This window comes from Paracoccus aminovorans (assembly GCF_900005615.1).
Classification (GTDB): Bacteria; Pseudomonadota; Alphaproteobacteria; order Rhodobacterales; family Rhodobacteraceae; genus Paracoccus; species Paracoccus aminovorans.
Genome location: NZ_LN832559.1, coordinates 216,117 through 327,636, shown reverse-complemented (window position 1 = coordinate 327,636; position 111,520 = coordinate 216,117). Strand labels below are relative to the sequence as shown.

Genomic DNA, 111,520 nt, shown 5'->3' with positions numbered 1-111,520 from the left:
ATGGCAGCCGGAAAGCTCAGCCACAACGCGTCCACCCCCAGCCAGCCGTGCAATCCCAGCGCCACCCCCATCCGCACCGGATAAAGCGAGACTGCCAGGATGATCAGCGGCCAGACCACCTGGCCGTTCGCGCGGATCGTGCCGAACAGCACCATGCTGACGCCGAAGGCGACGAAGCCCCAGGTCGCCAGTCGCCCGATATGCTGGCCGATGGCGACGGCCGGGCTTTCGCGGCCCAGGAACAGCTCCAGCGCGATCCGGTCCAGGAACAGCAGCGCCAGGACCAGCCCGCCGGTCAGCAGGAAGTTGAAGACGATCCCCGCGCGGGTGGTCTGGGCCACGCGGTCCCAGCGGCCGGCGCCGATGTTCTGCGCCGCCATGGCGCTGACCGCGGCGCCCAGCGCCATGGCCGGCATCTGCACATAGGTCCACAGCTGCTGGGTGGCGCCGAAGGCGGCGGTGGTCTCGACCCCCTCGCGGTTGACCAGCGTCATCATCGCCAGCATGGCCGAAGACACCACGACCATCTGCAGGCCGATGGGCAGTCCCTTCCGCAGCATCAGGCGCAGGATGGCGGGCTCGGGCACCAGCAGGCGCAGCTCGGCCCCGGTCAGCCGCAGCGGATGGCGGCGCAGGTAGAGATAGGCCAGCATCGCGGCCAGGCTGGTATAGTTCGCCACCGCCATGGCAAAGGCCGAGCCGCCGATGCCCATCTGCGGGAACGGCCCACGCCCCAGGATGAAGAGCGGGTTCAGGATCACGTCCAGCACCACCGCCAGCGCCATGAAGATCAACGGCGTGATCGAGTCGCCTGCGCCGCGCAGCGCCATCATCAGCATGGTCTGCATCAGGATCGCCGGCATGGCGAGGAAGGTGACGCGCAGGAAGGCCCGGGCCAGCGGCGTGATCTCGGGGCCGGTGCCCAAAAGCGCCAGCACCTGCGGCGCCAGGACCCAACCGATGGCCGCGATCAGCACCGCGAGCGGCGCGAAGGTACCGATGGCGGTGCCCACCACCTCTTTCGCGCCGGCCATGTCGCGCCGCCCCACCGCCTGTCCGATCAGAATGGTCGAGGCCATGCCGAAGCCGAAGACGAAGGCGGTCAGCAGGAACATCACCAGATTGCCGTTGGTCGTCGCCGCCAGCGCGTCCTCGCCCAGAAGCCGGCCCACCCATACCGCGTCGATCGAGCCATTGGCCGATTGCAGCACCGACGAGCCCAGCGTCGGCAGCGAGAACATCAGCAACGCGCGGTTGATCGGTGCGGTGGTCAGGTCGGTTCGGGTCCGCATCGTCAGGCTTCCGGATCGTTGCTGCGGTGTCAGGAAAGCAGACGCGCCGCTGCCGGACAAGCCGAATGGCCCGATCGGCTGCCGTTCCGACATTGCCCGATGCCGCGATCGCCTTGGCCGAGGCGACCGGTTCGGAAGCCTGGCGCCCAGCCCACAAGCGTCTGTCAGTCCCGCCGCGCGCCGGCAGGCAGGCGGCACCGCCTGGACCGGCACTTGGCCGGGCCGTGGGCGGCTGCGCCTGGACCGCTGACCGGGCAACGCGGATTGGCCGGCGCCGGGGCCGCATTGGAGGCAATGCCTCCTGTTGCGGGCCTGTTGCGCGCGCAAGGCCATGGAGCGACAGGCACCCAGGGCGCGCACGATCTCTGCCACCTCACGGCACAGCGACACGCCCCGACATTGAGGGAAAACCCTCATTCCCCTAGACTGACGGGCGGGCTAGCCTTCTCGACATAAGCTCAATGCAACGAGGTCTCCCCATGTCCGACCAGACCACCGACAAGAAACCGCAACCCGATCCGGCCGAGGAGGGCGCGTTCTTCCCCTCGCGCTATTCCTTGAGCCAGTTCACCTCGCCCAAGTCGGACCTGAGCGGCGCGGATTATCCTTCGCCCTATCGCGGCGACAAGAAGATCCTGATGATCGGCGCGGACGAGCGTTATCTGCTGACCGACAACGGCTCGTTCTTCTCGACCGGGAACCACCCGGTGGAAACGCTGCTGCCGATGTATCATCTCGACAAAGCCGGTTTCGCCTTCGACGTGGCCACCCTGTCGGGCAATCCGGTCAAGTTCGAGTTCTGGGCGATGCCGTCCGAGGACGAGGCGGTGAAGGGCTTCTTCGCCAGGTATCACCCGCAGTTCAAGCAGCCGCTGACCCTGTCCGAGGTCATCGCGCAGGGACTCGACGGTTATGCCGCGATCTTCATCCCCGGCGGCCATGGCGCGCTGATCGGCATCCCTGAAAGCGGGGATGTCGGCGCGGCGCTGGAATGGGCGGCGGCGAACGACCGTTTCGTCATTTCGCTCTGCCACGGTCCTGCGGCCTTCCTCGCGGTCGGCGACAGCGACATATATCGCGGCTGCAAGATCTGCGCCTTCCCGGATGCGCTGGACGCCAAGACGCCGGACATCGGCTATATGCCGGGCCATCTGACCTGGAAATTCGGAGAGAAGCTGAAGGCGCTGGGCTTCGAGATCGTGAACGGCGACATTTCGGGCGCGGTGCATCGCGACCGCCAGCTGATCACCGGCGACAGCCCGCTGGCGGGCAACAACCTGGGCAAGCTGGCCGCCCAGACCCTGCTGAAGGAGGTCGCGGACCGATGACCGACGCGGTCGCGGCCGAGGCGGCATTCCGCTGCACCCTTGCCATCGAGGGCGCCGAAACCCTTGCCGCGATCCGGGACGCGCTGCGCGCCTTCGCCGCCCCGCTGGGCTACGACCGCTTCGTCCTGTTCTCGGCCTCGGCCGTGCAGGACGACGTGGTCGAGCGCATCTACTGGGTCGAGGGCGACTGGTTCGGGGGCGAGCCGATCAGTGCCGAGACCTATGTGCGGCACTGTCCGGTGACGCGGCATATCGTCGAGGCGCGCGAGCCCTTCTTCTGGACCAAGACGGCAGGCGATTCCGGCGCGCTTTATCGCATCGTCCGCACCCCGCGCGGCGCCGGCATCCACGGCCTGCAGGTTCCGGTGTTCGGGCCGGCGGGGCTGGAAGGCGCGATGAGCCTGGGAGGGACGCGGATCGACGCCTCGCCGCAGGCCCGGCTGGCCCTGGGCATCCTGGCCGCAGCCGCATTCCGCGCCGCGCACCGGCTGCTCGAGTCTCCCGCGGGCGAGGAAACCGGCGCGCTTTCCGAGCGCGAGGTGCTGGCCTGGGCGGCCGCCGGCCGTCGGCATGCCGAGATTGCTGCGGGGCTTGGACTTTCGGGACGGACGGTCGAGAACCATATGCGGCGCATCCGCAAGCGGCTGGGCGTGGCGACGACGGCGCAGGCTATCCGGGTGGCGATCCGCACCGGCGAGATCGCGGCATGCGGGTCAGCCCGCGCGTCACCTCGGCGCCGAGACCGCCGGCGCCGACCAGACCCGCCAGCACCACCATCGCCAGCGACAGCAGGATGCACTGGTTCAGTCCGACCAGCAGCGTGGGCGTGGCCGTCGGGAACTCGATCTTCCACAGGATGGTGCGGGGCCTGGCGCCGATGGCCTCGCCCAGCTCCTTCAGGTCCGTCGGCACGCCGCGAAAGGCCAGCGTGGTCAGCCGCAGCATCGGCGGGATGCCATAGACGATGGTCGCGATGATCGCCGGCACCTTGCCCAGGCTGAATATCATCACCGCCGGGATCAGGTAGACCCAGGGCGGTACCGTCTGCATCACGTCGAGCACCGGACGCAGCGCCGCCTCGATCCGCGGCCGGCGCGCGGCTAGGATGCCCAGGGGAAAGGCGATGGCGAGCATTCCCGCTGTGCGCGTCCGGGATTTTTTGGGAACGGCAACGCGAAAGTCTCGCTGGAGAAGCTCAAATCCAGAAACCTTCTATTTCTCAAGGAACGGTCTAGGTTCTTTGGACTCTTGGGATTTCTTTTTGTCTGAAGGGGTGATTCAAGTTTCCCGTTGCATGGAGGTTTGCGATGGGAGTGTTGGATCGGCTTGTGCTGTCGGACGGGCAATGGGACCGGCTTTCGGCGCATATCATCGGGGATGAGCGGACGCGCGGCATCAGCGGGCGCGACAATCGCATGTTCGTCGAGGCGGTTCTGTGGATCGTGAGGACGGGTTCGCCGTGGCGCGACCTGCCCGACGTGTTCGGGTCGTGGAACAGCATGTTCCGCCGTTTCAGCCGGTGGAGCTGCAAGGGATCTGGTGGCGGATATTCGCGGCGATGTCGGATGACGCAGACTTTGAATACCTGATCGTGGACAGCACCATCATCCGCGCCCATCAACACGCCTCCGGTGCAAAAAAGGGGCTGAAGATCAGGCCCTTGGCCGATCCCGTGGCGGCCTGAGCACCAAGCTCCACATGGCCGTCCGGGGCCTTGGCTGCCCGATCCGCTTCACCCTGACCGCCGGGCAGCGAGGAGATGCGCCGCAGGCCGAAGCCCTGATCGCAGACCTGCCCGCCGAGGTTATCATGGCCGACACCGCCTATGACAGCGACCGCCTGCGCGAGACGGTTGCACAGAAAGGGGCTGTCGCCGTTATTCCAAACAACCCGTCGCGCGCCCGCAAGTATCCGCTCGACCGGCATCTCTACGCACAACGGCAGTTGATCGAATGTTGCTTCTCAAGGCTCAAGCAATTCCGAAGGGTCGCCACACGATACGAGAAAACCGCCAGAAATTACCTTGCTGTCGTCACCATCGCAGCAATCGTCCTATGGATCAGGTAAATATCCACAGAACCTAGGCCGCGCGGCGACTGGAAGACCTTCGAGCCCGCCGGCTCACCCGTCCAGCAGGTGCATGCGAGAATGATCCTCTCGGACCAGCAGACGCTGCTTCAGGCGGCGGTGGCCGGCAGGGCATCGGCCTCGGTGGACGAGCATGACCGACAGTTTCGTCGACGACGGATCCCTGGTGAACCCGACGGAGTTGTAAATCAGGACTGACAGGGCATTGCGCCCAAGGACGTTCGCCTCACCCAAACGGCAACGCTTTTCCGTCTCGCAAGGCGATGAGATCCAGTCGCGGCCGTTGTTTTCAGGATCGGAAATAGTCCCGATCAGGGAACCAAACCGGTATATTCCAACCCACCGGCCGAGGCGATGGCATAACGTATCGCCGCATGAATATCGTCGATTCCGAAACTCTTTGCCCAGAAAGCGCCAAAGTCCACAGCACAACAGTTTCGCCCATCCAGATAAGTTGATGCAGATTGTTACGGGTGAACCAGTAGGAGCCCGTCACCGGCTCCGGAAGGTCCCAGTGCGTGCCCTCGTCGGCCGAAACGACCGTGCCGGAAGCGGTCTGCTCCCTGAAGAAGCGACGCCCTGGCTCTCGCGCAGGAAGGTCTGTGTAACGGTTCGGCATCCGCCGATCGACACGCTCGTCCCGCAGGTTGGCGGGCCGGACATGACCACCAAAGGAAGTGCCGTTCTCCTACACCTCGCCCGTCAGGCCATATCCCGGATCTCGGCCGTCATCGCCTCTCGGAGCTTGTGCATCAGCACGACCGCCGTCTTGTGCTGCACGTCCAGATCGCGCGAGAGCTGGACGGCCCCTTGGCTGCGTTCATGAACAGGCAGATCGCACCGAGCAGGTCAACGAAGGACAGCTTCCGCGACGCAAAGATGATGCCGGAGGTCACGCTGAACTGGCGGTGCAAGCCGCACATTCGAAACGCCGGCGGATCGTCACGTCGTAGACATCAGCGCATCCGCAGGCCGGACAGACCGGGGGCGCCGTCGGTCTCTGGCCAGCGCAGCCGGCAGAACCGGCGATACGAGGCCTCCTCGTCAGCGGAGGAGAAAATCACCTTGAGCGAAAGTGTTCGTGCCGCCGCGGAGAGAGGAAAGTACTGCGCCATGGAGGCTTCCGGAGCCATCATGTTCTCATAAGCCCACTGCGTCAACGCGATGGCGTGTTTGCTACCTAAGTCCGATTGGGTGGATGGAGAAGTCTTCTACAGCCTCCGTGAGGCAAAGATCCTGAGCGGGCAAGGGGGGCCTACAACGCCAAACGACCACACAGCGCATTGGGATATCGCCCACCGGCCCAAGAAAGTATCGTCCCGATGCACCAAAGGCCGGTCATGCACCAACCTTCAAGACGGACCACTCACTTTGGGCTGATCACGGACTCTTCGAGGGTTCGGTTCGGCCGCTAACCTGACCATTGGTGCAAGGGTGATTGGGCTGCGCAGATCAAGGCGCATGGGGCGGGAACGGAGGGTGTTGCGGTTCCGGGGCCGGTCGGCAAACCGGATGCCTGCGTGGGCGTGGCTGCCGTGACGAACTTGGCCCATAGAGATGCCATCCAGCCCACGGAAAGGATCGAACCATCAAACCGCGGGAGAAAACAGCTAGACCCACCCCGCCAGGTTCTCGCCGATGATCGCCGTCAGCACGTCGATATGCGTCGGCTCGGCGTTCAGGCAGGGGATATAGGTGAACGTCTTGCCGCCCGCGTCCTCGAAGGCGTGGCGGATCTCGCCCTGGATCTCCTCCAGCGTCTCGATGCAATCGGCCGAGAAGGCGGGCGAGATCACCGCGATCTCGGTGATGCCCTGACGCGCCAGGTCGGCCACATGCTCGACCGTATAGGGGCGCAGCCATTCCTCGGTGCCGAAGACCGACTGGAAGCTGGTGTCGATCACGCCCTCGGGCCAGCCCAGCCGCTCGCGCAGCAGGCGCGAGGTCTTCTGGCACTGGCAATGATAGGGGTCGCCCTCGCGCAGGTAGCGCTTCGGCATGCCGTGATAGCTGGCGACCAGCTTTCGCGGCAGCTTGCCGCCGAGGGCCCGCTCGACCGAGCCGGCCAGCGCGTCGATATAGTCGGCGCGGTCGAAATAGGCCGGCACGGTGCGCGCGGCCGGCTGCCATTTCTGCGTCATCAGCGCGCGGAAGAACTGGTCGTTCGCCGTCGCCGTCGTCGCCCCGGCATATTGCGGGTAAAGCGGAAAGAACAGGATGCGGTCGCAGCCGGCCTTGACCATGCGCTCGACCGCGTCCGGGGTCGAGGGATTGCCGTAGCGCATGCAGAAATCCACCACGACCCGGTCGCCCCACAGCGCCGAGGCCCGCTCGCGCAGCGCCGCCACCTGCTGCTTGGTGATGGTCATCAGGGGCGATTCATTCGCCTCGTCGTTCCAGATCAGCCGGTAGTTCGCGCCCGAGGTGAAGGGCCGCTTGGTCAGGATGACGGTCTGCAGCAGCGGCTGCCATTTCCAGGCCGGATAGTCGATCACCCGCTTGTCGGACAGAAACTCGCCGAGATAGCGCCGCATCGACCAGTAGTCGGTGGCATCCGGGGTGCCGAGGTTGGCGACCAGCACGCCGATCTTGCGGGCGGGAACCGGGGGATGGCTGGCGGGGGCGTGCTCGGGGGTCATCAGGGCTTTCTCGTGCTGGCGAGGGCCTCGGCCAGCGGAACCTTGGCCGAGCCCGGGCGGAGCGGTTGCTGCTGGCTGGGATCGGGCGCCCAGCCGGTCAGGAAGATCAACTCGAAGGTGGCCAGGACGCGGGTCGGGTCCTGCGGGTCGGCATGGTTTTCGGCATAAAGCGCGGCGGCGCGCAACAGGACATCTCGTCGCGTGGGTCGCCGCAGCCGGCCGGCCAGCGCGTTGCCCTCGCCCATGGCGCGCAAATCGCGGGCCAGGTGGAACAGGCTGCGATAGCTGGCGGATTGCGTGATCTGGTCGGCCACCGGCAGCGCCAGCCCGGCGCGGGGCAAAAGCCCGCCCAGGTCGCGGATCTCGGCCATCGGCAGCACGCGGGGGGACAGGCCGCCCAGCACCTCGGCCTCGGCCCGGGTCAGCGAATCGCGCAATTCCTGCAGGCTGCGGCCGCCGGGACAGGCGGCGATGAACAGCCCGTCGGGCCGCAGCGCCCGCGCGGATTGCGCGATCTGTCCGACCGGATCCTCGGCCCAATGCAGCGCCATGGCGTGGATCACCAGGTCATGCGCGCCGGGCACCAGGTCCAGCACCGGCGTGTCGGCGACGATCCGCGCCCCGGGCAGGACGGCGCGCCAGAAATCGGCATGGCCGGTCACCACGGCGGGAGCGGTAAACCTTCTGTTAACCTCGGCCAGCCTATCCTGAATCTCGTCGGCAGCGATTCGATGCAGGAAATCGACCGGCTCCTGCCGCAGGGCACGGGCGCGGTTCCGGTCGAGCGCGCCGCGATCGGTCAGGCTGGGAACGGGATTGGGACTGACGGGCATCATGGGGGCTGAACATAGGGGGCTTCGCGGCCTGATGAAAGGCGCATTGCGGCTGGTCTATCCGCCGCAATGCCTGTCCTGCGGCGCCCCCGTGGCCGAAGAGGGCGGACTTTGCCCGGATTGCTGGCGCGAGGCCGATTTCATCCAGGACAGCTGCTGCAGCCGCTGCGGCGTGCCCCTGCCCGGCGACGGGCTGGAGGATGCGGCGGACGAGGCCGCGGGCCTGCTGGTCTGCGACGACTGCCTGGCGGTGCAGCGGCCCTGGCTGCGCGGCCGCGCGGCGCTGGCCTATCGCGGCACCGGGCGCAAGCTGGCCCTGATGCTGAAGCACAGCGACCGGCTGGACCTGGCCCCGGTCCTGGGCGACTGGGTGGCGCGGGCGGCGCAGCCGCTGGTGCGGCCCGACATGCTGGTGGTGCCGGTGCCCGTGCATCTGCGCCGGCTGCTGAAGCGCAAATACAACCAGGCCGAGCTGCTGGCCCAGCGCGTGGCCCGCGCGCATGGTCTGGCGCATCGGCCGCAGTTGCTGCGGCGCATCCGGCACACGCCGATGCAGGACCACGGCTCGGTCGCCGACCGCTTCGCCAATGTCGACGGCGCGCTGGTCGTGCCCGCCCGCATGGCCCCGCTGGTCGAAGGGCGCGCCGTACTGCTGGTCGACGACGTGATGGCCTCGGGGGCGACGCTGGCGGCGGCGGCCGAGGCGTTGCGGGCGGCGGGTGCGGGACCGATCTCGGTCGTGGTGCTGGCGCGGGCGGTCAAGGATACCTAGATAGGGTCCGTGACATGAACGCGGAACAACCAGATGGCCAAGGTCGAGATCTATACCACCCCCACCTGCCCCTATTGCATCGCCGCCAAGGCGCTCCTGCGCAAGAAGGGCGTTTCTTATGAGGAAACCGATGTCAGCGGCGACCCGGCCGGGCGCGCGGCGATGACCCAGCGCGCCGGCGGCAGGCGGACGGTGCCGCAGATCTTCATCGACGGCCGCCATGTCGGCGGCAGCGACGACCTGCACGCGCTGGAGCATCGCGGCCAGCTGGACGGGCTCTTGCAGGCATGAGCGGCGGGCTGGTCGCGGGTCTGGTGCAGCTGTGCGTCTCGGACGACCCCGTGCGCAATCTGCCCATCACCCGCGGCCTGATCCGCGAGGCCGCCCGGGGCGGCGCCGGCTGGGTATTGACGCCCGAGGCGACCAACCTGCTGGGCGCCAGCCGCGAGCTGCAGGACCGCATCCTGCATGTCGAGGCCGAGGACCCGACGCTGGCCGCGCTGCGCGAAGATGCGCGGGATCTGGGGATCTGGCTGCTGATCGGCTCGCTGTCGCTGAAGACCGGCGACCCGGCCGAGACCCGCTTCGCCAATCGCAGCTTCCTGATCGCGCCCGACGGTGCCATCCGGTCGCGTTATGACAAGCTGCACATGTTCGACGTGACGGTCTCGGACAGCGAATCCTATCGCGAATCGGCGGCCTTCCGGCCCGGCACCCGCGCCGTGCTGGCCGAGGGGCCGCTGCCGGTCGGCATGACCATCTGCTACGACCTGCGCTTTCCCTATCTCTACCGGGCGCTGGCGCAGGCCGGGGCCGAGGTGCTGACCGTGCCCGCCGCCTTCAACGACACCACCGGCGCCGCGCATTGGAAGGTGCTGCTGCGCGCCCGCGCCATCGAGACCGGATGCTTCGTGCTGGCGCCGGCGCAATGCGGGACGCATGTCGCGCATCTGGAATCCGGGCGCCGGCCGCGCCGCAGCCACGGTCATTCGCTGGCCGTCGGTCCCTGGGGCGAGGTGCTGGCCGACGGCGGCAGCGAACCCGGCGTCACTTTCGTGACGCTTGACCGCAAGGCCGTCCTTGGGGCACGGTCCCGCATCCCGTCCCTGACGCATGACCAAGGCTTCTCCGGCCCATGATCGACAACACCCACGACAGCCCGCACGCGCAGGCCGAAGCCTCGGCCGATGCGCTGGCGGCAAGCCTGTTTTCCGAGGTGTTCATCGCCGACCAGCTGGCGCGCGACCTGATCGGCAAGGCGCTGCCCAAGGGCATGCAGATCTCGCATTTCTCGGTGCTGAACCTGCTGGCGCATCTGAACGTCGAGCGCACGCCGGCGGAACTGGCCGAGGCGTTCCACGTCACCCGCGGCGCCATGACCAACACGCTGTCGCGGCTGGAATGGGCCGGGCATATCCATATCCGCCCGGACTGGGACGATGCGCGGCGCAAGTTCGTGGCGATCAGCCCGGCGGGGCGCGCGGCGCGGGACGCCGCTCTGGCCGCCTTCATGCCGCGAATCGCCGATGTCGTGCGCGATGTCGGCGCCGACCGGGTCCGCGCGGCGCTGCCGGTGCTGCGCATGCTGCGCAAGCAGCTGGAAGGGACGCTGCGTCACGAAACCCGCAGCGCAACGCGCTGACGCCGCCGCCGCCGCGCTGTTCGGAAAAAAGCCGGCTGCCCGGTCGCGCAAAGCCGCGGCCCTTTGCGGGCGCGGAAGCTCAGGCCGGGCGCAGGGCGGTCATCGCGTAATTGACCGAGAGGTCGCGATGCGACAGCGACCAGCTCCAGCCCAGCGGGTTGAAGACCATGCCGCAGCGGTCGACGACGCTCAGGCCGGAGGCTTCGGTCATCTGCGCCAGCTCGTCCGGGGTGATGAAGCGGCGCCAGTCGTGCGTGCCCTTGGGCAGCCAGCGCATCACCCATTCCGCGCCGACGATGGCCGCCGCGAAGCTGCGGGCGGTGCGGTTCAGCGTGGACTGGATCAGCATGCCGCCGGGCCGAATCAGGTCGCGGCAGGTGGTGATAAATTCGGAGGGCTCGGCGACATGTTCGACGATCTCCAGCGCCATGACCACGTCATAGGCCAGGCCCTCGGCCGCCAGCGCCTCGGCCGTGGTGGCGCGGTAGTCGATGGGCAGGCATTGCTCCTGCGCATGCAGGCTGGCGACGGCGATGTTGCCTTCCGCCGCATCGGCACCGGTCACGGTGGCGCCCAGCCGCGCCATCGGCTCGGCCATCAGCCCGCCGCCGCAGCCGATGTCGAGCAGCGTCAGCCTCTGGAACGGCCGCGGCGCCGCCAGGTCGCGGCCGAATTGCGCCGCGATCTGGCGGGTGACATAGTCCAGCCGGGTCGGGTTGAGCATGTGCAGCGGCTTGAACTTGCCCTGCGGATCCCACCATTCCCGCGCCATGGCCTGGAACTTGGCGACCTCGGCGGGGTCGATGCTGCTGGGGGCTGCTCTTTCGGTCATCTGGCCGTCCTTCATGTGGCGGGCGCGCGCGAGGCGTTATATAGTGGGGGCATGGACAGATTGGCAGGGCAAATCGGCGGCATGCCGTCGCATGGCAGGTTGCACCCGATGGTCGAGCCCTTCGACCGCCGCATGGTCGAGGTCGGCGACGGCCACCGCCTGCATGTCGAGCAAAGCGGCAATCCGCAGGGCGTGCCGGTCATCGTCCTGCATGGCGGCCCGGGCGGCGGTTGCAGCCCGTTCATGCGCCGCTTTTTCGATCCGGCGCATTACCGGGCGGTGCTGTTCGACCAGCGCGGCTGCGGCCGGTCCGAGCCGCATGCCTCGGTCGAGGCCAATACCACCCAGCATCTGATCGCCGACATCGAGCGGATCCGGCGCGAGCTGGGCATCGGCCGCGCGATCCTGTTCGGCGGCAGCTGGGGCGCGACCCTGGCGCTGGCCTATGCCCAGGCGCATCCCGAAGCGGTCTTAGCGCTGGCGCTGCGCGGCGTCTTCCTGGGCCGGCGCAGCGAGCTCGACTGGTTCTATGGCGGCGGCGTCGCGCGCTTCTTTCCCGACCGCTGGGCCGAGTTCCAGGCCCCGATCCCCGAGGCCGAGCGTGGCGACATGATCGCCGCCTATCACAAACGGCTGTTCGGCGGCGACCGCGGCCAGGAAAGCCGCTATGCCCTGCCCTGGCTGGTCTGGGAAAACGCCCTGGCGGGGTTGGAGATCAGCGGTCCCGGCCATGCGCCGCCGGACTATGCCCGCGCCTTTGCCAGGCTGGAAAACCATTATTTCGTCAACGGCTGCTTCCTGGACGAGGGCCAGCTGCTGCGCGACCGCGCCCGCATCGCGCATATCCCGGCGGTGATCGTGCAGGGCCGCTATGACATGGTCTGCCCGCCCGCCAGCGCCTGGGAACTGGCCGAGGGCTGGGACCGCGCCGAGTTGCGCATGGTGCCCGCCTCGGGCCACGCGCTGAGCGAGCCGCGAATCGCCGCGGAACTGGTGCGGGTCATGGATGGTTGGCGAGATGCGGCCCGCGAGGGTGGCCGCGCCTGACATCGGGACCGCCATGACCTTCCTGATCTTCCTTTTCGCTTGCGCCGCCGCCGGGGCGACCGGGATCTTTTTCCAGCCCGGCAGCTGGTATGCCGGGTTGCAGAAGCCCGGCTTCACCCCGCCCGGCTGGGTGTTTCCCGTCGCCTGGACCACGCTCTATGTCCTGATCGCCTGGTCGGCGGCGCGGCTGGCCGGGCTGCCCGGCGCCGGGACGGTGCTGGCGCTGTGGGCCTTGCAGATCGCGTTGAATACGCTGTGGACACCGGTCTTTTTCGGCGCGCATCGGCTGGGCGCGGCCATGCTGATCCTGGCGGCGCTGTGGCTGGTCGTGGCGGTGCTGATGGTCATGGCCTGGCGGCTGGACCGGTTGGCGGGGGCGCTTCTGCTGCCCTATCTGGCCTGGCTGACGCTGGCCGGAACGCTGAATTTCAGCATCTGGCAGAACAACCCGGGCACGACCGGATAAGACCCGGCGGCTTTTTCTTGCAAATCGCCGCGACCGGGCCTATATGCAGCTTCAACAGCGGCGCAGGTGTCCACAGCCTGCCCACCGGTAAGACGCACGGGCCGCCCAATCGGCCCGTTTTTTCGTATCTGGGGTATCAGCAATGTCCGACCTCATCGCCAAGACCGCCATCGACCGGCGCCTGGCCGAGATCATCTCTCCGGTGATCGAGGATCTGGGCTTCGAACTGGTCCGCATCCGCCTGCAAGGCGGCAAGACCGCCACCTTGCAGATCATGGCCGACCGCCCCGAAGGCGGCATCAATGTCGACGATTGCGCCGACATCTCGACCGCCGTCAGCGCCATCCTCGACGTCGAGGATCCGATCGAGGACAACTATTATCTGGAGGTCAGCAGCCCCGGCATCGACCGCCCGCTGACCCGGCTGAAGGATTTCGCGACCTTCGAGGGCTATGAGGCGCGGCTGGAAACCAACCAGCCCATCGACGGCCGCAAGCGCTTCAAGGGCGTGCTGGCCGGGGTCGAGGGCGACGAGGTGCTGCTGAACATCGAGGAAGCCGGCGAGGAACAGACCATCGGGCTGAACTTCGACTGGCTCTCGGACGCGAAACTGGTTCTGACCGACGAATTGATTGCCGAGATGCTGCGGCAGAAAAAGGACGCGGGCGTGCAGATCGACAATCTGGACGAAACCGCTTTTGACGAGATTGAAACGGAAGCCGGCGAAGACAACGCCGCCGCGAAGGAGTGAGCAATGGCCATCACCTCTGCCAACCAGCTTGAACTGCTGCAAACCGCCGAGGCTGTCGCGCGCGAGAAGATGATCGACCCCGATCTGGTGATCGAGGCGATGGAGGACAGCCTGGCCCGAGCCGCCAAGTCCCGCTATGGCAGCGAGATGGACATCCGCGTCCATATCGACCGCAAGACCGGCAACGCCACCTTCACCCGCGCCCGCACCGTGGTCGAGGACGAAGAGGTCGAAAACTACCAGGCGCAATTCACCGCCGACCAGGCCCGCGCCTATTTCGAGCCCTCGAAGAACGGCAATGCGCATTGGCTGCGCGACGGCCAGGTGCTGACCGATTTCGCCGGCAAGCCGCAGCCGGGCGACGTGTTCCAGGAACAGGTGCCGCCGGTCGATCTGGGCCGCATCGCCGCGCAATCGGCGAAACAGGTCATCCTGCAGCGCGTCCGCGAGGCCGAGCGCGACCGCCAGTACGAGGAATTCAAGGACCGCGCCGGCACCATCATCAACGGCGTCGTCAAGCGCGAGGAATACGGCAACATCATCGTGGACGTGGGCCGTGGCGAGGCCATCCTGCGCCGCAACGAAAAGATCGGCCGCGAGAGCTATCGCCCGAACGACCGCATCCGTGCCTATGTCAAGGACGTGCGCCGCGAGGCGCGCGGCCCGCAGATCTTCCTGTCGCGCACCGATCCGCAGTTCATGGCCGAGCTCTTCAAGATGGAAGTGCCGGAAATCTATGACGGCGTGATCGAGATCAAGGCCTGCGCCCGCGATCCGGGGTCGCGCGCCAAGATCGCCGTGATCTCCTACGACAACTCGATCGACCCGGTCGGCGCCTGCGTCGGCATGCGCGGCAGCCGCGTGCAAGCCGTCGTCGGTGAATTGCAGGGCGAAAAGATCGACATCATCCCGTGGTCCGAGGATCAGGCGACCTTCCTGGTGAACGCGCTGCAACCGGCCGAGGTGGCGAAGGTCGTCTTCGACGAGGACGCGACCCGCATCGAGGTGGTGGTGCCGGACGAGCAGCTGTCGCTGGCCATCGGCCGTCGCGGCCAGAACGTGCGGCTGGCCAGCCAGTTGACGGGCCTCGACATCGACATCCTCACCGAGGAAGAGGAATCGAAACGCCGGCAGGCCGAGTTCAACGCCCGAACCAAGCTGTTCATGGATGCGCTGGACCTGGACGAGTTCTTTGCCCAACTGCTGGTGGCCGAAGGCTTCACCAACCTGGAAGAGGTCGCCTATGTCGATCTGGACGAGCTTCTGTCCATCGACGGCGTGGACGAATCGACTGCCGAGGAATTGCAGACCCGCGCCCGCGAGCATCTGGAGGCGGCGAACAAGGCCGCGCTGGAAAACGCCCGCGCTTTGGGTGCCGAGGACAGCCTGATCGAATTCGAGGGCATCACGCCGCAGATGGCCGAGGCGCTGGCCAAGGACGGCGTCAAGACCCTGGAAGACTTCGCCACCTGCGCCGACTGGGAACTGGCCGGCGGCTGGACCACGCAGAACGGCCAGCGCGTCAAGGACGACGGGCTGCTGGAGCCCTTCGGCGTCAGCCTGGAGGATGCGCAGAACCTGGTGATGACCGCGCGCGTCATGCTGGGCTGGGTCGATCCGACCGAGCTGGAATCGGCCGAGGCCGGCGCCGGCGAAGAAGAACAGGAGGCCGGGGTGTAACGCCCCGGGAGGCTGATGACACGCGGGGGCCGTATCAAGGACCGCGAGACGCCCGAACGGCGCTGCATCGTCACGGGCGAAGTCCAGCCGAAGGCTGGGCTCATCCGCTTTGTCGCGGGCCCCGATGCCGAAGTCGTGCCGGACCTGGCGGAAAAGCTGCCGGGGCGCGGCTTCTGGGTCTTGGCCGACCGGCAGGCGCTGGACAAGGCGGCTGCCAAGGGACTGTTTTCGCGCGGCGCCAAGGCGCGCGTGACGGCGCCGCCCGAGCTTATGGCGATGATCGAGACGGGGCTGGCGAAACGGGTGACCGACACGCTGTCCCTGGCCCGAAAGGCCGGGCTCGCGGTGGCGGGATTCGAGAAGGTCAAGGACTGGCTGGCCGGCGGCAGGGCAAAGGTGCTGCTGCAGGCCAGCGACGGGTCGGACCGGGGCAAGGGAAAGCTGTGGACTCCGCCCGGGGGACGCTGGTTCGGCTGCATGACCGCAGCAGAATTGGGTTTGTCCTTTGGGCGCGATCATGTCATACACAGCGCGCTTGCGCCGGGGGGCCTGACCGAAAAATTGATCAGGGACGCGAGCAGACTGACGGGTCTGCGCGGGCATGACGGTGGCAATGCGGCCACCGGGAAGGAATGAAATCGGAATGAGCGATACTGACGGAAAGAAACCCCTGGGTCTTGGTGGCGGCTCTGGTCGTTCGGGCCAGGTGAAGCAAAGCTTCAGCCACGGCCGGACCCATAACGTCGCGGTCGAGGTCAAGCGCAAGCGTGTCATCACGCCGGCCAAGCCCGGCGCGGCGGCGGGCGGCGGGCGCTCGGGATCGCCCTCGGCCGTGTCGGGCGACCCGTCGAAGCGCCCGGCCGGGATCTCGGATGCCGAAATGGAACGGCGCATGGCCGCGCTGCGCGCCGCCAAGGCCCGCGAGGTCGAGGAAGCCGCCCAGCGCATCGCCGATGAAAAGGCCCGCGAGGAAGAGCGCGAGCGTCGCCGCCTTGAGCTGGAAGCCAAGGAGCGCGAGGAACGCGAGCGCGAGGAAGCCCTGCGCCTGAAGGCCGAGGAAGACGAGCGCCGCGCCCGCGAGGCCGAGTTGCGCGAGAAGAAGAAGGCCGAGGTCACCAAGCCCAAGGCCGATGCGCGCCCCGCGTCTCCGGCCGACCGCGCCGCCGCCGAGGCCGCCGCAGCGCGTGCCGAGACCAAGGGCGTCAGCGCCACCGCGCCGCGCAAGACGGAACGCGACCGCGACACCCGCGGCCCGGCCGACGACCGCGACAACCGCAACAAGGGCCGCGACGACAGCCGCCGCACCGGCAAGCTGTCGCTGAGCCAGGCCCTTGCCGGCGAAGGCGGGCGCCAGCGCTCGCTGGCCGCGATGAAGCGCAAGCAGGAAAAGGCCCGGCAAAAGGCCATGGGCGGCCATCAGCGCGCCGAAAAGCAGGTGCGCGACGTGCAGCTGCCCGAGACCATCGTGGTTTCGGAACTGGCGAACCGCATGGCCGAACGGGTCGCGGATGTCATCAAGTCGCTGATGAAGATGGGCATGATGGTCACCGCCAACCAGTCCATCGATGCCGACACCGCCGAACTGGTGATCGAAGAATTCGGCCATCACGCCGTCCGCGTCTCGGACGCCGACGTCGAGCAGGTCATCGACCAGGTCGAGGACAAGCCCGAGGACCTGAAGCCCCGCGCGCCGATCATCACCATCATGGGCCATGTCGACCACGGCAAGACCTCGCTTCTGGACGCGATCCGTCACGCCAATGTGGTGTCGGGCGAGGCCGGGGGCATCACCCAGCATATCGGCGCCTATCAGGTGAAAGCCTCGAACGGCGCGCTGCTGACCTTCCTCGACACGCCCGGCCACGCGGCGTTCACCTCGATGCGGGCCCGCGGCGCGCAGGTGACGGACATCGTCGTGCTGGTGGTGGCGGCGGATGACGCCGTGATGCCGCAGACGGTCGAGGCGATCAACCACGCCAAGGCCGCCAAGGTGCCGATGATCGTGGCGATCAACAAGATCGACAAGCCCACCGCCGACCCGCAGAAGGTCCGCACGGCCCTGCTGCAGCACGAAGTCGTGGTCGAGGCCATGTCCGGCGATGTGCAGGATGTCGAGGTTTCGGCCAAGACCGGCCAGGGCCTGGACCAGCTGCTGGAAGCCATCGCGCTGCAGGCCGAGATCCTGGAGCTGAAGGCCAACCCCGACCGTCCGGCGCAAGGCGCGGTGATCGAGGCCCAGCTGGACATCGGCCGCGGCCCGGTCGCGACCGTGCTGGTGCAGAACGGCACGCTGAAGCGTGGCGACATCTTTGTCGTCGGCGAACAGTGGGGCAAGGTCCGGGCACTGATCAACGACAAGGGCGACCGCGTCGACGAAGCCGGACCCTCGGTTCCGGTCGAGGTGCTGGGCCTGAACGGCACGCCCGAAGCCGGCGACGTGCTGAACGTGGTCTCGACCGAGGCGCAGGCGCGCGAAATCGCGGATTACCGCGAGCAGGCCGCCAAGGACAAGCGCGCCGCCGCCGGTGCCGCGATCACGCTGGACCAGATGCTGGCCAAGGCCAAGGCCGACGAGAGCGTCGCCGAACTGCCGGTGGTGGTAAAGGCGGACGTGCAGGGCTCGGCCGAGGCCATCGTCCAGGCGCTGGAAAAGATCGGCAACGACGAGGTGCGCGTGCGCGTGCTGCATTACGGCGTCGGCGCGATCACCGAATCGGACATCGGCCTGGCCGAGGCCTCGCGGGCGCCGGTCATCGGCTTCAACGTCCGGGCCAACGCCCCGGCGCGGAACGCCGCCAACCAGAAGGGGGTCGAGATCCGCTATTACTCGATCATCTACGACCTGGTGGACGACATCAAGGCGGCGGCCTCGGGCCTGCTGTCGGCCGAGGTGCGCGAGAACTTCATCGGCTATGCCGAGATCCGCGAAGTCTTCCGCGTCACCGGCGTCGGCAATGTCGCCGGCTGCCTGGTGACCGAGGGCGTGGCCCGGCGTTCGGCCGGCGTGCGTCTGCTGCGCGACAACGTGGTGATCCACGAAGGCACGCTGAAGACGCTGAAGCGCTTCAAGGACGAGGTCAAGGAGGTGCAGTCCGGCCAGGAATGCGGCATGGCCTTCGAGAACTACGACGACATCCGCAAGGGCGACGTCATCGAGATCTTCGAGCGCGAGGAAGTGCAGCGCCAGCTGTAGGCCCCGCGCGGAAAAGCCGAAACGAAGGGCGGGCCTGCGGGTCCGCCCTTTTTCCTTGCCCGTCGGGCCGGGGCCAATGGAAACGGGGCCCCGCATGCGGAGCCCCGTTCGGTCGATTGGGCACTGTTTGGTCGAGCCTTCAGGTCAGAGCGACAGGCTTGCCCTCGTAGGTCTTGCTTCCCACGCGGACGACGATATTTCCGTTCGCCTGCTGTCTCTCAAAGACGCCTTGGACAGAAATACAGCTGCCGATCGTGATCGTGCGAATCATGTCCGAACTCCTCCTCACTCTACAGGATTTCAGAATTGCCACAATTTCGTGAAAAGTTAACTACTCTTGTACGAATATACAGCTAATTACCGAGAGGTCGGGCTTTCCGGTGACGGTCCGGGCCTTAAAGCCAGTCGCGCAGGATCGGAATCAGCGGCAGATCGGCGGGCGGCATCGGGTATTTGTGCAGGTCGGCGGCGCGCGACCAGGCCAGCCGCTGGCCCTCTTGCGGCGCCGGCACCCCCTGCCAGCGCCGGCAGGCGAACAGCGGCATCAGCAGGTGGAAATCCTCATAGGCGTGACTGGCGAAGGTCAGAGGCGCCAGGCACGAGGACCAGGTGTCGATGCCCAGTTCCTCGTGCAGCTCGCGGATCAGCGCGGCCTCGGGGGTTTCGCCCGGCTCGACCTTGCCGCCGGGGAATTCCCACAGGCCCGCGAGGGACTTGCCCTCGGGGCGCTGCGCCAGAAGCACGCGGCCGTCGGCGTCGATCAACGCCACGGCCGCGACAAGGATGATCTTCATGAGCGGTAATCGGCGTTGATGTCGATGTAGCGATGCGTCAGGTCGCAGGTCCAGACCGTGCGCTTGCCCTTGCCCAGGCCCAGATCGACGCCCAGCACCAGGCTGTCGCGCTTCATATAGGCGCTGGCCGCGGCCTCGTCATAGCTGGGCGCGCGCCAACCGTTCTCGGCCAGCACCATGTCGCCGAAGCGGATGGTCAGCCGGTCGCGGTCGGCCTGGGCGCCGGACTTGCCGACGGCCATGACCACGCGACCCCAGTTGGCGTCCTCGCCGGCGATGGCGGTCTTGACCAGCGGCGAATTGGCGATGGCCATGGCGACGCGATGCGCGTCGGCATCATCCGCGGCGCCCGTCACCCGGACCTCGACGAATTTCGTCGCGCCCTCGCCGTCCTTGACCACCTGCTGTGCCAGATCCAGCATCACCTGGTCCAGCGCCCGGCCAAAGGCCCGCGCCGGGGCCGAACGCATGTCGGCCAGCGGCGCCGCCGGCGACTTGCCGGTCGCGGCCAGGATCAGCGCGTCCGAGGTCGAGGTGTCGCTGTCCACGGTGATGGCGTTGAAGGTCCGGTCCATGCGCGCAGACAGCATCTTCTGCAACACCGCCGGGGCGATCCTGGCGTCGGTGAAGATATAGACCAGCATCGTCGCCATGTCGGGCGCGATCATGCCCGAGCCCTTGGCGATGCCGACGACATTGATGGTGCCGCCGTCGCCCGGAAAGCTGACCGCCGCGCCCTTGGGAAAGGTGTCGGTGGTCATGATCGCCCGCGCCGCCGCCGCCGCGCCGCCGGCGTCCAGGGCCGTCTTCAACTCGCCGATCACGGCGGTGATACGTTCGGCCGGCAGCGGCTCGCCGATCACCCCGGTCGAAGAGGAAAACACTCGGTCGCGCGGAATCCCCAACGCCTCGGCCACGCCGCCGGTGACCTTGTCCACGGCCTCCTGGCCGTTCCGGCCGGTGAAGGCATTGGCATTGCCCGAGTTCACGATGATCGCCGCGCCCTGCTGGTCGTCCTGCTTGCCGGCGAGCTTCGCCTGGCAGTCCAGCACGCAGGCCGCTCGGGTCGAAGAGCGGGTGAAGGCGCCCGCGATGGCGGTGCCCGGCACCAGCCGCACCAGCATCACATCGGTGCGGCCCTTGTATTTCACCCCCGCCGCGGCCGAGGCGAACTCCACCCCCGCGACCACCGGCAGATCGGGAAAACCGGCCGGCGCCAGCGGCGAGACCGGGTTCTTGGCCTTGGTCACCGCCGCCACGGCGGCCGCAGCGCCCTTCTCGACACGCGACTCGACGCTGGCCGCCGCTTCCTTGAAGGCGGATTTCAGCTTCTTCAGCTTCTTCTCCAGCGACTTCAGCCTATCGGCTTCCGACAGCTTCGGTTTCTTGTCCTCGGCCTTGGCCATGGGTCACTCTCCCAGCAGGTCGGTCTTGTTCAGCAGGTCGGGGGCCAGCCCCTCGGTCTTTTCGATCTTGGAATCGGCCACGCGCTTCTCGATGGCGGCCTGGACCTTGTCGCGGCGCACCTGCACGGCCAGCTGTTCCTTGACCTCGTCGAAGCTGGGCGGCGTCACCTCGCGCGAGTCGATCAGCTTGATGACATGCCAGCCGAACTGCGTCTCGACCGGGGCCGAGACCTCGCCCTTCTTCAGCGTCTTCACCGCCTCGGCAAAGGGCGCGACCATCTGCTCGGGCTGGAACCAGCCCAGGTCGCCCTTGTTCGGGCCGGAATTGTCGGTCGACTTCTCTTCGGCCAGCTTGCCGAAATCGCCGCCGTCCTTGAGCTGCTTCTCGATCGCCTCGGCCTCTTCCTTGGTCTTCACCAGGATATGGGCGGCGTTGTATTCGGTCTTGGGCTCGGTCTGGCCGCCGAAGGCCTGGTCATAGGCGGCTTTCAGCTCGGCCTCGGTCGGCTCGGCGCCGGCGACCTTTTCCAGCACGGCGCCGGCCAGATAGGCGCGCTTCTCGATCTCGATGGCGGCCTGGTTGCGCTTGCTCAGCGGCTCGGCCTCTTGCGCGACGGCGGTCTGGCGCACCATCTGGTCCAGCATCAGGTCCCACAGCGCCGTATCCGGCAGGCCCTGCGTGGTATGCGCGTCCAGCCCCTGGCGCATGGCGATCATCTGGCCCAGCGTGATCGCCTCGCCATTGACCGTGGCGACGACGGTATCTGCATCCTGCGCCGACGCGGGCAATCCGCCCAGCAGGACAGAGGTCAGGGCGGTCGCGGCAAGAAGCGGTCGGAGCATGGTTTTCCCTTTCATGCGGGCGCGCATCCACGCACAGGTGAACGGGCGAAAACATTGACACTCAAGCGCCCGGCGCATACATCCGGCCCAACCGAAAATGCGCGCCCGTCGCCTTTTTCCGGCCCAAGTGATAGGGCAAGGCGAATGGTGGCGGCAAGTGGGCGGAACGTCCCGCGCACCCCCAGATACGCGATTTTGAAGGCTCACATGCTCGGCATCGGAAACTTGGCGAAACTGGTCTTTGGCACGCCCAACGACCGCAAGGTGAAATCGGTCCGCCCGCTGGTGGCCCAGATCAACGCGCTGGAGGAAAAATTCCACGCCCTGTCCGACGCCGACCTGATCGGCAAGACCCGCGAATTGCAGGGCCGGGCGCAATCGGGCGAGGATCTGGACAAGCTTTTGCCCGAAGCCTTTGCCAATTGCCGCGAAGGCGCGCGCCGCGCGCTTGGCCTGCGCGCCTTCGACACCCAGCTGATGGGCGGCATCTTCCTGCACCAGGGCAATATCGCCGAGATGAAGACCGGCGAGGGCAAGACCCTGGTCGCGACCTTCCCGGCCTATCTGAACGCGCTGGCCGGCAAGGGCGTGCATGTCGTCACCGTCAACGACTATCTGGCGAAACGCGACGCGCATTGGATGGGCAAGGTCTTTGCCCATCTCGGCATGACCACCGGCGTGGTCTATCCGTTCCAGGACGATGCCGAAAAACGCGAGGCCTATCGTGCCGACGTGACCTATGCCACCAACAACGAGCTGGGCTTCGACTATCTGCGCGACAACATGAAGGGCTCCATCGACCAGATGACCCAGCGCGGGCATTTCTTCGCCATCGTCGATGAGGTCGACTCGATCCTGATCGACGAGGCGCGCACGCCGCTGATCATCTCGGGCCCGTCGCAGGACCGCAGCGAGCTTTACAAGACGCTGGACGCCTTCATGCCCGAGCTGACGCCCGAGCATTACAAGCTGGACGAAAAGGCCCGCAACGCCACCTTCACCGAGGAAGGCAACGAATTCCTTGAAAAGCGGCTGCAGGCGGCGGGCGTGCTGCCCGAGGGCCAGACGCTCTACGACCCGGAATCGACGACCATCGTGCATCACGCCAACCAGGCGATGCGCGCCCACAAGCTGTTCATGCGCGACCAGCACTATATCGTCCGCGATGACGAGATCGTTCTGATCGACGAATTCACCGGCCGGATGATGAAGGGCCGCCGCCTGTCCGACGGTCTGCACCAGGCCATCGAGGCGAAAGAGGGCGTGGCGATCCAGCCCGAAAACGTGACGCTGGCCTCGGTCACCTTCCAGAACTATTTCCGGCTCTACGACAAGCTGTCCGGCATGACCGGCACCGCCGCCACCGAGGCCGAGGAATTCGCCGAGATCTACAAGCTCGGCGTGGTCGAGGTGCCGACCAACCGCCCGATCCAGCGCCTGGACGAACACGACCGGGTCTATCGCACCGCGGCCGAGAAATACGCCGCCGTGGTCGAGGCGATCCAGGAAGCCCATGCCAAGGGCCAGCCGATTCTGGTCGGCACCACCTCGATCGAGAAATCTGAGATGCTGTCGCAAATGCTGACCCAGGAAGGCATCCCGCACAACGTCCTGAACGCCCGCCAGCACGAGGCCGAGGCGCAGATCGTCGCCGATGCCGGCAAGCTCGGCGCCGTGACCATCGCCACCAACATGGCCGGCCGCGGCACCGACATCCAGCTGGGCGGCAACGTCGAGATGAAGGTGATGGAGGCGCTGGCCGCCGATCCCGAGGCGAACCCCGACGATCTGCGCGCCCGCATCGAGGCCGAGCATGCCGCCGACAAGCAGGCGGTGCTGGATGCCGGCGGGCTGTTCGTGCTGGCGACCGAACGCCACGAAAGCCGCCGCATCGACAACCAGCTGCGCGGCCGCTCGGGCCGCCAGGGCGACCCCGGCCGCTCGCTGTTCTTCCTGTCGCTGGAAGACGACCTGATGCGGATCTTCGGCTCGGAACGGCTGGACAAGGTGCTGTCGACGCTGGGCATGAAGGATGGCGAGGCCATCGTTCACCCCTGGGTCAACAAGTCGCTGGAACGCGCCCAGGCCAAGGTCGAGGGCCGCAACTTCGACATCCGCAAGCAGCTGCTGAAGTTCGACGACGTGATGAACGACCAGCGCAAGGCGATCTTCAGCCAGCGCCTGGAAATCATGCATACCGAAGAGGTCGCCGAGGTCGCGGCCGACATGCGTGCCCAGGTCATCGACGACATGATCGACCAGCACCTGCCGCCGCGCAGCTATGCCGAGCAATGGGATGTCGAAGGACTGCACCAGGCGGTGATCGAGCGGCTGAACATGGACCTGCCCGTCGCCGAATGGGCGGCCGAGGACGGCGTGGACCAGGATGCCATCCGCGAACGCGTGCAGCAGGCCACCGACGCCTATATGGCCCAGAAAGCCGAGCAATTCGGTCCCGAGAACATGCGCCAGATCGAAAAGCAGGTGCTGCTGCAGCAGATCGATGGCAAATGGCGCGAGCATCTGGTGACGCTCGAGCATCTGCGCTCGGTGGTGGGCTTCCGCGGCTATGCGCAACGCGACCCGCTGTCGGAATACAAGACCGAGGCCTTCCAGCTGTTCAAGACCATGCTGGACGGGCTGCGCTTCGACGTGACCCAGCAGCTGGCCCGCATCCGGCCGCTGACCGATGCCGAGCGCGAGCAGATGCTGCGCGAATACCAGCAGCAACAGGCCGACACCGAATCGCATCTGCATCCCGAGCACGAAGAGGCCGAGGGCGGCGAGGTCTCGAGCCGGGTCGCCGGCTTCGACGCCGCGGACCCGACGACCTGGGGAAATCCGTCCCGCAACGACCCCTGTCCCTGCGGCTCGGGCCAGAAGTTCAAGCATTGCCACGGCGCGTTGGTGTGAGTTGGGGGCTTCCGGCCCCCTTTTTCATGCATAGCGCAGATGAAGCTGTCGACATGGGTATTTGGAAAACGGAAAGAGCGAGGTCCTGCGCCCGGCTTCTTTCCGTTTTCCAAATACCCAAAGGGACCTTGCCGGTCTCGCAGCCTCGCCTAGTCCGGCACCAGCATGTAACCCGTTCCGCGCACGGTCTGCAGATAGCGCGGCTCCCTGGGGTCGGGCTCGATCTTGCGGCGCAGGCGGGTGATCTGCACGTCGATGGCGCGTTCGGAGTTCTCGCCCGGCTCATCCGCGGGGGCGCGGCCCAGATCCTCGATCAGTTCGCTGCGGCTGACCGGCTGGCGCGGGGTCCCGGCCAGGCGTTTCAGCAGCGCCTGCTCGGTTCCCGTCAGGCGCATAGGCGTGTCGCCCTGCCAGAGTTCGCCCTTGTCGGCATCGTAGCGAAGCGGACCGAGGGACAGGAACTTCGGACCCTTGGCATCCGCCGCCGGGACGCGGCGCAGGATGGCCGCGATGCGCAGAAGCAGTTCCCGCGGCTCGAAGGGCTTCGGCAGGTAATCGTCGGCGCCGCTTTCGAAGCCTTCGATGCGGTCGCCGGTCTCGCCCTTGGCGGTCAGCAGCAGGATCGGGGTGCTCATGCGCTTGCGCAGATCGCGGGTCAGCGAAAACCCGTCCTCGCCCGGCATCATCACGTCGAGCACGATCAGGTCGAAGTCCAGCCCGTCCAGCAACCGTCGGGCGTGGGCGGCATCGCGGGCGGTGGTGACCAGGAAGTCGCTGCGCATCAGGAAGCGGCGCAGCAGGCTGCGGATACGCTCGTCGTCGTCGACGACCAGGATATGGGCGGCGGGTTGCGGGTCGGGAGCACTCATAGGTCGGGCAATTCTTTCAGCGCCCTGTACTGGCGCAGGGTGTCGCGGTCCATCATCGCCTCGAGCACCTGGCGAAACCCCGCCACCGCCTGCGGTCCGGCGGCGCGATAGGCGGCGCGCATGCGGGCACGTTGGGTTTCGGACAGCCGGCGCTCCAGGGTAGCGCCCTGCTCGGTCAGGTAGAGCTGGCGCTCGCGCCGGTCGCGGCGGCCGATGCGGCTTTCGACCAGCCCGTCCTCGATCAGCGTGCGCAGCACCCGGTTCAGCGACTGCTTGGTCACGCCCAGAACGTCCAGCAGCGATGTCACCGTCAGCCCCGGCTCGCGGTTGATGAAATGGATCGCCCGGTGATGGGCGCGGCCATAGTCCAGCTCGGCCAGGATCAGGTCGGGATCGGCCGTGAAGGCGCGATAGGCGAAGAACATCGCCTCGATCCCGCGCCGCAGCTGGTCGTCGGTCAGAAACAGCAGGCCTTCGCCGCCCGCCGGGGCCATATTCACCTTGTTTTCCATGGCATCCCCGTAACGCATGGCTCTTATTACGTCAGACTTGTTGACTTTCCAACCATGAATGGATAGCCCGGAAGCCAAGTTGCGCAACTTTCTTTGCCGGTTTCGGCAAAGCGGCGCAACATTCCGCAAACAGAACCGGCCGGAGGGAAAAATGGCGGGCGCATATGACGATCGTGACGGCAAGATCTGGATGGATGGCAAGCTGGTGGAGTGGCGCGACGCGCAAGTGCACATCCTGACCCATGCGCTGCACTATGCCAGTTCGGTCTTCGAGGGCGAGCGCTGCTACAGCGGCAAGATCTTCAAGGGGTATGAGCATTCGCTGCGGCTGATCGAATCGGCGCGGCTGCTGGACATGCAGTCGCCCTATACCGCAGAAGAGATCGACGCCGCGAAAGAGGCCGTGCTGAAGGCCAACGGCTTCACCGACGCCTATGTCCGTGCGGTGATGTGGCGCGGCTCGGGCGAGGACATGGGGGTTTCCGCCCGCCGCAACCCGGTCCGCATGGCCGTCGCCGCCTGGGAATGGGGCAGCTATTACGGCGACGCGAAATGGCAGGGCGCCAAGCTCGACATCGCCAAGTGGAAGCGGCCCAGCCCCGAGACCATCCCCACCGCCGCCAAGGCCGCCGGGCTTTACATGATCTGCACCATGTCCAAGCACGCCGCCGAGGCGAAAGGCTGCTCGGACGCGCTGTTCATGGACTGGGAAGGCTATGTCGCCGAGGCCACCGGCGCCAATATCTTCTTCGTCAAGGACGGCGAGGTGCATACGCCGCTGGCCGACCGCTTCCTGAACGGCATCACCCGGCAGACCGTGATCCAGATGCTGAAGGACAACGGCACCACCGTGCATGAGCGCCGCATCAAGCCCGAGGAGCTGGACGGCTTCCAGGAATGCTTCCTGACCGGCACTGCCGCCGAGGTCACCCCGGTCGGGCAGATCGGCGACTGGCATTTCCAGGTCGGCGACACCACCCGCAAGATCGCCGAAGATTACGAAAAGCTGGTCCGCAACTGACAGGCGGCCGAAACAAGGACCGGCCGGGCGTCGCCGCCCGGCCGGTTTTGCATTGTGGCTGCTGCGGTCAGACCTGGCGGCCGCGCTCGATCCGGGCGAATTCGGCGGCGCGGCGGTTGCCCGATTCGTCCCGGGCGCGGGGCCGCATGCGCAGGGCGGCAATGGCCGGATGCAGGCCGGATTCGCGTTCCTGGCGGGTGAAATTGCGGGTGCGGCTGCTGCCGTTTGCCCGCGGTTGATCCGCGATATGTCTGGTCATGTGATAGTCCTCCCGCGCGCGACTATAGCGCGAAGGCGGACCGGTTTCACCCTGGAAGATGCTCAGGCCGCCTTGATTCCCGGCGCGGCGGCCAGCATGGCATGCAGCGCCACCGGGTCCTCGTTCGCGCGCAGCTTGGCGCGCAGGTCCTGGTCGCGCAGCGTGCGCGATACCAGCGCCAGCGCCTTGAGGTGATCCACGCCCGAGCTTTTCGGGGCCAGCAGCGCAAAGATCAGGTCCACCGGCTGGCGGTCCACCGCGTCGAAATCCAGCGGTTTTTCCAGCCGCAGGAACAGTCCGACCACCCGGTCCAGCCCGTGCAGCCGCGCATGCGGCAGCGCCACGCCATGGCCGACGCCGGTCGGGCCCAGCGTCTCGCGTTCCTGCAGCGCATCCAGCGTCTGCGCGGCATCGACGCCATAGACGGCACGCGCCTGTTCGGCGATCTCCTGGAACAAGCGCTTCTTGCTGGTGGTCTGGCTCATCGTCCGCACCGCGGCGGGAGAGAGAATGTCGCTGATCTGCATGTCGCCCGAAATTGTGCTAGTCCCGGCCGCAAGACCGCGGCCGGGACGTTTGGTTCCTCAAGACTGTTCCGTGCAGTCTAGCCCAGGTTGCGGGGGTCGATCCAGCCCACGTTGCCGTCGTCGCGGCGGTGGACGACGTTCACGCCCCCATGTTTCTCGTTGCGGAAGACCAGCAGCGGGCTGCCGGCCAGTTCCATCTGCATCACCGCCTCGCCGACCGAGAGGGTGGGCACGCGGGTCTCCATCTCGGCGATGATCATAGGTTGCAGGCCGTCGTCCCGGGTTTCCCATTCGTCCTCGTCGGCGGCCAGCACATACATGCCGGCGGCCTCGAAGGCAACCGGCTCGACCCGGTCCTTGTGGTGGTCCTTCAACCGGCGCTTGTAGCGGCGCAGCTGCTTGTCCATGCGCTCGCGGCATTGCTCGAAAGCGGCATAGACCTCGGTCGAGGCGCCCTTGGCCGTCACGTTCAGGCCGGTGGACAGATGCACCACGGCGTCGCAGATGAATTCATGCGCGTTGCGCGAAAAGATCACGGTCGCGTCGGTGGGACGCTGGGAATACTTGTCGATGGTCTCGCCCAGTTCGGTTTTCACATGCGTCGAAAGCGCGTCGCCGACGTCGATCTGTTTTCCGCTGATCTGGTAGCGCATGGTTGTCCGTCCTTTCGGTTGCCCGGTGTGGTCGCGGCCCTCGCGCAGGCGCCGCCCGGGTTTGTCGGGCCGGGCGTTCTTGCCCCGCCGTCCCTTCATTTGGTGACAGCCGCGGGCCTGTGTCAACGGCTGCGCGAAGGGAACGTCAGAGCGAACGGATCAGTTCATCCGAAAGGCTTCGCCCAGATAGACGCGGCGGACCTGCGGATCGGCCACGATCTCGGCCGTGGCGCCCGACATCAGCACGTGGCCGTCGTGCAGGATATAGGCGCGGTCGACGATCTCCAGCGTCTCGCGGACGTTGTGATCGGTGATCAGCACGCCGATGCCGCGGCTTTTCAGGTCGTGGACCAGGCTGCGGATCTCGCCCACGGCGATGGGATCGACGCCGGCGAAGGGTTCGTCCAGAAGCAGATAGGCCGGATCGGCCGCCAGGCAGCGCGCGATCTCGACCCGGCGCCGCTCGCCCCCCGACAGCGCCATGGCCGAGGCGCCGCGCAGATGCCCGATCGAGAAATCGCCCAAGAGTTCCTCAAGCCGCTCGCGGCGCTGGTGGACATGCGGCTCGACCAGTTCCAGCACCGCCATGATGTTCTGCTCGACCGTCAATCCGCGAAAGATCGACATTTCCTGCGGCAGATAGCCGATGCCCATCTGGGCACGGCGATACATCGGCAGCCGCGTCGCGTCCCGGCCGTCGATCAGCACCTGCCCCGAATCGGGCGAGACCAGCCCGGCGACGCAATAGAAGCAGGTCGTCTTGCCCGAGCCGTTCGGCCCCAGCAGCGCCACCACCTCGCCCCGGTCCAGCCGCAGCGCCACGTCGCGGATCACCGGACGGTTGCGATAGGATTTGCGCAGGCCGCTGACCCGCAGTCCCTGTTCCGGCTGGCTCATCGCTGGCTTCCCGGTTGCAGCACGCTGCGCACCCGGCCCGAGGCCTGGGCCGTGCCGGTGGCGAGGTTCACCGTGACCTTCTCGCCCGCCAGCACATTGCCGCCCTGGGTCAGCAGCACGTCGCCGGTCAGCACGACATTGCCCGATTCGACGTCGTAATCGGCGGCCTTGGCCTCGGCCGCGTCCGCGCCGCTGACCAAAGTGACGCCGCCCTCGGCATGCAGCGCGCTGATACGGCTCGAGCCGCCCTGGGCATAGGTCACGGTGACGCTGTCGGCGGAAAGCCGCATTGCGCCCTGGCCGATCAGCACATTGCCGCTGAAGGTCGCCCGGCCGGTCTTCTGATCCACCGACAGCGCGTCGGCAGTGACCTCGACCGGCTGCTTCACGTCCTGCGCATTGCCGAAGCCCGAGGTCGCCTGCGCGCCGGCCGCGCCCGTTTGCCCGCACACCAGCGCAAGCGACAGGATCACAGGCAAAAGCGGTCCGGGCCGGATCATCGGGTTTCCTTTCTGGCGCATGAGAAGCCCCGGAATGCGGCGGAGGGGCGCAAGGGTCATGGCCGGTATATCAATCGGACTCCGCCGCTCAAATCAAGAACGTGATCGCCGCTGCCGTCGCCCGAGGGGCGCAATTCGGCCCGGCCGGCGGTCAGTTCGCCGAAGGGGGCGCGGACATTGACCTCGTCGTCGGACACCACGGTGCCGGCGGTGGTCGAGGCCAGGAACTCGGGCGCGGTCAGCACCCAGCCGTCGGCGGTAGTCATGCGTGCGCCCTCGCCCAGCCGGACCTGGTCGCCCGCCAGCGAGGCGGCTCCGGCGCTGACGTCCGCCGCCCGGCCGTCGCGGCCGCGCAGCGTCATGCGCACCGCCGTCGCGCTGCCGCCGCCCTTTTTGTCCGGCACCGCCTCGTCGCCGGTGACGCTGATCTGGGCGCCGTCCTCGGTCACGCCGGCATAGCTGGGGCTGGTCACCACCTGCCGCTCGGCCAGTTCGCGCGGGTCGACGTCGGCATAGGGGATGCTGGCCTCGGGGTCGGGCTTGCGGCCCAGGAGGAACAGCACCGACAGGATCGCCAGCGCCGTCAGCGGCAGGATCACGCGCAGCAGGGCCACGATGCGCGAGCGGGTCATGGCCTAGACCATCCCGGTGCGCAGGAAGTCGTGGATATGGATCAGCCCGACCGGCTGGCCGTCCTCGGCCACCACGAACAGGCTGGTGATGCGGCGGTTCTGCATCTCGGCCAGCGCCGCCTCGGCCAGCTGCCCGGGGCTGATGGTGCGCGGGCTGCGGGTCATCACCTCGGCAGCGGTATGGTCCAGCAGGCCCTGCATGTGGCGCCGCAAGTCGCCGTCGGTGATGATGCCGGTCAGCCGGCCCTGCGCATCGGTCACGCCGGTGACGCCGAAGCTTTTCTGGCTGATGGTCAGCAGCGCATCGGCCATCGGCGCGGTTTCCTGCACCAGCGGGATGTCCTGATGCATCAGGTCGGCCACGCGCGACAGCTTGGCGCCCAGCTTGCCGCCGGGGTGGAAGGTGCGGAAATGCTCGGGCGTGAACTTGCGGTGCTCCATCAGCGCCACGGCCAGCGCATCGCCCAAGGCCATGGTCATGGTGGTCGAGGTGGTGGGCACGATCCCGGTGCCGCAGGCCTCGGGCGCGGCGGGCAGCACCAGCGCCACGTCGGCCTGGCGCAGCAGGGTCGATTCGGCCCGGCTGGCGACGCCGATCAACGGGATCTGGAAGCGACGGGTATGGGCGATCAGGTCCGCGAGCTCGGGCGTCTCGCCCGAGTTCGACAAGACCAGCGCCACGTCGCTTTGCGTGACCATGCCCAGGTCGCCGTGGCTGGCCTCGGCGGGATGGACGAATTGCGCCGGCGTCCCGGTCGAGGCCAGCGTCGCCGCGATCTTGCGCCCGACATGGCCAGACTTGCCCATGCCCGAGACGACGACGCGGCCGCGCGCGACCAGGATCGCCTCGACCGCGCGGTCGAAGCTGTCGCCAAGGCCGTCGGCCAGCTGCGCGAGGCCCTCGGCCTCGGTCAGGATCACCCTGCGGGCGGTGTCGAGATATGCGCTCATGCCCGGCAACCTAATGGCGGAAGATGTCGTTTTCATCCCCCCAGCCCAGCAGGTCCAGATGGGCCCGGGCGGGAAGGAAGTCGAAACAGGCCTGCGCCAGGCCCATGCGGCCCTCGCGTTCCAGCCGCTTTTCCAGCTCGGCCTTCAGCGCATGCAGGTGCAGCACGTCCGAGGCGGCATATTCCAGCTGCGCATCGGTCAGGTCCGTCGCGCCCCAGTCGCTGGTCTGCTGCTGCTTGGAAATATCGACGCCGACCAGTTCCGACAGCAGGTATTTCAGCCCGTGCCGGTCGGTGAAGGTCCTGACCATCTTGCTGGCGATCTTGGTGCACCAGACCGGCTTGGTCACCACACCCAGGTTAGCCTCCAGCGCGGCGATGTCGAAGCGGCCGAAGTGGAACAGCTTCAGCACCTTGGGATCGGTCAGCATCCGGGTCAGGTTCGGCGCCTTGCGCTGGCCCTTGGCGATCTGGACCAGATGGGCATTGCCGTCGCCCGAACTCATCTGCACCAGGCACAGCCGGTCCCGGCGCGGATCCAGGCCCATGGTCTCGGTATCGATGGCCACGATGGGGCCCAGGTCCAGATCGTCCGGAAGATCGTTCTGATAAAGATTGATGCTCATCTTGCGCTTCTTCGGCTGGGGTTCCCGCCCGCTCTACCCGCTTTCCGGGGGTTTGCGCCAGTCCCTGCCGCGGCGTTTCGCCGCCGCCTGCGCGACAGCGCGCGTCCCGGACCCAATGGGCGCGGGTGCAGCAGATATGCAACATTTCCGACAGAATCCGTAACCCATTCCCCGAAATACCTGAGTGAAATCCTTGTGAGCCCGCTCCGCGCGCGTATAGAGAGACGCAGTTTTTCACGAAGCAAGGCAAACAACCATGCAACTGCGCCGTATCCTTCCCTTGGCGGGGGTGTCTTCGCTTGCCCTGGCCACGGCCCTTTACGCCCAGGAAACCGCACCTGGCACAAGCGGCGGCACTCTGGTCCTGAACCCGATCACCCTGGTCGCCGACGGTCAGGAAAACGTCGAGGCGACTGGCGGCGTGGTGGTCTCGGCCGAGGACATCGAAGCGCTGCAGCCCGCCGACGTGTCCGAACTGTTCGCCCGCGATTCCGCCATCACCGTCTCGGGCGGGGCGGGTCCGGCCAAGCGCATCCACGTCTTTGGCCTTGAGCAGTCGAACCTGGCGGTGACCGTGGACGGCGTGCCGCAGGGTCCGACCAGCTGGCACCACACCGGCTCGAACGTGATCGACCCGGCCTTCCTGAAATCGGTCGAGGTCGAGGCCGGCGCCGCCGCCGCCGACTCGGGGTTCGGTGCGGCGGCGGGTGCCGTGCGCTATGAAACCGTGGGCGCCAAGGATCTGCTGACGGACGGCAAGACCCAGGGCGGACGCGTCGGCCTGTCCTATGGCAGCAACGGCCGCGGCCTCTCCGCTTCGCTGGCCGGCTATGGCGTCTATGGCGGCTTCGATTGGTTCGCCATGATCCACGGCACCAGCGGCGACAATTACGAGGCCGCGAACGGCCGCGAGATGCCGGGGACCGAGCCGGCGGCGCAAGGCGCCCTGGTGAAGCTGGGCTATGAGTTCGACGCGCATCGTCTGGAACTGGCCTATGACTACAACAAGGACGACGCCGACCGCACCATCAAGATGAACATGGACCTGAACGCGGACGACCTGGTCTATCCGCTGAAGGTCACGACCAACACGCTGTCGCTGAAATACAGCTCGACCGCGCCCACCGACGCCTGGGACCCCGAGGCGATGCTGTTCGTCTCGAACAACAAATACGAGCGCCCGAACTACGACCCCGCCCGCACCAACGGCGACATGAACCTGGAAAACCAGACCATCGGCGGCAAGTTGCAGAACACCTACACGCTGGGCCAGGGCAAGATCACGGCCGGCGTCGACTGGGCCTATGACGATTACGACATCGACAACTACGGCAACACCGATCGCCGCTACTGGTCGATGGAGACGATGCAGATCGGCGCCTTCGTGCAGGGCCGCTTCGCCTTCGACAACGGCATCGACCTGTCCACCGGTCTGCGTCTGGACCACCACCGCTTCACCGACTGGAACGGCATCCATCACAACGATACCGGCGCCAGCGTGAACGGTACCGTGTCCTATGAGTTCGCCGAGGGCTATGAGGTCTTTGCCGGCGCTTCGCACACCTGGTCGGGCTACAACTTCGGCGAATACGCCCTGCTGCACGCCCGCACCGCCGACCTGTATGTCCAGGACGGTTTCAAGCCGGCGACCGCGCGCAACATCAAGCTGGGCCTGAACGCCAACCAGGGCAACTGGACCGGCAACCTGACCTTCTTCGACACCCGCCTGAAGAACCTCGGCGAATACAATACCAACGGCCAGTATGACACCGATCCGGCGACGGCGCCCTATCTGGGCAATGCCGACGAATACCGCAGCAAGGGCTTCACGCTGCAAGGCAACTACAGCTGGGGCACGGGCCGGGTCGGCGCCAGCTTCACCAAGGCGGACGTGACCCAGAACGGCAAGGACAAGGTTCCGGACGGCGGCACCGTCATGCCGGTCGGGAACCTCGCCACGCTGTTCATCGACCAGGAGATCCCGCAATACAACATCAAGGTCGGCGGCACGGTGGAATGGGCCGGCAAGCTGGATGCGACCCAGCACCTGAACGCGGATGGCAGCAATGCGGGCTTCAGGGACCACGACTCCTATACCGTTGTGAACATCTATGGCGAATGGCGTCCGCAGAACTACGAGAATGTGGTCGTGCATCTGGGCGTCGATAACCTGTTCGACGAGACCTATTATGAGCGTTCGAGCTATGTCGAGCGCGTCATGGGCACCCGGATCATCGACCCGCTCTATGCCCCCGGCCGCACGGTCACTTTGGGCCTGAAGATGGACTTCTGATCCGTCCGACCCGGAACAGGAAAAGGCTCCGCCGATGCGGGGCCTTTTTCATGGCGCGGCGCCGGTCAGTGTCACGAGGCGCGGTGGACATGCAGGCGGGTCTCATCCCACAAGCCCAGCTTGACCAGCGCGATGGCAATCGAGAGGATCGCCACCGCCAGCCTGGCGCGGGCCACCACCTTGCCGCATTCGGCCAGCTGCCCGCGCAGCTTCAACATCAGCGACGTCATCAGAATGGCCGAGATGCTCAGCGTACAGGCGAAAAGCGCAGGTCAGGGCATTGCTATACATGACGCGCTCCTACAGGTCGGCAGGGTTCACCCCCCGGATCTAGCCCACCGTCGTATCGGCTCAATCCCTCCTGGCCGAACATGACATATCAGATTGTATGAATGATATTTGAAATATCATTATGCCTATGCTAGATATGCTTCATCAAGGATTGGAAATCAGCACATGATGACCTCGGCCCAGATGCGTGCGGCGCGTGCCCTGCTTGGCATCGACCAGAAGCGGCTGGCCGAACTGTCCGGCCTGTCGGTCCCCACGATCCAGCGCATGGAAGCCAGCGACGGCAATGTGCGCGGCATCGTCGAAAGCCTGACCCGCGTGGTCGAGGCGCTCGAAGCCGCCGGGATCGAACTGATCGGCGAGGGTGCGGCCAGCGCCTCGGGCGGGCGCGGCGTGCGGCTGAAATCCGGTCCGACGAGTTAATCGCGACGGCGACCGCCGACGACAGCCGACGATCCCGCCGCCTCCTTTGCGAAGGTGCGGCCCAAGATGATGCAGCAAGCCCGTGCGAACCCCGGTTTCGCGCCGCTTTTCACCCCGAAACTGGTCACCGTCCTGCGCGAGGGCTATGGCGCCGGGCAGCTGCGCGCCGATGCGCTGGCCGGGCTGACCGTCGCCATCGTGGCGCTGCCGCTGTCGATGGCCATTGCCATCGCCTCGGGCGCGACCCCGGCGCAGGGGCTCTATACCGCCATCGTCGGCGGCTTCCTGGTCTCGGCACTGGGCGGTTCGCGCTTCCAGATCGGCGGGCCGGCGGGGGCCTTCATCGTGCTGGTGGCGGGGATCGTCGCGCAATTCGGCATGACGGGGCTGATCCTCGCCACCTTCATGTCGGGGATGATGCTGGTCGCGATCGGGTTACTCAGGCTGGGCACCTTCATCAAGTTCATCCCCTTCCCGGTGACGGTCGGCTTCACCGCCGGCATCGCCGTCATCATCTTCGCCAGCCAGCTGAAGGAAATCTTCGGCCTGACGCTGGCGCATGAGCCGGGCGCGCTGATCGAAAAGCTCGGCGCGCTCTGGGCGGCGCGGGTCACGGTGACGCCGGCGGCACTGGCGCTGGCGCTCGGCACCGTCGCGGTGATCCTGGGGCTGAAGCGCCTGCGTCCGCATTGGCCCGGCATGCTGATCGCTGTGGCACTGGCGGCGGGGGTGACGGCGCTGACCGGGGCGGAGGTCGCCACCATCGGCTCGAAATTCGGCGGCATCCCTTCGTCGCTACCGGCGCCGGCACTGCCGCAGTTCTCGTGGTCCCAGGTCGTGGCGCTGCTGCCCTCGGCGGTGTCACTGACCCTGCTGGGCGCCATCGAATCGCTGCTGTCGGCCGTGGTCGCCGACGGCATGAGCGGCCGCCGCCACCGCTCGAACTGCGAGCTGGTGGCGCAGGGGGTGGCGAACATGGGCTCGGCGCTGTTCGGCGGCATCTGCGTCACCGGCACCATCGCGAGGACCGCGACCAATGTGCGCGCGGGCGCGCATGGGCCGGTGGCCGGAATGCTGCATGCGCTGTTTCTTCTGGGCTTCATGCTGGTCGCGGCGCCGCTGGCCTCCTACATCCCGCTGGCTGCGTTGGCAGGCGTGCTGGCGGTGGTGTCCTGGAACATGGTCGAGAAGCCGGCCATCGCAATCCTGCTGCGCTCGGGCTGGGGCGAGGCTGCGGTGCTGGCGGTGACCTTCGGTCTGACGGTGTTCCGAGACCTGACCGAGGCCATCGTCACCGGGCTGGCTCTGGGATCGGTGCTGTTCATCCAGCGCATGAGCCAGGCCACCGGCATCCAGGACCAGACGCCGCTGGTCGCCCCGGACCGGCCCGACGGAGAGGCGCGGCCGGATGTCCCGCAGCCGCATGACGTGCTGGTCTACCGCATCTCGGGGGCGCTGTTCTTCGGCGCCACGGCCAGCATCGGCTCGGTGCTGGACAATATCCAGGACGGGGCACGGGTGCTGGTGGTGGATTTCAGCGCCGTGCCCTTTCTGGATTCGACCGGGGCCAACATGATCGAGGGGCTGGCCCACAAGGCGCATCGCCGGGGCGTGCAGTTGTGGCTGACCGGTGCCCGTCGCGACATCCGCCGCGTATTGCTGACCCATGGGCTGCGGCGGCCGTTGGCACGCTATGCCGCGACGGTCGAGGACGCGCTGCATCGCGGAAATGACAAAGAGGCGGCCTGAACCGCCTCTTTGTCGCTGTTGCCCGGGCTTCGCGGTTGCTGGCCTCCGGCGGGGATATTTGGGCACAAAAGAAAATGGGAGGGAGGGCGGCTCGTTGGCCGCCCTGTGCAGTTTCACCCCATGCGCTCGGAGGCGTAGGAGCCCGGGGAGGGGGGGAAGACGACGGTCTTGTTGCCGTTGAGGAAGACGCGGCGGTGGATATGGGCGTGGATGGCGCGGGCCAGGACCTGGCTTTCCACGTCGCGGCCCAGCGAGACGTAGTCCTCGGGCGACTGGGCGTGGGTGACGCGGATGATGTCCTGCTCGATGATCGGGCCCTCGTCCAGGTCGGCGGTCACGTAATGGCTGGTGGCGCCGATCAGCTTCACACCGCGCTCGAAGGCCTGCTTGTAGGGGTTGGCGCCCTTGAACGACGGCAGGAACGAGTGGTGGATGTTGATGATCCGCCCCGACATCTCCTTGCACATCTGGTCCGACAGAACCTGCATGTAGCGCGCCAGCACGATCAGCTCGGCGCCGCTGTCGCGCACGATGCGCAGCTGCTCGGCCTCGGCCTGGGGCTTGTTCTCCTTGGTGACCTTGATGCAATGGAACGGCAGGTCGTGGTTCACCACCACCTTCTGATAGTCCATGTGGTTGCTGATCACCGCCACGATGTCGATCGGCAGCGCGCCGATGCGCCAGCGGTACAGCAGGTCGTTCAGGCAGTGGCCGAAGCGGCTGACCATGATCACGACCTTCATCTTCTCGGTCTCGTCATGGAAGGACGAGACCATGTCGAAGCTTTCCGAGATCTCGGCGAAGTCCCGGCGCAGCTCCTCCAGCCCCACGCCCTCTTCGGAGAGGAAGCTGACGCGCATGAAGAACTGGTCGTTCTCCATGTCGTCGAACTGGCTGGAATCGGTGATGTTGCAGCCCTTCTCGGCCAGATAGCCCGAGATGGCGGCGACGATGCCGCGCTTGGTGGCGCAGGCGACGGTCAGGCAGTATTTGGTCATTGCTTTCTCCACTGTCCCGGGCACCGGGCCCGGCTTCTTTTGTGCACAAATATCCCGGGGGAACGCGGCTGCGGCCCCATCGAGGGGCCGCAGCCGCGTGGGGGCGGAGCCCCCGGGCCCCCCGGCAGGTCTCAGGCGACGGTTTCCTCGGTGCCCACCAGCTCGGGGTCGGGCAGGCCGTTGGCCCGGCAGCAGGCGGTCAGCGTATTGGCCAGCAGGCAGGCGATGGTCATCGGCCCGACGCCGCCCGGCACCGGGGTGATGGCACCGGCGACCTGGGCGGCGCTGTCGTAGTCGACATCGCCGACCAGCCGGGTCTTGCCGCCTTCCTCGATGCGGTTGATGCCGACGTCGATCACCGTGGCGCCGGGCTTGACCCAGTCGCCGGGGATCATCCGCGGCCGGCCGACGGCGGCGACCAGGATGTCGGCGCCGCGGCAGACCGCGGCCAGGTCCTTGGTGCGGCTGTGCGCGATGGTGACGGTGCAGCTTTCCTTCAGCAGCAGTTGCGCCATCGGCTTGCCGACGATGTTCGAGCGTCCCACGACCACCGCGTTCAGCCCCGCCAGATCGCCCAGCCGGTCCTTGAGCATCAGCAGGCAGCCCAGCGGCGTGCAGGGCACCATGCTCTTCTGCCCGGTGCCCAAGAGGCCGACGTTCAGGATGTGGAACCCGTCCACGTCCTTCTGGGGGTCGATGGCGTTGATGACCGCCTCGGCGTCCATGTGGCCGGGCAGCGGCAGCTGCACCAGGATGCCGTGCACGGCCGGGTCGGCATTGAGCCTGGCGACCAGCGCCAGCAGTTCCTCTTGCGAGACAGAGGCGTCGAGCTTGTGCTCGAAGCTTTCCATGCCGGCCTCGCGGGTCTGGATGCCCTTGTTCCTGACATAGACCTGGCTCGCCGGATCCTCGCCCACCAGAACCACCGCAAGCCCGGGAACGATCCCCCGCGCCTTCAGCTCCGAAACCGAAGCCGCAACACGACCCCGAACCCCAGACGAAAACAACTTCCCGTCAATGATATCTGCTGCCATCCGCCCACCTCCTTCACTTTCCGCGCCACGACGTTCCGCGTCGGCCGGGCCGCCTGGCCCTCCGCCCTCGCTTGCGGATAGCACAGGTGCCGCGATGCACAAGTCAGACACAAAGCCTAGACCCGCCCACCGTCGGGGTCGTCTCTATCCCGTCGCGGTCTTTTTCCAACCGATGCCCGGATGAGCCCGGCCGGTTTGCGACAACGTGTCGCGATTTCGCGACCCGGATTGCGTCAGCGGAACAGATGGTTTGCGACAGTCCACAGCCCGATGCCCATCAGCGCCAGCGCGACCAGCGCCAGCAGCCAGCGCAGCGCCTGCGACAGGCTGGCCCGGCCGCGCAGCCAGCGGCCGAAGACATAGAGCACCAGCCAGAGCGCCACCGCCACTGTCAGGAGCGCCCAGCCGCCCTTGGCGATGCCCGAGCCGGTCCACCAGCCCAGAAAGCCGATCAGCAGCCCCGCCAGCATCGCCAGATACAGCAGCTTGTCGGCCAGCATGCGCCAATAGCTGCCGGGCATGGCGAAGCGGGCGAAGCCCGAGATCAGCCCGCCGCCCGCGCGCAGCGCCGCCGCCGCCCGGGTGCCGACCATGCGCAGGATGCCGTCGTCGGGCAGGTCGTCGATCATCCGCGACAGGATCGCCATGCTGCGGCTGCTCCAGCCGGCGATCTGGGGCGCGCGCGGACCCAGGGGCTTGAAATCCCTGTAGTGATCGCGAAACCGGCTCAGGTCCAGCGCCACCGCGTCCTTGACCCCCAGCGCCCGGGCCGCGGTTTCCTCGAAGGCGTCGTCGTCGATCTGGCTGTCCTTGAGCTTGGCCTTCAGCAGCGCCAGCCGCCGGCTTTCGCCGGGCTTGTCGGCATATTCCTCGGCCAGGATCCGGTTCTGCAGCCTGTCGATCCAGACCTGGCGCTCTTCGGGGCTGCGGTCGGACATCAGCGCGGCGACGATGCGCTCGGCCCCGTCCAGCCGGCCCCAGAGGATGTCGTGTTCGCGCCAGTCGCGGCTGAGAAAGCCACCGAAGGCACCGACCGCGATGCCCGCCAGCTTGGAGGGCCGACCGTTCAGCAGGCTGTCGGCCGGGCTGATGCGGAACACCTCGACCTGGGCATGTTCCTGCAATTCCGAGCCTTCGAGGAAGGGATAGGTCATCACGTCATGCCAGTGGAAGCCTTCGTAGACCGCCTTCAGCTCGGGCAGGCGCAACAGGTCCAGCCCCTCGCGGATGCGGGCGCTGCTCTTGTCGAAGGCGGTGCGCATCTGCCGGCCTTGCTGCGCCAGCGCCTTCTTGACCAGGGGCCGGATCTGCGGCTGCTCATAGACCTGCCGCGCCAGATCGTAGCGCCGTTCCAGCGTCGGCTGCTGCATGGCCTTGCCGTAATGGGCGCCGATCTGCAGGTTCAGGACCCGGATCTCGTCGCCGGTCAGAAGCTTGCCGGCATCGGATTCGCCGGGCCGGGCCAGAGCCCGCATCGCCGCCAGTTCCGCCTCGACCAGCTCGCGGACCGAGCGCAGCAGCCGCACCGATTCCGGCGGCAGCGGCTCGTCCGGCGCGGGCTCCAGCCGGCGGTCGATCTCGGCCCGCAGATGGATCAGGCGCCGCAGCCGGAAGCCCAGGTCGTAGCGGGACAGAAAGGCGCTTTCCGTCTCGCGCCCCGGCTGGTGGTAGGCCGCGAAATGGTCGTCGCGCCAGGCGCGCAGGATTTGGCGCAGATACAGCGCCTCGTCGGAATCCGGGGCATGGCCGGCCAGGCGGGCGACGATGCCGGTCAGGCTGTCGGTGGTGTCGTAGACGCGCAGGTGATGATACAGTGGATAGGTCTGGCCATAGCCGGCGGCGACCTGGTCGGCCAGGTCCAGCCGTTCCAGGTTGTCGGGCTTGCCGGGCTCGTCCATCGCCTGACCGCGCAGCGCCGCCTGCCTTTGGTCGCGCGCCCAGCGGGCCTGCAGCGTGCCCAGCCGTTCCAGCCGGTTGTTCATGCGGGTGATGGCGCGGATGTCGTCGCGAATCACCTCGGTCCGCGGCAGGGTCGAGGCGGCCAGCCGGGCGTTCTGCAGGAAGTCCACCGGCTCGGGCGCCGGCGGCGGCACCACGCCGGTCACCGGGTCCGGCGGGCGGCGCTCCTCGGGGAAAGGGTCGATGAACAGCAGCTTGCGCTCACCCGGCAGGGTGGTCGGGCGGAAGGGGATCAGGTCGATGGCATGGCTGAAGGGCCGGTTGTCCAGATAGCCGCCATCGGCGAACAGCCGGTCCTCGTGGTTCCAGCCGCGCGGAAAGAAGCGCGCATAGGCCGGCGCGCGCGCGTCCGCCGGCATGTCGGCGAAGCGCATCGGCGGAAAGGCCACCGGAAAGGACGAGGTGCAGCGCGCCGCGAAGGCCAGCATGGCGTCGTTTTCGGGGGTGAAGTCGTTCTGCTCGGCGCGGGCCTTGTCGAAGGCGAAATGGAACACGGTCTTGTGGATCTTCTCGTCCAGCCTGGCCCCGGTCAGGTGGATCGGCGCCGGCACGCCCTGCAGGTCGGTGGCGGTCACGAACAGGTCCACCATTTCCGACAGCGGCCGGCCGTCGCCCTTGATGCGGGCGATGGTCTCGCGCAGGACGTCATACATGTGGCGGCCGTCCAGCAGCGACTCGGTCGGGCGCAGCCGGGCGATGCGGGCGGCGCGGTCGTTGAGCAACAGCCCGATGTCGGCCTTGTCCGTCCAGGCCTCGCGCAGCACCGCGACGTCCTTGCTGCCGACCACCAGCGCCTTGGCCAGCGCCACGCCGTTGATGCCGCCCGCCGAGGTGCCCGAGATGATGTCGATCACGAAACGCTTGCGCCCGCCGCGCGGCCCGGCCAATTCGCGCGAGAGCTGGCGATAGATCGTCTCGCCGGGGTCCAGCTCCTCGTCCGGCAGGTCGGAACTGCCGCGGACCATGCGCAAAAGCTCTTGCGCGATGCCGTTCATGTAGATCGCCAGCGAAACGCCGCCGTAAAGGACGACCGCGAAACGCACCTCGCCCGTGGCTTTGTCAACCATGACACCTTCTCCTGAACCCATAGGGGCAGGCCTCGGCCGGCAGCTCCGAAAGCCATTCCGTTTCAGCAGGATATGCGAAAATCCCGGGTTTGTCTTGGCGAAATTCAACCGCCGGGGGACCGGCCCCGCAAGGCCGCACGGCGGTCGTCAGCCGGCCTGGTCCAGGACCGCGCAAAGCTGCGCGACGGTGGGCGGGAACGGGTTGCCCTTCATCGAGGAACTGGCTAGCGAGGCCTCGGCCACCGCCGGGTGCCGCCCGGGGTCGAGCCCCTGCGCCCGCAGGCCGGGCAGGCCGGCATCCCGCGCCCAGCCGGCCAGCGCCTGCGGCGCCTCGTCCGGAGTGCCGCCCAGGACGGCCGCGATCTGATCGCAGACCGCGCGCACCCGGGCCGGGTCTGGGGCGTGGTCGCGGTTCAGCTGCAGCACCGGTCCCAGCAAGGCGCCGCAGATCGCGCCATGCGCGGCCGGGGTCATGCCGCCGATCACGCCCGCCAGCCCGTGCACCGCGCCCAGGCCCCCGTTCGCCAGCGCCATGCCGCCGCACAGGCTGACCCAGGCCATGGTGTCGCGCGCATCGGCATCCTCGGCCTGCATCAGCCGCTGCAGCGCCCGCAAACCCGGCCCGATCACCGGCCGCACCAGCGCATCGGTGAAGGGTGTGGCCTTGGCCGAGACATAAGGCTCGATCACCTGCGCCAGCGCATCCAGCCCCGAGGCCAGCGTCACCCCGCGCGGGCAGCCGTCGGTCAACGCCGGATCGACGATGGCCAGCCGCGGCAGCATGCGCTCGTCCCGGATCGAGACCTTGCGGCCATGATCGGGCAGGCCGATGACCGCGTTGCGCGTCGCCTCGGCCCCGGTTCCGGCGGTGGTCGGCAGCGCGACATAGGGCAGGGGCGCCGCGACCAGCGGCAGGCCGCGGCCCACGACCTCCAGATGGTCCATCACTCCGCCCGGCGCCGGGATCAGCCCGGCCAGCGCCTTGCCCAGGTCCAGCGCCGCGCCGCCGCCCAAGGCCGCGACCCAATCGGCGCCGAAGCGCTTGGCCCGGGCCAGCGTCTCCTGGAGCATCGGCAGCGTCGGCTCGGTCCCGCAGGCGACGGTCAGCACCTCGGCCCCCTCGGCACGCAGCGCCTCGACCAGCCAGGCGGCGCGGGCCGGATCGGCGCCATGCACCAGCACGCCGCGCCCGCCGAAGGCCCGGATCGCGGCGGGGGCCTTTTGCGCCTCGCCGCGGCCAAAGACGGTGCGGCCCGGCAGGGCGAAGGCGAAGGGGGCGATGCGGGTCATGGAGCCTCGCGTAAAAGAACCGCGGCAGGCTGCACCGGCGCCGGCAAGCGGTCAAGCGGCTTTCGTTTCGCCCCTGATCTGTGCCGAACCGAACATCGACGCCGCCGCATCGCCCCGCAAGGAACGCTTGCGCGCCCGTAAAGATGGCATAAAGTGAAGATGTTCCAGCCATGGAGTGTCCCTTGGCCCTCAGCATCCGCCAGAACGAAATCCTCGAACTCGCCCGGGCCGAGGGCCGCGTGCTGGTCGACGACCTGGCCCACCGCTTCGAGGTCACGTTGCAGACCATCCGCCGCGACCTGGGCGAGATGGCCGAGGCCGGGCTTCTGGACCGCGTCCATGGCGGCGCCGTGCCCCGGGCCGGGGCGGTGAATCTGGGCTATGAGGCGCGGCGGCGCATGAACGCCGAGGCCAAGGCCGCCATCGGCGCCGCCTGTGCTGCGGCGATTCCCGACAATTGCAGCCTGATCCTGAACCTGGGCACCACGACCGAGGCGGTGGCTCAGGCCCTGGTCCACCATTCCAACATTACCGTCGTCACCAACAACATGAACGTGGCCAATATCCTGCTGTCCAACCCGGGCTGCGAGATCATGGTGGCCGGGGGTGCGCTGCGGCGTTCCGACGGCGGGCTGGTGGGCGAGCTGACGACGCAGTTCTTCGAGCAGTTCAAGGTCGATTACGCGGTGATCGGCACCTCGGCTTTGGACCATGACGGCGACCTGCTGGACTTCGACCTGGCCGAGGTGCGGGTCAGCCGCTCGATCCTGCGGCAGGCCCGCCGGGCCTTTCTGGTGACGGACCATTCCAAGCTGGGCCGCCCCGCCCCCGCCCGGATCGCCAGCCTGTCCGAACTGGACGCGGTCTTTACCGACCATCCCCTGCCCGAGGACCTGACTCGCCGCTGCGCCGAATGGGGCACCGAGGTGCGGATCTGCCGGAAGACGGGATGAAGGATCTGCCATTTGGATACCGAGGAAGAAGCGGCGTCAAGGATTACGGGCAGCAAGACATAAACATGCGTCCAGGCTGCTGGAATCATTTGGCTTCCAGACCTTCATGCTATGGAAGCGGTTTCTGAAACATTTCAGAAAGCGCTCGTTTCCTTGACACTTGACCCATATATGGGGCGGCAGAGACGTGGCCGAGTGGTCGAAGGCAGACCCCTGCTAAGTTTTTGGTATAATCGCTCAATATTATGATATAATTACGCTTTTCTAGTTCCTCGGATGTTCCTTGCACGTCCCGTGCACGTTTTATTATGCGCGGTTCCGAACCAAACTTTCCTTGTCGCAATCGCCAACCTCCAGCCTCCATGATCTCTCATGTTGGCTTTGTTGGTCACGATCCTGGTCGCGTCTTTGATGGTCTCAAGGCTCGTGTCAAACCAGTCGAAGGAGAACGGCAAGCACGTCATGCGCGCCTTGAAGGAGAACGCGCGGCAAGGCTTCTGGAATGGCTCGCTGCCGCCCATCGGCTACCGCGTGGTCGCGGCCGAGCAGCGCGGCGCGAAGGTCAAGAAGAAGCTGGAAATCGACCCGCTGCACGCCAATACGATCCGGCTGATGTATCGCCTCGCGCTGGAAGGCGAAGGCTCATCCGGCCAGATGGGCGTCAAGGCCATCGTCAAATATCTCAACGGCAAGGGCATCTTCACCCGCGACGGCGGGCGTTGGGGCATCGGTCAGGTCCATCGCGTCCTGACCCGCCGCACCTATATCGGCGAGCATCAGTTCAACAAGCGGGGCAAGTCGAAGGAGTTGAAGCCCGAAGCGGAGGTCATCACCGTGCCGGTGCCGCCCTTGATCGACCGGGAAACCTTCGAAGCGGTGCAGAAGCTGTTGCAGGCCCGCAATCCCAAGACCGAGTTGCCGGCTCGTGTCGTCATCGGGCCGACCCTGCTGACCGGCATCTGCTATTGTGGCAATTGCGGGGGAGCCATGACCATCCGCACCGGCAAGGGCGGCCGCTATCGCTACTATGCCTGCTCGATCAAGGCGCGGCAGGGCGAAACCGGCTGCAAGGGCCGCGCGATCCCCATGGACAAGCTCGACAATATGGTGGTGCGCCATATCGAGGAACGCTTGCTCGATCCCGACCGGCTGGAGAAGCTGCTAGGCAGCGTTCTCGGCCGCCGCGAGGATCAGGCCGAACGCCGCCGTGAGCATATCGCTTCCCTGCAACGTCAGGCCACCGAATCGGAACAGCGCCTCAAGCGGCTCTATGACGCCATCGAGGCGGGCGTTGCCGATCTGGACGACCCGGCGCTCAAGGAGCGTATCGCCGGCCTCAAGGTCATCCGCGATCAGGCGAGGGCCGATGCCGACCGGGCGCAAGCGCTGCTCGAAAGCCCCGGCCACAGCGCCATCACCCCCACGATGATCCAAGGCTTCGCCCGCCGCGCACGCGAGCGTATCCGGGGGACCGAGGGGGGCTATCGGCGGGATCACCTGCGCTCGCTGGCGCAGCGTGTCGAGGTCGCGGACGACGCAATCCGCATCATGGGATCGAAGACGGAACTGCTAAGGACGCTTATTGCGGGCCAAGTGCGGCGATTGGCGTGCCCAGAGGCGGTCTGAAATGGCGGAGGATGGGGGTCTGAAAGACAACCTTCTCCACTTATACTCGTTTGTTTTCAATAGCCTAGCGGACCAAAGATTCGGCTGATCAACGATCCTTCCGCTGATCCGCGACGATCCGCCCGTCCTCAAGCGCCACGAAGCGCGCCGCACGCACTCGCGCCGACACATCTGCGCCGCTGGCCAAGGCCAGCGGCATCCTTGATGTGTAGTGTTTCTTTGGTTATATTGAATACGCGCCGCACATGAGGAGTCTGCGAAGTCCCGCTCCACGACCATGACCGTCTGCCTCAGCGGTGCGTTCAGCGACTTCGTCGCGGCCAATGTCAGCGAGAACGGCTCCTACGAGAACATCAGCGAATACGTGCGTGACCTGATCCGGCGGGACAAGGAGCGGGCAGAGCAGGAGGCGTTCGACAGGCTGAAGGCCGAGTTGACCCGCCCCTTCGCCGGGCCCGAGACCAGCTACAAGCCGCGGACAGCGGCCGAAGTCATTGCCAGCGACCGGGCCTGCGCGTCGGCGAGAAGACCGCACCATCGGGGCCGAACAGCAGCCCCTTCATCCGTAGGGCCGCCGCCGCGTCTCGATACACCTTATCGCATCGCGGGATCCTCGTGGTCATGGAGATCGGCCAGCATCAGAATTATACGGAATCGAACCCATATGTTGCTCGCAGCACATTGAACGGTTCAAGGACGGCCATAGCGATACGCAGTGTTTACCTCCCGGTGACCTGCTTCTGGGCGGCGCCGAGTTCCCGCAGCGTAGGATCGCAGTAGATCGGTGACGATCTCCTCGGGGGGACCGCAGCGCTTCATCAGTTTCCTGAGGAAGTTCAGGGCGGCCTTGCGGTTTCGGGTCTTCGTGACCAGTCCCTCCAGCACCTCGCCCTCATGGTCGACGGCTCGCCAGAGGATGTGCTGCTCGCCGTTGATCTTCACGAACATCTCATCGAGATGCCAGCGCCATTCAGGGCCCGTCCGCAAGCGCGAGGCGCGGCGGCGCCGGATCTCGGCGGCGAACATTGGGCCGAAGCGCATTCACCACTGCCGGACTGTTTCATGGCAGATGTCGATGCCACGCTCGCGCAGCAGGTCTTCGACGTTCCGAAGCGAGAGCGGGAAGCGCACATAGAGCATGACCGCCAGGCGGATGACCTCGGGCGAGGTCTTAAAGTACCGGAAGGGCGAGGGCTGGGTTATGACAGGGTGGGTAGGGGGCTCGCCGCAGTCCGGCCAGACAGGTTTCCCTGACAGCGCCCCGGCATGCAATCGGGGAACTTTTTTCGAGCCATGGGTAGATATACTCATGACTCGAATCTGCCGCCCTCGTAACGTGTAAGCAAGATGACATGTCTGGAGTTCTAAGTAACAACAGCGCAGGTAAAGCATGCAGATTGATAATTCGCATTACGCGACATCCGCACAGCGCCGGTCTGTCTCGAATATCATGTCAATCATGTCTGAAGACCTGTCCCGAGCCAACAGGATTTTGTTGGTCGCAGAGGAACTGAACACTCTGGCGCCGCTGGCCGCGATGTCGCTATCGATCTATGACCCGCTGACCCGCAATCACAACTCAATATTTTCGCACGGATATTCCCGGGAAACCGTCGCCTACCTGGACAATTCATACATGTCCATCGATCCGGCTTATCTGTGGATCCTGCGCACCAACCAGTCGTTCTTCAGCTGGGAAACAACCAATTTCGATTACTCTCGCAGCATTTCCGCGCGCAATTTCTGGAACCCGGCTGGCTACAAGGGGGGGTCGACCAGCTATCTGAAGAGCCGATCAAACAGATATGTCGGCAATCTGCATACCAGCAGCGAAGATCCCGGCCAGCCATCTGTCGGGTTCCTGAGGATCATTGATGACATTTCGCCCGTGCTGTCTGCGCTGGTCGACAACTGGGAAACACCGAAATCGCTGATCGAAGGGCTGGAGGAACATGCCTGCTCCCTCTTCATCGACGACAAGGGAAACACTCAGCGCCCCCACAGGCATGAGGCATGTATCTTCGGCAGGATACATGAATTGTCCAACATTGCCGTCAGAAAATACGGCAACATCGACAGCCTGCATGTCATCGGCGCGCGTCTGCCCAGCACCTGCTGGTGCCTATGCGGAGAGATCGTGCATCGCGTCGATTTCAAGATCTGCCATGGCGGCTGGCTTGTAAGCCACGTCCCCGCGTCCCTACCCTTCGGATTGACCATCAGGCAGGCCGAGGTCTGCTCACTCTCTGCTATCGGCATGACGCGCACCCAGATTGCGGACATTCTGACAATATCTGCACGGACCGTCGATCGGCATATCGAAAATATACTAGAAAAAACCTTCGCCAGAAACCGGATCGAGCTTGCATATCTCGCCGCGAGCTCCGGCCTGATCAACCTAGATTACCTTGTCGCACATTTCAATTCGGCACAATGCCACAAAAAGGGAGGAGAAGATGACTGAAGCCAGCGAATCCTGCGTCCGGGATCCGTCGAACTATCGTGACAGGAGCGCCGACTGGTACGCGTTCTATGACGAGCGGCGGCGAAAGGAGATCATTGACATCATTGATGAACACCCCGAAATCGTCGAGGAGCATGCCGCGAACCCGTTCGGCTACAGGAAGCACCCCAGCCCCTATCTTCAGCGAGTGCACAACTATTTCCGCATGCAACCGACCTTCGGAAAATACTACATCTATTCCGAAAGGGAATGGGACGCCTATCGGATCGCCACGATCAGGGAGTTCGGCGAGCTGCCGGAGTTGGGTGATGAGCGATTCAAGACCGAAGAAGAGGCCATGCACGCCGTGTTCCTGCGCCGCATCGAAGATGTGCGCGCAGAGCTTGCATAGTCATTTCTCAGCACGAATTCACACAGGGGGAAGACATGAAAGACATTGCCATTCGCGGATATTGTGACCGCCCCAGCGTCGCCACTGGAGAAACGATCCGCTTTTACGTCAGCGCCAACGAAACCAGGGGGACATTCGATGCCGAGCTGGTCCGGCTGATCCATGGCGACAGCAATCCGGCGGGTCCGGGTTACAAGGAGGAAGCGATCAAATCCGATCTGGAAGGGCAGTATCCCGCCCGCTTTCAGCGCACCCAGTTCGGAAGCTATGTCGAGGTCGCGGATCCCGACGCCGGGTTGCAGCCCGATGGTGCGTTTTCCGTTCATCTGTTCCTCTGGTCCACAACGCCGAGCCGTGGCCGTCAGGGGATTGCGTCGCGATGGAACGACGAGCGCCAGTCGGGGTGGAACCTCGCGATCGAGGACGGCCGCGTCGTGTTTACGATTGGCGACGGCAGCGGTGCGACCTCCAGTGTCGTCAGTGATCGCCCGCTGTTTCAGCAGATCTGGTATTCGATCACCGGTGTTTATGATCCCGAAAAGAAACAGCTTCGGCTGTATCAGAAATCCGTCGTGAACCGGACAAACAGCCGCTTCGGGCTTGTCGTCCCGCTCGATTCGGATTGTGCCGTCTCTGCCGATGCCACTGTAAAGGCTGCCGATTCCGAAACCTCGCTGCTGATTGCCGGGCTCGGCGAGGCAGCCGCGCAGGACGGCCGGACCTGGTGCATCGCCCATTACAACGGCAAGGTCGATGCCCCCAAGATCTATGGCTGCGCGCTGGGCCAAGACGATGCGGAAAAGCTGTCCAGGGGCGAGATCGTGAGGCCTATTTCCCGCCTTGCCCATTGGGATTTTTCTGCTGGGATCGGGCTGAACGGGATTCCCACCGATCACGTCGTCGATGCCTCGGGGAATGGGCATCACGGCCGCTGCATGAATCAGCCCGATCGCGGCTCGACCGGGTGGAACTGGGACGGGCATGAGGAGAACTTCATCCACTGCCCCGAGCAGTATGGCGCGCTCTGGTTTCACGAGGACTGCCTGGACGACTGCCGCTGGGAAAAGGATTTCGAGTTCACCGTTCCAGAGGGCCTGAAAAGCGATTTCTACGCGGTGAAGATCCGTTACGAGGACACCGAGGATTACATTCCGTTCTTCGTTCTTCCGCCGCGCGGAACCGCCACGGCGCCGATCCTCGTCATTGCCAGCACGCTGAGCTATCTCGCCTATGCCAATGAGCAGATCATGCACAAGGCGGATATCGGACAGGCCGTCGCCGGCCATACGCCGGTTCTGAACGAAAACGACGTCGAGTTGCACAAGAACCTGAGCTATTACGGGCTGTCAACCTATGATGGTCATATCGACGGTCGCGGCGTGCAATACACCTCATGGCGGCGCCCGATCATGAACCTTCGCCCGAAACATCGTCAGGGTTTCGGCTCGATCTGGGAGCTTCCCGCCGATCTACACTTGATCGACTGGCTGAACCATAACGGTTTCGAGTACGACGTCGCCACGGAACATGATCTGAACGATCAGGGCGCGGAATTGCTGCGCCGCTATAAGGTTGTGCTGACCGGCTCGCATCCCGAATATCAGACTTGGGCCAATGCCGATGCGTGGGAGGATTATCTGGCCGACGGCGGGCGCGGCATGTATCTGGCCGCGAACGGGATGTACTGGATTGTGGAAGTTCATCCGGAAAAGCCCTGGGTCATGGAGGTCCGCAAGGAACTGGGCGTGACCGCTTGGGAAGCGCCGCCCGGCGAATATCACTACAGCACCAATGGACGGCGCGGCGGTCGTTTCCGTGGACGCGCCCGCGCGACCCAGAAGATCTGGGGCACCGGAATGAGCAGTTTCGGTTTCGATCATTCGGGTTATTTCGTTCAGATGCCCGACAGCCAGGACGAGCGCGTCGCCTGGATCATGGAGGGGATCGATCCTGAAGAGCGGATCGGCGATGGCGGCCTCGTCGGAGGTGGTGCCGGTGGATATGAGTTGGATCGCTACGATCTTGCTCTGGGCACGCCGCCGAATACCTTACTGCTTGCAAGCTCGGTCGAGCATAGCGTCGTCTATACGGTCATCCCCGATGACAAGGCATTTCCGCATCCGGGGATGAATGGTGGCGAACATCCTTTCGTCCGCGCCGACATCACCTACTTCTCGACCGCAAATGGTGGCGGCATGTTCGCGACATCGTCCATTTCCTGGCTGGGCAGCCTGTCCTGGAATGATTACGATAACAATGTCTCGAAGATGACCAAGAACGTGCTGAATCAGTTCATCAAGGATGAGCCGGCGCCGCGGGTCTGACCAGAGCCGAGCGGCGGATATTGTCACGATATCCGCCGTGCGCTCGGGCCGTCGTTCCCCCGGTTCGCCATGCACAAAGCGAAGTTGTTTTTCAGCAGGCCTGAAAGCTTGAGCGCTGAACAACATGGCAGGGGGAAAAACGGCGGTTTTCGCTGTGCGCGATGGCCGCTGGTGCTGTTTGGGTCAAACCCGCGGAGGGGCTGATCAGGCACACAACTCTCTGTCTCGTGCCATATCAGATAGCACGGGAGCGCCGCGAAATCCTGCGCATTATCGGCGGACGGTAAAATCAGCCTCGTCAGGCGATCCTTCGGTGTCGTCGGGTTCATCGTTGACTGTCAGCCGACGGACCGTCGCCAGTAGCTCCTCGATCGCCTGTTCCGCTGCCGCGAGTTTCACGGCCATCATCAGTTCCTCCCGCCCCGCCATTTGTTGAACGGCTTGCAATAAGGACCCCGCTTCTGGGGTGATCGGCGTCCAAAATGGACCCCACCGACCGGGGGTTGGGTCCATTGTGCCTTCGATGATTATCGGAGGCCGAGCACGGGATGCTGATCGTGGAGACAATCGCAAAAATCAGGCGGCTACATTTCACCGAGGGCAAGGGGATCAAGACGATCTGCCGTGACCTGAAGCTGTCGAAGAAGGTGGTGCGGAAGGTGATCCGCACCGGGATTACCGAGTTCACCTATACCCGGACGGTGCAGCCGCGCCCGAAGCTGGGTGCCTGGCTGGGGGAACTCAACCGGCTGCTGGAGGTCAACGCCGCGCGGTCCAGCCGGGAACGTCAGTCTCTGATACAGATCTACGAAGAACTGAGCGGTCTCGGTTATGAAGGTGGGTATGACGCGGTGCGCCGCTACGCCTCGAACTGGGCACGCACTCAGAGTTCAGGCGCTTCTGCCGCCTTCGTGCCCCTGAGCTTTGCGCCCGGTGAAGCCTATCAGTTCGACTGGAGCCACGAGGTTGTGGTGATCGATGGGGCGACCACCACCATCAAAGTGGCCCATGTTCGCCTGTGCCACAGCCGGATGTTCTTTGTGCGGGCCTATCCGCGCGAGACGCAGGAGATGGTGTTCGATGCCCACGACAGGGCTTTCGCCTTCTTCAAGGGCACCTGCACCCGCGGGATCTACGACAACATGAAGACGGCGGTGGAGACCATCTTCACCGGCAAGGAACGCCTCTACAATCGTCGGTTCCTGCAGATGGCCAGCCATTATCTGGTCGAACCCGTTGCCTGCACCCCTGCTGCGGGTTGGGAGAAAGGCCAGGTGGAGAGCCAGGTCGGCACTGTCCGTCAGCGGTTTTTCGCGCCCCGCGTCAGGGTCAAGAGCTACGAGGAACTGAATGCCTGGCTGCTGGACAAGTGCATCGCCTCGGCCAGAACCAGCAAGCATCCGGAGCTGACGGACAAAACCGTCTGGCAGGTCTTCCAGGAAGAGCGCCCGCACCTTGTCCCCTATGCCGGGCGCTTCGACGGATTCCATTCACTGCCTGCGGCGGTGTCAAAGACCTGTCTCGTGCGCTTCGACAACAACAAATACTCCGTCGCGGCAACGGCTGTCGGGCGGCAGGTCGAGATCAGGGCCTATGCTGAGCGGATCGAGATCCGGCAGGAGGGCCGACTGGTCGGAGACCACCCGCGTCACTTCGGCCGGGACCGAACGGTTTACAATCCCTGGCATTATGTGCCTGTTCTGCTTCGCAAACCCGGGGCGCTGCGTAACGGCGCACCGTTCAAGGACTGGGTTCTTCCCGGAGCTCTTGAACAGATCCGCCGCAAGCTGCAGGGCTCCTCAGATGGCGACCGCCAGATGGTGAAGGTCCTCGGCGCTGTGCTGACGGAAGGGATGCCTGTGGTTCAAAAGGCATGTGCCGAAGCTCTCTCGCAAGGCGTCCATTCTGCCGATGTAATCCTCAATATTCTATCCCGCAGGCGAGATCCGGAACCACCACCGCTTCTGCTGACCTCTCCGGCCTTGCAGTTGACCCATGAGCCTGTGGCGGACTGCGCCCGTTATGATCTGCTGCGGAGGGCCTGCTGATGGATCGTGCTGACATCATGGCTGCAATGGGCGAGTTGAAGCTCTACGGGATGCGCGCCGCTTATGACGAACTCATGGCGGTGGCTGTGCGCCGCCAGCACGAACCCCGCCAGATCGTTGGAGATCTTCTGGCCGCCGAGATCAACGAGAAGAAAGCGCGGTCGGTCAAATACCAGATCACCACCGCCAAGCTGCCCTATGCCCGGGAGATCGAGGAGTTCACCTTCGATGACACCCCAATCAACGAGACCCTGGTGCGAGATCTGGCCAGCGGGGAGTTCCTCAGCCAACAGCGCAATGTCGTGCTGGTTGGCGGCACCGGGACCGGCAAGACCCATATCTCTGTGGCCATAGCGCGCGCGGTCATCCGCAATGGTGCCCGGGGCAGGTTCTTCAATGTCGTCGATCTGGTGAACAGGCTGGAGGCCGAGGCCCGTGCCGGACGGGCAGGCCGGCTTGCAGAACATCTGATGCGGCTCGACTTCGTCATCCTCGATGAACTCGGATACCTGCCATTCGCGCAGTCCGGCGGCCAGCTGCTGTTCCATCTGATCAGCAAGCTCTATGAGCAGACTTCCGTCATCGTCACCACCAACCTCGCATTCGGGGAGTGGCCGACCGTCTTCGGAGACGCAAAGATGACCACCGCGCTGCTCGACCGGCTCACCCACCACTGCGACATCGTCGAGACCGGCAACGACAGCTGGCGCATCAAAACCCGAGCCTGAACACCCTCCAAAACGCAGGCCCGCGTCGGCTGCGCCAGCTGGAAAGCTACGCCGCCACGGGCCTGCTCACCCGCGCGCCAAAGGGGTCACTTTTGGACGCCGATCAGGGGGCCCGTTTGAATGCCGATTGACACGCCATTGCGAGGAACATCCCCAGCACCTCGTCGGAGTGTCGCGCCGGAGCGACCAAATGCTCTCCGCTCGGGCCGTATCTGCCAGCGAACCAGTTCTTCACCGTCTTCTCATTGGCGCCGGTCCAGGAGGCGACGATCTTTGCCCCCGCCCGACTGTCTCCGAGTGATCGCTTCAAGGTCGATGCGATCTCAGCCGCGAACCAGTTGTCCGGCTCGTGCTGACCGTTCCCAGTATGCCTTTTTTCGTTTGGAAAGAACTTGCCCTTTTTCGGAAACGACATTCCGGCCTCCCTCGCGTTACATGGACACGGGGATTCAGCCGCAGCTTTGCGCGGACTGGAGGAATTTGCTTGGAATGACGAGGAGATGCGCGCTTGGGCGGTCGATGGACGACCAATTCGGACAGGAGCGACGGGGCGCCCGAGGTGGATGTGCCCGCGGTCGCTTATGTCCGAATGTCGACGGATCACCAGAAATACTCGACCGAGAACCAGCTCGACGTCATCCGCAAATATGCATCGGATCGCGGTCTTGAAATCCTGCGCATCTTCGAGGATTCCGGTCGGAGCGGGCTACGCCTCGACGGCCGCGAGGCACTACAGAGCTTGATGGGAGAGGTCGAATCCGGGCAAGCCGACTTCAAGGCGATCCTCGTCTATGACGTCAGCCGCTGGGGCCGGTTTCAGGATGCCGACGAAGGCGCCTACCATGAGCATGTCTGCTCGCGCGCCGGGATCCGCGTCCACTACTGCGGCGAGCAGTTCGAGAATGACGGCAGCATCGGCTCGAACCTGCTGAAAACCGTGAAGCGGGTCATGGCTGGCGAATACAGCCGCGAACTCTCGGTCAAGGTTTTCGCGGGCCAGTGCCGCCTCGTCGAACTCGGTTTTCGCCAGGGCGGCGCGCCCGGATACGGATTGCGCCGGGTGCTGATCGACGAGCACGGCAATCCCAAGGGTGAACTGTCGCGCGGCGAGCAGAAAAGCCTTCAGACCGACAGGGTCATTCTCGTCCTCGGTCCCGAGCACGAACAGGATGTCGTCCGGCGCATGTATCGCATGTTCGTCGAGGACGGCCGATCCGAGCGCGAGATAGTGGATGCCCTGAACGCCGATGGACTGCGCACCGATCTCGACCGGCCATGGACGCGGGCGACGGTCCATCAGGTGCTGACCAACGAGAAATACATCGGCAACAACGTCTTCAACAAGATCTCCTTCAAGCTGAAACAGCGCCGGGTGGTGAACCCGCGCGAGATGTGGATCCGCGCCGAGGGCGCTTATCCGGCCATCGTCGATGAGGCTCTGTTCCTGCGCGCTCGGGAAATCGTCGATGCGCGCAGCCGCCATTTCTCGGACGAGGAGCTGCTGGATGCCCTGCGCGCGATTCTGAAGCGCCAAGGGATGCTTTCGGGGCTGATCATTGACGAGGAGGACGACGTGCCGTCCTCCAGCGCCTATCGCGGCCGCTTCGGCAGCCTGCTGCGCGCGTACCGACTGATCGGCTATGAGCCCGACCGGGACTACAGCTACATCGAGGTCAACCGGGCGCTGCGGCAGGCCCATCCACAAGTGGTGGCCGAAATCATCGCTGGCGTCGCCCGGCGCGGCGGGTCAGCCGTGCAGGACCCCGACACCGACCTGGTGCGCGTCAACGGCGAGTTCACGGTGTCCATCGTGCTGGCTCGCTGCACAGCCACAGCGACCGGATCACTGCGCTGGCGCATCCGTCTCGACACCGGCCTGGTTCCCGACATCACGATCGCCGTGCGCATGGACGAGGCGAACGCGGCGCCGCGCGACTACTACGTGCTGCCCAGCATCGACATCACCTTCGGGAAACTGAAATTCGCCGAGCAGAACGGGCTCGCGCTCGATGCGTACCGGTTCGACACGCTCGATTTCTTCTACGCGCTCGCCTCGCGGGCCAGGATCGCGGAGGTGGCGTGATGCCCGACGACATGGAGCCGATCAGCCAGAAGCAGGTGACCCTGATCCCAACCGAACGGATCCGGGTTCTTAATCCCCGCATCCGCAACGGTCGCACCTTCGAGGCGATGGTGGAGAACATCGCGCGCATCGGCCTGAAGCGCCCGATCACCGTGGCGCCGCGCGCCGGGACCGATCCGCAGGAATATGACCTCGTCTGTGGACAGGGCCGCCTCGAGGCCTTCATCGAACTGAAGCAGGACCGCATCCCGGCCATTGTGATCGAGGCCGACGAAAGCGATTGCCTTGTGATGAGCCTCGTCGAGAACTGCGCGCGGCGGCAGCACAACCCCATCGATCTGATGCGCGAGATCGGCGCGCTCCGCCAGCGCGGCTACAACGACCGCCAGATCGGCGAGAAGATTGGCGTGTCCACGGAATACGTAAACATGATCGCCGGCCTGTTGGAGAAGGGCTAAGAACGCCTGGTCTCGGCCGTGGAGACCGGGGTTCTTCCGCTGAACCTCGCTATCCAGATATCCAAGACGGACGCGAAGGGCGCGCAGAAGGCGCTGATGGACGCCTACACGCAGAACAAGCTGCGGGGCCGGAAGCTGACACTCGTCCGTCGGCTGATCCAGCAGCGTGAACAGCGCGGGCCGCAGCTACGCCACAATCCCTTTGGCCGCCGCGATGGGGCGAAGCGGGCGCTGACCAGCGAAGGGCTGGTGCGGGCCTATCAGCAGGAAGCGACCCGTCAGAAGCTGCTGATCAAGAAGGCCGAACTGACGCAGGGCCGACTGATGTTCGTGCGCGAGGCGTTTCGGAAACTCCGCACGGACGAGCATTTCATGACGCTTCTGCGAGCCGAAGGACTCGAGACGATGCCGGGCGACCTCGCCAAGGCTGTCACGGATGGGAGGCCGACTTGATCCGCGATTCGAGCCAGCACCCGCATGACGTTGATCGCGGCTTCGAGGACGACTGCGTCACCATTGCCATCGAGGCGATCCTCCCTCTGCGCACGCTGGGCAAATCCGCCAAATCAAGTCGGAAGTATCGACAGATCCTTGCTTCCATTGTCGAGATAGGTCTCGTCGAGCCACCGGTCGTGGCGCGAAACCCGGATCGATCCGCCACATGGCTGCTGCTCGACGGGCATATGCGGATCGAGGTATTGAAGGACCAAGGCGTTCAGGAGGTGGAATGTCTGGTTTCCACCGACGATGAGGCGTTCACCTACAACAGGCAAGTCAGCCGCCTCGCCCCGGTCCAGGAACACAAGATGATCCGCAAGGCAATCGAGCGCGGCGTCCCGGAAGAGAAGATCGCGGCCGCGCTCGCTCTCAATCTCAGTAGCATTCGGCGAAAAGTTCATCTTCTGGACGGGGTCTGCGAGGAGGCGGTGGCGATCCTGAAGGATAAACCCTGCACGGCTGCCGTCTTCGAGGCGCTGCGCAAGATGAAGACCATGCGCCAGATTGAGACCGCAGAACTGCTCGTGAACGCGAACAACTATTCCGTAGCCTATGTAAATGCGATCCTGGCGGGAACACCGCAATCGCAATTGCTCGAGTCGTCGAAGCCGAAGAAGGTCAAGGGCATCACACCAGAAGCCATGGCGCGGATGGAACAGGAACTGGCCCGGCTGCAGGAGGGCATCGCTTCGATCCAGGACACATACGGTCAGGATCACCTGCATTTGACCGTGATCAAAGGATATGTCGGCAGGCTCCTCGGGAACGCTCGTGTGGTGCGGTATCTCGCGCAGAACCATCCAGAATTCTTCGGCGAGTTTAAGACAATTACTGAGATCACACCGGTGGAAACCAATAGCCCCGATTGACGGGCTGGCAGCAGATGATGGGGACCCGGACCCGATAAGCGCGGGGACCGCAGGAGACGCCGGACGGTGGGCCGGATCAAGTGCGGCGGTGGGGATGGCGGCGAACCCGCTCGGAGCCCACCACGGTCGGCGGACATATCGCCGACCACGCAGGTATCCCATAGGTGGCTATCTGCGATGTTTGACGGGCGCGCCGCCACTAGCCGGATACTGGGTGCCGGTTGAAGGAGCGGCGCGCCCGCGCGCTGTATGTGGAGTCAGCGCAAACGAGTTGCGGCTGTCAGCAATCGCAACACACGGTGGTCTGGAATGACCACGAGGCCCAGTTCTTTGATTCGACTGCAACAACGCCCTTTGCTCGGTTTTCTCGCTGATCCCCTCGGCATGTGTGTCCACATAATGGAACTGGACGGAGACATACCGACATTCGGACGATCCCGTGCTCTGGCATGCGGACGAAGTCATCCTTGGGTCATTGAAGTGTAATAGCATGCCTCCCTCAGCCGATCTTTGCGCCCCAGAACGAGGAGTGATCGGCGGCGAAATACCCATCCGCCGCGCGGAAGGTGCCCTGCAGCTCGACGGTGTCGCCCTGTGCGAGCAGCACCATGGTCTGCAGCCAGAGCGCCGTCGCCTCGGAGGCATGGGCCCCGGAAATCTCGCCCCGCGATCCCCGGATTTCGGTCGATCCGTTCAGCACCAGTCGCCCGCGCATCCGGGCATTGGTGCTGGAATTGACCTTGTAGAGCAGCGTGGCGCCGAAGAGGTAGGTGCCATCGACCGGGGCGACGAAGCGGTTGTTGCCGGCATCGAAGGCATCCTGATCGTTATAGTCGGTGTTATTGATGCCGATCTTCGTCCAACTGTCGACGGCGACATAGTTGTCGTAGTTGGTATAGCCCTTGAAGCGCGGCAGCCGGGGCTGATCGACGATGCCGGTGGCGTTGTCGACGATCAGCCCGTCGAAGAAGCTGCTGCCATCAGCCGAAACCGCGAGGCGGAACTTGTCTGAACCGAAGAGGCCGACCAGCGCCTTGGTCACGAAGCCGGTCTGCAGCGTCAGCCCGAGATCGTCGCCCGCAGCCTCCTTGTTCATCGTGTAGAAGAGATCGCCGGTCCCACCCTCGGCCACGGTCTTCGCCGTCCAGAGCGCCGCATTCAGCTTGGCCGAGAATGGGTTCGACACATCCGCCGTCGTCCCCAGCCCAAGGAGCGCGAGGTTCTGCAGCGATGCCGGGGTTGTCCCGGCCCAGCCAGACCCGTTGTAGACCAGCAACAGGTCCTCGTCCTCGACCCACACCCGCCAGCCGGTCCGGGGCGGCAGGCGCAGCCAGGCGCCGTCCGTCCAGAGCGCCACGCTCAGATCCCAGCCCGCCCAGTCGCCGGTGGCGCCGGAGCCGACGATGTAGCGGTCGCCATCGGCGGGGCTGCCTGGCGGGCTGTTCAGGTTCCGGTCGAGAACGGAGAGCTGGACGAGCCCGTCGAGCAGCCGCAGGGCCTCATTGTGGGTGACATGCTTCTGGGCCTGCGCCGTCAGGATGTAGGGCAGCAGGAGATGGGTCGTCGTGTCGGACATGGGGAAAGCCTTCAGAAGCTGAGGGTCACGGTTTTCGCTGCGCCCCGCCCGATCAGGGCGGAGAGCTGGAAGATGCGGATTGCCAGCGTCTGGCCGGGTCCGAGCGGTGCGCCCCAGTCGGCGGACTGCTGGGTGGCGGCGTAGACTACGCTGGTGCTGGCGGCGGCCAAGGTTCGCTTGACGGCCGGGCCGTCGAGGATCTCGACCTCATAGGCTTCGACCTCCTCGGAGAGCGGCACCTCGCCGGTGCCCCAGTTGTCCGCCGAGAGGGATCGCGAACGGCGGGTCCAGCGGATCGTGAGATCACCCGGTGTGCGTGGCTTTCGCCATGGCTGCTCGACATGGGCGACCGAGAACGGCCGGCGCCCCACGCCCTCGGGCGTGAAGCTCGTGGCAACATAGGTCTCGTCGCTGACCGGACGGCTTGCCGGGCCGATGCGCCAGTTCCAGGGAAGCCCGAGATCGGCCTCGGCGACCGGCAGCGAGGCAAGGCTCTCGTCCAGCACGACCACCCGCGCACCAGCGGGCGCCGGATTGCCCATCGCACCCTCGGTTCCGCGCTGCCCGCGCAAGAGCCGGGTCAGACGATACCGACCGGGCGCCAGCAACTCGGCCGCACCCGCCTGCACGATTTCCCAGATGCCTGGTGCGCTCTCGATGGCGAGTGCATTGGCGCCGCTGAACAGCGCCAGATCCGTGACGCTCTCCAGCGTGCCCGAAAGCAGATCGACCACCAGCACGTTGCCGAGATCGAAGCGTGAGGTCGGCCCCGACCAGAAATCCGAAACCAGGACGCCGATCCGCGCCCGACCGCCGAAGGTGGTCAGCAGCTCGAAGCCATCGGACGAGCCGCTGCGGAACACCGCCATCTCGCCGGGCCATGGAACGGCATGGGCTGCGACGAAGGGACGATGCGCCGGCTGATCCTCGGTCAGTTGCGGCAGGTCCATCACTATCGCGTCGGGCGCTCCGAACACGACCGGGCGCGTCAGCGAGGCCGCACGCGGATCGCCGGGCGGCAGATCATAGGTCGCGCGGTCCTGGCGGATCGCTTCCACTCCGCGTGCCTCGGCATCCGCGACGGAGACGAGACGGAACTCGATCTCCCGCCCGTCATGGGCGAGCCGGATCACGTCGGCGGGATCGAGCGCCAGCCGCGAGGGCGGAAGGCGGAAGATTGCGCTCTCGCGCCCAGTCCAGGCTTCGAGCAGAGCGCGGCGGCAGCGGCGTTCCGCCTCTTCCGGCGGAACGGCCATCGGGAAACTCTCCGATGTGATCCGCGCCGTATCGACGGTGATGCGTCGCGCCTCGACCAGCGCGGCGTCGTAGTCCTCGTCGGCCCGGGCTAGTTGCCATTTCAGCGCCTGCGGCAGCTCGGTTTCCTGGCCCCGCGTCAGTTCCAGCACCTCACCCTCGCGGCTGGAGGCCAGATCGTCGACCGATAGGGTCAGGCTGGATGCCCGGCCGCGCATGACGAAGCGGATCACGCCCTCGGTCTCGATGGCATCGAAGCCGAAGTGGCGGGCCAAAGTAGAAATCGACGCGCGCGGGCTTTCCAGCGCGCCGATGACATAGCCCTCGACCGCGCCCCAGAGGCCGGAAACGTCGATCAGGCTTTCCGCAAGACCGGCGCGCATGCAGAGGTGGCGCACGAGCGCGGCGAGCGACACCGCGCCCAGCCGACCTGTCAGCCAGTGACCGAGCCGCCAGTTGGGGCCGTCCGTCCAGATGCCCGTCAGTTCGGGGAAGAAGGGATAGGGCCGCGCATCCCAGGTCCAGGCGGCGCATTCCGGCACATGCACCATCCGGTCGCCGTAGATGGCCGAAACCGGATTGTTCGCTGAGGTGCCCCACCAGAGGTAACTGGCCTCGAGGTAGGCACGCTGGATGGCGTCGTCGCGCCAGCCGCGCGAGAAGTAAGGCGTGAAGCTCTCGGAGGACTTCGGGTCGAAGAACACGTTCGGCTGGTTCGTGCCTCGGTCGATGGCGGGGCATCCAAGCTCGGTGAACCAGACGGGCTTTGACTGCGGCACCCATGCCGTCGGCGTGCCGCTCTCGATCCCGCCCGGTCGGTTGAAATGCGGGTTCGACCACCAGGCGCGGAGATCCTTGTAGCGGAAGACCCAGGACTTGCCTGCAGCGCCGTCGGTGATGGGCGTGCGCAGTTGCGCCGACCTGTCGGCCGCACTGGCATAGAACCAGTCGAAGCCCTCGCCCCCGGCAATGTTGGCCTGCAGGTAGGCCCGGTCATGGATGCCGGGCCAGCCCTCGAGGGCGTCGGCATGGTCGAACCCGTCGCGCCAGTCGGAGAGCGGCATGTAGTTGTCGATGCCGATGAAGTCGATGTTCGCGTCCGACCAGAGCGGGTCGAGGTGGAAGAACACGTCCCCTGTTCCATCGCCGGGCTGGTGGCCGAAATACTCGGACCAGTCGGAAGCATAGCCGACCTTGGTGCCCGCGCCGAGGACTGACTTTACATCCGCCGCCAGCGCCTTGAACGCCGTCACGGCCGGATAGGCGCTGCCGCTGGACCGGATCGTCGACAGTCCCCGCATCTCGGTCCCGATCAGGAAGGCATCGACACCTCCCGCCACCGTGCAGAGATGGGCGTAATGCAGGATCATGCGCCTCAGGCCCCAGTCACCCGCGGGGCCGGTCCAGTTCACGTTGTCGCCCGATACTGCGAACTGCGCCAGGGTGGCTGTACCGAAGAAGCTGGAGACCTGTGTTGCGGCGGCTGCTGTCTTGTCCGCAGTTCCGGCATAGCCCGACGCCGGGGAACAGGTGATCCGGCCCCGCCACGGGAAACTCGGCTGGCCCGGCGTCGCGGCATTCGCGCTGTAGGGGTTCGGCAGCGTGTTGCCGGGTGGCACGTCCATCAGCAGGAAGGGATAGAAGGTGACGCGCAGGCCGCGCGCCTTCATCTCGCGGATCGCCTGCACCACCGCGAAATCCGCAGGTGTGCCGCCATAGACGGGCCGATCCTCGGCATCGCGGCTGACGAGATGGGCGGCGGCCCGTGCCACGCCGTTGACCGTCCACACCTTTGGGCTGGTGACCTTCGTCGCCACCTCGACGCCCGGTTTGATCGAGCAATTGCCCGCGCGCAGGTCATTGCCGAACCAGGCGACGACGAGGCTGACACTCTCGACGGCCGGGGCCATGGCCTGCAAACGGTCGAGGGCCACGACGATATCGGCCTCATCGGGCAGCGCGTTCAGGTTCTCGGCCGAGGTGGTGCCGCCTGTCGTCTGGCCAAAGATGGTGGTCGTGGCCCCGACTGTCTTGCGGACCGCTTCGGTAGCATAGGTGAACTCGCCCGAGGCCGGGATCATGGTCACGGCTTTGACCAGCCCCTCGGCCGTGTCGGGATCCGCGAGCGGCCGGAAGACCTCGAACGAAAGCTGCGGCAGTCGATTGCCGTAGTTCGAGAGCGCCAGTTCCTCGAAGACCACATAGGCTGTCCCGCGATAGGCTGGGGTATTGGTCACCCCCATTTTGGCCGCGATGAAGGGGTCCGCAGCTTGCGCTTCGTCGCCGGGATACCAGCGCCAGGTGATCCCGGTCATGTCGAGCGGCTTGCCGTCCGCCCAGATGCGGCCGATGCCGGTGATCGGGCCTTCGCACAAGGCGACCGCGAAGGAGGCGTAGTAGAGGTATTCCGTCGTCTGGACCCGGCCACCGCCGCCGCCCTTGCCGCCGCCCTGTGTCGTGGTCTTGGTCTCCTCGCGGAAATCCGTGGCCCAGATGATGTTGCCGCCAATGCGCATGCGGCCGTAAAGGCGCGGGATGATCGCGCCTTCCGTGGCCGAGGTGATCCGCAAGCTGTCGAGGCGCTGGCCCTCGATCTTCTGCGCGGGCGCCAGCGAGGACACGATCCAGCTATCGACGACCGAACCGATGGTCGAGCCGATGAAACCGCCGATGGCGGCTCCGGAAAAACCGAGGATCGCGCCACCGAACGCCCCGCCGATGGCGGAACCGACAGCGCCGAGGACAAGCGTGGCCATGGGAAAATCTCAGCGAGCGGGGAAGAGGAAGGCGAAGGCGATGCGGCGTCGCCATGTGGGCGTCAGCGGTTCCTCGATCACGCCTAGTCGCTCATAGGCGTGAAGGAAGGTGCCCGGTCCGGTCAGGATGCCGACATGCTTGGCGATAGCGCGGGGCATCATGCGGAACAGGACCAGCGCGCCGGGTGGGGCATCTGCCGGTGCGATCTCCGGCATCATCGCCCGCGCTCCATCCGCCAGAACCTCGCGCGGACCGGTCTCGCCCCAATCCCGGCTGTAGGGCGGGATCGGGAAGGGCTCCGGCCCGACCACGTCGCGCCAGACACCGCGCGCGAGGCCGAGGCAGTCGCAGCCGACCCCGCGCAAGCTCGCCTGGTCGTGATAGGGCGTGCCAAGCCAGGATCGGGCAGCGGCGATGACGCGGGTCGGATCGGCGGCCTTCACAGCACAGCTCCCTCGTGGCCGCCGTCCTTGCTAGCGTAGCGCAGGACCGCGTCTTGACCTGGGATGTGGGGGAAGCCGCGAAAGTTGGCGACATTGGCGAACTTCGTCCCGCAGGTCGCGATCCGCTTGTCGCAGCCCGCCCGGACCACAAAAGCATCCGTCGCCATGATCGGCCGCACCGGGGCTTCCAGCAGGGTGAGGATCGCCAGACCGTCGACGAGATCATGCGACAGCACCTCGACCCGTCGCCCGGCATTCGCCCCAGTCGACCATTCGACGAGACCGAAGGCGAACCACCCCGCCGCGAAACTGCCGAGGCCGGAGGCTGTAAAGGCTCGGTCGCGCAGCGCATCGATCACCGCGCCGATGCCCTTGAAGGCCGGGGCCTCAAGGTTCACGCCGCAGCGTGCATCACCCAGCGCGGCGTCGCAGCTGGCCTGGAACGTTCGTCCGACGGTCTGGCCAAGGATGTGCGCCAGCGACCTGACCTCGGCGACGAAGGCGAGCCGCCCGCGCCGGATCTGACCGATGGCGCCGCGGCGCAGGAGCACGCGCTGCGCCGGGGCCGACCAGTTCACGCGCCAGACCTCGACTGCCGCATTGTCCCACCGGCCGTCGAGGATGTCGGTCTCGGTGATCCGGTCCGACGACAGCACCCCTTGGGCATCCTGCGCATCCACGGACAGATCCGACCCCGACCGGACTTCGGACGCCGTCAGCCCGCTTTCCGGTTCGAACTCGGTCCCGTCGAACGACAGCGTCCGGTCGTGATCGGTGAAGCCGAAGGTCACGCCGTCCGCCCGGGTGATCCGCCAGCACCAGGCGAGCGTCGTGGTGCCTTCGTCGAGATGGGCCTGCAGTGCTGGCGGGAGCGACTTCACTTCCGCCCCCAGCCGCGCCAGAGCGCGATCGAGGCCAGCGCCGAGGAGACGACCCCGCCTGCCGCGCCGGTCAGGGCATAGAGGTTGAAGGGCCTGAGGTCGAAGGTTCCGGTCGCCAGGTCGAAATCCGCCAGCCCCGCCATCGCGAGGCCGGAGGCGATAAGGCAGGCGAGATAGACGAGGCCGCGGGCAAAGGTCCAGTTCATGTCGTTTCCTTTCCGGTGAAGAGGCTGGCGAGGCGCTGCCACCAGCTGGGCGCGGTGGCGGGATGGGTGGGAGGCGGCATTGGCGTGCCGCTCGGGCGCAGCAAGGCCAGCGCCTCGGCCTCGGTCAGCCGCCTGATCGGCCGCGAGAAATCCACCCTGCCGTTGCGGTCGACGGCCCAGACCGGGACGGTGCCGGTCGGGTAGATACCTTTCGCGAAGAGATCGCGTTCCGCCTCGCGCCGGGACCGAATGGCGGCGGGCTTGAGCCAGCCCATGAAGGCCGCTGCGGCCGCCGCGCGGTTGCCTGCGTTCAGGTGACGTGTCAGCGCAGCCTTGGCGATGCCACCCGTGTTGTAGTGGAAGGAGACCAGCGCATCGAACTCGTGCGGTTCCAGCGGCACCTTCACCGCGCGCAGCACTTCGGCCTCGTAGGTCGCGAGGTCGGTGCGAAAGAGCCGAAACGCCTCGCTGATCCCGGCTTGCGTGTCGGCGGGCATCCCGCGTGGCATGCGCGCCGGATCGGGCGGCCCGGCAGCAGCGGTGTGGCCGATGCCAAAGGTCCAGACGTCCCTCACGTCGAGATAGGGTCCGGGCACGACGCCTTCGTGCCGGATCAGGGCCAGAAGCCCCCGGTCGGTGGTCTGCATGGCGGTGGTCCTTTTGGGAAATCAGGGGACGTCGTGGCGGCGTTCGAGCGCGGCGGTCAGCGCCTCGATCCGGGCGAGGATGTTTGCGATCCGCTCGTCGATGACGGCGATGCGGCGGTCGGCTTCGACGATCTGCCGGTGGTAGAGCGGCGAGGTGGAGAGCAGTTCGGCCACCCGCGCCTCGAGCGACGTCATGCGGGTGTTCTGCGTGCCCGCCCACCAGATCGCGGCCCCGCCCTGCGCCGACAGCGCGAGGGCAAGGCTCAGGTAGGCGGCCAGTGCGCCCATGCGCACGGTCGTGGGTTCGGACATGGGATCGGTCCTTCAGAGGCGGAGTTCGATGAGGGGGATCGTGGTGATCGATCCGAGACGTTCGAGATCGAGCGTGACGTCGAGGGCGTCAGTGTCGAAGCGGACGGGGACGTCGAATTCGAAACCTGCGGTGATCGCGACGCCTGCGGCCGGGGCGGTGGTGAAGGTGACGAGGCCCGTCGCAGTGGAAACCGACCAGCCGGAGGCCTGCGGCGTGCCGTTCAGGGCTAGGGTGACGGTCCCGGCCACCGGCTTGGTGATCGAGCGCGTCCAGGACTGCGCGCCGGAAGTGTAGCGCTTGGTCAGTTGAAACAGGGTGGCCGATCCGTTGCCGGTGCCAATCGGCTGGTTGGTCGGCCCCGGCGTCTGCGACGGCAGGCAGGACTTGAAATCGGCCCAGTCCTTGAAGCGGAAGCCGTGCAGGCGGCCGTTGCGGGCCTCGAAGAAGGCGACGACCGCCGCCAGATCATCAGCGCGGCGAATGCCATAGGCGACGTCATAGCGGCGGCGGCTGTTGGCCCAGCTGGCGTTGCGTTCCTCGGCGCCCGAGGCGAGCTCGACGATCTGGGTGCGCCGCTCGGGGCCACCGCGTGCGCCGCGGCTGATGTTGTCCGGAAACCGGACCTCGTGGAAGGCCATCACATCCCCCTCTGCCCGAGGGACACGGCTCGGGCGATGTCGCTGGCGACCTGCGTCCGGGACTGGCGGAAACTCTCGGCGTCGCGGGCGTTGATCGTGACGTTGACGGTGGGCGCGCCCGCCTGGCCGTAGCTTGCTGCTTCGCGCCGGGAGAGAACCCGCTCCCCGCGTTGCAGGATCGCGGGCACTTCATCGGGGCGCAGTCCGGCCCAACCGCCGGTGTGCATCCGAGACGCGCCCGCGAATGCCAGGGCCGGGACCATCCGGCCGGGGCTCGGGCCGCCGACCATCCCGCCTGCATGCAGGATGTTTGCGAAAATCCCGCCTGCCCCGCCCAGCGCGCCGGAAAGGGCGTTGGCGATGGGGCCAAGGATGAAACGCCGGGCGGCGAGCTTGGCGAGATCGGCGATCATCGATGTGACCAGATCTCGGAAGTCGAGTTTGCCGGTCTTCACGAAGTCGCCGATGGCGTTCTCGGCGCTCTGAAACGCCCCGACCAGCGCGCTGCCGATATCGCCGCCAATGTTGCGAGCCTTCGCGGCGTAGTCGGCGAGCGCCGCGGTGACGGCCTGCCAGCCGATCAGGGCGGTGTCCGCGCCTTCGGCTGCAGCGGCCCCAGCGTCGTGCGCGGCACCGCCCGCGCTATCGGCGGCGGTGGCCGTGTCATTCAGCCCGGCCGTGAGAGCATCGGCCGACGCGGCCGCATCGGCGAGTGCGGCCTCGGCTTCCTTCCCTGTGCCGGTCACGGCATCCTTCAACGCCTGCCAGCTGGCCAGCGGCCGACCGGCAGCATCGGCGAGCATGCCTGCCGCTTCGCGGAACCCATCGGCCCGAGCGAGGGCATCCTCGGCCATCGCGCCGAGGCCAAGATCGGGCGGTTCCAGATAGGTGCGTGCCAGCGCAGCCGAGAAGGCATCCGCGGCCGCGGCACCGGCTGCGGTCGCGGCGCCCTCGAACGGATTGCCGATGCGGCCGAGTTCCACCGGATCGAGCGTTCCAATCCGCACCCCACCTTCGCCAGTGGCCCATTCCGGCAGGAGGGCCAGCGCGGCATTCAGGGTCTCGATGAAGCTGTTGATGCGCGTGACGACGCCGTTCAGCATCGCCTCGACGCCCGAGATCAGCCCGTTTGCGGCCTGGAAGGCGAAATCGCCGATGGCACCGGGCAGGCTGCCCCAGATCGCCACGGCCGCATCATAGGCCCCTTGGAAGATCGCGGCCGTCCGGTCGCCGAAGCTGACGACGCCTGCGATGGTGCCCTCGAGGGCCGAGAGACCGGCCGCCTTCAGCCCCTCCCACCCGGCCGCCATCCGCGCGAGGGCAGCGTCCAGCGACAGCCCGATACGGGACCAGACCTCGCGGGCCAGATCGCCGAGCAGGCGGAAGGCCTCGCCCACGCCGCCGACACGGGTGACAAGCTGCGAGAACTGGTAGACCAGCTCGCCCGCGCCGACGATCAACGCCCCGATGCCGGTGCGGATGAGGGCACCGCGCAGGAACACGAGCGCCGTTGCGAGCCCGCGTACGGAGAGGGCGGCGGCGGCCAAGCCCGCCACCCAGCGCCCGGCCATGACGGCGGCGAAAGTCGCGGCATAAGAGGCGAGACGCCCGAGATTGCCGATCAGCCCGTCGATGGCCGAGCGCAGGATGCCGCCGTCCGAGGCCAGCGCAACGAAGGCATTGGCGAGCGCCTCGATGGTCGGGGCCACGGCGACGGCGATGCGGTTGCGCAACCCGTCGAAGACCAGCGATACGGTGCCCAGCGCCAGCTGCGTGCGGCGCAGGGCTTCCAGCGCATCGCTGTCCAGAACCGCCCCAAGGTCGGAGGCTTGGTCGCCAAGCCGCGTCATCTCCGCCCCACCATTGCGCAGGAGGGGGATCAGCCGCGTGGCGTCCGAGGCCATGGCCTCGAGATAGAAGGTCATCTCCTGCTGGCTGAGTCCCGCGCGTTCCAGCGTGTCGACGTAGAGTTGCAGCGCCTCGGGACCGGAAAGCCTCGCGAACTGGTCAGCCGTGACGCCCACGCGCGGCGCGACATTCTCGAAGAAATCCGCCATCGGCCCGCCGCCGGTCTGCAGGAAATCCCCGACCCGGTCGTTCACGTCCTTCAGGATGTCGGCCAGCTTCTCCTGCTCGATACCCACCGTCCGCGCCCCGGCCGACCAGCGCTGCAGGGCCTCGGGCGTCGTGTTGGCGACCTGCGCGAACTGTCGGACTTGCGCGGCGCTCTCGGCCGTCGACCGGACGATCAGCCCGAGCGAGGCCGTGGCGGCGGCAGCGGCGGCCCCGAGTGCGAGGCCCGCGCGACGCGCGAAGGCCGCAAGTCGGGTGTTCGCCAGTTCCATCTCGCGTGACAGGCGGCCGAAGCCACGGGCCCCGGCCTCACCGACACCTTCCAGCTCGGCGCGCACCTGGCGACCGCCAACGGCGGCGAGCCGGACGGAGACGCGTTTCTCGGCCATGGGATCGGGGCTCCGGTTGGGATAGGGTCAGTCGCGGCTGGCCGCGATCTGTTCGTTGACGCGGCGGACCATCACCGCCTCGAAGGCGGGCAGCAGTTCGGCGATGGCAGGCGGGGAAATGCCGAGGGCCGCGCCCAGGGCCAGCGCCGCACCCATGTCCCAACCGATCACAGCGCCGGGGATGACGCGCATCTGGCCGCCAAGGCGCTGCGCCAGGTCCCAGACCTGCGCGCCTTCGAGCGTTAGCGGCCGGTTCAGCCGTGCGGGGCAGTCGGGACAGGGTCCAGCACAGGCCGCGCAGTAGCCTTCGCCCCCGCCGAAGGACCAGTCGGCAAGGGCGCAGAGGCGTTTTTTTCCGCGTCCAGCAGGAGGGCCTTGGCGACGTAAGTTGTCTGGAACGCCTCGAAGGCAGGCCAGAGGTCGAGGAGCGCGTCGATGGCCTCGGGGCCCGGATCGATGGGACTGCCATCGGCATCGCCGATCCCCTCCCATGCGAGGATCGCGCGCCGGGCCAGCGCCTTGGCCATGGCGAGCGCGGCTTCCTCGGTCGCAGCGCCCTCAGGCAGGTCGGCAATCGCGGGATCGCCCCGCGCCGAGACCATCAGGGCCGTGGTCAGCGGGCGGAGCTTCACACGCACGCCGGGAATGAGGTCACACCACTGCGGCGCGTTCGTGAGGTCGAGGGTCAGCATGGCGTGCCTTCTCAATAGGTTGCGACGGTGTTGACGAGGACGGCGGTGCACATCCGGGCGGGACTGGTGGCGCGGGCCGCCTGCCAGTCGAAGGTTGCCTGGATGCCCTGCGGGCCCGGGATCTCGATGCGCGGCCGCGGCAGGTAGACGGCATGCGCCGTGAAGGTGAAGCTGGCGTTGGCCCCGAGGCTCCAGGCGAAGACCAACTCGCACGGCGTGCCGTCGATGGCCTGCGTGATCAGCGTGGTGTCGGCAAAGCGCACTTCCACCCGGCCCGTCAGCGCGGCCATGCCGGGGTCGGCCCCCTCGATGCGCCCGTCCGAGCGGATGGTCTCGATGCGGTCGAGGCCATTGGAATAGGTCACCTCGGCCGAGATGACATTGCCGAGCGGCGATCCATTGCGGGTGATCGCCCCGTTGAAATGCCCGAACCGCTGCAGCGCCAGCGAGGTGGGCGTGCCTGCGGCCGTGGCCGCCGCGACGCTTTCACCTTGCGCCACCAGCCGGGCCGTGGCGGTCAACAGCCCCGACCGCGCCATCTGCCAGGACAGCTGATCGCAGACACAGCCGGTGTACATCGCGTAACGCGGCACTTCGGGCATCGCTGTCTCGATGGCCATCGACGGCAGCGTCCAGTTGCCAGACTGGAAGGTGTGGGTCTTGGGCGTCGTGCCGGTGGTCGTCGGCTGTCCGAAGGCCGCCTTAAGCCAGAGGCCGAAGTTCTCGACGTCGATCGGCACCACCACATCCCCATCGGCGGTGACCGCATCCTTGATCGGGGCCAGCGGATCGCGCCCCTGGCCCAGCAGTTCCGAGGCGATCAGCGGCTGTTCGGACCCAAGCGTGGTGCTGGCGAAGGGCACCGTGCGGTAGCCCGAAGCGGGCGCGGTGCCATAGACAGATTCGAACGCAAGCGCCATCTGCGCCCGCGCCCCATGGGCTCGTGCCATCGTAGTCTCCTTTCGTTATTCGGGGTCAGGCCAGCGAATCGGCCGTGGAATAGTGCAGGATGACCGGGATCACCGCTGCCTTCAGGCTGGCGGCACCCTCGACCGGCAGATCGACCGGACGCGGCGCTTCTGCCTCGACCCAATCGCAGAGGCCTCCCAGCGTGCGGTCGGCTGCAATCGCCGCGCCGATGCTGGCGCAGAGGATGTCGAAGGTAGCGTCACGGGTGGCACCTTGCACGACCGCCTCGATCTCGGCGCGGTGCTGATAGTGGTAGCGCAGCGGCGACAGCGTCACCTCGGGTTCCCCCGGCTCGCCGTCGCGCAGGATCAGGAGGCCTGCGGTTGGCACGCGCTCTGGCAGCACGTCACCGCGCAGGGCGGCGGCGGGCAACGTCGAAAGCCGCGCGTGCAGCGCGGCGAGGATGGTTTCGCGGGGGGTGGGCATTGCTCGAGCCAATTGCGATAGTTGATCGGAAGGCGCACGAACCTTCGTCCGATTTTCGGGCACGTGCGGCCGTGGCCGAGTCATGCTTTGCCGTGGAGGCGCAGAGAGTATTGGACACCGAAGTATTCTGGCTTGCCGGCGTCTTTCTCGTAATTGCCGTGATCTACGCCGCCGTAGGACAGGCAGGAGCGTCCGGCTATATCGCGATCATGGCACTATTCGGAGTCGCGCCGTTGGCCATGAAAACGACCGCGCTCGCCCTGAATCTCATGGTGGCCGCAATCGGCACGGCGTGGTTCATGAAGTCCGGCCGATTGTCATGGCGCCACATCTATCCATTTGCCGTTCTGGGCTTCCCGTTCTCGATGCTTGGTGGGTCGATCCAGTTGGCGGAAGGGGTGTACTACCCTATCGTCGGTGCGATCCTGGTGCTTTCCGCGTTGCAGATGGCACGATCAGTGATGAAAAGATCCGCAGGAAACGTCGCACCTCCCAGGACGCCGCCATTCCTGGCTGCTCTGGCGACAGGGGCGCTGATAGGCTTCGTATCGGGAACGACAGGGACCGGTGGCGGTGTTTTTCTCGCGCCAGTCATTTTTGCGATGAGATGGGGCACGGCGCATCAGACGGCCGCAACGACAGCGCTCTACAATCTGATGAATTCTGCGGCCGCCCTGATCGGTGCCTACGCCTATTGGGATCAGATCCCCGCATCGCTGCCCTTGTGGCTTGCGGCAGTCGCGGTTGGGGGCACAGTTGGCGCGTTCGTCGGAAGCCGATACCTCTCGGACCGCTGGCTGCGAGGCATCCTGGCCGCGCTGCTGCTGGCATCGGGGGTCAAGTTGCTATTGTAGTCCTGCGTCCCTGAGCGGGTTTACTTCGTCACAAGACGTTCCCTCCACCCAGTTCGCGACGATCAACCCCGGCACCGCATGATGCGCCCGCGCCGCGTCCCGCGCCAGATCCAGCCGCTTCGGCAGCTTGACCTGCGGCACCAGCAGGAAGATCGGTGCTGTCACGAGGCCCCGGCCGGTCCTTGACCGTGACGCGACGGCGCGGCCCTTGGTGTTCAGCCGCCCCTCGGCCACCAGCAGGCTCGGCCCCCTGCGGCGATAGATGAAGCGCAGGCGCAGGCCAGTGCGCCGTTCCCATTCGCCGGGCGTGTTCCGACCGCCACGCAAGGACTTGCCTGCGGCGGGCGTGGGGATCGCCAGCCAAAAGCCATTTTTCGAGCGGATCAGCGGGCCGGTGTCGTGCGCGCCGACGATGACCGGGGCGTTGGACCAGACCACGGCTGCCGCGTTGAGGCTGGGCGTGACCTTGGGGAACTGCTCCGACCGGATGGTGCGGGCGAGCCGGGCCCCAAGCCCCGCACCAGTGATCTGCAGCCGCCAGGCGGCCTTCAGCCCGGTCCCGGCCTCGCGGATCGCGGCCGACACGGCGCGCTCGCCCGCCGAAACCTCAGCCGCCATCATCGCGACGATGTCGGGATCGATGTCGAGCTTCAGCTTCATCGCGGTCATGCCGGGCGCAGGTCGATGGTCCAGACCAGCCGTTCACGATCACGGACGGGCTCGCCTTGGATGAGGAAGGCGTCGCCGTCGATCTCGATGCGGTCGCCGGGCCGCGGCGCTGGCACCTCGGCCACGCGCAGATCGACGCGCGTAGTCTCCGACCAGAGCCGCGCGTCGCCGAAGGAGGTCGACGCATCGGCGCGCCGCGCCACGACGCGCACCAGGACCGGCGCGCCGCCATCGGCGATGTAGACCGCATCCCGGCCGACGTTCGGATCGGCGAAGAGTACGCCGACGGCAGCGGCGAAGGCGCTCATCAGAACGCCCCGTTCAGCCGCACCCGGCCGACTACATCACCCGCGCCGCCCGCCACCACTTCGGTCGCCACGCCGATCAGGGTGTTCGAGGTGGTGACCTTGGTGGTCTGGCGGGCGGTGTTGTCCCAATAGATGCGCTCGCCGACGGCCCACGCCTGCGAGCCGAGCTTCTTCAGCTCGTAGACGCCGACAAGCGCGGCCTCGACACTTTCGCCAATGGCGGCGGTGCCGGAGGCCACGCCGAAGATGGAGCCGACGAGCAGGCCATCGCCCGCGGCGACGGCGTAGGGCGCGGTCAGGGTGATGGTGTTGCCGGGCTGGACGTAGGTTTTCATGGGGAGGATCCTTGTGGAATGACGAAGGGCGGCCCGATTGGACCGCCCGCATGTCAGGGTTCAGCATGGGGTGGCGGTTATGCGCCGGGGTTCTTGTAGAGGCCGCGCCAGTCGATGGCCTTGGCGCCGAAATCGAGGCGGCACTTGATCTCGACGCCGTCGACGTCGAAGCCGTTGCGGGTCTCGATGTAGGCGCCCTGCTGGCCTTCCAGATAGGCGTATTCGATGGTGTCGATCTGGTTGGGCGAGGCCGCCAGATACCAGGAGGTGGCGCTGGCGGCATCGAGGCGCGGTTCGCTGATCGGGGACAGCGTCCGGATCGACTGGGGCACCACCTTGGCACTGTCGGCCGGGACGAGGTTCTGGGCGACCAGTTGCTCGGCCTTCAGTTCCAGCGCGGCGGGCACGATCAGGAAGGCGGGCCGGATGTTCAGCACCGTCTTCTTGTCGAGCCCGGTCTGCAGCGCCATCGCCGCCCGCGCCGCCCCGACGCTCGCCACGTCCAGCGCCGCGCCCGTTGCGGCGAGGTTCTTGTGCGTCGTGTGGAAGAGCGCGTTGCCGTCGGCCATCGCCGGGTTCGCGGTGATGATGCCCCAGACCACGTCGCTTTCCAGCTGGGCGATGGAGTTGCCGTACATCGCGGGGATCCGGGTGAAGGCATCCAGATCGTCGTTGATCAGCACCTGCCGGGTGATGGCCACGACCCGGCCATAGGTCTTGACCTTGTAGCTTTCCTTGCTCTCGCCCAGCGTCCCGCGCTTGAACTCGCCGCTTTCGCCGACCTCCAGAAGCTGCGGGGCCTCGCCCAGCTGGACCCGGTGCATCGATTTGAAGTCGGTCGCCAGCACCTGGCGGCAGAAGAGCGCGAAGGTCCGGGGATAGGCGTCATAGGCCTGCCGCAGGGTCTTGTTGGTGACGGCCGAGAGGATCTCGGGGAAGTCCGAGGTCGAATGCAGCGCGCGGGTCGCCACCTCGTCGCGCGACAGGCCGCGCGTGTTGACCCCGGCATTGCCGAGGCTTTCGCGGGCCAGTTCCAGCAGCGTCATGCCGCGGTACTGGCGCGCGGCGTCTTCCAGCGGGAACAGCGTCGGGCTGTAGCGGTGCAGCAGCGCGTTCGCCACCGCGTCGCGGCGGGTGATGCGCTCGTCCCGGCCGCCGAGGGGGATGGAAACGTGCGGGAAGGTCCGGGTCTCGTCCGACTTCGCCGCCACCTGGTCGAGGATCAGGCGGCGGGACTCGTCAACACTGACGCCGCGCTTGACCAGATCCTCGGCGAAGCTGCGCTCGAGGTTCAGACGACCGGTCAGATCGTAGATGGTGGAGACGCGATCACGCTCGGCCTCGCGGGCGCGGGTGGCGATGGCCTCGCTGTCGGGTGCGGCAGCCGGTTCCGGCATACGCGCGGCCGTCTGTTCGGGCTGTGCCGGGGCCGCGACGGGCTGCTGGCGGGTCTCGGTCATGGCGGGGACATCCCCGGCCACGGTGGTCGTGCTCTCAGGCATGGATGCCTCCTTTTGCATGCGGGTGTCGACGATCTCGACGGGATAGCTGGCCTGATCCGCGGCGCGGACCTGCGCGCGGGGATCGGCGGGAACGGTCACGAAGCTGACCTCGAGCGGCGTCCAGCGTTCGACAATGCGCTGCTCGACCTCGCCCTTGGCGGCGGGCTCGACCACTTTCACACGCTCGATGGAATAGCCGACCGAGACGTTCCGGATGATCCCGTCGCTGATCAGGCCGAACATGCGGTCGGCGGCCTGGTCCAGGCCCTCGCGCGGGAAACGGATGGTGGCCTTGCCCTCCTTGCCCTCGATCCAGGCGCGTTCGACCACGCCCACCTGCGAATGCGAGGACCAGACCGAATGGCTGTCGAGCGCAGGGGCCCCGGCATTGAGGCGCGTCAGATCCACCGCGCGGTCGCTGACCTCGAGGATCTCGTCGAAGGGCACGGAGGTGTCCCAGCCGGTCCAGCGCCGCCGCCGGACAGCCGCGCCGGAGGTGAAGACGACGTCGACGGAGCGCGCCTCGGAATTGACGGTTGCGGGCAGGATCGGTGCGCGCCGCAGCTGCATCGGCAAGGCGACCGGGGCCGCCATCATCGTGTCGGGCATGGCCCTATTCCTTCTCTGTTTCGGATGCGGGGGCGGCCGGGTCACTGGTCGGGTCACCCGCCTGCACGCTGCCGGTCTTGGTGACGCGGCGCGGATCGCTGTCGAGCACGAGGCCGAGGCCATCGAGCTTGGCGTTGGTGGCAGCGATTTCTGCCAGCACCGCGTCCGGGTTGTGGCCCTGCCGGGCAATGGCTTGCGCGAGCGTCATCGTGCCTGTCCGGATTGCCAGCAGGTCGGCCATCGCATCCTTGTAGGGATCGACGGCATCGAACTTCGGCGGCGACCATTCCACCGGCACGTCCGGTGTCGGGATCTGCCCTGCTGCCCATGCGGCTTCCGTGAACCAGCGCCACACCGGCGCGCATAGCATCGGGATGAATAGCTGCCACTGCACGGCGTCGATCATGCGGCGGAACTCGACGAGCCCCGCCCGGATCGAGGAGTAGTTGACCTGGCTGAGGTCACCGGTCAGCAGCTCGTAGGGCACGCGGAACCCGGCCGAGATCGTGTGCAGGCTCGCGCGCTTGTATTCGCCGTAGCCGCCGGTGGCAGAGGGCTGGTTGAACCGGATGTCCTTGCCGCCGCGGGCATAGGCGATGAGCCCTGGCTCGAACTGCTCGACCCGGTTGCCATCGGCGTCGACCACAGAGGGCGCGATGCCCTGCTGCGCCTCGTCGTCGCCGAAGACGATGGCGGTGACGCAGGCCTCGGTCTTCTTGCGGACCAGTTCGGCCACCTCGTAATCGTCGAGATCACGCAACGACCGGATCACCGGCGCGCCCCAGGGAACGCCGCGCGCCTGCGTGCGCTGCTTCTCGTAGATGTGCGCGATCTCGGTCGCGGGGACCGGGCGGCTCTGCAGGCCGTTCTGCAAGGCGCCATAGGCGTCGCCCGGATGCTCGGCGTGCAGCCAATAGGCCCGGCGCTTGCCGACCGGGTCGAACTCGATCCCCTGGACTAAGCGTCCCGCGCCCAAGGCGCCGGATTTCGAGGCGTCGAGGAAGTCCGCTTCCAGCACCTGCAATTGCAGCGGCACCGGCAGGCCATCGCTTGCCCGCCGCAACCGGCGGCGTACCAGGACCTCACCCGCCTCGACCATCTCGCGGCAGATCAGCGTCTGCAGGCCGTAGAAGTCCAGCTGGCCGTCGGCATCGCACTCCGCCGTCCAGCGCTCGAAGAGCGCGTCGACCTTCCGGTCCAGCGTGTCGTCGCCACTGGCGGCGCGGGGCATTAGCCCCGAGCCGATGATGTTGTTGACCAGCACCGCGACGGCCTTGGCCGCGTGCGGGTTGTTGCGCACCAGGTCGCGCATCCGATCGCGCAACAGGGCTCCGGCGACGCCGATCTCGGTGTCGGCGGAGGATCCCGGCGCGCGCCAGCCCTCGGTCCTCCGCCCACGCGCGGCCCCGTCATAGCCCCGCGTCAGGGTCTCGAACGCCTGACGCGCCATGACGCGGCGGGCGGCCATGCGCGGCGCCACCGTGGCGATGGCGTGATCGAACCAGGTCGCCGACATCAGCGATCTCCGCGGCTGAAGCCAGCCAGCCCGGCCACCGGCAGCGGCCGTGTCTTTCCCGCGATGGCGCGCTCGATGGTGCGGATGCGCGCCAGCAGATCCTCGGCCGAGCCGTAGTCGACCGACTTGCCGTCATAGCTGACCCGCGTCGTACCGCTGGCATAGGCCCGGCGCAGCGCCGAGAGCTCGGTTTCCGTCCAGTCCGTCATGTTCAAAACCATCCTCCACGCCGCCCGAGCCAGTCGGAGCGGCGCTTGCCCTGCGGGGCCTGTCCCGGCCGGTTGATCTGTCCGGCGGGATCGGTGTCGGTGGGGGCGGCCCCGAGCTGATCCTCGAGGTCACGCCATTTCTCGTTGGGCCAGCGATCCGCGCCCGCGATCCAGGCAGCGGCGCGGGCATAGACCCGGCAATCCAGCGCTTCGTTCCGCTCGCGCAGCTTCTGCCATTCCAGCCGGGCGAAGCCACGTTTCGTGCGCACCGTCACCAGCTGCTCGGCCACGAACTGCTTCAGCCATTCGTTCTCGACCCAGTGCGGCAGGTGGACCGATCCGGGCGGAAACGCCGCCCCGTCGGCCATCTCCTCCTCGGTCGGGCGCGCCAGCCGCAGGAAGCGATAGGTCTCGGCCTTGAAGGTCGACACCGCCACGGTCCAGAGCCGCGCGCCGCGCCGCAGGCGTTTACCGCCCTCGGTCGCGTCGACGAAGGTCGGCCCCGACACCGGGCTGGAGCGGTTGAACCCCTCGACGCCCTTGACCGGCGACACCTGCCCAAACCCCTGCGCCCGCGACCAGGAATAGACCGCCGGGGCCTCGTAGCCGGTGTCGATGGCCATCCGAGCGATGCGCAGATGCGCGCCGCGCTCGTGCGGCCAGCTTCGATCCAGCAGCGCCGTCAGCTCGGACCATGCGTCGCGCCGATCCGGCCCGCCCTCGATCACGACGTGATCGACGAGCCAGGACTCAAGCCCGCGCCCCCAGGCCCAGACATCGACCTCGATCCGGTCCTTCTGGACGTCGGCCCCGGCGGTCAGGAACAGCCCGCCCGCAGGCACCGTGCCGGATTTCCAATGCTCGCGCCGGTCGTAGAGCCGCTGCCAGTCGGGCGCTTCCCCGGTCTCGACCCATGTTTCGCCGAGGATCGTGTTGCGGAACGCCTTGATCGCCTCGTCCGACCCTTGGGCCGCGTCCCATGCCCGCACGATCCGCTCCCAGCTCAGCCAGCCGATCGGCGAATAGAGCGCCGAGAGGTGATACCCGACCGTGGTCGGATCGGCGGCCGTGGCGGTTGCCCGCCATTCGCCGCCCTCCAGCATCGCCGTCTTGTGGTGCTCCGCGATTGCCGCGTCGCAGCCCTCGCAGTGATACTCCGCTGTCTCCGGGCGGCCCTTCTGCCAGCGCAGCCGGTCGAACTTCAGAAATTGCATCGCGCCGCAATGCGGGCACGGCACAAAGAACCGCCGCTGGTCGCTCGCCTCATACTCCCGCTCGATCCGGCTCAGACCCCGGATCGTCGGCGTCGAGACCAGCAGCACCTTGCGCCGGTGGGCGAAGGTCAGCGACCGCGCCTCGGCCAGCGTGACGGGATCGCCTTCCTCGTCGGCCGAGGCGGGATAGGCATCGACCTCGTCGAGGAAGATATAACGCGCCGGGGTCGAGCGCAGACCCACGGCCGAGTTTGCCCCGGTCATGATCAGGATGCCGCCCGCGAATTCCTTCGACAGCATGGTGTTGCCCGCGTCGCGGGATCGCGCGGGCTTCACCCGCTCGCGCAGTTCCGGGCTCTCGTCGATCAGTGGGTCGATCCGCTGGCGCGAGTTGCGCTTGGCAAGTTCTACGGTGGGCTGGACCGCCAGCATCGGCCCCGGCGCCTGGTGGATGGCGAACCCGATCCAGTTGTTGCCCGCCTCGGTCGCGCCGACCTGTGCCGCCTTCATGAACACGATCCGTTGGGTGGGATCGCCGGGCGACAGCCGGTCCATGATCTCGCGCATGTAGGGCGTGCGCGCCGTACGGTAGCGCCCCGGTTCGGCCGAGGCGCGGCCCGAGAGCATCCGGTGCTGGTCCGCCCATTGTGACACTGTGAGATCAGGATCGGGCGACAGCCCCGCGCCCCAGGTGCGCAGGATTTCTGCCTCGCCGTCGAAGTCGGTCAGGTCGTCGCCAGTTTCACCGGAAGTCGGGCCGGACCTCGGCAAGTTCGTCGAGGTGGGCGCGTACATGTTTTTCCAAGGCCTTCTGCATCGCGGCCGGTTCCACGCCCAATTCCGCCGCCATGAGTGCCGACGACCGAGAGGGCCAGTTCACCCACGCATCCCGCACCTCCCGCGCCAGGCGAAACACCAGAGACAGCGCCCGGGCACGCTCGATCAATTCCCCCTTCAGCTTCTGGAGCCGGATGCGCCGCTCCTGCGCCTTCAGCACCTCGTTCGCGGTCTTCGCCTGCAGGAAGGTCGTGCCGCCGCCGACCGCCGGCACCGCCAGACCCTGTTCGCGGAGCGTGTCACCGACGGCGGCCACCGCCGCCTCGGGGACGGGCTTCAGCTTCGGCGCGGGCGGCTTGCGCGTCTTCGATGGGTCGGTGGTTTCCGCCCGCCGCACATCACTTTCGGCCGCGTTGATGCTGCCGTCGGGATAGAGGACCAGCCGTTCGGCGGTCTTCGCCTTCTGGATCGCGCCCCGCGACAGCCCGACGTGCGCGGCGTACTGGCGCTCGCTCATGCCCTGCATCGACGGCTCCGATTATCATTCAGATTCATGCGCTTATCGCGTTGATAAGCGCGGCGGACAGAGCGAACGTCACTCCAACGAAGCGATGCAACTCGACCCAAGGAGCCACCACGATGACCCGCCGCGCGACCGACAACACGAAAGCCCTCGACGCCTTCATCGCCGCCAAGACCGAGATCGACGCGATGCTGGAACGCCTCGCCGCCCTCAGCGCCGACCACTTCGAGACCCACCCCGACGAGATCAACTGGGGCCACGTCGGCACCCTGAACCACTACCGCGCCAAGCTGCGCGAGATCACCGACATGGCCTTCCACGAAGGCGAACACGCCGAGTGAGACGACCCGCTCCCGGTCCCGCCCGCCGACTGGCGGGCTCGACCTCGTAGAAGGGCCCGCATTCCGCGCGCCCCGATACGGGAGACGACGATGACCAAGCTTTCCGACACTCAAGCAATCATTCTCAGTGCCGCCGCACAGCGCGAGGACCGCATCGCCCTGCCGCTGCCCGAGAGCCTGCGGGGTGGCGCCGCCGCCAAGGTGGTCGGCGCGATGCTCGCCAAGGGCCTGCTGCAGGAAGTCGATGCCGACCTGCGCAAGGGCGAGCCCATGTGGCGCGAAACCGGCGATGGCCACGGCACCACGCTCGTCGCCACCGACGCAGGCCTCGCCGCCATCGGGATAGAGCCCGAGGACGCGAACACCGCGCCTGCAGGCGCGACGGACGCGCCTTCCGAGGAGCCCTCGCCGAATACCCCGACCGAACCGGAGGCCGCGCCCAAGGCGCGCACGCCGCGCGAGGGGACGAAGCAGGCCACGCTGATCGCCATGCTGCGCGCGCCGAAGGGCGCGACCATCGAGGAGATCATGGCCGCGACCAGCTGGCAGTCGCACACCGTGCGCGGCGCGATGGCCGGGGCGCTGAAGAAGAAGCTCGGGCTCGAGGTGACCTCCGAGAAAGTCGAGGGGCGCGGGCGGGTCTATCGGCTTCCCGCCGCCTGACGCCGCGAGAAGATTGCTACCGCCGCCGCCCCGACCGGGCGGCGGTTTTTCATTGCCACGACAGCAGATCGCGGGCGGCGGCCTGCAGGATATCCTGCGCCATCCGCGGCTCGCAGGTGTAGATGCCACCCGGTTCCGGCTCGCCGACATGCTCCGCAAGCCAGTCCCGTCCCTCGTCCGAAATCGGACGCAGGACGACGATGGTCCCATGATCGTTGATCTCGATATGTTGCCAGCCTTCGGACATGCCTGAAGGCTACCAGCGCAGGAGCCGGACCGCCAGCCGCCGGATCAGGCTCGCCGCAGCCGTTCGAACAGCCGCCGCAGGACGTAGGACCGCGCGATGCTGACCACTGTGAAGACCGCGCCCATCTTCAGGTTCTGGGCCAGTGTCGTGTGCAGCCCGAAGACCGGGAAGATCAGGATCTGCGTGGCCACCGCGACGCCATAGCCGACGATCACGTTGGCGACGGATTCGACCAGCGACATGAGGCGCGACTGCTTCATGTCGCCCCCTCAATCATCGGCCAGCAATTCAGCTGCCAGAGTTCGCAGCGCATGCGCCGCAACCAGCGGCACCACTCCATTTCCACAGAGGCGAAGCCGGTCCACCCGGTGGGCCAGCCCATCAGTGCCTCGACGAACAGCGGGTTCAAGGTTCGGCGCACATCGCAGGTATCGTTCCCAGCCATCGGCGTCACCAGGACTTGGCGGCCAAGCAGGCCGTTGACCGGCGTGTTCGCGAGTGTCGTCGCTCCGTCCTTGTGATCGCGGGCCGTCGGCGTCATCCACATCCCCGCAGAATGGGTCAGGTCGGCCGAGCGGCGGTTGCCCGCGCTCGGCTTGCAGCCGTCGTTGGCCATCGGCGTCGGCCACATCGCAGCCGTCGTCGCAAGGTTCATCCCGTGCTGACCGGCTTCCTGCGAGGGCGTCGGCTTCGTCTGCCGGTTCTCGTTGGCGCTGGCCCGGGGCGTCGGCCAGAGCCGCAGCAGCTCCGTCCGGTTCCCGCCACTCGACCGGGTCCCAGAGCAGGCGCGCGGGGTCGGCCAACTTGTCCCCCTCTCGGACGGCGAGGATGAACAGCCGCTCGCGCTTGTGGGGCGCGCCGACTTCCGCCGCCGTGAAGAGGCCTGCCGCAAGGCGGTAGCCCATGACGACCAGTCCTGCGGCGACTTCGGGGAAGCCGAGGCGGAGATGATGGGCGACATTCTCGAGGAAGACGAAGGGCGGCCGGACCTCGTCGATGATGCGGGCGACATGGGGCCAGAGGTGGCGCGGGTCGTCGGTACTCCGGCGCTTGCCCGCGACGGAGAACGGCTGGCACGGATAGCCCGCAGTGACGATGTCCACCGCGCCGCGCCACGGGCGGCCATCGAAGGTGCCAATGTCGTCCCAGACAGGCGCGCGATCCAGGGACGCATCTTCCATCCGCGCCACGAGAGTGGCTGCGGCGAAGGTTTCCCGTTCGACATAGCCCACAGCACGATATCCGGGGATGGCGAGGACAAGCCCGAGATCGAGCCCGCCTGCGCCGGAGCAGAGGGAGAGGCCGAAGAGGCATGCGTCTCCGGCTCCGGAAGCGCGTCCGGAGGAAGGTAAAGCCAGGTCATGCATGTCACGCGGCGGTCTTGCGCTTTCGCGCGGGTTCGGGGGCGGCGTCCGTGTCCGTCGCATCGGCCCGTGCGTCGGCATCGTCGCCCAGCCGCTCGATTCTCACCTGCGCGAAGGTCCGACCGTCGCCGTCTAGGGTCGCGTCGCGGCCGGTCTCGGCCTGCCAGCGCTCCACGGCGACATCGACATAGGCCGGGCTGATTTCCATCGCGAAGACGCGGCGGCCGTTGGCCTCGCCCGCCATGATCTGCGAGCCCGAGCCCGAGAACGGCTCATAGCACAGCCCGCCGCGGGCGACGTGCTGGCGCATCGGGATGCCGAAGGCGTCGAGGGGTTTCGGCGTCGGGTGATCGGGGCGTTCGTCCTTGGCGAAGGACGGTAGCGCCCATGTCGAGGGCAGCGTTTCCTCGGCGACCTTCGGCGGGCGGTTCGGGCGGCGCCATCCCATGAAGCAAGGCTCGTGCTTCCAGAGGTAATGCGACCGCGTCAGGACACCGCGGTCCTTCACCCAGATGATCTGCTGGTGGACGAAAGCGCCGGCCTTTTCCCAGCAAGCCTCCAGCATCGCCTGGCGGCGCGAGGCGTGCCAGCAGTACCAGGCCGCGTCATCAGTGATCGCCTCGGCCACGGCCGCGGCGATGAAGCCGTCGTAGAGCTCCGCGCCCTGCGAACTGTCGTCCCACGTGGTGCCGTAAGACGCTGACCAGTCCTTGTTCCGGGTCGGATGGTTCGAGCCGTCGTAGTCCACCAGATACGGCGGGTCCGTCGCGAACAGAATTGCGCGCTCGCCATTCATCAGGCGGCGCACGTCGGCAGCGCTGGTGCTGTCGCCGCAAAGCAGCCGGTGGTCCCCGAGGATCCAGAGATCGCCGGGGCGCGACGCCGGATTGCGCGGCGGCTCTGGGATGGTCACCGGCGGCACGGAGCCCCCGGCGCCACCTTCTTCCCCGTCCCCCTCCGGCACGTAGGCCAGCAGCTTGTCGAGTTCGCCGTCGGAGAAGCCGACCAGCGACAGGTCGAAATCCTCGGCCAGCAGATCGTTCAGTTCCGCCGACAGCAGCGCCTCGTCCCAGGTCCCGAGTTCGGTCAGCTTGTTGTCCGCGATGCGATAAGCCCGCCGCTGCGCCTCGGTCAGATGCCCGAGCACGATCACCGGCGCCTCGGTCAACCCGAGCTGAGTGGCGGCGAGCACCCGGCCATGGCCCGCGATCAACTCGCCGTCCTCGCCGACGAGGCAGGGCACGGTCCAGCCGAACTCGGCCATGCTGGCGGCGATCTTCGCGACTTGGTCCGCGCCATGCGCCTTCGCATTGCGGGCGTAGGGCTGAAGGCGCGCAAGCGGCCAGGTCTCGATCCGCTCAGGGGCGAAGCTCAGCGTCATCGTCGGGTCATTCCTCGGATCAGGGTGGAAACCCCTGGCTTCCGGACTCCGGCGTCCAGACTGGACTCCACGCGGGGTCCAGCGGCCACCACGGGTGTCCAGCTTCAAGGGTTTGATTTTGCGGTGTTTCAGGCGGGTTTACTAGGCAGCGGCTTCCGGGTGGCTTCCCAAAAATCCGGCCCTGTCGCTGGCGATGTGCCGCGCTTCGCCCGCCAGCATACGAATATCACCCGGAAGGAACCGGAAACTGCCGTGGGCTGGACCCCGACCGGACTCTCGCTGGATACCGGGGTCCAGAAGGCCCCCATCAACGCAAAAGGGGAGAGCGAGCTTTCCAGCGCACTCTCCCCATCTTGCCTTCGGAATAGCATGGATCTGTTGCAGATGTCGAAGGAAAAAGTGTTGCAACACATTGGAGTCACTGCGCATTCAGGCGCGCAGCGATCTTGGTCAACGCCAGTTGCCAGCGACGCCACGCGGTGGTGCGGTCGCAACCGAGTTCGCCACTGATCTGCTTCCACGGCACACGGGCCGCGCGCGACCAGACCAGCTTGCGTTCCGCCTCCTCGATCCAGAGCACCCAGTCGAAGGTCTGCTCGAGCCGTGTGATCGCTGCGGCCGAGGGCCAGACCCGCATCGGCTGCGGCTCCATCGCCGCGATCTCGCGGCTGGTCCGCACGATGTCGGGCCAGGTGTTGAAGTAGCCCTGCGCCTTCACCGGCGGCAGCTTGCGCAGGGTGCGGAACGCCTCATCGAAATGATCGGCGACGCAGTCGGCGGTCCATTCGCGATCAGCCATGACGCGCCTCCCTGTCGGAAGGGCGCGGGCCGTAAAGCTTCTCGCCGAGCTGGCGGACGAGTTCACGCTCGGGCCAGGTGAGGCGGTCGTCATCGGCGGAGACCGCGAGAACGCCCTGCTCCTGCCAGCCCTCGCGCTTGACCTGTTCGGGATCCCGGCGTCGGCCGCCGTAGCCATGGGGATGCCATCTCATGCGACACCCCCGTTCGTCTCGATCGCCCAGAGCAGGATGGCGATGGCGTCGGCCTCGTTGTCGTCGGCGGGGCTGAAGCCCCGGGCGCGGACGGCGGCAACCATGGCGGTCTTGTCGGCGTTGCCCTTGCCCGCGGCGTGGCGCTTGATCGTGCCGACCGGGACGCCCTCGTAGGGCACGCCCCGCAGTTCGGCCCATGCTGTCAGCGTGGCCATGAGGCCGCCGTAGATGTGGCTCGCATCGGTGCCCGCGTGGCGGCGGACTTCCTCGAACCAGATGGCGGCGACGGGCCCGGACAGCCGGTCGATCTCGGTCAGCCAGTTGGTGAAGCGCAGGTAGCGCATGCCGCCCCCGTCGAAGCGCCCGGGGCGCAGCGAGACGGTGCCGCTGGTGATCAGGCCGTCATGGCCACGGATCGCCCAGCCGGTCGAGGTGCCGAGGTCGAGCGCGAGGATGCAGCGGTTGCGGGGCGTGTCGAGCGGCAGCGATTCAAACCTTGCGCCGTCGCAATTCGGGATCAGAGTCGGCTGAGCCATGATGGGTCTCCTTTGCCGGTGGCCTGTGGTGGTGGAAGACGACGGCGGTCTGGTGCTTGGCGGTACGGGGCCGCCGTCGTCGGATCGGGAAGCACAACAGACCGTCGCGGCGGCGCGCGCGGCTGACCCGGACGTATGGGAGGAGTGGCCAACCCTGTGGGGTGGCCCTCCCATACGTAGTATGGGGGTTTGACACCTAACTGTTCCGAGGCGTTCAAGTGGCTGAAATCATTGCGGAATAAGACTTCATGAAGTCTTCGGGCATGAGTCAGGGACCTAACTCTTATTTGCCCGTAACCCGTTGATTTCGTTGAGTGCACAGTTGGCGCTGTCATATGAGTCAGGCCTCACTCATATGAGTTAGGTCGTCCTCCAGCCCCTCCGGGTAGACCCAGACGGCGGGGTTCTCGACCTGCAGGCAGAGCCCGGATTGGGGGCACTTGAAGTGGCTGGGCAGGACCGAACGGGCTTGGGTAGTGACCTCGCCGGTGTCCGGATCGACCTCCTCGACGGGCGCGCCGAACTGCATGCCCTCGACGCAGAGGTAGCCGAACCGCGACCGGGTGACGGGGAAGCCGAACCCCGAGGGGTCGCGCAGGAACTTCACGAAGCCCTTGGTCGCCAGCACGCTGAGGCGCTCACGGATGGTGTGCTTGCTGCCCAGACCGCCCCGGTTCTCGAAGGTCTCGGCGAACTGCATGGCGGTGTAGAGGCGCTCGCTCGCCGCCTCATCCAGCAGCATGCCGAGGATGACATCATGCTTGCGGAGCCGTTCGGCATCGAGTTTGGCGCCGACCTCCTTGCGTACCAAGCGCTCGTTCAGCGGGTTCAGCTCGACCCATTCGCCCTTCACCTTGTCGATCAGCTTGCCTGGCAGCGCGGGGCCGTTCCGCAGTTCGATTTCCAGCCTGCGGACGGTGCTGTCCTCGTCGGGCCGGTGCATGATCAACCCCGAGGTGTAGAAGCCCCGCAGCGCGCTGGCGCCGGAGAGCGCGAGGAAGGGATCGTCCTTGACCTGGTGCTTGGTGGCCTTGCGGGTGTGGTGGGCGAGTATGACGCCCACATCCGGGTTCAGCGCCTCGCGGAGAAGCTCCACCCGGTCCTTCAGGAAGAACATCATGGCGGTGTTGTCGTTCTCGCCACCACCCTCGGGTCCGCCGTCGAAGAGATTGCGGATCGGGTCGATGACGATGATGTCGGGCGGCGCGTCGGCGAATGCGGCCCGGATCGCCTCGGCCACGCGGGCGACGCCTTCCGCGTCGAGCAGCAGCTTCAGCTTCGGTGTGGCGATGAAGGTGTCGCGCGCGGCGGCGATCACGGCGGCAGACAGCGCGATCTGCTGCATGCGCTCGCGCAGGTAGTGATACTGGATTTCGGCCTGCAGATAGAACACGCGCAGCGGCCGGGGCGGCGTGAAGCCGAGAAACGGTACGCCTGCCGCCATGTGGACGAGCCAGGAGATCAGGAAGTCGCTCTTGCCGACCTTGGGCGCCCCGCCCAGCACCAGGAGCCCGCCCGGCGTCAGCACGCGGGGGCCGATGATGTCCTCGGGCATGGGGCTCGTGTCGTCCAGCAGCGCGCCGAGACTGAAGGTTGGCAGCGGGCTCGCCGGGGCATTGGCAGGGGCTGCGCGCAGGAGCGGCGGGCCGTTGCGCTTCACATGCAGCGCCCAGAGGCGTTCGGATTCGGCCTGAAGCCGATCGAGCGGCCAGGACGGGCGCAGCATGGCGGCGTTGTAGCCGCAGATCGCCTCCCAGCCCGCGAAGGGGTCGAGGCGGCCCTCGTGCACCAGGCGCAGGTAATGGCCGATGGCGGCGCTGGCCCCCTGGAACCGGGACCAGTCGTCAACCGCGCCTTCGCGCACCGGCGTGGTGAGCACCGCATCGATGCCGGGCTTCGATGCTGGTGTGGCAACGTCGCTGGCGAAGCCTACGCCGGGCAGCGGCGGCATGTCGGCGACCTTTTCGGCGAAATCGGCAAGATCCACTTCGACCGAGCGATGCTCGCGGATCTGCACGAGGCGTTGATGGCCGTGCTTGTGATAGACGGTGCCTGGCACCCGGATCGGCTGGTGCGCGGAGCGGAAATGCGTGTCGCCGCCGACCTTCACCGCGATCTCGCCGCGCAGGCGGCACAGGGTGACCAGGTCGTCGCCCTCAGCGGGTTCGGTCAGTTTCCACCAGACATGGAGCTTCGCCGCCCCCTCGGGCGTCCGCCCGCCGCTCTCGATGATCAGCGTCGGCGCGCCAAGGTGGCGGGTGACATGGTCCAGCTTGGCCGGGATGTCGCCCGCGTCGAGATCGACGACGATGGCCTGCATCTGCAGCACGTCAGCGGCGCGGGCCTGGCCCTGTTCCTCGACCGTGCCGGGGATGACATAAACCGCAGCGCCTTCACGGTTGGCCCATGCGGCAAAGGTCGCGAGTTTCCCTGGTGCGCTGTCGTCGGCCGCGATCCAGATATTGTGCGGCTTGCCGTCTCGGCCCTGACCCTTGTCGACGAAGCCGCGGAGCGGGATCAGCCCCTCGCACCAGCTGAACAAGATGTCGAGAAAGACGGCGATCTGCTCGGGGTCGGGGTCGCAGCCGAACGGGTTCTCGGACGGCGGCCCATCGTTGAAGTCCATCCACGGGTTGAAATGCAGGATGCCGTCGTCGCTCATGCCGGCAGCCTCCAGCAGCGCTCGGACCACGGGCAGAAACGGCATTCGAAGAAGTCGGGCGTGGTGGCGATGCGCGGCAGCAACTCGCCCGCGTCGGTCGCCTGCAGGATCCGCACGCCTCGGTCAGACATGCGCTGCGCGAGCTCGGCGTCGAAGGGCACCAGCTCATGGTGAAGCTCGGCGGTGTCCTTGTTGATCGCGGTGAAGAGCGCGGACGCGGCCGAGATGCCGGGGACCGTTCCTTCCATATAGGCCTGGTAGAGCGCGATCTGCGCGGCATAGACCGGCTTCGACTTGGTCACGCCGTCCTTGACGCAGGCGCGCCAGTTCTTCGCGTTCATCGTCTTGCATTCCCAGAGAGCGGGAACGGCCAGCTCGAAGCCTTCGGGCCCCGCGGCGATGATGCCGTCGACATGACCGCGGATGCGCCCGCCCGCGACCGAGAAACCGAACTGGCCGCCATCAGGCCGGTTGCCCTTGCGAGTGTAGAGGTCGAACCTGGCGCCGCGCAGCCAGGCCACGGCCAGATCCTCGAGCGCGTGGCCGATGGCGAAGATGCGCAGCGATTGGCCGCTGAAGTCCTGGCCCTCGTCCTTCGGCGTCGCCGTGAACTCGAACTGCAGGGCGCGCTCGCAGGCATGGCCGAGGCGCGAGCCGCCGAGGTAGTCGCGGGGCGGCCGCGTCGCCTGATCGGCGGTCAGCGCCTGATCGACGGCGGCGTTGACCTGCTCCGCGAAACTGGGCCGACGATTGTAATCGAGGGTCAAAACGGCACCTCCGGCGTCTGCGCCCGGGCGATGTCGGACATGGCCTCGCGGAAGCCCTCGACGGCTTCCTCGATCAGCGCGCGCACCTGCGCCTCGGTCAGGTCGGCAAGCGGTGTGGCCCAGCCGATCTCGTCCATCAGCAGCGCCACGCGCTTCATGGTGGCCGTGATCGCGGCGCGCTCTTCCTCGGTCAGGTCAACCATGGCGAAACGCTCCCGCGCCAAGCGCGTCCAGAAGGACTGGCAGGGCATCGAGCAGAACCAGACCGAGGGCCGGGGCCGCTTCGACCGGTGCGGATCGAACCAGCCAAAACCACGGGTGGGTTGCCGGCAGACAGCACAGAGCGTTCCACGCGGATGCCAGAGCCGCCGCCGGTCCTCGGCCGTGATGGGGGTGATGGAGGCCATGGGTCATGCCGCCCTCCGTTCGGGCCGGGCGGCCGTGTCGATCAGCTGGCGGATGGCGCGCTTGTTGAAGCCGAAGGTCATCAGCGCCGAGGCGCGGTAGCGCGTCAGGCCGAAGTCATGGCGACACTCAGGCGGCAGATACTGCAGCTGCTTTTCGGTCGGCGGCTGGCGCAGCCAGGACCGGGTCTTGAAGGCGCTTTCGTCGGTCTCATGGGTGTTCAGCCAGTCGTCGGCCTGCGCGAGGCAGACAGTGCGCTCACCGACACCCAACAGGTGGGGGCGCTCGCCCTTCGCCCCGCCGATGGCGTACCAGACCCCGTCCAGCCAGAAGATGCCGCCCCAGGCTGTGAAGCCCGTGGCCATCAGCGCGTCGTCCGTGCCGTAGATGTCGACCCAGGCGAAGCTGGACCGCTTCAGCAGGTCGATTTCCGTCATCATGAAGCCCGACAGCGGCGCAGCACCGCCACCTTCACCGGTCTCTTCGTCCTCCCGCGGGAACGCCTCGCCGCAGAGCGGGCATTCGGTGGCGGCCAGCGGGATCTCCGCCTCGCAGGCAGGACAGGTCTTGGTCGGCGCCTCGCCGGTTTCGGTCTTGCCGTCGAGATCGACATCCTGTTCCAGCGTGCCGTGGATCAGGCTCGACGTCCCGAAATCCAGCACGACGCAGTCGGTCTTCACGATGCCGGGGTGTTCCTCCGGATCGACGGTGCGCAGCCCGCGCCCGACCATCTGGATCATCGTGGACTTGTAGGAGCTGGGCCGCAGCAGCACGACGCAGGAGGTGGGCGGATGGTCCCATCCCTCGGTCAGCACCGCCACGTTGACGACGACGCGGATGTCGCCCGCCGCGTAGTCGGCGAGGATCGCCTTGCGGGTTTCTGCCGCCAGATCGCCGTGGATCAGCGCGGCGGAAACGCCCGCCGCCCTGAACGCCTCGGTGACATGCTCGGCGTGGGCGACGGTGGAGCAGAACACCACGGTCTGCCGGTCGCCCGCCTTTTCCTTCCAGTGGCGGATCACCTCGTCGGTGACGGGGGCGCGGTCCATGATGCCCGCCACCTCCGCCATGTCGAAATCCGACATGGTCTTGCGGACGGACCGCAATTCGTCCCGGACACCGACATCGATGACAAAGGTGCGCGGCGGCACCAGGTGGCCCGAGGCGATCAGCTCGCCCAGCCGCACCTGATCGGCGACATTGTCGAAGACCTCGCGCAGGCCCTTCCTGTCGCCCCGGTTCGGCGTCGCCGTGACACCGAAGATGCGTGCATCGGGATTGGCCTCGCGCACCCGGTCGATGATGCGGCGATAGCTGTCGGCGACGGCATGGTGCGCCTCGTCGACAACAAGCAGGTCGAGGCGCGGCATGTCGGCGAGGTTCGAGGCGCGCGCCAGCGTCGGCACCATGGCGAATGCGACCTGGCCGTTCCAGGATTTTTCGGTGGCGTCGATCACCGAGGTAGCGACGCCCGGCACCACGCGCTGGAACTTGGCGCGGTTCTGTGCAGTCAGCTCGTCGCGATGGGCGAGCACGCAGGCCTTTGCGCCGTGGCCGATCATCTCGCCGGTGACCGCCGAGAGCATGATGGTCTTGCCCGCGCCGGTGGGCGCCACGCCCAGCGTGTTGCCGCGGGAAGCGAGCGCAGCCACGCTGCGCTCGACGAAGGTCTTCTGGCGGGGGCGCAGGCGCATGGCCGGTCTCCCCCTTACTGCGCCCAGCTCGGCCGACCGGCATTGCCGGGGGCGGACGCGGGCTGGCTGGGCTGGGTGGCCGTGGTGGGCTGCGTGGCTTGGCCCTGCGCCGGGGCGGCGGCGAACTGCGGCGCGACCGTGCCCATCAGCGCGGCGTAGTCGCGGTGATCGGGGGTGACCGCAGCGCGGATCTCGTTCTTGTCCTCGCCGTTGGTGTCGGTGCCGATGTCGATGCGGGCGACGAATTCGACGCCGTCGAGATCACCGAACCCGTTGATGCGGCGGCGCGCCTGCGCCTCGGGCGAGTTGTCCTTGTCCGACACGCCGCGCGCCGAGTTGAGGATGCCACGGATCAGGCCGCGCCCCATGTTGGCCCAGTCCGGGCCCTTCGGGCTGTAGAGTCCGATCAGCGACCAGACCTTGCGCCGGGCATAGGGCCCTTCGAGCACCGTGTATTCGGCGTCGAGATAGACGGCGCCGGTGGCGGCGCGGCGCGCCCAGCCGCCGGTCCAGCCCTGCGAGGCGTCGTCGAAACCGCCCGGGCGGAGCGTCAGGCGCACCTTGGCGAGCGTGCCCTTCGGGATGACGTTGGTGTTGGATTGGGCAGAGTTGAAGTCGTTCCAGGGTCCGGACATTGCGCGGCTCCTTTCAGTTGGAGGATGGGACGCGCAGTGGCGTCAGAGGAGAAAAGCCACCCCGGCGACCGGATCGGGACACCGGGCATGAGAGGCGCTCAGCCATGGCCGGGCTCCTGCGCGGGGGCGGGATCGGCGGGCGTCACCGGCGGCCAGGTCAGGCGTTCGGAGGCAGGCGCCGCGGGGCGCTGGATCTTCTCCATCAGCCGTCCGAGATGCGGGGCCTCGACCCTGTCGAGGCGGCCGGAGCGGTCCTTGGCCGGAAAGCCCCAGGGGTTCAGCGTCTGGCAGACGAAGGCGCGCTGCGGCTGGCCGCCGGGGTCCGGGATGTCGGCCATGGTGATGACCTGATCCACGATCCCGGGCAGTTCGAGCCCGGTCTTCGAGCCGTCTATCTGCGGCTGGAAAACCTTGCGATTGAAGTCATCGAGCCGTTCGTCGAGGATGCCCACGAACCAGACATGCTTGCCGCGCGTGTGCTGCAGGTGGGTCAGCCACCCGATCATCTCGCGGCCGTGCAGGCCGTAGGCGCCACGGATGTCGGGCTTGCCGGTCTTCTCGGAAAACGCCTCGGGCTGGCCGCGGCACCACTGGAAGCAGAGCCGCCCGGCCACGGTGATCGAGTCGATGAAGACGGTCTCGTATTTGCCGATCACCGCCGGGTCGCCGTAGCGCCCGCAGACCTCGTCGAAATGCGCCTGGCTGTACGGCTGGTCCTCGCGCAGCGCCGGGTTCGGCCCGCCGATGAACACCGCGAAATCGCGGCACTCCTTCCAGGTGCGGGGCCGGAGGGTGTCGATCTCCAGCCCCTCGACAGCCAGATCGCCAGCCTCGAGATCGAGGAAGAGCGTGGTCGAGGCGTTCAGCGTCCAGAGCAGGCTGGTCTTGCCGATGCCGGATCGGCCGAAGATGACGCCCTTGATGCCCTTGCGTTGCGCGAGCCGCTCATCGGCGCCGATGATGGGAAGGGCCATCACTGGCCCTCCTTCTTCATCACCGTCGTGGCGGCGCGATCTGCGCCGATGCACCCCGCCTCGCGGGCGAGCTTGTAGAGCCGCTTCAGTGCATCGGCGCGGCGGTAGGCGACCGTGCTCTCCCGCTCCGCCTCCACGATCGCGAAGGCGATCTCGTCGACGGTCGCCTCGACGACCGGCAGCGGCTCGCGCGGCTCGTCACCGGCGCGCTGCGGGAAGGCGATGGTTTCGGGGAGGTCTTCGAGCGCGTAGCTCGCCTTGCGAAGACGGGTGATGTCGTCCGGCTGGTCCGGCATGGCGGTTCTCCGTGAAATGATGTGATCGAGAAGGCGCATCACGCGGCCTCGCGGACGTCGGGCGCGGGCTCGGCGACGTAGATCGCCAACAGCGGCGTCCCGTCGGCATGGGCGCCGGCGTCCTCGATCTGATAGTTGCGGTTGGGCTCGCAGACCTCGGTCAGCTCCCAGCGGCGATAGAGCCCCGGAAGACGCCTGAAATCCTCGAGCGACAGATCGGCAGTGCGGTTCATGCGTGTCTGCTTTCGGTTGGAGGGAAGGCGCTCGGGGCGCTCGAATGGAAAAAGCCACCGGCGGGACCGGATCGGGACATCGGGTCAGGGGGTTTCCTCGAGGGCGTCGTGCAGTCGGCGCATGGCGCGCTGGTACCGCTTGCGGGCGGCGGCCTCGGTCAGGCCCAGCTCGACCGCGACTTCCGCCTGCGAGAAGCCTTCGATTGCCACGCGGATCACCAGCAGGGCGTCATCGCCGAGCAGCTTCCGCACGGCGCCGTTTAGCCGGGCGTACCCGGTTGCGCCGATGCCGCTTTCGCCGCTGTCCGCCACCTCGTCGGTATCGGCGCCACTGGCGAGATGTTCGCGCGCCGTGTCGCGCTGGCGCACGCGGATCATATCGCGCTCGACATTTCGCAGCACCGTGGCCGCGATCCAGTTGACGCGCCCGAGGTCGAGGCCGCGGACCGCCTCAGTGGTGCGCGCCAGCACGTCGGACGCGACCTCGTCGGCAGTGCCGAGCCTGCGCCAGAGCGACCGGCGACGGATGGCGTCGAGGCCCGGCCAGAGCGCCAGCAACAGCAGCGTCAGGGCGCAGTCGGACGCGGGCCCCTTGCCCTGCGCCGCCCCGACCAGCGCGGAGAGGATGACGTTCTTCCGGGCCGGATCGCCGGTCGTGCGATGCAGCCCGTCCAGCAGGGCCGCCGGATCCCGGAACGGCGCGAGGGGGGCCTGCGCACGCCGGACGGCGTCGAAACTGCGCTGGAAGTGAAGGTTCGTGGATGAATGCATGAGGTGATCACGGATCTCGTGCCACGCGAAGGACATCGGACGCCTGCCTTGCGGCCAGGCGTCCGGCGCCTTCTCGTGGCCAGGTCAGGACGTCGCGCGTCTCTGCGATTTCTGGGGGTTGGGTGAATGCGCGCGTCAGCGCGCGGGTGCGGTCGCGTTGTTCAGTGTGCCGCAGCCGCGGCAGGTGGCCTGAACCGGAAAGCCCACGAGATACTCGTGCCCCCGCGCGAAGCGCAGGTGCATGCGGCCGTCCCGGCAGACGCCGAGCAGCTTGTCACAGCGCGTGCAGCGCCATTCCGAGTTGTGGGTGGTGGGCTTGGTCTTCGCTGCACCGGACCAGCTCGTCTGGGCTGCTTGGCGCGAGGGGAAGGGAGTCGGCATGGAAGTGCTCCTCTGATCGATGGAGCACTCCCATTGGCCTGAAGAATCGGAGCCCGTCAGACCCCCCAATCGGAGCCGGATCGGAGCCAGCTGTCAGATAGCGATCTCCCACGGCCCTTTGGCGCCGAGACTTCTCAGAAAGTTGGCCTTCAGCTTGTCCCAGAGCGGCTGCTTGAAGATGTTCGACAGGGACTGGTCTTCGGCGATTCCCTTGACAAGATCCTTGGTCGACATCGGCATCGGGCCATTGTTGTGGGCATCGACTAGCCGCTGGATGATCTGGATGCGATTTTCGCCCTTGATGTCGATGGTGCCTTTTCCTGGCACGAAGAGGGTCGCGATATCATCGCCGCTACGGGTTAGTCCGACGGTCATGCCTCCACGGGCCAATATCCGATGTCGCCGGAACACGGACCGGAGCTTGTCTGCGACCAACGCGATTTCGGCTTGCTTGGTGTCAACCTGATCAACAAGCGGCGTCAGAACATTGGCCGCCAGGCACGGTCCGGGAGCGGTGCCTGCCTGCAGAACCAGTCCGATACCGAGGTTATGGCGCGACCGAAGTTCCGTATCGACGGCCGACCGGACCCTCTCCCGGTCGAGACCACGCGCAAGGTAGATCGGAACATCGCCGCCATCGACACTGAGCGTTCCAAGGTAGAGGAGATGATCGGTCAACTTCTCGATGGCAGGCGCATCCAGCACTTGTTCGAGACGTGCCTTCAGGTGTTGCGCGACCCAGCCGTCGCGCACCCGATATATCCTGTAGCGATCCGGGTCGCCCGCAGACGTCACCTGTCCCTCGGTGACCTTGAGGTCGGCCACCTTTCGGTCGCCTTCCTCCGCATCTCCCTTATCGACCCGAACGACCACTTCGGCCGCAACCGGACCGACCTCGTCTTCATCGTCGATCAGGTCGTCTCCTTCCCAACCGGCGGGAACGAGGAAGCCCAGATCGGTCAGGAGGCCAGGATCGACACCGCGAGTTTGGAGCCATGCGCCGGTAACCCTGTCAGCTCCGATGTCCCAGATGGCCAGCAAGGCGGGCATGACAGCCATGCTCTCCTCATCGCCCGGTGCGCGACCATCACGGAGGATGTTCCAGTGTCTGAGCAAGCGATGCCCCAGAACTCGCTCGAACGGGTCGTCGATGCTAAGAAGGCTGCTCGTGTTGCGGTCGGTGAGCGTGAAGTTGAGGGTTTGCGCCTCATCCCGTCCCGCGCGGAAATACCGGACCGCAATCTCGACGAAACGGATTGCGAGCGCGCGCTCGAAAATCTTCGGAAGGCCCGGCTGGCTGTCGATGATTTCCGAGATATCCTGGTCGATTGTGGTGGAAAGCGAGAGACGGTTTGCCAAATTGCCGATGCTGATGTCAGCGCGGATCACCTGCGCGCGGTCGATCACCACGTCGTCGAGTTCCGGCGGTTCAAGATCGAGCCCCCGCAGAAACTGCGAAATGTCGTAGGCCTGAAAGTCCACGGGCTGGTTGGAGTAGGTCTGCTCGAGAGCAGTCTCGATGAAGCGTTCGGCAACGGTGTGTCTGAGCTTTCGGTTGCCAGCGCGGACATGGACCCGCCCTGTCGATGGCGTGTAAACAATCATCGCCTCTCCGGGCGGCCGAAAATAGATGCTCGACCGATTGCCATCGTCATCGATCTCCCGAACGCTCGTAGGGGGATCGGGATGGAACAGCAGGTACATCTCCGCCGCCGGTTCATCCCCGTCCTTGGGGATGTCGAACTTGTCGATGCTGTAGCCGTCGCCGCGATCGAGACGCTTGTTGAGGTCGACCAGGAGCTCGGCGAGCAATGCACTGCCGGCGTCGGGGCCCCCGTCGACCGAAGGCGCAGCCATGAAGGTCTGGTAGTGCTTGTCGTAGCGCCGGTAGAGACGCAGGTGCAGGCTGTTCTCCGCCGCTTCGAACAAGCCATGCTCGTTGGCGAAAGCCCACAGGCTTCGCGCGAGCTTGTCCCGCCGGTTCAGAAGTTCCTTGGCGCGGTCCGGTTCAAGAGTGGTCGTGGCGAGACCTTGGAGGACGTATTCGCCGCGGTCGCTGGCAATTGTGACAATCCGTGCTGCTTCAGCTTCGAGCGGGCCCAGCCGGTCCTTCTTTTCCTTCGGCAGCATATTCCTCGCTGCTGTCGGACCGTCCGGATCGTCGGGGTCGAACTTGTAGGTCGCAAGCCAGGCCAACCTCTCGAAAGCCTTGCTGTTGAGAAATCCTGACAGCAGTTCCGGCTCTGCATCGTCGAATAACCGAGAAAGATTAGGGCAAGTTTTGGCCGGGGCGCGTACCATATAAATCTCCGGAAATGCTGAGCTGAACTATAGACCGCGACCGTGGAGCCTAGCTCGGGGCTCGACACCGCGACGTCGCCTCAGGGGACTGAGGTGACTATCACCGCCCTCCTGGCCCGAGAGGATCGCTGGGGCAAGATTCACGCGCGCAGCATCGATCAGCGCCAGGACAAGGGCTCTGATCGGAGTTGCTTTGCGCGCCATGATCTTACCTCGACATACAACTGCTCTCGATTGATTCAACCTCCGATAATCATGGACAAATCCGTGATCGGCAAGCCCTGATGTTCTCTCCCTGTTCGCATTTCTCCATCCCGTTCCTTTGAGATGTCCCGTCCCGGGCGGCTGGGTGGCTTTTGATCGGTAGCACACCATCGATCATGGCCACCAAAACATGAAACGCCCGAACCCGCTTCCTCCCGACCAAATGACCGCCGCCGAACGCCGCGCCGAACTGTGCGGCCTGCTGGCGCTCGGGCTGGTTCGGCTGCTCGGGCAGGATGGGGTCGAAGTATCTGACAACACTGGAGAACGTTGCCTACACTATCCCGACGACCAATGCCGTCATGCAGCTCCAACTCACCGGAGAAACGCATGACGAAGCCCGATCCCATCCCTGCGCGCCTCGCCGCGCTGAAGTCCATGTCCGTCACCCAGTTGAAGTCCGAGTGGCAGACGATCTTTGCCACGGCGGCGCCGAACAACAGCCGAGCGTTCCTCGAGAGCCGGTTAGCCTACCGCATCCAGGAGCTGACCTATGGCGGTCCTGATCGCGAAACCCGACGCATGCTGGACCTGCTGGCCGACGAGGTCAGTGGCACCCTGAGACGCAAGAGCCAGATCGCCGATCCTCGCAATCCCGTGGTCGGCACGAGGTTGATCCGCGAATGGAACGGGGTCGAGCACACGATCACCGTCTTGCGGGACGGGTTCGATTGGCAAGGCCGCCCTTACAAATCCTTGTCCGCGATTGCGCGGGCGATCACCGGGACGCGCTGGAATGGCTACCGCTTCTTCGGGTTACGCGAACGCAAGCGGGGGAATGATTGATGGATCAGCGCGCAAATCCTGTCCGCCGCCAGCGCTGCGCCATCTACACGCGCAAGTCGTCCGAGGAAGGGCTGGAGCAGGAGTTCAACAGCCTGCACGCCCAGCGGGAGGCCTGTGAGGCCTACATTGCCAGCCAGCGATCCGAGGGCTGGGTGCTGGTCCGAGATCAGTATGACGACGGCGGCATCTCGGGTGGCACGCTGGAACGGCCCGGCCTCAAGCAGCTTCTGGCCGACATCGAAGACGGCCTTATCGATGTGGTGGTCGTCTACAAGATCGACCGCCTGTCACGTTCGCTGATGGACTTCTCGAAGCTGGTCGAGGTCTTCGACCGCAACGGCGTGACCTTCGTCTCGGTCACGCAGTCCTTCAACACCACCACCTCCATGGGGCGGCTGACGCTGAACATCCTGCTCAGCTTCGCCCAGTTCGAGCGCGAAGTCACGGCTGAGCGCATCCGCGACAAGGTCCGCGCCTCCCGCATGAAGGGCATGTGGATGGGCGGCTATGTCCCGCTCGGGTACGATGTGAAGGACCGCAAACTCGTGGTGAACGAGGAAGAGGCCGCCACCGTGCGGGGCATCTTCGAGAGGTTCGTCGAGGTCGGATCAGCGACCGTGCTGGCCCGTGAACTGCGCCGCAAGGGGTTCCGCAACAAGCAGGGCACTTTGGTCGACAAGGGATATCTCTACAGGGTGCTGGTGAACCGCGTCTATCGCGGCGACGCGGTCCACAAGGGCAGGGCCTATCCCGGCGAGCATCAGGCCATCATCGACCAGAAGCTATGGGATCAGGTCCATGCCATCTTGCGCGAGAGCCCGCGAAAGCGCGCCAACAACACCCGCGCGCAGGCGCCTGCGTTGCTCAAGGGGCTGATCTTTACGGCCACGGGTGCCGCCATGACCCCGAGCAGCACGAAGAAGGGCGCGCGGCGATACCGGTACTACGTCTCAATGGACGTCATCAAAAATCGCGAACCCAGCGATGCAGGCATCCCGCGCCGCCTTCCTGCCGACCTCGTGGAAGCGGCCGTGGTGACCGAGTTGCGGCGGGTGATGCGCGCCCCGTCGATCACGGCACAGGTCATCGCCCACTTGGCGCGCGAGGGTCACGCCTTCGCCGAGGCCGATGTGATCTCCGCGCTGCAGACGTTCGAAGAAGTCTGGGGCCAGCTGTTCCCTGCGGAGCAGACCCGGATCGTGCAATTGCTGGTGCGCCGGGTCACCGTGACGTCCGAGGGACTGGTGATCGATGTCCGGACCGACGGCGTCTCCGGCGTCATGCGCGACATGATGGCGCCACGAAAGAAGGTGGCGGCGGAATGATGAAATACGACGAGTCCATCCAGATCTTCGTGCCGCTCAAGGTCCGCAAGCAGAACGGGCGGCCGAAGATCATGCCGCCCGCCACCTATCTGCCGAGCGAAGACCGGACACAGGATCCGCATATCTTGCGCGCCATTGGCAGGGCGTGGGGCTGGCGGCGGCGCATGGAGGCTGGTGAATTCAACACGGTGACCGATCTGGCGAAAGCCGTAGGGCTGGCCGAACGCCATGTCAGCCGACAGCTGCGGCTTGCCTATCTCGCTCCGGGGGTCCTCAAGCGCTTGGTCTACAAGCGTGAGGTGCCCGCCGTGACCCTGTTGAATCTGACCGATGTCGCGGCCCTGCCGTGGCACGAACAGCCGGAGCGGGTGTTCGACTGACCATCAGTAAGGGCTTGCAAAGAAGCCGTCATCACCGTGGGCGTTGCATCCGAAAGCGGAGCACCTTGCCGTGCCGACACGAAATGAACTCGACGCGGTATGCGTTCTTCTTTTCCTCATCCTTGCGAAGAAGGAATGATGGCGCATCCCAGAAATCATCGATCCTCACGCCCCCTTTTGCCATCGCCTTTTTCGAGAATACTAGGTCCAGTCGAGCGCGTGTTCTCGGGTTCCGAAAGGTAAAGGCGTAGCGTTCCGGCTCCTCCTGCAGGTCATCAAGATCATAAATATCCAGGCTTTGCCCTTGACGATCCTTTATGACGATCGATCCGCGGACGACAGGCGGCGACTTCAATGGACGATTGCTGTTGTCGGTACATGGATGCTTCGGCCACGGCCAACCTAAGTCGTCAAAGAATACGCGACCACCGTATCGGCTCTGGTAATAAAACACCTTCTCGCCACACACCGGGCAGTAGGCGTTAGGATTGACGTAGGACTCAACTGATCTGAAAGGCGCACTGGAAAGTGAGCTGGAGGACGCGGCCGAGCACCAGCCCCCATTCAGGTGTATCGGCTTGAGAACCCCATCTACATGCCGAAACACGATCGGTTCGCCGCAAGTCCAACAAGTCGCCAAAGTGAGCCTTTCAAACCAAGCGCTTACTCTTCAAACGATACCGTCGACTTGCGAGAACTGTCTACTCGCCATTGGCTCTACCGCTGCCGCTTCACGGCCCGACTGCAATGGCAGGCGTCAGAACTCGCTTCAGTGAAAGCGCGCCTGAAACGTCGTCGCGGTCAGCGAGACATGCGCGTCCAGCGGCGGATGCAGCTCGAACGCCTTCGGCTCGCGTGAGAAATTCCAGAGCCGGAACAGGCGCCATTCCGACCGGCGCTCCTCGGCCACGGCCAGTTCGTTGCGGGTGATGTGGAAGGGCGTGCGCTCCCACCCGTTCGTCGTCTTGACCTCGATCAGCCGCGGGAGCCCGTCCGGGGCGAAACTCGCGATGTCGTAGCCCGCGCCGTCGCCATCCTCCTCCGACACCCAGCGCACCTTGCGCGCCAGATCGTCCCGTCCTGCCGAGCGCAGAGACGCCCGTTCATGCGCCAGCACACGTTCCTCGCCCGCGCGCCCGAGGGCCCGGTTGCGTTCGTCCCGGCCCGCCACGTCGAACTTGCGGGCGATGTGCAGCATCTGGTCCAGTTCCTGCGGCGGCGGCTGGTTCGACAGCGTCGGCGGCGGTCCGATCCAGATCTGCGCGGCCTCGCGCAGGCCAGCGGCGGGTTGCAGCACAGGTTGGCGCCCGAGCCAGGCCGGGTTCAGCGCCAGCCACCGCGCCACGGCATCCACCAAGGTCATCTGGAAGTTGAACGCGGGCTTGTAGCCGGGGATCCAGTCCTCGCCGAGGCCCTTCAGAACCGCGCTGATGTTCTGGTGCTTGAACTCGACGGACCCCTCGGACCGGTCGCTCAGCAGCGGCAGCAGCGCGCGGCGATGCTCGGCCTTGCTGTAGCGGCGCGCAGAGATGTCGTCGGCCAGCATCGCGAAGTAATCCGCGACGATCAGGTCGTTCTCTTCATCCGTCCAGGGACCGTTCGACATTGCGCCAGGCTATGGGCACGAAGTCTGTTTGTCATCAGAGACTTCCGGCAGGGTCCTGCCTCGCTTCGGACGCTTCCGCCGGACTTGGGGATCGGCCGCCACGGAGCCGTCCTTCTGGCCGCCCTGCGCCTTCGTGTCGGTCTCCATCACCGGATTTTTTCGCGAACGGGGCGAACCCATGAACGCGGCAACCCATTGGATATGCGAGGATGTTTTGCGGCGTCCCGTGACCATTGAGGGGCGCTCGAAGAGAGACGCAGGCCGTTCGGAGACCCGTTCCGCGTCAAGCGCCCAGTCTCCGAAGGGCGGATAGCCTTGCCAACACCCTTTGAAACAAAAAGAAAAAAGGCCCCAATCGGGGCCCTTGGACGGATTCAGCGTCTGAATGTGGCGGAGACGAAGGGATTCGAACCCTCGAGGCGGTTCCCCGCCTGCACCCTTAGCAGGGGTGTGCCTTCGACCACTCGGCCACGTCTCCGCCGCCCCGTATATGGATCAAGCGTCAAGGAAACAAGGGGTTTTTGGATAGTAAGCTACTCCCTGATCATTGGACAGATTTCCGGCCCGTCTAAGCTACTGCCTTCGCCTGCTGGTCGGTTTCGATCTGGTTGAAGTAGACCACGGCGGGCGGCTGTCCGCCATGGGCGGCGTGGGGCCGCTGGTGGTTGTAGAAGGTGATCCAGCGACCGATTGCAGCCTTGGCCTGCGAGCCGGTCTCCCAGGCGTGCAGATAGCTGTCGCCGACACTGCCCAGCGACGGTTCGATGCCAGCTTCCGCCAGCCGCTCACTGTAGCGAATGCTCAGATACTGCGAACCGCGGTCGCTATGATGGACCAGTCCCATGCCCTTGGCCGGGCGCCGATCATGCACGGCTTGCTCCAAGGCATCGAGCACGAACCCTGCATGGGCCGAGGTGCTGACCCGCCAGCCGACCATCCGCCGGGCATAGGCATCGATCACGAACGCCACATAGGCGAAACCCTTCCAGGTGGCGACATAGGTGAAATCGCTGACCCAGAGCATATTCGGCGCGGGTACCCGGAACTGCCGATTCACCTTGTCCAACGGGTATGGAGCCTTCTTGTCCGGCACCGTCGTTCTATGCGGCTTGCCGCGGATAATGCCTTGAATACCCATGCCCTTCATCAGCCTTGCCACCGTGCATCGGGCAACATCGAAGCCTTCCCGGCCCAGCTGCCGCCAGACCTTGCGCACGCCGTAGACATGCCAGTTTTCCTCGAATACGCGCAGGATCTCTGGCCGCAGGGCCTCGTCGCGGCGCGCCCGGTCGGACTGCCGCGTGGGATCGGCCCGCTTCGCCAGGTGGCTGTAATAGGTGGACGGGGCGATCGGCAGCACGCCACAGATCGGCTCGACCCCATGCACTCCCCCGATGTGCATCGATGAACGACACCATCACTTCGACCGGCGGTCGAACTCCGCCATCGCAAAATACGCCGAGGCTTTGCGAAGGATCTCGTTCGCCTGACGCAACTCGCGGTTCTCCCGCTCCAGCGCCTTCATCTTCTCGGCCATATCGGTCGGGATCCCCGCGCGCTTGCCGCTGTCGACCTCGGCCTTCTTGACCCACTCATTCAGGGTCTGGGGCGCACAGCCGATCTTCGCGGAAATCGACATCACCGCTTGCCGCCGCGATCCGTGCTGCCCCTCATTGTCGAGAACCAGCCGCACCGCACGCTCGCGCACTTCAGGGGAAAACTTGTTCGTCGTCGTGCTCATGATGCTCCATCCTACTCAGGAGTTGGAGCCTCCGGCAAACCCGGCGCGGTTCAGGGATTGCCACATCTGCGCCGCATGCACGCCGTATTCGGCCGCCAACTCCGATACCGTGCGCTCGCCCTTCACGGCTTCCAATGCCACCCGCGCCTTGAAGCCCGCGTCATGGTTCCTGCGTCGGTGGGATCGCTCAGCTGACCAGCGGACAGGAAGTGGACCTGTCACGTATTTGTGCCGCTCCGATTGCTCGTTTAAGCCACCTTCCGTTCAAAAGCGACCGGGCTTTTCCAGCCCAATGCTGAGTGCCGTCGACGCGGATTGTAAAAGCCGTTGATGTATTCGAAGATCGCCATCTCATCGTGCCGCCGGGTTACCCATGACCACCGCCAGATCAACTCGGCCTTGATGGTTTTGAAGAACGTCTCGACGGCCGCATTATCATAACAATTACCTTTGCCGCTCATCGAGACTTTGAAGCCATGCTGGCGCAGGATCTTCTGATAGTCATGCGAACAGTATTGGCTGCCCCTGTCGCTGTGGAAGATGCAGCCTTTGGGTGGCGACCTGAAGGCAATCGCCATCTTCAAGGCCCGGATCGCCAGATCGCGCTTCATGCGGTTGCTGACGGCCCAGCCGATCACGCGGCGGGAATGCAGGTCCAGGATGACTGCCAGATACAACGGCCGAATTCATCCTTGGCAAAACCACGAAAGCTGCCGAGTGCATCGAATATCAACTGAACAAGCGCTGACAACAGCGCCCCCGACTCCGGTCGTGGGCGAATTTCCCCAAGCTGGAGAATTTCATGTGGGGGTGCCTGGCGGATACTAAAAAAGTATCCGCAAAATAAATATAATAAAAACAGAACATTATATGGTGTTTTGGCGGAAGAGAGTGGGAGTCGAACCCACCCGGGACAGGCTCACTGCCCCAACCGGATTTGAAGTCCGGCCGCCCCACCGGGGACGCTTCTCTTCCCTCTGCTTCACAACTCGGACCCGTCCGGGGTGAACAGGTCGATCCGATGCGGATTGATGCGACGAAGATCGCCCCGACGCAAGGTCAGACCGAGCCGGTCGAAGAAGTCGAGGATCTGGATCGCCACCTTGCGGCCGTTCTGCACCCGGTCGCGAAAGGCCGGGGCGGTGAACCAGCCGTCCGGCGCCTGCGCGGCCAGGTCGCGGATGATCGCGACCATCTCGGTCGTGGTGGCGCGGGCGAAGAAATGATCCTGCGCGATCTGGTCGATGCGGCCCTGGCGCGCGGCCATGCGCAGGATTCGGCGCAGATCGGGCTCGTCCAGGCCGAATTCTTGGGCGAAGTCGCGCACGCGGGGCGGGCGGAAACGCTCTTCGCCCGCAAGGCGGGGCAGGATGCGGGCCAGGGTCGCCTCGTCCGCCCCGGACAGCTGCGGCAGGTGGCCGGGCAGGCGGACGAAGGCGCCGTCGAGGGCGATGCGACCGGCAGCGGTCTCGGCCCGAAGCAGCGCGGCAAAGGCCTCCTTCGGCAGGCGCGGCTCCAGCTTCAGCCGCAGGCGTTCGCGGCCGAGGCCCTGGAGATCGGCGTTCTCGGCATGGAAGGCGGCCAGTTCGGCCGCCATCGCCGCGCGCAGGGCGTCCAGCTGCGCCGGCGCCAGCGCCTGGCGGGTGCCGGCGATCACCGCCACGCCCGAGGCGGAGACGGCGCCGTCCAGCCCCGAGGCCGCCAGCGCGCGGTCGCGGGCGAAAGCGTCGAGGTCGATTACCTGTCGCGCCGCCAGGGCCGCCAGCGCCTGCGCCGGCTCGGCCAGGGCCATGGCGCGGAGCAGGGCCAGGCGCTCGGGCCGGGCACGGCGGCGGGCAGGGGCGCGCAGGTCGATCAGGCGGCCGCCGCCGATGGTGCGCCGCGCCGAGCTGTCGCGCAGGATGAACCGCTCGCCGAAGGTTGCGGCCACGGGGCGGTCGAGGACGATCTGCGCCAGCCCCTCGGCGCCGGGGGCGATGGGGCCCTCCAGCGGCACGATGCGGGCGCCGGTCTCGGCCGCGCCCAGATGCAGGCGGGCGGGAAACCAGGTGGCCAGCGGCTTCGGCTCGGTTTCCAGCACCCGCAGGCTGACGTCGATGCGCTGGGTGGGCGCGTGCAGGGCGGGGTCCAGCACCACGTCGCCGCGATGGATCGCCTCGCGGGTGATCGCCTCGCCGGCCAGGTTCAGGGCGCAGCGCTGGCCGGCGGCGCCGGTCTCGGCCTTGCGGTTCTGGGCGTGGATGCCGCGCACGCGGGCGGCCAGGCCCGAAGGGCTGACCAAGACCTGGTCTCCGGTCGCGACGCGGCCCGACAGCACGGTGCCGGTGACGACCGTGCCCGCACCGGCCAGGGTGAAGCTGCGATCGACGGCCAGGCGGAAACGCGCCTCGGTGGCGCGGGCGACGGTCTGCGCTTCGGCCTCGGCAAGGGCGGTGCGCAGGGCGTCGATGCCGGCGCCGGTCACGGACGAGACCGGGAAGAGCGGCGCACCGGCCAGGCCGGTCGGGGCCAGCAGTTCGGCGATTTCGGCGGTCAGTTCGGCGATGCGCGCCGGCTCGGCCAAGTCGGACTTGGTCAGCGCGACCATGCCGCGCGCGATGCCCAGCAGGTCGAGGATCGCCAGATGCTCGCGCGTCTGCGGCATGATACCGTCATCGGCGGCGACGACCAGCAGGGCAAGGTCGATGCCGCCGGCGCCGGCCAGCATGGTGTGGACGAATTTCTCGTGCCCCGGCACGTCCACGAAGCCGGTGATCGCACCCGCGCCCAGATCGGCATAGGCGAAGCCCAGGTCGATGGTGATGCCGCGGGCCTTTTCCTCGGCCAGCCGGTCGGCATCGACGCCGGTCAGCGCCCGGACCAGCGCGGTCTTGCCGTGGTCGATATGCCCCGCCGTGCCGACGATCATGTGAGGGCGTCGAGCAGCGCCGCGTCGTCGGCCAGGCAGCGCAGGTCGAGAATCAGCGCGCCGTCGTGGATGCGGCCGATGATCGGGGTTCCCAGCCCGCGCAGCCCGTCGGCCAGGGCCTCGGGGTTCGGGGTCAGCGCCAGGCCGGCGCTGGGAATGGTGTCGGTCGGCAGCGCGCCCGAGCCGATCTGGCTGGCGCAATCGACGACGCTGACAGTGCAGCCCAGAGCCTTGGCCACCGGCGCGGCAAGGCGGTCGGCCTGGGCCCGGATCTGGGCCTGCGGGCGGGACAGCAGGCGCAGGGTCGGCAACCGCTCGGCCAGCCGGTCGGGGTCGCGATAGAGGCGCAGCGTCGCCTCGGTCGCGGCGATGCGGATCTTGTCGAGGCGCAGCGCGCGTTTCAGCGGATTGCGGTTGATCGCGGCGATGATCTCGCGCCTGCCGACGATGAAGCCGGCCTGCGGCCCGCCCAGCAGCTTGTCGCCCGAGAAGGTGACGACATCGGCGCCCTCGGCCACGGCTTCGGCCACGGTAGGCTCGGGCGCAAGACCCCAGCGGCGTAGATCGACCAGCGTGCCCGAGCCGAGGTCGTTGACCAGCGGCAACCCCGCCTCATGCGCGATGGCGGCAAGTTCGGGGGCGGAAACCTCGGCGGTGAAGCCCTCGATGCGATAGTTCGAGGTATGGACCTTCATCAAGAGGCCGGTCTCGGGACCGATGGCCTGACGATAGTCGCGGGCATGGGTGCGGTTGGTGGTGCCGACCTCGCGCAGGGTGCAGCCGGCCTGCTCCATGATCGCGGGCATGCGGAAGGCGCCGCCGATCTCGATGAGTTCGCCGCGCGAGACCACGGCCTCGCGACCGCGGGCCAGGGTGTTCAGCACGATCAGCACCGCGGCGGCATTGTTGTTGACGACCGTGGCATCCTCGGCCCCGGTCAGCTCGCAAAGCAGCCCGCGCAGATGGCTGTCGCGTTCGCCGCGACCGCCGCTGTCGAGATCGTATTCCAGCGCCGCGGGCGCGCGCATGGCGGCGGTGGCGGCCTCGACGGCGGCCTCGGCCAGCAGGGCGCGGCCCAGATTGGTGTGCAGCACCGTGCCGGTCAGGTTCAGCACCGGCCGCAGCTTGGATCGCGCCTGGCGCGTCAGCCGTGCCTCGGCCGCGGCCAGGATCGACGGGGCATCGGGCAAGGGATCGGGACGGCTGGTGCGAATTTCGGCCAGTTCCGCACGCAGGGCGTCGGTCACCACGGCCCGGCCATGGGCGGCGATCAGCGGGCCGGCGTCGGCCAGCAAGCGATCCACCGAGGGCAGCGCGCGCAGGTCCATCAATAGCCCGTCAGGAACGGATTGAAGCCGCCGCGCTGCCATTCCGTATCCCGCATCATCAGGTCGAGCCCCAGGCTCGCCACATCGTCAGCTACAACTTCCAGTGTCGGATTCTTGCTCTGATACAAAATCTTGACCCACTTGCCGCATTCCCGGCAACATTCGGCCTTGATGGTCGCATCCTCGACCTCGACCGAGCGATAAGTGATGCCCTTGGTCGAGCCGCAGCAGGTGCATTTCACCCGCACCTCGTTCCAGAGCGTCTGGCAGGTGGCGCAGGCGCAATAGCGCGCGCCCTCGGCGCCGATGTTTTCGGTCACCAGGCTGGCAATGGGGCGGCCGCCGCAGGCCGGGCAGATGCCGGGACGGATCGGCACCAGCTTGTCGACCGGCAGGGTGGCGGCCGAGAGACAGGCCACGACCTGCAAGGCGGCGGCGGCGAAAAGATGCGGCGCCACGCTGTCGGCCGGAATGGTGTCGGTCAGGACATTGCCCATCACCCACTCACGGTCCGAGGGCTCGGCCGCGCCCAGCGCGTCAAGCGCCAGCCGGGCGGGCTGAGGCATCTCGACCGCCTGCAGCTTTTCCAGCAGCCTGTCCATGGCCTCGGGCAAGGTATCACGCCAGTCGTTGCGGTCCAGCGGCGGCATCCGCGCGGCGCGGGCCTGTTCGATCCGCTCGGCGGCCAGCGGCGCAGGGCCCGAAAGCGCGCGGGCCAGCTCCGCCTGCGCCCGGCAGATCGCAGCCAGGAAACGCAGATAAGGTGCCAGATTGGCGCTATGTCCGGCGAGGAAATCGAAGCGCGCGGCGCGGGTGTCGAAGATCGCTTGCGGATTGGGCAGGCGCGCCAGGGGAACCTTGGCGACGCCGCCGATCATCGAGGGGTCGGGTTTCAGGCTTGCTGACATGGCTTTCCTTGTGCCGACCGGCCACCTTGGGGTTTTGCCCTACTCTGCCGGGCCGCGGCGGTCGCGTCCAGCCAGTTCCCGCAGCCATTTGCGGTGATGCTTCCAGGCCCAGCCGCCGGTGACGGTGCCGCGGGTCATGGCGCGCAGCGTACCGCGGGTCCAGAACGCCGCATAGACGTGCAGGATGAAGACCAGGATGATCGCCACCGCCGCCAGCGAATGCACCAGCACCGCCCAGCGGCGCACGGGGATGCTGACCAGATCCGGGAAATACTGTTCCCAGATCATCACGCCCGAGACGATCAGCACCACGATCAGCGCCGACATCGCCCAGAAGATGAACTTCTGCCCGGCATTGTACTTGCCAAGCTCGGGCAGCTTTTCCTCTTCGCCCTTCACCACCTCGCCGATGTGGCTGACCCAGGTGGTATCCTCGGGCTTGGGCAGGTTCAGCCGCCAGAGCTGCAGGAACAGGATCAGGAAGCTGAAGAACAGCAGGATGCCGACGAAGGGGTGCAGCCAGCGCGTGGTCTGGCCGCCGCCGAAGATCCCGGTCAGGAAGAACAGCGACGGATGGAACAGCGCCATGCCCGACAGCAAAAGCACGATCAGGCTGGCGGCCGTCACCCAGTGATTGGCGCGGGTGAAGCCGCGATAGCGGTTGACGGTTACCGGATCGGTGGTCTCGATCCGGTCGCCGGGTTGGGAATAAAGCCGGTTCGCCATCACGCCTTCTCCGTTCCCTGGGTGTGGTCCACCAGCTCCTCGGCCTCGTGCTCGTCCTCGGCGCTGACGGTGTTGGCGCGGCCCAGCAACCCGTGCAGCACCGAGCCGACGGCGGCAAGGCCGATGGCGGCAAGGCCCACGGTCTTGGTCACGCCCTTCCAGCCGCGCACCACCGGCGAGATCTGCGGATCGGCCGGCAGGTCGGCATAAAGCCCCGGCTGGTCGGCGTGATGCAGCACGTAAAAGACATGCGTACCGCCCACCCCCGCCGGGTCGTAGATGCCGGCGTTGTCGTAGCCGCGCGATTTCAGATCCTCGACCCGGGCCTCGGCATGGGCGACCATGTCCTCCTTGGTGCCGAAGACGATGGCCTGGGTCGGGCAGGCCTTGGCGCAGGCCGGCCCCTGGCCCACCGCCACCCGGTCCGAGCACAGCGTGCATTTGTAGCTGACATGGGTCTTTTGGCTGATACGCGGGATGTCGAAGGGGCAGCCGGTGACGCAATAGCCGCAGCCGATGCAGTTCTCGTGGATGAAATCCACGATGCCGTTGGAATATTGCACGATGGCGCCCGGGGCCGGGCAGGCCTTGAGGCAGCCCGGATCGGCGCAATGCATGCAGCCGTCCTTGCGGATCAGCCATTCGAAATCCCCGGTCTGGGGGTTTTCGTATTCGCTGAACCGCATCAGCGTGAACATCTCGGGCGAGAGGTCCGCGGGATTTTCATAAACCCCGGTGTTATGGCCGATCTCGGGATGGGTGTCGTTCCATTCCGCGCAGGCCGATTGGCAGGCCTTGCAGCCGATGCATTTGCTGACGTCGATCAGCTTCGCCACCGGCGTCAGCTCGCGCTCGGGCGGGGGCAGGTTGGGCATGGCCGAGGCGCGGACCACGTCGCCCGCGCCAAGATTGGCCGGCATCGGCTGCACCGGCGGGTTCGAGACCGCCGTCCGCGGGCTGTCGAGGTTCGGGTCCTGAGTCACGATACCGCCTCCCCTGTCGCTGGCTCGATATTGACGAGGAACGCCTTGAATTCGGGCGTTTCCACGTTGGCGTCGCCGACGAAGGGCGTCAGGCTGTTCGGCCCGAACCCTTTGCGCGCCGCGCCGACGAAGCCCCAGTGCAGCGGGATGCCGACGACATGGACCAGCTTGTCACCGCATTGCAGCGGCTTGATCCGGCCGGTCACCAGCGCCCGCGCCTTGATCGAGCCGCGCTTGGACCAGACCCGCACCATGCCGCCCTTGGTGATGCCCTTTTCGGCGGCGAGTTCCTTGCTGATCTCGACGAAGAATTCGGGCTGCAGCGCGGCGTTGATGCGGTTGTTCTTGGTCCAGTAGTGGAAATGCTCGGTCAGGCGATAGGAGGTCGCGACAAGCGGGAATTCCTCGCTGGTGGCGAATTGCTCGGCATCGTCCACGAACACCCGCGCCACCGGATTGCCCCGCATCTCGGGGTTGAACGGGTTGGCGATCGGCGACTCGAAGGGCTCCATATGCGTCGGGAACGGCCCGTCGCGCATCATGCCCCGGGTAAAGAGACGCGATGTCCCCTCCTGGTTCATGATGAAGGGGCCGACCTCGCCGGGTTTCGAGGTGGGGGCGATGTCGGGCACGTCGTAGCCCGCCCATTTCTCGCCGTCCCATTCCATCAGCTTGCGCGACGGGTCCCAGGGCTTGCCCTGCATGTCCGCCGAGGCGCGGTTGTAGAGCACGCGCCGGTTCAGCGGCCAGGCATAGGTCCAGTTCGGGAACATGCCGGAGTCGTCGGGATCGGCATTGTCCCGCCGCGCCATCATGTTGCCGTCCTCGTTCCAGCAGCCCGAGAAGATCCAGCAGCCGCCCATGGTCGAGCCGTCGTCGCGATACTGGCTGAAGTTCAGCAGCTGCTTGCCCGCCGGCGTCAGCAGCTTGGCCGTGTCCTTGAGGTCGTAGACGTCCTTCAGGGCGCGGCCGTTCATCTCTTTCGCCAGTTCCTCGGCGGTCGGCTCCTCGGGATCGGCATAGTCCCAGGTCAGGTTCAGGATCGGGTCGGGGAAGATGCCGCCTTCGTCCTGGTAAAGCTTCCTGACGCGCTGGAAGATCTGCGACATGATCCAAGTGTCGCGCTTGGACTGGCCCGGAGGCGTGCCCGCCGCCCAGTGCCATTGCAGCCAGCGCCCCGAATTCACCAGCGAACCGTCGTCCTCGGCAAAGCAGGTGGTCGGCAGCTGGATCACCTCGGTCTGGATCGCGGCCGGGTCCACCTCGTTGTATTCGCCGTGGTTTTCCCAGAAGCGGGCGGTCTCGGTCTCCAACGGGTCCATGATGACCAGCAGCTTCAGCTTCGACAGCGCCTCGGTCAGCTTGGCCCGGTTCGGGAAGGCCAGAAGCGGGTTGAAGCCCTGACAGAAGTAGTTGGTGATCTTGCCGGCCTTCATCAGCTCGAACATGCGCAGGATGTCATAGGTCGGCACGTCCAGCTTGGGCAGGTAGTGATAGGCCCAGTCGTTTTCGACCGTCGCGGCATCGCCCCACATGGCCTTCATGAAGCTGACCATGAATTTCGGGTAGTTCTGCCAATAGCTGGTCTGGCCCGGCCGCAGCGGCTTGAATTCGCGGCTGGACATATAGGTCGCCCAGTCCGCTTCCTTTTCGGTCGGGATGTTCAGATAGCCCGGGATCAGGTTCGACATCAGCCCGATGTCGGTCAGGCCCTGGATGTTGGAATGCCCGCGCAAGGCGTTCATGCCGCCGCCGCGCACGCCGATATTGCCCAGCACCAGCTGCAGCATCGCCATGCCGCGGATGTTCTGCGCGCCCTTGGAATGCTGCGTCCAGCCCAGCGCATACATCGAGGTCATGGTCTTGTCGGGCGCCGAACATGCGCCGATCATTTCCGCGATATGCAGGAAACGGTCCTTGGGCGTGCCGCAGACCTGCTCGACCAGTTCGGGCGTATAGCGCGAGACATGCTCCTTGAGCAGGTTCCAGACGCAGCGCGGGTGTTGCAGGGTCATGTCCACGGCGGCAAAGCCGTCGTCGCCGATGACGTAATCCCAGCTCGATTTGTCATAGTCGCGCTTTTCGGGGTCGTAGCCCGAGAACAGCCCGTCGCTCCAGCCGAACTCGTCCTTCACGATGAAGGGCGCATTGGTGAAGTTCTTCACATATTCCCACTGGACCTTATCGTTCTGGATCATCCAGTTGATCATGGCCATCAGGAAGGTGATGTCGGACCCGGGTCGGATCGGCGCGTAATAGTCGGACACCGAGGCCGTGCGCGTGAACCGAGGGTCCACGACGATCAGCTTGGCGCCACGATGCGCCTTGGCTTCGGTCACCCATTTGAAGCCGCAGGGATGGGCTTCGGCGGCATTCCCGCCCATCACGATCACCAGGTCGGTGTTCTTGATGTCGGTCCAGGGGTTGGTCATCGCTCCGCGGCCAAATGTCGGGCCCAAACTGGACACCGTGGGGCCGTGTCAGACGCGCGCCTGGTTGTCGAATCCGACGATCCCCATGGCGCGCACCGTCTTGTAGGTCAGCCATGCGGTTTCGTTCGTGGTGGCCGAAGCGGCCAGGAAGCCGGTCGTCGTCCAGCGGTTCACCGGCACGCCATCGTCGTTGGTCAAC

The 111,520-nt window shown here is 66.4% G+C and carries 107 protein-coding genes, 2 tRNA genes, 9 pseudogenes and 1 other annotated feature (2 of these 119 only partly in view); of the genes and pseudogenes, 37 read left to right on the top strand and 81 right to left on the bottom strand.

Translation table 11 applies throughout. The features are described from left to right. Positions 1–1,292, bottom strand: partial view of an MATE family efflux transporter gene (locus tag JCM7685_RS01670; protein WP_074971006.1) — the 5' portion only. 178 nt of this gene lie to the left of the window's left edge; the window shows 1,292 of its 1,470 coding nt (coding positions 1–1,292); its start codon is at positions 1,290–1,292; the stop codon falls past the left edge of the window. A 479-nt stretch (positions 1,293–1,771) separates the two neighbouring features. Between JCM7685_RS01670 and hchA the strand changes: the two genes are divergently transcribed. Together hchA and JCM7685_RS20665 are read left to right on the top strand one after the other, a co-directional pair. Next, entirely contained in the window at positions 1,772–2,620 is an 849-nt protein-coding gene (gene hchA, locus JCM7685_RS01665; RefSeq protein WP_074971004.1) for a glyoxalase III HchA, read from the top strand. Continuing rightward, a pseudogene (locus JCM7685_RS20665) lies at positions 2,617–3,261 on the top strand (PA1136 family autoinducer-binding transcriptional regulator); the annotation flags it as partial. The gene hchA and the pseudogene JCM7685_RS20665, both read left to right, overlap by 4 nt. 28 nt (positions 3,262–3,289) lie before the next feature. Here JCM7685_RS20665 and JCM7685_RS01655 read toward each other — a convergent pair. After that, on the bottom strand, positions 3,290–3,754 hold the full coding sequence (locus tag JCM7685_RS01655) for an ABC transporter permease subunit (protein ID WP_231964672.1): 465 nt from the start codon (positions 3,752–3,754) through the stop codon (positions 3,290–3,292). 173 nt (positions 3,755–3,927) lie between these two features. Here JCM7685_RS01655 and JCM7685_RS01650 point away from each other — a divergent pair. Next, positions 3,928–4,687, top strand: a pseudogene (locus JCM7685_RS01650) (IS5 family transposase). Between the two features lie 913 nt (positions 4,688–5,600). On the opposite strand, the pseudogene JCM7685_RS20660 reads toward JCM7685_RS01650, so the two are convergent. Both JCM7685_RS20660 and JCM7685_RS20655 read right to left on the bottom strand, forming a co-directional pair. After that, positions 5,601–5,657: pseudogene (locus JCM7685_RS20660) on the bottom strand (hypothetical protein); the annotation flags it as partial. A 7-nt stretch (positions 5,658–5,664) separates the two neighbouring features. Next, positions 5,665–5,841 carry a hypothetical protein gene (locus tag JCM7685_RS20655; protein ID WP_408634315.1) on the bottom strand — a complete coding sequence of 59 codons (177 nt, stop codon included), beginning with the start codon at positions 5,839–5,841 and terminating at the stop codon, positions 5,665–5,667. Positions 5,842–5,908: 67 nt separating this feature from the next. Here JCM7685_RS20655 and JCM7685_RS20160 point away from each other — a divergent pair. Then, positions 5,909–6,123 (top strand): annotated as a pseudogene (locus JCM7685_RS20160) (integrase core domain-containing protein); the annotation flags it as partial. Between the two features lie 195 nt (positions 6,124–6,318). Here the strand turns inward: JCM7685_RS20160 and hemH are convergent. Further along, entirely contained in the window at positions 6,319–7,347 is a 1,029-nt protein-coding gene (hemH, locus tag JCM7685_RS01640) for a ferrochelatase (protein WP_074970457.1), read from the bottom strand. Further along, positions 7,347–8,183, bottom strand: a complete 837-nt coding sequence (locus JCM7685_RS01635; protein WP_074970459.1) for a methyltransferase domain-containing protein — start codon at positions 8,181–8,183, stop codon at positions 7,347–7,349. The genes hemH and JCM7685_RS01635 overlap by 1 nt, the downstream gene beginning before the upstream one ends. Positions 8,184–8,214: 31 nt before the next feature. Here JCM7685_RS01635 and JCM7685_RS01630 point away from each other — a divergent pair, with 31 nt between their 5' ends. The 4 genes from JCM7685_RS01630 to JCM7685_RS01615 are packed head-to-tail and all read left to right on the top strand — an operon-like array spanning position 8,215 to position 10,594. Beyond that, positions 8,215–8,952: a double zinc ribbon domain-containing protein gene (locus JCM7685_RS01630; RefSeq protein ID WP_083412942.1), complete on the top strand. Its 738-nt coding sequence runs from the start codon at positions 8,215–8,217 to the stop codon at positions 8,950–8,952. A 33-nt stretch (positions 8,953–8,985) separates the two neighbouring features. Next, complete coding sequence (grxC, locus tag JCM7685_RS01625; RefSeq protein ID WP_074970463.1) at positions 8,986–9,243, top strand: glutaredoxin 3; 258 nt, start codon at positions 8,986–8,988, stop codon at positions 9,241–9,243. Then, a complete protein-coding gene (locus JCM7685_RS01620) occupies positions 9,240–10,091 on the top strand; it encodes a carbon-nitrogen hydrolase family protein (protein ID WP_170848976.1) in 852 nt (283 codons plus the stop codon). The genes grxC and JCM7685_RS01620 overlap by 4 nt, the downstream gene beginning before the upstream one ends. Next, the gene (locus tag JCM7685_RS01615; RefSeq protein WP_074970465.1) at positions 10,088–10,594 is read left to right on the top strand and encodes a MarR family winged helix-turn-helix transcriptional regulator; all 507 of its coding nucleotides are present in this window, start codon (positions 10,088–10,090) and stop codon (positions 10,592–10,594) included. Before JCM7685_RS01620 ends, JCM7685_RS01615 begins: the two co-directional genes overlap by 4 nt. A 79-nt stretch (positions 10,595–10,673) precedes the next feature. On the opposite strand, the gene ubiG is transcribed toward JCM7685_RS01615, so the two are convergent. Further along, on the bottom strand, positions 10,674–11,426 hold the full coding sequence (gene ubiG, locus JCM7685_RS01610) for a bifunctional 2-polyprenyl-6-hydroxyphenol methylase/3-demethylubiquinol 3-O-methyltransferase UbiG (protein ID WP_074970467.1): 753 nt from the start codon (positions 11,424–11,426) through the stop codon (positions 10,674–10,676). A 51-nt stretch (positions 11,427–11,477) separates the two neighbouring features. Between ubiG and pip the strand changes: the two genes are divergently transcribed. The 6 genes from pip to infB all read left to right on the top strand — a co-directional run bounded on the left by pip (position 11,478) and on the right by infB (position 18,563). Further along, positions 11,478–12,473, top strand: coding sequence for a prolyl aminopeptidase (pip, locus tag JCM7685_RS01605; RefSeq protein ID WP_074970469.1), 996 nt, complete (start codon positions 11,478–11,480; stop codon positions 12,471–12,473). A 13-nt stretch (positions 12,474–12,486) separates the two neighbouring features. Next, positions 12,487–12,939: a tryptophan-rich sensory protein TspO gene (gene tspO / locus JCM7685_RS01600; protein ID WP_074970515.1), complete on the top strand. Its 453-nt coding sequence runs from the start codon at positions 12,487–12,489 to the stop codon at positions 12,937–12,939. Positions 12,940–13,081: 142 nt separating this feature from the next. Further along, entirely contained in the window at positions 13,082–13,690 is a 609-nt protein-coding gene (gene rimP / locus JCM7685_RS01595; protein WP_074970471.1) for a ribosome maturation factor RimP, read from the top strand. Positions 13,691–13,693: 3 nt separating this feature from the next. After that, a complete protein-coding gene (gene nusA, locus JCM7685_RS01590) occupies positions 13,694–15,370 on the top strand; it encodes a transcription termination factor NusA (RefSeq protein ID WP_074970473.1) in 1,677 nt (558 codons plus the stop codon). Between the two features lie 15 nt (positions 15,371–15,385). Next, positions 15,386–16,006: an RNA-binding protein gene (locus JCM7685_RS01585; RefSeq protein ID WP_074970475.1), complete on the top strand. Its 621-nt coding sequence runs from the start codon at positions 15,386–15,388 to the stop codon at positions 16,004–16,006. Between the two features lie 7 nt (positions 16,007–16,013). After that, positions 16,014–18,563: a translation initiation factor IF-2 gene (gene infB, locus JCM7685_RS01580; RefSeq protein WP_074970477.1), complete on the top strand. Its 2,550-nt coding sequence runs from the start codon at positions 16,014–16,016 to the stop codon at positions 18,561–18,563. 139 nt (positions 18,564–18,702) lie between these two features. On the opposite strand, the gene JCM7685_RS20510 is transcribed toward infB, so the two are convergent. The 4 genes from JCM7685_RS20510 to JCM7685_RS01565 form a co-directional block, all read right to left on the bottom strand. Next, on the bottom strand, positions 18,703–18,834 hold the full coding sequence (locus tag JCM7685_RS20510) for a hypothetical protein (protein ID WP_269458821.1): 132 nt from the start codon (positions 18,832–18,834) through the stop codon (positions 18,703–18,705). Between the two features lie 124 nt (positions 18,835–18,958). Beyond that, positions 18,959–19,357, bottom strand: coding sequence for a (deoxy)nucleoside triphosphate pyrophosphohydrolase (locus tag JCM7685_RS01575; RefSeq protein ID WP_074970479.1), 399 nt, complete (start codon positions 19,355–19,357; stop codon positions 18,959–18,961). After that, on the bottom strand, positions 19,354–20,763 hold the full coding sequence (gene argJ, locus JCM7685_RS01570; protein ID WP_100526011.1) for a bifunctional glutamate N-acetyltransferase/amino-acid acetyltransferase ArgJ: 1,410 nt from the start codon (positions 20,761–20,763) through the stop codon (positions 19,354–19,356). The genes JCM7685_RS01575 and argJ overlap by 4 nt, the downstream gene beginning before the upstream one ends. Positions 20,764–20,766: 3 nt before the next feature. Further along, positions 20,767–21,606: a peptidylprolyl isomerase gene (locus tag JCM7685_RS01565; protein WP_074970481.1), complete on the bottom strand. Its 840-nt coding sequence runs from the start codon at positions 21,604–21,606 to the stop codon at positions 20,767–20,769. Between the two features lie 207 nt (positions 21,607–21,813). Here JCM7685_RS01565 and secA point away from each other — a divergent pair, with 207 nt between their 5' ends. Beyond that, positions 21,814–24,519, top strand: coding sequence for a preprotein translocase subunit SecA (gene secA, locus JCM7685_RS01560; protein ID WP_074970483.1), 2,706 nt, complete (start codon positions 21,814–21,816; stop codon positions 24,517–24,519). 149 nt (positions 24,520–24,668) lie between these two features. Here secA and JCM7685_RS01555 read toward each other — a convergent pair whose 3' ends face one another. Both JCM7685_RS01555 and JCM7685_RS01550 read right to left on the bottom strand, forming a co-directional pair. Continuing rightward, positions 24,669–25,388, bottom strand: a complete 720-nt coding sequence (locus JCM7685_RS01555) for a response regulator (RefSeq protein ID WP_074970485.1) — start codon at positions 25,386–25,388, stop codon at positions 24,669–24,671. Next, positions 25,385–25,900 carry a MarR family winged helix-turn-helix transcriptional regulator gene (locus tag JCM7685_RS01550; protein WP_170848977.1) on the bottom strand — a complete coding sequence of 172 codons (516 nt, stop codon included), beginning with the start codon at positions 25,898–25,900 and terminating at the stop codon, positions 25,385–25,387. Before JCM7685_RS01550 ends, JCM7685_RS01555 begins: the two co-directional genes overlap by 4 nt. A gap of 151 nt (positions 25,901–26,051) precedes the next feature. Here JCM7685_RS01550 and JCM7685_RS01545 point away from each other — a divergent pair, with 151 nt between their 5' ends. Then, positions 26,052–26,921, top strand: a complete 870-nt coding sequence (locus JCM7685_RS01545) for a branched-chain amino acid aminotransferase (RefSeq protein WP_074970486.1) — start codon at positions 26,052–26,054, stop codon at positions 26,919–26,921. A 67-nt stretch (positions 26,922–26,988) separates the two neighbouring features. Here JCM7685_RS01545 and JCM7685_RS01540 read toward each other — a convergent pair whose 3' ends face one another. The 8 genes from JCM7685_RS01540 to JCM7685_RS01505 all read right to left on the bottom strand — a co-directional run bounded on the left by JCM7685_RS01540 (position 26,989) and on the right by JCM7685_RS01505 (position 31,965). Further along, complete coding sequence (locus tag JCM7685_RS01540) at positions 26,989–27,180, bottom strand: hypothetical protein (protein WP_074970488.1); 192 nt, start codon at positions 27,178–27,180, stop codon at positions 26,989–26,991. A 62-nt stretch (positions 27,181–27,242) separates the two neighbouring features. Then, positions 27,243–27,707, bottom strand: a complete 465-nt coding sequence (locus JCM7685_RS01535; protein WP_074970490.1) for a PTS sugar transporter subunit IIA — start codon at positions 27,705–27,707, stop codon at positions 27,243–27,245. Between the two features lie 77 nt (positions 27,708–27,784). Then, a complete protein-coding gene (gene hpf / locus JCM7685_RS01530; RefSeq protein ID WP_074970492.1) occupies positions 27,785–28,360 on the bottom strand; it encodes a ribosome hibernation-promoting factor, HPF/YfiA family in 576 nt (191 codons plus the stop codon). Positions 28,361–28,519: 159 nt separating this feature from the next. Then, positions 28,520–29,257 (bottom strand): LPS export ABC transporter ATP-binding protein, encoded by a 738-nt coding sequence (lptB, locus tag JCM7685_RS01525; RefSeq protein WP_074970494.1) that lies wholly within the window; start codon positions 29,255–29,257, stop codon positions 28,520–28,522. Then, entirely contained in the window at positions 29,254–29,757 is a 504-nt protein-coding gene (lptA, locus tag JCM7685_RS01520; protein WP_074970496.1) for a lipopolysaccharide transport periplasmic protein LptA, read from the bottom strand. Before lptA ends, lptB begins: the two co-directional genes overlap by 4 nt. 56 nt (positions 29,758–29,813) lie before the next feature. Beyond that, positions 29,814–30,389, bottom strand: a complete 576-nt coding sequence (locus tag JCM7685_RS01515; protein ID WP_074970497.1) for a hypothetical protein — start codon at positions 30,387–30,389, stop codon at positions 29,814–29,816. Positions 30,390–30,392: 3 nt separating this feature from the next. Further along, the gene (locus JCM7685_RS01510; RefSeq protein WP_074970499.1) at positions 30,393–31,340 is read right to left on the bottom strand and encodes a KpsF/GutQ family sugar-phosphate isomerase; all 948 of its coding nucleotides are present in this window, start codon (positions 31,338–31,340) and stop codon (positions 30,393–30,395) included. Between the two features lie 10 nt (positions 31,341–31,350). After that, on the bottom strand, positions 31,351–31,965 hold the full coding sequence (locus JCM7685_RS01505; RefSeq protein ID WP_074970501.1) for a ribonuclease D: 615 nt from the start codon (positions 31,963–31,965) through the stop codon (positions 31,351–31,353). 256 nt (positions 31,966–32,221) lie between these two features. On the opposite strand from JCM7685_RS01505, the gene JCM7685_RS01500 reads away from it, so the two are divergent. After that, positions 32,222–34,258 (top strand): TonB-dependent receptor domain-containing protein, encoded by a 2,037-nt coding sequence (locus tag JCM7685_RS01500; RefSeq protein WP_074970503.1) that lies wholly within the window; start codon positions 32,222–32,224, stop codon positions 34,256–34,258. A 71-nt stretch (positions 34,259–34,329) separates the two neighbouring features. Here the strand turns inward: JCM7685_RS01500 and JCM7685_RS19775 are convergent, their stop codons facing one another. After that, entirely contained in the window at positions 34,330–34,488 is a 159-nt protein-coding gene (locus tag JCM7685_RS19775; RefSeq protein ID WP_170848978.1) for a hypothetical protein, read from the bottom strand. 226 nt (positions 34,489–34,714) lie between these two features. Between JCM7685_RS19775 and JCM7685_RS01495 the strand changes: the two genes are divergently transcribed. Both JCM7685_RS01495 and JCM7685_RS01490 read left to right on the top strand, forming a co-directional pair. Continuing rightward, the gene (locus tag JCM7685_RS01495) at positions 34,715–34,972 is read left to right on the top strand and encodes a helix-turn-helix domain-containing protein (protein ID WP_074970505.1); all 258 of its coding nucleotides are present in this window, start codon (positions 34,715–34,717) and stop codon (positions 34,970–34,972) included. Positions 34,973–35,038: 66 nt separating this feature from the next. Continuing rightward, positions 35,039–36,721 carry a SulP family inorganic anion transporter gene (locus tag JCM7685_RS01490; RefSeq protein WP_074970507.1) on the top strand — a complete coding sequence of 561 codons (1,683 nt, stop codon included), beginning with the start codon at positions 35,039–35,041 and terminating at the stop codon, positions 36,719–36,721. A 113-nt stretch (positions 36,722–36,834) separates the two neighbouring features. Here the strand turns inward: JCM7685_RS01490 and purU are convergent, their stop codons facing one another. The 4 genes from purU to JCM7685_RS01470 form a co-directional block, all read right to left on the bottom strand. Beyond that, positions 36,835–37,719: a formyltetrahydrofolate deformylase gene (gene purU, locus JCM7685_RS01485; protein ID WP_074970509.1), complete on the bottom strand. Its 885-nt coding sequence runs from the start codon at positions 37,717–37,719 to the stop codon at positions 36,835–36,837. Positions 37,720–37,850: 131 nt separating this feature from the next. Further along, positions 37,851–38,753 carry a bifunctional methylenetetrahydrofolate dehydrogenase/methenyltetrahydrofolate cyclohydrolase FolD gene (gene folD, locus JCM7685_RS01480; RefSeq protein WP_074971088.1) on the bottom strand — a complete coding sequence of 301 codons (903 nt, stop codon included), beginning with the start codon at positions 38,751–38,753 and terminating at the stop codon, positions 37,851–37,853. A gap of 233 nt (positions 38,754–38,986) precedes the next feature. Next, positions 38,987–41,779 (bottom strand): patatin-like protein, encoded by a 2,793-nt coding sequence (locus tag JCM7685_RS01475; RefSeq protein ID WP_074971090.1) that lies wholly within the window; start codon positions 41,777–41,779, stop codon positions 38,987–38,989. Between the two features lie 147 nt (positions 41,780–41,926). Next, a complete protein-coding gene (locus tag JCM7685_RS01470; protein WP_074971094.1) occupies positions 41,927–43,060 on the bottom strand; it encodes an iron-containing alcohol dehydrogenase in 1,134 nt (377 codons plus the stop codon). Positions 43,061–43,251: 191 nt separating this feature from the next. On the opposite strand from JCM7685_RS01470, the gene JCM7685_RS01465 reads away from it, so the two are divergent. From JCM7685_RS01465 to JCM7685_RS01455, 3 genes and pseudogenes are all read left to right on the top strand, one after another. Then, the gene (locus tag JCM7685_RS01465) at positions 43,252–44,022 is read left to right on the top strand and encodes a DeoR/GlpR family DNA-binding transcription regulator (RefSeq protein ID WP_074971096.1); all 771 of its coding nucleotides are present in this window, start codon (positions 43,252–43,254) and stop codon (positions 44,020–44,022) included. 384 nt (positions 44,023–44,406) lie between these two features. Further along, a complete protein-coding gene (locus tag JCM7685_RS01460; protein WP_197701063.1) occupies positions 44,407–45,648 on the top strand; it encodes a recombinase family protein in 1,242 nt (413 codons plus the stop codon). Positions 45,649–45,925: 277 nt separating this feature from the next. Then, positions 45,926–46,156, top strand: a pseudogene (locus tag JCM7685_RS01455) (ribbon-helix-helix domain-containing protein); the annotation flags it as partial. A 218-nt stretch (positions 46,157–46,374) separates the two neighbouring features. Here the strand turns inward: JCM7685_RS01455 and JCM7685_RS01450 are convergent. Then, a pseudogene (locus JCM7685_RS01450) lies at positions 46,375–46,851 on the bottom strand (IS6 family transposase); the annotation flags it as partial. A gap of 256 nt (positions 46,852–47,107) precedes the next feature. On the opposite strand from JCM7685_RS01450, the gene JCM7685_RS01445 reads away from it, so the two are divergent. From JCM7685_RS01445 to JCM7685_RS01435, 3 genes are read left to right on the top strand one after another with little or no spacing between them, the layout of a single operon-like run. Next, positions 47,108–48,112 (top strand): helix-turn-helix transcriptional regulator, encoded by a 1,005-nt coding sequence (locus tag JCM7685_RS01445; RefSeq protein ID WP_172413068.1) that lies wholly within the window; start codon positions 47,108–47,110, stop codon positions 48,110–48,112. Next, positions 48,105–48,503 (top strand): N,N-dimethylformamidase subunit alpha, encoded by a 399-nt coding sequence (gene dmfA1 / locus JCM7685_RS01440; RefSeq protein ID WP_062563510.1) that lies wholly within the window; start codon positions 48,105–48,107, stop codon positions 48,501–48,503. The genes JCM7685_RS01445 and dmfA1 overlap by 8 nt, the downstream gene beginning before the upstream one ends. A gap of 35 nt (positions 48,504–48,538) precedes the next feature. After that, the gene (locus tag JCM7685_RS01435; RefSeq protein ID WP_062563509.1) at positions 48,539–50,827 is read left to right on the top strand and encodes a N,N-dimethylformamidase beta subunit family domain-containing protein; all 2,289 of its coding nucleotides are present in this window, start codon (positions 48,539–48,541) and stop codon (positions 50,825–50,827) included. A 270-nt stretch (positions 50,828–51,097) separates the two neighbouring features. Here JCM7685_RS01435 and JCM7685_RS20505 read toward each other — a convergent pair whose 3' ends face one another. Beyond that, positions 51,098–51,232, bottom strand: coding sequence for a hypothetical protein (locus tag JCM7685_RS20505; RefSeq protein WP_269458820.1), 135 nt, complete (start codon positions 51,230–51,232; stop codon positions 51,098–51,100). A gap of 143 nt (positions 51,233–51,375) precedes the next feature. Here JCM7685_RS20505 and istA point away from each other — a divergent pair, with 143 nt between their 5' ends. Further along, positions 51,376–52,875 carry an IS21 family transposase gene (gene istA, locus JCM7685_RS01430; RefSeq protein ID WP_090271472.1) on the top strand — a complete coding sequence of 500 codons (1,500 nt, stop codon included), beginning with the start codon at positions 51,376–51,378 and terminating at the stop codon, positions 52,873–52,875. Next, a complete protein-coding gene (istB, locus tag JCM7685_RS01425) occupies positions 52,875–53,603 on the top strand; it encodes an IS21-like element helper ATPase IstB (protein ID WP_028030902.1) in 729 nt (242 codons plus the stop codon). The genes istA and istB overlap by 1 nt, the downstream gene beginning before the upstream one ends. Before the next feature lie 103 nt (positions 53,604–53,706). Here the strand turns inward: istB and JCM7685_RS01420 are convergent, their stop codons facing one another. Beyond that, positions 53,707–54,018, bottom strand: a complete 312-nt coding sequence (locus JCM7685_RS01420) for a hypothetical protein (RefSeq protein WP_074969509.1) — start codon at positions 54,016–54,018, stop codon at positions 53,707–53,709. A 150-nt stretch (positions 54,019–54,168) separates the two neighbouring features. On the opposite strand from JCM7685_RS01420, the gene JCM7685_RS01415 reads away from it, so the two are divergent. Genes JCM7685_RS01415 through JCM7685_RS01405 form a run of 4 tightly spaced genes read left to right on the top strand, consistent with a single transcriptional unit; the run spans position 54,169 to position 57,511 of the window. Further along, positions 54,169–55,686, top strand: a complete 1,518-nt coding sequence (locus JCM7685_RS01415; RefSeq protein ID WP_062563782.1) for a recombinase family protein — start codon at positions 54,169–54,171, stop codon at positions 55,684–55,686. Continuing rightward, entirely contained in the window at positions 55,686–56,144 is a 459-nt protein-coding gene (locus JCM7685_RS20895) for a ParB N-terminal domain-containing protein (protein ID WP_229825686.1), read from the top strand. Before JCM7685_RS01415 ends, JCM7685_RS20895 begins: the two co-directional genes overlap by 1 nt. A 6-nt stretch (positions 56,145–56,150) precedes the next feature. Then, entirely contained in the window at positions 56,151–56,597 is a 447-nt protein-coding gene (locus tag JCM7685_RS20890) for a plasmid partitioning protein RepB C-terminal domain-containing protein (RefSeq protein ID WP_263567934.1), read from the top strand. Further along, positions 56,594–57,511, top strand: coding sequence for a plasmid partitioning protein RepB C-terminal domain-containing protein (locus tag JCM7685_RS01405; RefSeq protein WP_062563507.1), 918 nt, complete (start codon positions 56,594–56,596; stop codon positions 57,509–57,511). The genes JCM7685_RS20890 and JCM7685_RS01405 overlap by 4 nt, the downstream gene beginning before the upstream one ends. A 499-nt stretch (positions 57,512–58,010) precedes the next feature. Here the strand turns inward: JCM7685_RS01405 and JCM7685_RS01400 are convergent, their stop codons facing one another. The 13 genes from JCM7685_RS01400 to JCM7685_RS01345 all read right to left on the bottom strand — a co-directional run bounded on the left by JCM7685_RS01400 (position 58,011) and on the right by JCM7685_RS01345 (position 70,775). Beyond that, the gene (locus JCM7685_RS01400; RefSeq protein WP_062563506.1) at positions 58,011–59,087 is read right to left on the bottom strand and encodes a DUF2793 domain-containing protein; all 1,077 of its coding nucleotides are present in this window, start codon (positions 59,085–59,087) and stop codon (positions 58,011–58,013) included. A gap of 11 nt (positions 59,088–59,098) precedes the next feature. Then, the gene (locus JCM7685_RS01395) at positions 59,099–63,097 is read right to left on the bottom strand and encodes a baseplate multidomain protein megatron (RefSeq protein ID WP_062563505.1); all 3,999 of its coding nucleotides are present in this window, start codon (positions 63,095–63,097) and stop codon (positions 59,099–59,101) included. 9 nt (positions 63,098–63,106) lie between these two features. Then, complete coding sequence (locus tag JCM7685_RS01390) at positions 63,107–63,541, bottom strand: NlpC/P60 family protein (RefSeq protein ID WP_062563504.1); 435 nt, start codon at positions 63,539–63,541, stop codon at positions 63,107–63,109. Beyond that, positions 63,538–64,422, bottom strand: coding sequence for a DUF2163 domain-containing protein (locus JCM7685_RS01385; RefSeq protein WP_062563503.1), 885 nt, complete (start codon positions 64,420–64,422; stop codon positions 63,538–63,540). The genes JCM7685_RS01390 and JCM7685_RS01385 overlap by 4 nt, the downstream gene beginning before the upstream one ends. After that, positions 64,419–64,628 carry a hypothetical protein gene (locus JCM7685_RS01380; protein ID WP_062563502.1) on the bottom strand — a complete coding sequence of 70 codons (210 nt, stop codon included), beginning with the start codon at positions 64,626–64,628 and terminating at the stop codon, positions 64,419–64,421. Before JCM7685_RS01380 ends, JCM7685_RS01385 begins: the two co-directional genes overlap by 4 nt. After that, on the bottom strand, positions 64,625–65,275 hold the full coding sequence (locus JCM7685_RS01375; protein ID WP_062563501.1) for a lysozyme: 651 nt from the start codon (positions 65,273–65,275) through the stop codon (positions 64,625–64,627). The genes JCM7685_RS01380 and JCM7685_RS01375 overlap by 4 nt, the downstream gene beginning before the upstream one ends. A gap of 21 nt (positions 65,276–65,296) precedes the next feature. Further along, positions 65,297–65,587, bottom strand: coding sequence for a hypothetical protein (locus JCM7685_RS01370; protein WP_062563500.1), 291 nt, complete (start codon positions 65,585–65,587; stop codon positions 65,297–65,299). A 12-nt stretch (positions 65,588–65,599) separates the two neighbouring features. Then, positions 65,600–66,226: a DUF2460 domain-containing protein gene (locus tag JCM7685_RS01365; protein ID WP_062563499.1), complete on the bottom strand. Its 627-nt coding sequence runs from the start codon at positions 66,224–66,226 to the stop codon at positions 65,600–65,602. Continuing rightward, positions 66,226–68,688 (bottom strand): phage tail tape measure C-terminal domain-containing protein, encoded by a 2,463-nt coding sequence (locus tag JCM7685_RS01360; RefSeq protein ID WP_062563498.1) that lies wholly within the window; start codon positions 68,686–68,688, stop codon positions 66,226–66,228. Before JCM7685_RS01360 ends, JCM7685_RS01365 begins: the two co-directional genes overlap by 1 nt. 27 nt (positions 68,689–68,715) lie before the next feature. Then, a complete protein-coding gene (locus JCM7685_RS19770; RefSeq protein ID WP_170848957.1) occupies positions 68,716–68,880 on the bottom strand; it encodes a DUF7697 family protein in 165 nt (54 codons plus the stop codon). Positions 68,881–68,942: 62 nt separating this feature from the next. After that, positions 68,943–69,380 (bottom strand): hypothetical protein, encoded by a 438-nt coding sequence (locus JCM7685_RS01355; RefSeq protein ID WP_062563497.1) that lies wholly within the window; start codon positions 69,378–69,380, stop codon positions 68,943–68,945. A gap of 11 nt (positions 69,381–69,391) precedes the next feature. Then, positions 69,392–70,330, bottom strand: coding sequence for a phage tail tube protein (locus tag JCM7685_RS01350; protein WP_062563496.1), 939 nt, complete (start codon positions 70,328–70,330; stop codon positions 69,392–69,394). A gap of 25 nt (positions 70,331–70,355) precedes the next feature. Beyond that, positions 70,356–70,775 (bottom strand): hypothetical protein, encoded by a 420-nt coding sequence (locus JCM7685_RS01345; protein WP_062563495.1) that lies wholly within the window; start codon positions 70,773–70,775, stop codon positions 70,356–70,358. A 110-nt stretch (positions 70,776–70,885) separates the two neighbouring features. Here JCM7685_RS01345 and JCM7685_RS01340 point away from each other — a divergent pair, with 110 nt between their 5' ends. After that, the gene (locus tag JCM7685_RS01340; protein WP_062563781.1) at positions 70,886–71,629 is read left to right on the top strand and encodes a sulfite exporter TauE/SafE family protein; all 744 of its coding nucleotides are present in this window, start codon (positions 70,886–70,888) and stop codon (positions 71,627–71,629) included. Here JCM7685_RS01340 and JCM7685_RS01335 read toward each other — a convergent pair. The 8 genes from JCM7685_RS01335 to JCM7685_RS01300 form a co-directional block, all read right to left on the bottom strand. Next, positions 71,621–72,289 carry a DUF6441 family protein gene (locus JCM7685_RS01335; RefSeq protein ID WP_062563494.1) on the bottom strand — a complete coding sequence of 223 codons (669 nt, stop codon included), beginning with the start codon at positions 72,287–72,289 and terminating at the stop codon, positions 71,621–71,623. The genes JCM7685_RS01340 and JCM7685_RS01335 overlap by 9 nt on opposite strands. Positions 72,290–72,294: 5 nt before the next feature. Further along, positions 72,295–72,606 carry a head-tail joining protein gene (locus tag JCM7685_RS01330; RefSeq protein ID WP_062563493.1) on the bottom strand — a complete coding sequence of 104 codons (312 nt, stop codon included), beginning with the start codon at positions 72,604–72,606 and terminating at the stop codon, positions 72,295–72,297. Then, positions 72,606–72,941 carry a DUF2190 family protein gene (locus JCM7685_RS01325; RefSeq protein ID WP_062563492.1) on the bottom strand — a complete coding sequence of 112 codons (336 nt, stop codon included), beginning with the start codon at positions 72,939–72,941 and terminating at the stop codon, positions 72,606–72,608. The genes JCM7685_RS01330 and JCM7685_RS01325 overlap by 1 nt, the downstream gene beginning before the upstream one ends. A gap of 77 nt (positions 72,942–73,018) precedes the next feature. After that, positions 73,019–75,052, bottom strand: a complete 2,034-nt coding sequence (locus JCM7685_RS01320; RefSeq protein ID WP_229825683.1) for a prohead protease/major capsid protein fusion protein — start codon at positions 75,050–75,052, stop codon at positions 73,019–73,021. A gap of 4 nt (positions 75,053–75,056) precedes the next feature. Then, on the bottom strand, positions 75,057–76,568 hold the full coding sequence (locus tag JCM7685_RS01315; RefSeq protein ID WP_062563491.1) for a phage portal protein: 1,512 nt from the start codon (positions 76,566–76,568) through the stop codon (positions 75,057–75,059). Continuing rightward, positions 76,568–76,777: a phage head-tail joining protein gene (locus JCM7685_RS01310; protein ID WP_062563490.1), complete on the bottom strand. Its 210-nt coding sequence runs from the start codon at positions 76,775–76,777 to the stop codon at positions 76,568–76,570. The genes JCM7685_RS01315 and JCM7685_RS01310 overlap by 1 nt, the downstream gene beginning before the upstream one ends. 2 nt (positions 76,778–76,779) lie before the next feature. Next, a complete protein-coding gene (locus JCM7685_RS01305) occupies positions 76,780–78,786 on the bottom strand; it encodes a phage terminase large subunit family protein (RefSeq protein ID WP_062563489.1) in 2,007 nt (668 codons plus the stop codon). Beyond that, positions 78,734–79,294 carry a hypothetical protein gene (locus tag JCM7685_RS01300; RefSeq protein WP_062563488.1) on the bottom strand — a complete coding sequence of 187 codons (561 nt, stop codon included), beginning with the start codon at positions 79,292–79,294 and terminating at the stop codon, positions 78,734–78,736. The genes JCM7685_RS01305 and JCM7685_RS01300 overlap by 53 nt, the downstream gene beginning before the upstream one ends. 113 nt (positions 79,295–79,407) lie before the next feature. Here JCM7685_RS01300 and JCM7685_RS01295 point away from each other — a divergent pair, with 113 nt between their 5' ends. Continuing rightward, positions 79,408–79,632, top strand: coding sequence for a hypothetical protein (locus JCM7685_RS01295; protein ID WP_062563487.1), 225 nt, complete (start codon positions 79,408–79,410; stop codon positions 79,630–79,632). 90 nt (positions 79,633–79,722) lie between these two features. Beyond that, a complete protein-coding gene (locus JCM7685_RS01290) occupies positions 79,723–80,295 on the top strand; it encodes a DUF3489 domain-containing protein (RefSeq protein ID WP_062563486.1) in 573 nt (190 codons plus the stop codon). Positions 80,296–80,344: 49 nt separating this feature from the next. Here the strand turns inward: JCM7685_RS01290 and JCM7685_RS01285 are convergent, their stop codons facing one another. From JCM7685_RS01285 to JCM7685_RS01205, 19 genes and pseudogenes are all read right to left on the bottom strand, one after another. Continuing rightward, entirely contained in the window at positions 80,345–80,542 is a 198-nt protein-coding gene (locus tag JCM7685_RS01285; protein ID WP_062563485.1) for a hypothetical protein, read from the bottom strand. Positions 80,543–80,586: 44 nt separating this feature from the next. Further along, on the bottom strand, positions 80,587–80,802 hold the full coding sequence (locus JCM7685_RS01280) for a DUF7220 family protein (protein WP_062563484.1): 216 nt from the start codon (positions 80,800–80,802) through the stop codon (positions 80,587–80,589). Next, the gene (locus tag JCM7685_RS20145; RefSeq protein ID WP_062563483.1) at positions 80,799–81,197 is read right to left on the bottom strand and encodes a hypothetical protein; all 399 of its coding nucleotides are present in this window, start codon (positions 81,195–81,197) and stop codon (positions 80,799–80,801) included. Before JCM7685_RS20145 ends, JCM7685_RS01280 begins: the two co-directional genes overlap by 4 nt. A 205-nt stretch (positions 81,198–81,402) precedes the next feature. Next, positions 81,403–81,909, bottom strand: a pseudogene (locus JCM7685_RS20140) (DNA cytosine methyltransferase); the annotation flags it as partial. A gap of 1 nt (position 81,910) precedes the next feature. Beyond that, the gene (locus tag JCM7685_RS01270) at positions 81,911–83,287 is read right to left on the bottom strand and encodes a site-specific DNA-methyltransferase (RefSeq protein WP_062563481.1); all 1,377 of its coding nucleotides are present in this window, start codon (positions 83,285–83,287) and stop codon (positions 81,911–81,913) included. Positions 83,288–83,705: 418 nt separating this feature from the next. Beyond that, a complete protein-coding gene (locus tag JCM7685_RS01265; protein WP_074969513.1) occupies positions 83,706–84,086 on the bottom strand; it encodes a DUF6362 family protein in 381 nt (126 codons plus the stop codon). After that, on the bottom strand, positions 84,079–84,279 hold the full coding sequence (locus JCM7685_RS01260) for a hypothetical protein (protein ID WP_028720215.1): 201 nt from the start codon (positions 84,277–84,279) through the stop codon (positions 84,079–84,081). The genes JCM7685_RS01265 and JCM7685_RS01260 overlap by 8 nt, the downstream gene beginning before the upstream one ends. After that, a complete protein-coding gene (locus JCM7685_RS01255) occupies positions 84,276–84,815 on the bottom strand; it encodes a crossover junction endodeoxyribonuclease RuvC (protein WP_083412861.1) in 540 nt (179 codons plus the stop codon). The genes JCM7685_RS01260 and JCM7685_RS01255 overlap by 4 nt, the downstream gene beginning before the upstream one ends. A gap of 340 nt (positions 84,816–85,155) precedes the next feature. Then, complete coding sequence (locus tag JCM7685_RS01250; RefSeq protein WP_231964671.1) at positions 85,156–87,477, bottom strand: AAA family ATPase; 2,322 nt, start codon at positions 87,475–87,477, stop codon at positions 85,156–85,158. Continuing rightward, the gene (locus JCM7685_RS01245) at positions 87,474–88,244 is read right to left on the bottom strand and encodes a PD-(D/E)XK nuclease family protein (protein ID WP_074969517.1); all 771 of its coding nucleotides are present in this window, start codon (positions 88,242–88,244) and stop codon (positions 87,474–87,476) included. Before JCM7685_RS01245 ends, JCM7685_RS01250 begins: the two co-directional genes overlap by 4 nt. Continuing rightward, entirely contained in the window at positions 88,241–88,447 is a 207-nt protein-coding gene (locus JCM7685_RS01240) for a DUF6511 domain-containing protein (protein WP_045683641.1), read from the bottom strand. Before JCM7685_RS01240 ends, JCM7685_RS01245 begins: the two co-directional genes overlap by 4 nt. 207 nt (positions 88,448–88,654) lie before the next feature. Then, the gene (locus JCM7685_RS01235) at positions 88,655–90,343 is read right to left on the bottom strand and encodes a DEAD/DEAH box helicase (RefSeq protein WP_074969519.1); all 1,689 of its coding nucleotides are present in this window, start codon (positions 90,341–90,343) and stop codon (positions 88,655–88,657) included. Positions 90,344–90,357: 14 nt separating this feature from the next. Further along, the gene (locus JCM7685_RS01230) at positions 90,358–90,978 is read right to left on the bottom strand and encodes a hypothetical protein (protein ID WP_074969521.1); all 621 of its coding nucleotides are present in this window, start codon (positions 90,976–90,978) and stop codon (positions 90,358–90,360) included. 98 nt (positions 90,979–91,076) lie between these two features. Continuing rightward, the gene (locus JCM7685_RS01225) at positions 91,077–91,952 is read right to left on the bottom strand and encodes an ATP-binding protein (protein ID WP_074969522.1); all 876 of its coding nucleotides are present in this window, start codon (positions 91,950–91,952) and stop codon (positions 91,077–91,079) included. Beyond that, positions 91,952–92,248 carry a hypothetical protein gene (locus tag JCM7685_RS01220; RefSeq protein WP_074969524.1) on the bottom strand — a complete coding sequence of 99 codons (297 nt, stop codon included), beginning with the start codon at positions 92,246–92,248 and terminating at the stop codon, positions 91,952–91,954. Before JCM7685_RS01220 ends, JCM7685_RS01225 begins: the two co-directional genes overlap by 1 nt. Before the next feature lie 38 nt (positions 92,249–92,286). Continuing rightward, positions 92,287–92,481, bottom strand: coding sequence for a hypothetical protein (locus JCM7685_RS01215; RefSeq protein ID WP_018303655.1), 195 nt, complete (start codon positions 92,479–92,481; stop codon positions 92,287–92,289). Between the two features lie 84 nt (positions 92,482–92,565). Beyond that, positions 92,566–93,288 (bottom strand): RNA polymerase sigma factor, encoded by a 723-nt coding sequence (locus JCM7685_RS01210; RefSeq protein WP_074969526.1) that lies wholly within the window; start codon positions 93,286–93,288, stop codon positions 92,566–92,568. A gap of 99 nt (positions 93,289–93,387) precedes the next feature. Next, positions 93,388–93,633, bottom strand: a complete 246-nt coding sequence (locus tag JCM7685_RS19475) for a hypothetical protein (protein WP_139218112.1) — start codon at positions 93,631–93,633, stop codon at positions 93,388–93,390. A gap of 93 nt (positions 93,634–93,726) precedes the next feature. Further along, on the bottom strand, positions 93,727–95,934 hold the full coding sequence (locus JCM7685_RS01205) for a hypothetical protein (RefSeq protein WP_100526007.1): 2,208 nt from the start codon (positions 95,932–95,934) through the stop codon (positions 93,727–93,729). 594 nt (positions 95,935–96,528) lie between these two features. Here JCM7685_RS01205 and JCM7685_RS01195 point away from each other — a divergent pair. From JCM7685_RS01195 to JCM7685_RS01185, 3 genes are read left to right on the top strand one after another with little or no spacing between them, the layout of a single operon-like run. Then, positions 96,529–96,984 carry a DUF2924 domain-containing protein gene (locus JCM7685_RS01195; RefSeq protein WP_074969532.1) on the top strand — a complete coding sequence of 152 codons (456 nt, stop codon included), beginning with the start codon at positions 96,529–96,531 and terminating at the stop codon, positions 96,982–96,984. Continuing rightward, positions 96,984–98,309: a recombinase family protein gene (locus tag JCM7685_RS01190; protein ID WP_074969534.1), complete on the top strand. Its 1,326-nt coding sequence runs from the start codon at positions 96,984–96,986 to the stop codon at positions 98,307–98,309. Before JCM7685_RS01195 ends, JCM7685_RS01190 begins: the two co-directional genes overlap by 1 nt. Next, on the top strand, positions 98,306–98,689 hold the full coding sequence (locus JCM7685_RS01185; protein ID WP_074969536.1) for a hypothetical protein: 384 nt from the start codon (positions 98,306–98,308) through the stop codon (positions 98,687–98,689). The genes JCM7685_RS01190 and JCM7685_RS01185 overlap by 4 nt, the downstream gene beginning before the upstream one ends. Positions 98,690–98,720: 31 nt before the next feature. On the opposite strand, the gene JCM7685_RS19470 is transcribed toward JCM7685_RS01185, so the two are convergent. From JCM7685_RS19470 to fdnG, 12 genes and pseudogenes are all read right to left on the bottom strand, one after another. After that, positions 98,721–99,143, bottom strand: a complete 423-nt coding sequence (locus tag JCM7685_RS19470) for a hypothetical protein (RefSeq protein ID WP_139218113.1) — start codon at positions 99,141–99,143, stop codon at positions 98,721–98,723. 315 nt (positions 99,144–99,458) lie between these two features. Further along, positions 99,459–100,295 carry a DUF3883 domain-containing protein gene (locus JCM7685_RS01180; RefSeq protein WP_074969540.1) on the bottom strand — a complete coding sequence of 279 codons (837 nt, stop codon included), beginning with the start codon at positions 100,293–100,295 and terminating at the stop codon, positions 99,459–99,461. 388 nt (positions 100,296–100,683) lie between these two features. After that, positions 100,684–100,773 (bottom strand) — tRNA-Ser (locus JCM7685_RS01175). A 90-nt stretch (positions 100,774–100,863) separates the two neighbouring features. Then, positions 100,864–102,036 (bottom strand): annotated as a pseudogene (locus JCM7685_RS01170) (IS3 family transposase). Continuing rightward, positions 101,638–101,755 (bottom strand) — a sequence feature (AL1L pseudoknot). It overlaps the preceding pseudogene by 118 nt. Before the next feature lie 248 nt (positions 102,037–102,284). Then, positions 102,285–102,713 (bottom strand): annotated as a pseudogene (locus JCM7685_RS01165) (IS3 family transposase); the annotation flags it as partial. A gap of 202 nt (positions 102,714–102,915) precedes the next feature. After that, positions 102,916–103,011 (bottom strand) — tRNA-Sec (locus JCM7685_RS01160). Between the two features lie 7 nt (positions 103,012–103,018). Continuing rightward, positions 103,019–104,944, bottom strand: coding sequence for a selenocysteine-specific translation elongation factor (gene selB / locus JCM7685_RS01155; RefSeq protein WP_074968580.1), 1,926 nt, complete (start codon positions 104,942–104,944; stop codon positions 103,019–103,021). Further along, positions 104,941–106,272 (bottom strand): L-seryl-tRNA(Sec) selenium transferase, encoded by a 1,332-nt coding sequence (gene selA / locus JCM7685_RS01150; RefSeq protein WP_074968578.1) that lies wholly within the window; start codon positions 106,270–106,272, stop codon positions 104,941–104,943. The genes selB and selA overlap by 4 nt, the downstream gene beginning before the upstream one ends. Next, positions 106,272–107,180: a formate dehydrogenase accessory protein FdhE gene (gene fdhE / locus JCM7685_RS01145; protein ID WP_074968576.1), complete on the bottom strand. Its 909-nt coding sequence runs from the start codon at positions 107,178–107,180 to the stop codon at positions 106,272–106,274. Before fdhE ends, selA begins: the two co-directional genes overlap by 1 nt. A 39-nt stretch (positions 107,181–107,219) precedes the next feature. After that, entirely contained in the window at positions 107,220–107,906 is a 687-nt protein-coding gene (locus tag JCM7685_RS01140; RefSeq protein ID WP_074968574.1) for a formate dehydrogenase subunit gamma, read from the bottom strand. Then, on the bottom strand, positions 107,906–108,889 hold the full coding sequence (fdxH, locus tag JCM7685_RS01135) for a formate dehydrogenase subunit beta (protein ID WP_083412784.1): 984 nt from the start codon (positions 108,887–108,889) through the stop codon (positions 107,906–107,908). The genes JCM7685_RS01140 and fdxH overlap by 1 nt, the downstream gene beginning before the upstream one ends. Beyond that, positions 108,886–111,520: the 3' portion of a formate dehydrogenase-N subunit alpha gene (gene fdnG, locus JCM7685_RS01130; protein ID WP_139218096.1), read on the bottom strand. Its footprint extends 449 nt past the window's final position; 2,635 of the gene's 3,084 nt are visible here — the last part of the coding sequence; the start codon falls outside the window, past its right edge — the gene reads right to left on this strand; the stop codon is at positions 108,886–108,888. Before fdnG ends, fdxH begins: the two co-directional genes overlap by 4 nt.

Coding starts and splice junctions, on each gene's coding strand:
- JCM7685_RS01490 (WP_074970507.1), top strand. CDS start 35,039: ATGATGCAGCAAGCCCGTGCGAACCCCGGTTTCGCGCCGCTTTTCACC.
- JCM7685_RS20655 (WP_408634315.1), bottom strand. CDS start 5,841: ATGGCTCCGGAAGCCTCCATGGCGCAGTACTTTCCTCTCTCCGCGGCG.
- JCM7685_RS01325 (WP_062563492.1), bottom strand. CDS start 72,941: ATGAAAACCTACGTCCAGCCCGGCAACACCATCACCCTGACCGCGCCC.
- JCM7685_RS20895 (WP_229825686.1), top strand. CDS start 55,686: ATGCCCGACGACATGGAGCCGATCAGCCAGAAGCAGGTGACCCTGATC.
- JCM7685_RS01190 (WP_074969534.1), top strand. CDS start 96,984: ATGGATCAGCGCGCAAATCCTGTCCGCCGCCAGCGCTGCGCCATCTAC.
- hchA (WP_074971004.1), top strand. CDS start 1,772: ATGTCCGACCAGACCACCGACAAGAAACCGCAACCCGATCCGGCCGAG.
- JCM7685_RS01420 (WP_074969509.1), bottom strand. CDS start 54,018: ATGTCGTTTCCGAAAAAGGGCAAGTTCTTTCCAAACGAAAAAAGGCAT.
- dmfA1 (WP_062563510.1), top strand. CDS start 48,105: ATGACTGAAGCCAGCGAATCCTGCGTCCGGGATCCGTCGAACTATCGT.
- JCM7685_RS01495 (WP_074970505.1), top strand. CDS start 34,715: ATGATGACCTCGGCCCAGATGCGTGCGGCGCGTGCCCTGCTTGGCATC.
- JCM7685_RS01320 (WP_229825683.1), bottom strand. CDS start 75,052: ATGCCCGACACGATGATGGCGGCCCCGGTCGCCTTGCCGATGCAGCTG.
- JCM7685_RS01330 (WP_062563493.1), bottom strand. CDS start 72,606: ATGAGCGCCTTCGCCGCTGCCGTCGGCGTACTCTTCGCCGATCCGAAC.
- JCM7685_RS01350 (WP_062563496.1), bottom strand. CDS start 70,330: ATGGCACGAGCCCATGGGGCGCGGGCGCAGATGGCGCTTGCGTTCGAA.
- JCM7685_RS01655 (WP_231964672.1), bottom strand. CDS start 3,754: ATGCTCGCCATCGCCTTTCCCCTGGGCATCCTAGCCGCGCGCCGGCCG.
- folD (WP_074971088.1), bottom strand. CDS start 38,753: ATGGCAGCAGATATCATTGACGGGAAGTTGTTTTCGTCTGGGGTTCGG.
- grxC (WP_074970463.1), top strand. CDS start 8,986: ATGGCCAAGGTCGAGATCTATACCACCCCCACCTGCCCCTATTGCATC.
- nusA (WP_074970473.1), top strand. CDS start 13,694: ATGGCCATCACCTCTGCCAACCAGCTTGAACTGCTGCAAACCGCCGAG.
- JCM7685_RS01240 (WP_045683641.1), bottom strand. CDS start 88,447: ATGGTTGACCTGACCGAGGAAGAGCGCGCCGCGATCACGGCCACCATG.
- JCM7685_RS01305 (WP_062563489.1), bottom strand. CDS start 78,786: ATGTACGCGCCCACCTCGACGAACTTGCCGAGGTCCGGCCCGACTTCC.
- pip (WP_074970469.1), top strand. CDS start 11,478: ATGGACAGATTGGCAGGGCAAATCGGCGGCATGCCGTCGCATGGCAGG.
- JCM7685_RS01360 (WP_062563498.1), bottom strand. CDS start 68,688: ATGGCCGAGAAACGCGTCTCCGTCCGGCTCGCCGCCGTTGGCGGTCGC.
- JCM7685_RS01435 (WP_062563509.1), top strand. CDS start 48,539: ATGAAAGACATTGCCATTCGCGGATATTGTGACCGCCCCAGCGTCGCC.
- hemH (WP_074970457.1), bottom strand. CDS start 7,347: ATGACCCCCGAGCACGCCCCCGCCAGCCATCCCCCGGTTCCCGCCCGC.
- JCM7685_RS01285 (WP_062563485.1), bottom strand. CDS start 80,542: ATGTCCGAAGGCTGGCAACATATCGAGATCAACGATCATGGGACCATC.
- JCM7685_RS01345 (WP_062563495.1), bottom strand. CDS start 70,775: ATGCCCACCCCCCGCGAAACCATCCTCGCCGCGCTGCACGCGCGGCTT.
- JCM7685_RS01255 (WP_083412861.1), bottom strand. CDS start 84,815: ATGGCTCAGCCGACTCTGATCCCGAATTGCGACGGCGCAAGGTTTGAA.
- JCM7685_RS20505 (WP_269458820.1), bottom strand. CDS start 51,232: ATGGCCGTGAAACTCGCGGCAGCGGAACAGGCGATCGAGGAGCTACTG.
- lptB (WP_074970494.1), bottom strand. CDS start 29,257: ATGAGCCAGCCGGAACAGGGACTGCGGGTCAGCGGCCTGCGCAAATCC.
- JCM7685_RS01280 (WP_062563484.1), bottom strand. CDS start 80,802: ATGAAGCAGTCGCGCCTCATGTCGCTGGTCGAATCCGTCGCCAACGTG.
- JCM7685_RS01505 (WP_074970501.1), bottom strand. CDS start 31,965: ATGAGCATCAATCTTTATCAGAACGATCTTCCGGACGATCTGGACCTG.
- JCM7685_RS01260 (WP_028720215.1), bottom strand. CDS start 84,279: ATGAGATGGCATCCCCATGGCTACGGCGGCCGACGCCGGGATCCCGAA.
- JCM7685_RS01585 (WP_074970475.1), top strand. CDS start 15,386: ATGACACGCGGGGGCCGTATCAAGGACCGCGAGACGCCCGAACGGCGC.
- selA (WP_074968578.1), bottom strand. CDS start 106,272: ATGGACCTGCGCGCGCTGCCCTCGGTGGATCGCTTGCTGGCCGACGCC.
- JCM7685_RS01210 (WP_074969526.1), bottom strand. CDS start 93,288: ATGTCCTTCGCGTGGCACGAGATCCGTGATCACCTCATGCATTCATCC.
- secA (WP_074970483.1), top strand. CDS start 21,814: ATGCTCGGCATCGGAAACTTGGCGAAACTGGTCTTTGGCACGCCCAAC.
- JCM7685_RS01400 (WP_062563506.1), bottom strand. CDS start 59,087: ATGTCCGACACGACGACCCATCTCCTGCTGCCCTACATCCTGACGGCG.
- JCM7685_RS01475 (WP_074971090.1), bottom strand. CDS start 41,779: ATGGTTGACAAAGCCACGGGCGAGGTGCGTTTCGCGGTCGTCCTTTAC.
- JCM7685_RS01535 (WP_074970490.1), bottom strand. CDS start 27,707: ATGCAGATCAGCGACATTCTCTCTCCCGCCGCGGTGCGGACGATGAGC.
- JCM7685_RS20510 (WP_269458821.1), bottom strand. CDS start 18,834: ATGATTCGCACGATCACGATCGGCAGCTGTATTTCTGTCCAAGGCGTC.
- ubiG (WP_074970467.1), bottom strand. CDS start 11,426: ATGACCGAAAGAGCAGCCCCCAGCAGCATCGACCCCGCCGAGGTCGCC.
- JCM7685_RS01290 (WP_062563486.1), top strand. CDS start 79,723: ATGACCAAGCTTTCCGACACTCAAGCAATCATTCTCAGTGCCGCCGCA.
- JCM7685_RS01270 (WP_062563481.1), bottom strand. CDS start 83,287: ATGACGCTGAGCTTCGCCCCTGAGCGGATCGAGACCTGGCCGCTTGCG.
- JCM7685_RS01225 (WP_074969522.1), bottom strand. CDS start 91,952: ATGGCCCTTCCCATCATCGGCGCCGATGAGCGGCTCGCGCAACGCAAG.
- JCM7685_RS01355 (WP_062563497.1), bottom strand. CDS start 69,380: ATGCTGACCCTCGACCTCACGAACGCGCCGCAGTGGTGTGACCTCATT.
- JCM7685_RS01620 (WP_170848976.1), top strand. CDS start 9,240: ATGAGCGGCGGGCTGGTCGCGGGTCTGGTGCAGCTGTGCGTCTCGGAC.
- JCM7685_RS01205 (WP_100526007.1), bottom strand. CDS start 95,934: ATGGTACGCGCCCCGGCCAAAACTTGCCCTAATCTTTCTCGGTTATTC.
- JCM7685_RS19475 (WP_139218112.1), bottom strand. CDS start 93,633: ATGCCGACTCCCTTCCCCTCGCGCCAAGCAGCCCAGACGAGCTGGTCC.
- JCM7685_RS01630 (WP_083412942.1), top strand. CDS start 8,215: ATGAAAGGCGCATTGCGGCTGGTCTATCCGCCGCAATGCCTGTCCTGC.
- JCM7685_RS01375 (WP_062563501.1), bottom strand. CDS start 65,275: ATGCAGACCACCGACCGGGGGCTTCTGGCCCTGATCCGGCACGAAGGC.
- JCM7685_RS01550 (WP_170848977.1), bottom strand. CDS start 25,900: ATGGAAAACAAGGTGAATATGGCCCCGGCGGGCGGCGAAGGCCTGCTG.
- JCM7685_RS01565 (WP_074970481.1), bottom strand. CDS start 21,606: ATGCTCCGACCGCTTCTTGCCGCGACCGCCCTGACCTCTGTCCTGCTG.
- JCM7685_RS01365 (WP_062563499.1), bottom strand. CDS start 66,226: ATGGCCTTCCACGAGGTCCGGTTTCCGGACAACATCAGCCGCGGCGCA.
- JCM7685_RS01235 (WP_074969519.1), bottom strand. CDS start 90,343: ATGCGCCTGCGCCCCCGCCAGAAGACCTTCGTCGAGCGCAGCGTGGCT.
- JCM7685_RS01250 (WP_231964671.1), bottom strand. CDS start 87,477: ATGAGCGACGACGGCATCCTGCATTTCAACCCGTGGATGGACTTCAAC.
- JCM7685_RS01140 (WP_074968574.1), bottom strand. CDS start 107,906: ATGGCGAACCGGCTTTATTCCCAACCCGGCGACCGGATCGAGACCACC.
- JCM7685_RS01500 (WP_074970503.1), top strand. CDS start 32,222: ATGCAACTGCGCCGTATCCTTCCCTTGGCGGGGGTGTCTTCGCTTGCC.
- JCM7685_RS01370 (WP_062563500.1), bottom strand. CDS start 65,587: ATGTCCGAACCCACGACCGTGCGCATGGGCGCACTGGCCGCCTACCTG.
- purU (WP_074970509.1), bottom strand. CDS start 37,719: ATGACCAAATACTGCCTGACCGTCGCCTGCGCCACCAAGCGCGGCATC.
- hpf (WP_074970492.1), bottom strand. CDS start 28,360: ATGCGCTACCAGATCAGCGGAAAACAGATCGACGTCGGCGACGCGCTT.
- JCM7685_RS01180 (WP_074969540.1), bottom strand. CDS start 100,295: ATGTCGAACGGTCCCTGGACGGATGAAGAGAACGACCTGATCGTCGCG.
- argJ (WP_100526011.1), bottom strand. CDS start 20,763: ATGGCCAAGGCCGAGGACAAGAAACCGAAGCTGTCGGAAGCCGATAGG.
- istB (WP_028030902.1), top strand. CDS start 52,875: ATGGATCGTGCTGACATCATGGCTGCAATGGGCGAGTTGAAGCTCTAC.
- JCM7685_RS01335 (WP_062563494.1), bottom strand. CDS start 72,289: ATGAAGCTGAAGCTCGACATCGATCCCGACATCGTCGCGATGATGGCG.
- JCM7685_RS01380 (WP_062563502.1), bottom strand. CDS start 64,628: ATGAACTGGACCTTTGCCCGCGGCCTCGTCTATCTCGCCTGCCTTATC.
- fdhE (WP_074968576.1), bottom strand. CDS start 107,180: ATGTCAGCAAGCCTGAAACCCGACCCCTCGATGATCGGCGGCGTCGCC.
- JCM7685_RS01315 (WP_062563491.1), bottom strand. CDS start 76,568: ATGTCGGCGACCTGGTTCGATCACGCCATCGCCACGGTGGCGCCGCGC.
- JCM7685_RS01540 (WP_074970488.1), bottom strand. CDS start 27,180: ATGACCAGACATATCGCGGATCAACCGCGGGCAAACGGCAGCAGCCGC.
- JCM7685_RS01615 (WP_074970465.1), top strand. CDS start 10,088: ATGATCGACAACACCCACGACAGCCCGCACGCGCAGGCCGAAGCCTCG.
- rimP (WP_074970471.1), top strand. CDS start 13,082: ATGTCCGACCTCATCGCCAAGACCGCCATCGACCGGCGCCTGGCCGAG.
- JCM7685_RS19770 (WP_170848957.1), bottom strand. CDS start 68,880: ATGCGCGTCATCCCCGGCGCTGTGATCGGTTGGGACATGGGTGCGGCG.
- JCM7685_RS01510 (WP_074970499.1), bottom strand. CDS start 31,340: ATGAGCGCATATCTCGACACCGCCCGCAGGGTGATCCTGACCGAGGCC.
- JCM7685_RS01230 (WP_074969521.1), bottom strand. CDS start 90,978: ATGTCCGGACCCTGGAACGACTTCAACTCTGCCCAATCCAACACCAAC.
- JCM7685_RS01555 (WP_074970485.1), bottom strand. CDS start 25,388: ATGAGTGCTCCCGACCCGCAACCCGCCGCCCATATCCTGGTCGTCGAC.
- JCM7685_RS01575 (WP_074970479.1), bottom strand. CDS start 19,357: ATGAAGATCATCCTTGTCGCGGCCGTGGCGTTGATCGACGCCGACGGC.
- JCM7685_RS01215 (WP_018303655.1), bottom strand. CDS start 92,481: ATGAACCGCACTGCCGATCTGTCGCTCGAGGATTTCAGGCGTCTTCCG.
- JCM7685_RS01445 (WP_172413068.1), top strand. CDS start 47,108: ATGTCTGAAGACCTGTCCCGAGCCAACAGGATTTTGTTGGTCGCAGAG.
- JCM7685_RS20145 (WP_062563483.1), bottom strand. CDS start 81,197: ATGAACCTTGCGACGACGGCTGCGATGTGGCCGACGCCGATGGCCAAC.
- JCM7685_RS01310 (WP_062563490.1), bottom strand. CDS start 76,777: ATGACGGACTGGACGGAAACCGAGCTCTCGGCGCTGCGCCGGGCCTAT.
- infB (WP_074970477.1), top strand. CDS start 16,014: ATGAGCGATACTGACGGAAAGAAACCCCTGGGTCTTGGTGGCGGCTCT.
- JCM7685_RS01295 (WP_062563487.1), top strand. CDS start 79,408: ATGACCCGCCGCGCGACCGACAACACGAAAGCCCTCGACGCCTTCATC.
- JCM7685_RS01635 (WP_074970459.1), bottom strand. CDS start 8,183: ATGATGCCCGTCAGTCCCAATCCCGTTCCCAGCCTGACCGATCGCGGC.
- JCM7685_RS01220 (WP_074969524.1), bottom strand. CDS start 92,248: ATGCCGGACCAGCCGGACGACATCACCCGTCTTCGCAAGGCGAGCTAC.
- lptA (WP_074970496.1), bottom strand. CDS start 29,757: ATGATCCGGCCCGGACCGCTTTTGCCTGTGATCCTGTCGCTTGCGCTG.
- tspO (WP_074970515.1), top strand. CDS start 12,487: ATGACCTTCCTGATCTTCCTTTTCGCTTGCGCCGCCGCCGGGGCGACC.
- selB (WP_074968580.1), bottom strand. CDS start 104,944: ATGATCGTCGGCACGGCGGGGCATATCGACCACGGCAAGACCGCGCTG.
- JCM7685_RS01515 (WP_074970497.1), bottom strand. CDS start 30,389: ATGACCCGCTCGCGCATCGTGGCCCTGCTGCGCGTGATCCTGCCGCTG.
- istA (WP_090271472.1), top strand. CDS start 51,376: ATGCTGATCGTGGAGACAATCGCAAAAATCAGGCGGCTACATTTCACC.
- JCM7685_RS01185 (WP_074969536.1), top strand. CDS start 98,306: ATGATGAAATACGACGAGTCCATCCAGATCTTCGTGCCGCTCAAGGTC.
- JCM7685_RS01195 (WP_074969532.1), top strand. CDS start 96,529: ATGACGAAGCCCGATCCCATCCCTGCGCGCCTCGCCGCGCTGAAGTCC.
- JCM7685_RS01545 (WP_074970486.1), top strand. CDS start 26,052: ATGGCGGGCGCATATGACGATCGTGACGGCAAGATCTGGATGGATGGC.
- JCM7685_RS19775 (WP_170848978.1), bottom strand. CDS start 34,488: ATGACGTCGCTGATGTTGAAGCTGCGCGGGCAGCTGGCCGAATGCGGC.
- JCM7685_RS01265 (WP_074969513.1), bottom strand. CDS start 84,086: ATGGCTGATCGCGAATGGACCGCCGACTGCGTCGCCGATCATTTCGAT.
- JCM7685_RS01395 (WP_062563505.1), bottom strand. CDS start 63,097: ATGGCCACGCTTGTCCTCGGCGCTGTCGGTTCCGCCATCGGCGGGGCG.
- JCM7685_RS01300 (WP_062563488.1), bottom strand. CDS start 79,294: ATGCAGGGCATGAGCGAGCGCCAGTACGCCGCGCACGTCGGGCTGTCG.